This is a genomic window from Cobetia sp. Dlab-2-AX, assembly GCF_024124625.1.
In the GTDB taxonomy this organism is placed as follows: Bacteria; Pseudomonadota; Gammaproteobacteria; order Pseudomonadales; family Halomonadaceae; genus Cobetia.
This window is the reverse complement of sequence record NZ_JAMXRV010000004.1, coordinates 1-115343: the sequence shown is the minus strand read 5'-3', so window position 1 is coordinate 115343 and position 115343 is coordinate 1. Positions and strand designations below refer to the sequence as shown.

Below are 115343 nucleotides of genomic sequence, written 5' to 3'. Positions count from 1 at the left end.
ACGCAGCAACGCCTCCAGTGCATGACAGGATTCGACGACAGGCTGGCCATGGGCGGCTTGCAGGGGCGGGGAAGGGAGCATGTCAGAATCTGAACATGCTGACATGACAAAGGGATGACAAAGATTGCACGCGGCGCATGAGGCGCCTCATCCGGCAGAGGAAATACCACAGCCCTGATCGGCATCCTGCCCGGGGGACGTTATACCGACCATCTCGACGTACCGACCATCTCGATGAACACGGATCACGCCATGCCGGCCTGGCAGCCGGCATGGCGTGATCCTCATGCACTGGAGTGACGCCTACAGCGAGTTGGGGTCGATGGCCTTGCCGAGGGAGTTGCGGTCGATCCACTTGCCCGCCTTGGTCTCCTTGTAACGGAAGACGACCATGTCGCCAGCCTCTACCGGCACTTCGCTGTCTTCGGTCTGGTAGCTGTAGCTCTCACCTTCCACGACCAGCGTGAAGCGGTAGAGGTCCGGCATGCCCAGCCATTCCTTGAAGGGTCCTTCACGCTCCAGACTCTCCAGCGTGCCGCGGCCTTGCAGCTTGGGGGTACGTGCGCGTCCGCGCCCAAATCCACCTGCCATGCTATCTCCTCCCCGTCAGTGCGGGTCTTGCGAGGCAACGGCGATGCCGCCGCCCGGGTACATGATTGACGCGCGTACGCATCACGTTATTCAGCGAAGGCCTGGCCATAACTGTCGGGCGCCAGGTCCTCGAAACGGGTGTACTTGCCGATGAAGGCCATGTGAACGGTACCGATGGGGCCGTTACGCTGCTTGCCGATGATCAGCTCGGCCAGTCCCTTGTTGTCGGGGTTGTCCTTGTTGTAGACCTCATCACGGTAGACGAAGGCGATGACATCGGCATCCTGCTCGATAGCGCCGGATTCACGCAGATCCGACATCACCGGGCGCTTGTTGGGGCGCTGCTCAAGCGAGCGGTTCAGCTGCGAGAGCGCCACCACCGGGCAGTCGAATTCCTTGGCCAGGCCCTTCAGCGAGCGCGAGATCTCGGAGATCTCCGCGGTCCGGTTCTCGGAAAGCCCCGGCACCTGCATCAGCTGAAGGTAATCGATCATGATCAGACCGATGCCGCCGTGTTCACGCGCCATGCGTCGACAGCGCGAGCGCATCTCGTTGGGCGACAGCGCCGCGGTGTCATCGACGAACAGCTGCTTGTCCTTGAGCAGGTTGACCGCCGAAGTCAGACGCGGCCAATCCTCGTCTTCCAGCTGGCCAGTACGCACCTTGGTCTGATCGATGCGGCCCAATGAGGAGATCATGCGCAACATCAGCGACTCGGCGGGCATCTCCATCGAGAAGACGGCGACCGGCTTGTCGCCGGAGACCACGGCATGCTCGACCAGATTCATGGCAAAGGTGGTCTTGCCCATCGAGGGACGCCCGGCAATGATCACCAGATCCGACGGCTGCAGGCCGGAGGTCATGTCATCGAGATCGCGGAAGCCGGTCGACAGGCCCGTCATCTGGCCCTTGAGGTTGAACAGCTCATCGATGCGGTCCACCGCGCCGGTCAGCAGCTGACTCATGCCCTGGGGGCCACCGCTCTTGGGCCGCGATTCGCTGATCTGGAACACCAGGCGCTCGGCCTCGTTGACCAGCTCATCGGCATCACGCCCCTGCGGGCTGAAGGAGCTCTCGGCAATCTGGTTGGCCGCCTGGATGAGCTTGCGCAGCGTGGCGCGCTCGCGAACGATGTCAGCATAGGCCTTGATGTTGCTGGCCGAGGGCGTATTGCGCGCCAGCTCGGCCAGGGTCGCCAGCCCGCCGACCGACTCGAGCTGGTCACGACTTTCCAGCAGCTCGGACAACGTCACCACATCCAGCGGGCGGCTGCCGCCGACCAGCTGAGACATGGCGTTGTAGATGAGACGATGCTCATAACGGTAGAAGTCGTCGGCCACCAGCCGCTCGGAGACCGTATCCCAGGCGCTGTTGTCCAGCATCAAGCCGCCAAGCACCGACTGCTCGGCCTCCAGCGAATTGGGCGGCACCTTGAGCGCTGCCGTCTCGCGATCCTGATCCTGAATCTCGCTCATGCCTGACTGACTCCTGCTGATGACTGACATGCCCGCGGGGGCTTCTAGTTTCACGCATTGACGCAAGCCTGCCAACCGTCGCGCCCACGCCGAAGCCTCTTCCTGACGGGGGCAGGCATTCTACCGGATTTTGTGCGTCATCGCCTCGACGACGACAAATCACGCCCATGAAAAAACCGCCTTCGCATCAAGGATGCAAAGGCGGCTTGGGTACCGCAGCAGTCGCTACGCCGGATCACCGGCCAGCCACTGCAGATCAGCGATTACTCGCCGACCACGACCACACGGACAGTGGCAGTCACTTCAGCGTGCAGCTGCAGCACGATGTCGTATTCGCCAGTGTTGCGCAGCGGGCCTTCCGGCATGCGGACTTCGCTCTTGGCGACGTCGATGCCAGACTGGGCGATAGCTTCGGCCAGATCACGCGGACCGATGGAACCGAACAGCTTGCCTTCATCGCCAGCCTTGGCGACCAGGGACAGTTCGATTTCGTTCAGCTGAGCGGCACGCGCTTCAGCTTCGGCCTTGCGCTCTGCAACCTGTGCTTCCAGCTCAGCGCGCTGAGCTTCGAAAGCTGCCTGGTTTTCAGCAGTGGCCGGAACTGCCAGGCCGTACGGCAGCAGGTAGTTGCGACCGAAGCCAGCCTTGACGGAAACCTGGTCACCCAGGTTACCCAGCTTGCCAATCTTGTCGAGCAGAATGACTTGCATCTCGTAAACCTCTTATCGATGACTGCCGGCGAGACGTGCGCGAAAATCCGCAAAGACGTCCACAAGCGCCAACAGCAGCAAAATCAGAATCGTGGGCCAGGTGGTCAGCATCATGAAATAGACGCCGACGAGCCATAACCCGCTCATCCCCTTTAACCCGATGTAACCATGTACCAGGGCAATGCCCGCCACCAGCAGCGGTATCCAGATCAGCAGGAGCACTGCAGGCACATTGAGCAGTACGCCAATGATCCCGCAGGCTGCCAGTATCAGGATTTCGGGCAAACTCAGCCGAAAGGCATGGAATTCGCGGCGAAACCCACCCGGATTGTAGAGCCCGGACTGCCAACTGCGCGCCAGGGCCAGACAGCCCGTGGCGGCCAGCAGGACCACCAACCCGGTAATACCACCGATGACCAGCCCTGCGAGCTGTTCAGTCGGCACACCTTGAGCGGCAAAGTCGTTCAAGCGTGCGTCAAGCTCAGGGGCATTCTTGCGAATGCTCTCAAGCAGTGGACCGGCTCCGCCTGGTGGCAGGAATATCCCGGACTGCACCATCAGTGCCGCCGTCAGGCTGGCGCCTATCAGCGCCTCCCCCCATCGCACGCGAGCGCGCAACAGGGTTGCCATCAGGGTGACCAGCAATACGGTTGCCAAAGGCACCGGATCGCCTTGTACCCACCACCAACCGGCCGGAACGGCGGCGGCGATGACTACGGGTGCGGCAGGCGCAAGGCCACGCCGAAGCGTGACCAGCGCACTGATGGCGGCACTGAACCAGAAGAACCAGGGCACGATTCCCGTCAGCAATACAATCGCAATGCATTGTAGGGGGCCGCGCATGGCCCAGCGTGCCAGTGCCAGCATCATGGTGTCGCCTTACTGGTGGCTATCGCTGTACGGCAGCAGAGCCAGGTAGCGAGCACGCTTGATGGCAGTCGCCAGCTGACGCTGGTAGCGTGCCTTGGTGCCAGTGATACGGCTCGGGACGATCTTGCCGGTCTCGGTGATGTAAGACTTCAGGACTTCGATGTCCTTGTAGTCGATCTGCTTCACGCCTTCAGCGGTGAAGCGGCAGAACTTGCGACGACGGAAAAAACGTGCCATTGCAATGACCTCCTGGGGGTGCGGTATCAGTTAGCGTCTTGAGCTTCGGATTCGTCACGCTTGTCTTCGCGACGCGGACGCTTCTCTTCAGCCGGCTTCATCATCGGAGACGGCTCGATGACCGCTTCCTTTGAACGCACAACCAGGTTACGGATGACGGCGTCGTTGAAACGGAAGATGGTTTCGAGTTCTTCAACCACCTCACCGGTAGTTTCGACGTTCATCAGCACGTAGTGGGCCTTGTGGATCTTGTTGATCGGGTAGGCCAGGTGACGGCGACCCCAATCTTCCAGACGATGCACAGTACCGCCGGCTTCGGTCACGATGGAGGTGTAACGCTCGATCATGGCCGGAACCTGTTCGCTCTGGTCCGGGTGGACCATGAACACGATCTCGTAGTGACGCATGGCTTGGCTCCTTTCGGTTTGACAGCCCCCACGGCGCGTCTCGGGCCGGGAAGCAAGGAGTGGAGTGATTACTACGGTTGTACCATTCAGACCCGAAGGCCACGAATGACGCGCGCGGGCGAGGACAGGTGCCCCCATGCCGCGCATTCACTGCAGACTGCACTTCACAGAACCGCAGTATTGTAGAGAGGAGTCAAGGGCTTGGCAAGCGGCCCGTGAAAGACAGCCAGCCCCGTTCCGCCGGCCGCCTCTCTCTTGCTTGTCTCTGCCCTGCCTTCCTGACTATCCCCTGCCGACAATTGCCTCAGCCGCGGCGCTGACGCACGGCCTCGAACAGACAGATGCCCGCGGCAACCGAGACATTGAGGCTGGAGACGCTACCCGCCATCGGCAGCTTGATCAGGCTGTCGCAATGCTCGCGGGTCAGGCGACGCATGCCCTTGCCCTCGGCACCCATCACGATGGCGACCGGGCCGGTGAAGTCGGCTTCGAAGGCCATGGATTCGGCTTCGCCCGCCGTGCCCAGCACCCAGACACCGGCTTCCTTCATGGCGTCCAGCGTGCGGGCCAGATTGGTGACCTGATAGACCGGCACCACTTCCGCAGCCCCACAGGCCACCTTGCGCACGGTCGCGTTCAGGGAAGCCGACTTGTCCTTGGGCACGATGACGCCATGGGCGCCCGCGGCATCGGCACTGCGCAGGCAGGCGCCGAGGTTGTGCGGATCCGTGACGGAGTCCAGCACCAGAAACAGCGGAGCTTCTTCGTGAGACCAGCCATCAAGGCGCAGCTTGAGGCCGGTCTCGTTCTCGGTGGCCAGTGGCGCGCACAGCGCGACCAGCCCCTGATGGGCACCACCGCCGACGGCCAGTGCATCCAGCTCCCCGCGCCCCTTGAGGGTGACGCACGAGCCGGCGGCACGCGCCTGCTCGATGATCTCGCTCAGGCGCAGCTCGGCCTCGCCCGCTTGCACCCATAGCTCGCTGGGCGCACGATCTCGTGCCAGCAAGGCTTCCACGGCATGCACGCCATAGACGGCTTCCAGCCCACAGGGAATCTTCGGCGCAGCGGCGCGAGCGCCACCCTTGCGTGCCCCGCCTCGCTCATGGCGCTGAGCGCCACTGCGCTCGCCTCGGGAATGCTCACTTCTGGCGTGGCTAGCACGCTCGCCGGCGGGCTTGCCGCGGCCGGGCTTGCGCCCCTTGTCCTGACTCATTGTGCCTTCCTGACTGATGACCCGACGGGCCCTGTCACATTGACGGAAACTGCGCTGCCGCCGACGCGACAGCCTTGAAATCGTGCAGCCTGAACTGCCCAACGCATCAGCCCCGACCGGAGCCGGGGCTGATGCAATTGCAATGACGCGCGAGGAGCCGAGCCGAAATCAGCTACGGCCGTTACCGCGACGCCCGCGCGAGCGCGAACCGCGCTTGCGCGACGGATCGTCCTTGCCTGCAGCCCCCATCGGTGCCACCGGCGCGAATGGGCTGTCGGCGGCTTCCGGGCCACTCGGCACGGCCGGACGCGCTGCTGCCGGCGCTTCAGGCGCAGACTCACGCTCATTGCCAGCAGACGCCTTGCGCTCTCCACGGCCTGAGCGGTCATTGCGCTCACCGCGCGGCTTGCGCGGCGGACGCTCACCTGCCGATTTTTCGGCCGCCGCCGCGCTGCCATTGCCTTCCTGGCTGACTTCTTCAGTCAGGGACTTGAGACGCTCGCGTTCACGCTTGCCGGGGCGCCCCTTGGAAGAGGACTCCTTGCCGGAAGGTGAGCTGCTCTTGGCCGCAGATGACTTGCCACCCTCTCGCTCGCTGCTGCGCGACTTGCGCGGCTTGCGCTTGGGGCGCGGTGTCGGATCGCTGAGCATGAAGTCGATCTTGCGTTCATCCATGTCGACACGTGCCACCTGGACGGTGACGCCATCGCCGAGACCATAGCTGACGCCGGCACGCTCACCCTTGAGGCGGTGCTTCTCGGCCTCGTAGTGATAGTAGTCGGACGGCAGCGAGGAGATGTGCAGCAGGCCCTCGACGTAGTAGGCATCCAGGCGTACGAACAGGCCGAACTGGGTGACCGCCGCGACGGTGCCTTCCAGCACTTCGCCGACCTTGTCCTTCATGAACTCGCACTTGAGCCAGTCGTTGACGTCACGCGTCGCCTCATCGGCGCGGCGCTCGGTCATAGAGCAGTGCTCACCCAGCTCGAGCATCTGCTCGAAGGTGTACGGACACCACTTGGTCGGGCGCTCGGTCACGGCATCTTCAGCGCGCAGCACGGTGTCGGTCTTGCGCGGGCCACGGATGACGGAGCGAATCGCACGGTGCACCAGCAGATCCGGATAACGACGGATCGGTGAGGTGAAGTGCGCATAGGCATCATAGGCCAGCCCGAAGTGACCTTCGTTCTGCGGCGAGTAGACCGCCTGGGTCATGCTGCGCAGCATCACGGTCTGGATGATGTCGAGGTCCGGACGCTCGGCGATCGAGGCACGCAGTGCCTGGAAGTCCTTGGGTGCTGGCTCGTCACCACCTTCCAGCGTCAGCCCCAGCTCGCCCAGGAAGGCGCGCAGATTACTCAGGCGCTCCGGCGCCGGCTGCTTGTGGACACGATAGAGTGCAGGCAGATCATGTTCATCCAGGAAACGCGCCGTCGCGACGTTGGCCGCCAGCATGCATTCCTCGATCAGCTTGTGCGCGTCATTGCGAGTACGCGGCACGATCTGCTCGATCTTGCGCTCATCGTTGAACAGGATCTGGGTCTCGGTGGTCTCGAAGTCGATGGCACCGCGCTTGTCACGCGCCTTGCGCAGCACGCCGTACAGGGCATGCAGGTTGTGCAGTGACGGCAACAGCTCGCTGTACTGCTGGCACAGTGCCTGACCCTCTTCGCTGTCCGGATCTTCCAGCATGGTACCGACCTTGTTGTAGGTCAGGCGGGCATGGGAACGGATCACGGCCTCGAAGAAGCGATAATCGAGCATCTCACCATCCCGGGCGGAGATGGTCAGCTCGCAGACCATGGTCAGACGGTCGACGTGCGGATTGAGCGAGCACAGTCCATTGGAGAGCAGTTCCGGCAGCATCGGCACGACCTGCCCTGGGAAATACACCGAGTTGCCGCGCACGTAGGCTTCCTGATCCAGCGGACTGCCGCCACGCACGTAGTGGGAGACATCGGCGATGGCGACCAGCAGTTTCCAGTTGCCGCTGTCGTCCTGCCAGGCACAGACGGCGTCATCGAAGTCCTTCGCGTCTTCGCCATCGATGGTGACCAGCGGTGTCTCGCGCAGGTCGATGCGCCCCTTCTTGTCTTCTTCCAGCACCTCGGCGGAGATGGTCGAGATCTGGTCTTCGACTTCCGGCGGGAATTCACTGGGGATATCGTGGGAGCGGATCGCGATATCGATTTCCATGCCCGGGTCCATGCGCTCACCGAGCACCTCGACCACTTCACCCACTGGCTGAACGCGTGTAGCGGGCTGCTGAGTGATGCGCACGGACACCACCTGACCGTCCTTGGCTCCATTGGCCACGCGGTTGGGGATGATGACTTCCTGCGCGATGCGCGAGTTCTCGGGAATCAGTACACCGAAGTCCGGCTCGGACTGACGATAGATGCCGACCAGGGTCTGGGTGTTGCGCGCCAATACCTCGACGATGGTGATCTCGTCACGGCCACGACGGTCACGGCCGCTGATGCGCGCCAGCACCTGATCGCCATGGAAGACACGACGCATCTGGCGCGGCGGCACGGCGAGGTCCGGCTTGACGCCATCTTCGCGCGCCAGGAAGCCGAAGCCGTCACGGTGACCGACGATGCGGCCACGGATCAGGTCCAGCTTGTCGATCAGGGCATAGGCGCCGCGACGATTGCGCAGCACCTGACCGTCACGCTCCATGGCATTGAGACGACGACGCACAGCTTCCTGCTGCTCCTCGTCCTCGAAACCGAGCATGCGGCTCATGTTCTCGTGGGTAATGGGCTTGCCATACTCTTCCAGCTTGTCGAGCAAGAACTCTCGGCTGGGGATGGGCTTGTCGTACTTATGGGCTTCGCGTTCCGCGTGCGGGTCGTCGCTGAGCGTCCATTGGGTCATTAATCAGGATTCCTTGACGATGAATTCGAGACGGGCAGCGATCGCGGCACGGAATGACAGATTGTCTCTCATCCGCGCATTATAGCCTCTACCCTTGGGCCGACCCAACCATTCCCCGCCACTCATCACGGCGGAGGGGCCATTCAGTGCTCTCAATGGCGGCCCGAGGCCAGACTCTCAAGTCTGAAAGCTCGCCAATCGATGAGCTTCATCTGTCTGTCCTCTCTCTGGCCTCTGTCTATCCTCATGAAGCGAGAGAGGCTTTCTGCGGCCCGCTCAACAAGGCATGAAAGAAAAAGCTTGCATTCCCGCAGTACATCCGTATTATTCGGCACCACTTGCCCAGATGGCGGAATTGGTAGACGCGCTAGCTTCAGGTGCTAGTGTCCGTATGGACGTGGAGGTTCAAGTCCTCTTCTGGGCACCAATTTCGGGTTTCATGTTGGCGTGACACACGTTAAGATGGATACCAGAAAGCGGGTAAAGCATTTAAGTTTCAATAACTTGATTGCTGATCCGGGTCTACGGGCCGAAACGAGTTCTGATGTCTGCCCAGGTGGCGGAATTGGTAGACGCGCTAGCTTCAGGTGCTAGTGTCCTTATGGACGTGGAGGTTCAAGTCCTCTCCTGGGCACCACGGACGTCAGACTCACAACGAACGACCCCTGTATCGCGCTTCGCCCAGATGGCGGAATTGGTAGACGCGCTAGCTTCAGGTGCTAGTGTCCTTATGGACGTGGAGGTTCAAGTCCTCTTCTGGGCACCACGATGCGCACTCGAACAGGGAACATGGTATCCACTACCAAGGATCTCATGCTCGTTCAGCTGCAAGACTCAGCTCTTGAGGCTTCAGCACACAACTTGATGCCCAGATGGCGGAATTGGTAGACGCGCTAGCTTCAGGTGCTAGTGTCCTTATGGACGTGGAGGTTCAAGTCCTCTTCTGGGCACCATCAAGTTGATATCCGATGCATCCTCGCAGCACCTGCTGCTCACATCGCGATACTCCCCCCTTGCAATATCCTGACTGACTCACCCTCTTGTTTTGCCTAGACCCACAGCGCCCTGCCCTGCGTTGCCTTTCGCATGCTTCGAAGAAAATACCGCCCTCCTCATACGCAACTTGTCCACACCCATTGCCACGCCAGACATTGTGGATAACTCTTTTCAGCTACACCCCTTCAGTCGGCACCCGTCCGCCGAACTCCTTCAGTACGTTCCTGTCAGTCGGACCTTGGCTTGGCGCTGATTAGGCTCCTATGTCACCCGCCTCTCCCTGTGCGCTCAATAACGTGATGGCGTACGACTGAAACTGTCCACCTGCCAGCCATCGCGCACGACTTGTGCCTCGAGGCGCTGCTCGACGTCATCGGGAAGCTCATGGAAGAAGTCCAGCCCTGTCAGTGACTCGATGCGGTCGATGCTGACCAGAAAGCGATCCAGCGGCTCATCTCCCCTCACCTGCTGCGGAAAGAGAAATGCCAACGCACGCGGTGCCTGCCGGCCCGAACCGGGCGAGATGATGATCTTGTAGAAGGCATCGGGAATCTCGATCAGATTGGGCAGCCGCTCGATACTGCCGCTGAAGACCGGTCCTGCCGTGATCCACAGCGTACCTTCACGCGGCAGGATGCTGTCCATGATGGCGGCTTCCAGCCGTTGCCAAAGCTTGCGATTGAGCGCCGGTGTCTGTGGCGAGATATTCGTCATGCGGAAGGTCTGATGCTGCGCCTTGACGCCGTAGATCTTGCCGATGGCGTAGTTGGGCGCCAGGTGCCCACGATCGTAGCCACTGTTGCGATAGCTATCCGGCGTGACGGGCCACAGTGAGCGCCAGTCGCGCTCGAACTTGTCAGGACGCTCCCCCAGCCGCGACCCTTGAGTATTCTCGAGCCGCCATGTCACCCACAACGGGTTGGCACGCAGATCAGACCACCCCACCAGATAGGCATCGCTGCGCAAGCCACGCGCCAGCGTCTTCCAGTCCAGCGCACGCGCCTGCGGCACGCCCTGCCAGACGTAGAATTGCTGGTAGTCGCGCTCCTGCCACCACCAGAGCCCACCCCCTACCAGTGCAAACACCACGCTGACCCCGAAGCCTCGCCACAGCTTACGGCCGGCCGAGCGAATATCATCCATCACATCCAGCATCCCGCCATTTCCTTCTTGTCGTTGCAATTACCTCGGCAAGGCATGCATTCATCATTTCGCCATGGCTCGCGGGCCACAGCGATGTCATTCACGCTACTGCGTCGATTCCATCATGCCAGAGTTATGCCAGCGAGGCTGACGGTTGCCCCAACTCAAGCCACAATAAACAGGTAGCACCCGCTTGATGCACCATCGGCGAGCAGAGACCTCCTGACAAATCTGCCCGAACACTGATGGCGCAGAACCTGACCACATGTTCAGCATCTGGCATGCCACCTGCATCCATGAATGCCAGCAAGCGGTCAGCAATGCCACACAGAGTGCCCATCAAGGTGCCAGTGGCACCCGCGACACTGCAACGACTGACATGCAAGCGCCTCCTGACAGGCGAGCCGTGACCGCAGCACATCCCGACGGTTGTGCTCCATTGATGAGAAGGAATCCGACCATGGCCAATCAGAGCCGCCGTAACTTCATGCGCAATAGCCTGCTGGGGCTCGCAGCCCTGCCACTGGGCGCCGCCATACTCTCGCCACGCGCCCTTGCCGCCGGCCTGCCGCGCCTGGACACCTCCAACCCACAGGCAAAGGCGCTCAACTATGTGGAGGTCGCCAGTGAGGCCGAGGATCATCCCGCCTTCAAGCCGGGTTCGGACTGCGCCAACTGCATGTTCTACAAGCCCGAGAACGAGGGCTGCCAGCTTTTTCCCAGCCATAGCGTCGAGCCGAAGGGCTGGTGTCAGTCCTGGACCAAGCGTCCGGCCTGAGGCGCTCAATCGAAGCTCTCTGGCTGAAAGCACGAGAGCCCACTGAAACAAGAAAACCGCCGCGAGGATGTCCTCACGGCGGTTTTTTCATGCCTGTCTCATGCCGATTGCGCGCCGGTCAGGTCAGCCCCCCCCCTCGATACCGCCTTGAGCCGCCATGAACTCCCCCTGAAGCCCTGTCAGCCGAGATTGGCATCCTCCGGCAGCGGCCACTGGTAGCGCCTTGCCACCTCATCGCTCTCCATCGACTCCAGATGAACGGGGAAACCCCAAAGCTGGTGCAGATAGCGCATCACGGGGTAGACGCTGCGCGCCAGCGGGCGGCGATCATCCTGCACATGGCGTAGGGTCAGCGAGCGATCACCGCGAATATTGGCGGCCCACACCTGGATATTCGGCTCACGATGGCTCAGCGCGTACTGCACGCACAGCGCCTCACGAATGCGCTTGTAACCACGACTGTCGTGAATGGCGTCAATGACGAGATGCTCATCGCTGTCATCATCGACCAGCGAGAACAGCTTGAGATCCCGGATCACCTTGGGCGACAGGAATTGCTGGATGAAGGACTCATCCTTGAAGTTGCGCATCGCGAAGTGCACCGTTTCCAGCCAGTCGCTGCCGGCGATATCCGGGAACCACTCACGATCCTCATCGTCGGGGTGCTCACAGATACGCTTGATATCGGTGAACATCGCGAAGCCCAGCGCATAGGGATTGATGCCGTTGTAATGCGGGTGATCGAAGCCGGGCTGCTGCACCACCGAGGTATGCGACTGCAGGAACTCGAGAATCACGCCCTCGCCGATCACCCCCTCATCGTAGAGCTGATTCATGATGGTGTAGTGCCAGAAACATGCCCATCCCTCGTTCATCACCTGCGTCTGGCGCTGCGGATAGAAGTACTGCGCCAGCTTGCGCACGATACGCACCAGCTCGCGCTGCCAGGGCTCCAGCAACGGGGCATTCTTCTCGATGAAATAGAGCAGGTTCTCCTGCGGTTCCGGCGGATAGTGTCCGCGGCGATGCAGACCGAGAGGATCATTGACCTCATCGACCACCTCATCCTCTTCGCCCGCCTGGGGAATCGTGGTCCAAAGCGCATTCACCTGGGCCTGCAGGTAGGCCTCTCGCTCCTGCTGACGCTGGACCTCCTCTTCCGGCGAGATGGCTGAAGGACGCTTGTAGCGATCCACGCCATAGTTCTGCAGCGCATGGCAGGCATCGAGCAGCTGCTCGACGGCGTCCACGCCATGACGCTCCTCGCACTCGGACACGTATTTCCGCGCGAAGACGAGGTAGTCGATGATCGCCGAGGCATCCGTCCAGGTGCGGAACAGATAATTGCCCTTGAAGAAGCTGTTGTGGCCATAGCAGGCATGCGCCATGACCAGAATCTGCATCATCAGGGTGTTCTCTTCCATCAGATAGGCGATGCACGGGTCGGAGTTGATCACCAGCTCATAGGCCAGCCCCATCTGCCCTCGCCGATACGCCTGCTCCACCGACAGGAACTGCTTGCCGAACGACCAGTGATGGTAGCCGACCGGCATGCCGATGCTGGCGTAGGCATCCATCATCTGCTCGGACGTGATCACCTCGATCTGGTTGGGGTAGATATCCAGCTTGTACTGCGCGGCGATGCGCGCGATCTCGCTTTCGAAATGCTCGAGCAATTCGAAGGTCCAATCCGACCCGCTGGCCGGTTGGGTATCTTCCAGCCGGCTATCGATGTGCTTGCCCATTCGGTCATCAAGACCGCCATCAAGACCATGACTCATGAGGCCTCCTGACCCGGCGTGACTGCCGGGCACGTCGCATGATGTGATCAGGCGCTGATGCGGCGCTTGAACAGCTCGCGGAATACCGGGTAGATGTCGCCTGCCTCGACAATCTGCTGCATGGCAAAACGTTCCGGAAATTCCGCCTCGACCCGCTCGTATTCCTCCCATAGCGCCTGATGGGCATGCGGCGTGATCTCCACATAGGCGTAATACTGCAGGCGCGGCATCAGCTTCTTGATCATCAGTTCGCGACAATTGGTGGAATCGTCGTCCCAGTTGTCGCCATCCGAGGCTTGCGCCACGTAGAGATTCCACTCGCCGGCCGGGTAGCGCGATTCGATCACCTCATCGAGCAGCGTGAGGGCACTGGACACGATGGTGCCGCCGGTCTCGCGGGAGTAGAAGAACTCCTCCTCATCGACTTCCTTGGCAGCGGTGTGATGACGGATGAAGACCAGCTCGACCTTCTCGTAGTTGCGCTCCAGGAACAGATACAGCAACAGGAAGAAACGCTTGCCGATGTCCTTGTGCGCCTGGGTCATCGACCCCGAGACATCCATCACGCAGAACATCACCGCCTTGTTGGACGGCATCGGCTGATTGATGAGGTGGTTGTAGCGCAGATCATAGGTATCGAGGAACGGCACCGCCTTGAGGCGCGCCTCGAGCCGCTCGATTTCCGCCTTGAGCTCACTGATGCGCACCTTGTTGCGCAGCACCGGGTCCTTGCGCTCCTCCTGCTCCAGCGCTTCGACAGCCTCCTTCAGCGCTCGCTTGATCGGGGAACGCATCGCGATGCGCCGCGCCTGTGCCGAGCGCATCGAGCGAACGATGTTGATACGTGCCGGTGTGCCGTCACGCGCAATCCCCGCGCGCACTGGGCGCACCTCTTCCATGTCCGCGATCTGCTTGCGCTCCAGATGCGGCAGTTCCAGTCCGTCGAAGACGAACTCGAGAAATTCCTCACGCGACAGGGTGAAGGCAAAGTCGTCTTCCCCTTCGCCCTGATTGGAGGCCTGGCCTTCGCCACTGCCACCTCCCCCACCACCACCGCCGGGCCGGCGCATGCGGTCCCCTTCGACAAATTCCTTGTTGCCGGGATTGATCACACGCCGCTTGCCGCCCTGCCCGTGCTGGAAGACCGGCTCGGAAATGTCACGCGTCGGGATGGAGACTTCCTCACCGCGCTCCATGTCGGTGATGGAGCGCCGATTGACGGCATCCTCCACCGCCCGCTTGATATGACTGCGATAGCGCCGAATGAAGCGCTGTCGATTCACTGCACTCTTGTTGCGTGCATTGCTGCGTCGATCAATGAAATAACTCATTCGCCCTCCTTGCCGGCCCCGCCCTCAGCGGATGGCCGGATGGCAAGTGCCGGCGGCAATCGTGCCCGCCGGCAGGCCTGTCGTCAGTCGGCAGGGCTTACTGCGACTTGCGTACGCGCAGGTACCATTCGGACAACAGGCGCACCTGCTTCTCGGTGTAGCCGCGATCCACCATGCGCGCCACGAAGTCCTCGTGCTTGCGCTGGTCGGATGCCGAGGCCTTGGCATTGAAGGAGATGACCGGCAGCAGCTCCTCGGTATTGGCGAACATCTTCTTCTCGATCACCGCACGCAGCTTCTCGTAGGACTGCCAGCTCGGGTTGGTACCGTTGTTCTGCGCCCGTGCGCGCAGCACGAAGTTGACCACCTCGTGACGGAAATCCTTCGGGTTGGAGATGCCCGCGGGCTTCTCGATCTTCTCCAGTTCCTCGTTGAGTGACTGACGGTCCAGCAGTTCACCGGTCTCGGGATCGCGATACTCCTGCTCCTGGATCCAGAAGTCGGCATAGGTCACATAGCGATCGAAGATGTTCTGCCCATACTCGGAATAGGACTCGAGATAGGCGGTCTGGATCTCCTTGCCGATGAAGTCGACGTAGCGGGGTGCCAGGTATTCCTTGATATAGCGCAGGTAGCGCTCATGGGTTTCCTTGGGCAGCTGCTCCTGATCGAGGCGCTGCTCCAGCACGTAGAGCAGATGGACCGGATTGGCCGCGACCTCACTGGCATCGAAGTTGAAGACCTTGGAGAGAATCTTGAAGGCAAAGCGTGTCGAGAGCCCATCCATCCCCTCGTCAACACCGGCGCTGTCGCGGTATTCCTGGATCGATTTGGCGCGCGGATCGGTATCCTTGAGGTTCTCGCCGTCATAGATGCGCATCTTCGAGTAGACGCTGGAATTCTCCGGCTCACGCAGACGCGACAGCACGATGAACTGGGACAGCATGCGCAGCGTATCCGGGGCACAGGGCGCCTGATTCAGCGACGAATGCTCCAGCAGCTTGGCGTAGATCTTGACCTCCTCGGAGGCGCGCAGGCAGTAAGGCACCTTGACGATATAGACGCGATCAAGGAAGGCCTCGTTGTTGCGGTTGTTGCGAAATGCCTGCCACTCGCTCTCGTTGGAGTGCGCCAGCACCACGCCATCGAAGGGAATCGCGCCCATGCCTTCCGTCGGGTTGTAATTGCCCTCCTGGGTCGCGGTCAGCAGCGGGTGCAGCACCTTGATCGGCGCCTTGAACATCTCGACGAATTCCATCAGCCCCTGGTTGGCCTTGCACAGCCCGCCGGAGAAGCTGTAGGCATCCGGGTCGTCCTGGGCATAGAGCTCCAGCTGACGGATATCGACCTTGCCGACCAGCGCAGAGATGTCCTGGTTGTTGTCATCACCCGGCTCGGTCTTGGAGATACCGATCTGATTGAGGCGCGAGGGGTAGAGCTTGACCACGCGAAATTTGCTGATATCTCCGCCATATTCCTTGAGCCGCTTGGCGGCCCACGGCGACATTGCACTGCGCATGCAGCGCCGAGGAATGCCGTACTCCTTCTCGATCAGCTCACCATCTTCCTCCGGCGAGAACAGCCCCAGCGGAGACTCGAATACCGGCGAGCCCTTGATGGCATAGAAGGGGATCTGCTCCATCAGCAGCTTGAGGCGCTCCGCCAGAGACGACTTGCCGCCGCCCACCGGGCCGAGCAGATACAGGATCTGCTTGCGCTCCTCCAGTCCCTGCGCCGCATGCCGGAAGTAGGAAACGATCTGCTCGATCGCCTCTTCCATGCCATAGAACTCGGCAAAGCTTGGATAGCGGCGGATCAGCTTGTTGGAAAAGATACGGGAAAGACTGGGGTCCTTGGCGGTATCGATGACCTCCGGTTCACCGATGGCCGCCAGCATACGCTCGGCAGCGCTGGCGTAGGCAGTAGCGTCCTGCCGGCACAACTCCAGGTACTCCTGGAGACTCATCTCTTCTTGCTGAATCCGCTCGTAGCGGCTCTGCACGTGATCGAAGATACTCATGGAAGCCTCCTTGTCGCGACATCAGTCGCTGGGACCATCGCCGAGCCTACTCATGCATGACAGCGGAATCTTACGCCTGCAAAGCCTGGATGGCGTTCGCAGGACGACTGCCTCGGCGTGTTTATCAGCATAGGTCGATATAGGGTGCCGGTGTCCAATACAGTGAATGAAAGCATTCAACGAACTTTCCGCCAGCGCAGCCAGTTCTGCCAGCCATCACAGGATCTACGGCAACCAGAGGGTCAGCAGACACTACGATTGCGCCTGAATCCCCCTGACAACACGTTGAAGAAAGAAGCAGGAACACGACCAATGTCTCTGCTGCCGCGGGTACTCCCTCCACCTCATGTTGCACCGCAGCACACCCTGAGCATAGGAAGAGAATGACGGTTGACGCCAGTCACTCGCACGCCCAGACGACACTGCATACCAGCCAGTCGAGCAAGAATGATCGCGTCCACACCTCTCACCCGACCACCCCCGCCGCTCTTCACACAGCCTCCTGCTTCGTCGCAAAGACCATGAAGACAACGACTGGCGACGAAGTGGCTACCAACCTGATCAGACTATTGCCTCAGTCACGCATGACGTTGACCAGACCGGACAACAAGCCACAAAAAAATCCCCATCGCCGGGGCGATGGGGATCTCGAGGGAGGCGCTCACGCCTTGGGGACTGCCTGAGTCAAGAGACTCACAGCACGTCGCGAATATCCTTGAGCAAGGCGTCGAGCAACTCGGTGGTGGTGTTCCAGGAGCAGACGAAGCGCGCGCCGCCCGCACCGATGAAGGTATAGAAGGTCCAGCCACGCTCACGCAGTGCTACCAGCACATGCTCGGGGAAGCTGGCGAACACGCTGTTGGCCTCGCTGGGGAACAGCAGCTCGATGCCCTCCAGCGCCTCGAGTCGCTCGGCCAGATACTGCGCCATGCCGTTTGCATGACGGGCGTTGTTCAGCCAGACATCATTTTCCAGCAGCCCCATCCAGGGCGCCGCGATGAAGCGCATCTTGGAGGCCAGCTGACCGGCCTGCTTGCAGCGATAATCGAAATCGCGTGCCAGCTTGCGATCGAAGAAGATCACCGCCTCTCCCATGGCCAGACCATTCTTGGTGCCGGAGAAGCACAGCACGTCCACGCCCGCCTTCCAGGTCAGCTCAGCGGGCGAGACATTCAGCGCGGCGCAGGCATTGGCGAAACGGGCGCCATCCATATGGATCTGAAGGTCATGACGGTCCGCCACTTCACGAATCGCCTGCAGCTCTTCCAGGCTGTAGACGGTGCCGACCTCGGTGCACTGGGTCAGGGAGATCACCCGCGGACGCGGATAGTGGATATCGCTGCGCTTGGTGACCAGCTGCTCGATGCCTTCCGGCGTCAGCTTGCCGTTGGGGCCCGGCGCGTTGAGCAACTTGGAACCGTTGGAGAAGAACTCCGGCCCACCGCATTCATCGGTCTCGATATGGGCCAGTTCGTGGCAGATGACACTGTGGTAGGACTGGCACAGATGGGCCAGCGACAGGGAGTTGGCGGCGGTGCCATTGAAGACGAAGAACACCTCGCACTCGGTCTCGAACAGCTGACGGAAGCTGTCGGTGACCTGCTGCGTCCAGCGGTCATTGCCGTAGGCGAGATCGTCATCACGATTGGCCTGCATCATGTACGCCATCGCCTCGGGACAGATACCGGACGTGTTGTCACTGGCCAGAAAGCGTGAAGTGCACGCTTCATCGGCAGCAGAGGTCGCAGCGGGGGTCGGGGCAATGGCGTCAGTCGTCATGGGAATTTCCAGAGCGGGACAGGGGATCACCCTGTCCGGTGAAACAGACACGGCTCCCGGATGGCAGGAGCCGCTGCAGAAACTCCATCATAACAGCGCTGCACGTCGCCGCCAGTGGCAGGTGAAGGCTGCACGCAAGCCACCGGATGGTGCCTCACAGGAGGGGACGAGCCAGATGACACTCACCCCGGCAGCACCCTCAGATGGCCTGCAACGCCGGATAGCCTCGTCGCCCCTGCAAGCCCCCGCTGTGCAGCACGCGAATGCGCGTACCGCGTGCGATCAGACCATTGGCCAGATGGTGCGCCAGCGCCGCAAACAGTTTGGCGGTGTAGACCGGCTCCACCGCAACGCCGGTCTCAGCCTCGAAGCGCTGAATGAACTGGATCAACCAGTCAGGCGCCTTGGCAAAGCCGCCGGCCTGCGCGCCCAGCCACAGCCCCCACTCCGGCGTCTTCTGCTGGCTGCCGCCACTCTCCGCCAGCAGGCGACGCACACGATGGTAGAGCTGATCGCCATGATTCATGGTCGGCACCCCGATGACCCGCAGCCCATCGCGCTCGCCCAGCGCGCTCAGCACCCCGGCAAGCGTCGTGCCGCTGCCACAGGCCAGCAGTACCAGCTGCGGCGCAGACTCGCCGGGCACCGGCTCGGCCAACGCCTGGGCCAACGGTGCCAGCCCGGCGACACCCTCCACGCAACCGCCACCCTCGGGAATCCATACTCCCTCGCCATGGCGCCTGGCAAAATCAGGCTGGTCGCGCTGCCGGTACTCGGCTCGCGAGACGAAACTCAAGCGCATGCCATTGTCACGTGCATCGGCGAGCGTGGGCGTCAGCGGCGCTTCGGGGTGCCCGCGCACCAGGCCATGCGTCTCGATACCCAATCTGGCACCCGCCGCCGCCAATGCATGCAGATGGTTCGACCACCCCCCTCCACAGCTGATGATGCCCCGCTTCTCGCTCAACGCCCTGGCCAGCGGCAGGCGCAACTTCCAGGCCTTGTTACCGGAAATCTCGCTATCCAGCGTGTCAGCGCGCAGGCACTCGACGATCACACCGGCCTCATCGGCCAGCGGCCACGCCAGGCGCTCGACCGCTGGCGGCGTGAACAGATCCAGCAGGCTGTCCAGTGTCTCGGCTACCGGCGGGGAGGCGGCCAGCAATGATGAAGCCCGAGCGCCCTCCCTCTGCGACGACAAAGGGCTGTCCTCGGCGTCCGGCATCAGAGCCTCAGCGGTGGCATGGCGTGAGGCGGTGGCGTGCGGTGACATGAGCAGATCCCATCGTGGCGGCAAGGCAGTAATCAGAGCGCATCGAGCCGCTGGCGCGGCGCCTGAGGCAAACTCTGAAGACGACAAAGCCACCACGGAGGCACATGCAACAAAGGCACGGCGTCCGCGATGGCTTCCATCAGTCTAGGCAGTGGTCAGGCTCAGCTCAACGCTGAATATCCCCATGCGTGATCGCGGTCAACTCAAAGGGCTGCGGCCGCCATGGTGCCCTGCGCGATCGCGCGCTTGGCATCCAGCTCTGCCGCCCTGTCGGCGCCACCGACGATATGCAGCTCCACCCCCGCCGCCTCCAGAGGCGCCTTGAGCTCCAGCACCGAATCCTGCCCGGCGCACAGCACGATGCTATCCAGCGCCAGATGCTGCTCTTCGCCATTGAGGCTGACGGTCAGGCCTTCGCTGTCGATCGAGCGATACTCACAGCCGGCGACCATCTTGACGCCACGCTGCTTGAGGGTCGCGCGATGCACCCAGCCAGTGGTCTTGCCCAACCCCTTGCCGGGCTTGGAGGTCTTGCGCTGCAGCAGCCACACCTCACGTGGCGCCTGCGGTATCACGGGCGCCTTGAGGCCGCCAGGCGTGCTGACCGAGAGATCTACCCCCCACTCCTCGCACCAAAGCTCACCATCCAGCGAGGGCGACGGCTCGACGTGGGTCATCAGCTCCGCGACATCGAAGCCGATCCCGCCAGCCCCGATCAACGCCACGCGACGCCCGACCCGCTCCGGTGCGCTGATCGCCTCGGCATAGCTGAGCACCTGCCCCCGCTCGATACCGGCTTCGACACCCTCGATATCCGGCGTCCTCGCCTTCACGCCCGAGGCCAGAATCACGGCATCGAATTCCGCCAGCATCTCGGCGGTGGCGCGGGTATTGAGACGCACCTCGACCCCACAACGCACCAGCTTCTCGTTGAAGTAACGCAGTGTCTCGTCGAACTCTTCCTTGCCGGGAATGCGGCGTGCGAAATTGAACTGCCCCCCCACCTCGGACTGCGCCTCGAACAGCACCACCTCGTGGCCACGCTCGGCCGCCGTCACGGCGGCAGACAAGCCGGCAGGCCCTGCGCCCACCACTGCTACACGGCGCTCATGTCGCGCGGGTTCGATCACCATCTCGGTTTCATGACAGGCGCGCGGATTGACCAGGCAAGAGGTCAGCTTCATCTGGAAGGTGTGATCGAGACACGCCTGATTGCAGGCGATGCAGGTATTGATGATGGCAGCATCGTCCGCCATGGCCTTGCTGACCCATTGAGGATCCGCCAGGAACGGCCGCGCCATCGACACCATGTCGGCATGGCCCTCGGCCAGCACCGACTCGGCAACCTCGGGCATGTTGATGCGATTGGTGGTGATCAGCGGCAGACTGAGTTCCTGCTTCATGCGCTGGGTCAGCCCGGTGAAGACAGCGCGCGGCACGCTGGTGACGATGGTCGGCACACGCGCCTCATGCCAGCCGATGCCGGTATTGATCAGGCTCGCCCCCGCCGCCTCGATGGCCTTGCCGAGCGCGACCACTTCCTCCCAGGTGCTGCCCTCGTCGACCAGATCCAGCATCGAGAGGCGATAGATGATCAGGAAGTCCTCACCCAGCGCGGCACGAATACCGGCGACGATCTCCACCGCCAGGCGGATGCGATTCTCGAAGCTGCCACCGTACTCATCCTCGCGCTGATTGGTGCGCCGACAGATGAACTGGTTGATGAAATAGCCTTCTGAGCCCATCACCTCGACGCCGTCATAGCCGGCCTCGCGTGCCAGGCTGGCGCAGCGCACGTAGTCGGCGATCTGCTCCTTGACCTCTGAGGTGCTCAGCGCGCGTGGCGTGAAGGGGTTGATCGGCGCCTGAATCGCCGAGGGCGCGACCTGATCCGGTGAGTAAGCATAACGCCCCGCATGAAGGATCTGCAGACAGATGCGCCCATCCTCGGCGTGCACCGCCTCGGTGACCTCGCGATGGTGCTCCGCCTCCTCCGGGGTGGTCAGCTTCGCGGCCCCCTGCATGACAACCCCTTCCGCGTTCGGCGCGATACCGCCCGTGACGATCAGCGCCACACCGTGGCGTGCACGCTCACGATAGAACGCCGCCAGGCGCGCGAAGCCATTGGGAGTCTCCTCAAGCCCCGTGTGCATCGAGCCCATCAGCACACGGTTCTTGAGCGTGATATGGCCCAACGTCAGCGGACGGAAGATATTCGGATAGGCAGTCATTGCGGTCTCTCCTTGGCTGTCTCGAGCACCTCGGACAATCATTGTTGTATCGCGCCGCCGCCATTCTCATCAGCAACACTCATGAATCATGGTCATCAGCAGGAGGCTGTCAGGACATCAACGGCTGAGGATAGATGGCAAACGGTCGTATGAAACGAGTGATCCTAGTGTAGAGCATCGCGCCATGGGCTCAATACTCCCAAAGGCCACATCGCGAATGAGACCAGTAATGACGGCAGCGAGAGGAAAACCGTGCAGGATACCCGTCAACGGGGAAAGGGGAGCGTCGCGATGTGCACCGAGAAGGCCGACAAGCCGGGACAGGGCCAGGTCGAGACGTAGAGAGGTAAGAACGGGAGACAAGAACGGGAGACAAGCGAGGCTGGATCAGTACTGAAGACTTTCCGACAGCCAGAAACGCAAAAACCCGAGCTCGAAAGCTCAGGTTTCACGAATTCTTGTAGATCGAATGGCGGACCGGACGGGACTCGAACCCGCGACCTCCGGCGTGACAGGCCGGCATTCTAACCAACTGAACTACCGGTCCGCATTGGTGGGTGATACTGGATTCGAACCAGTGACCCCAAGCATGTGAAGCTTGTGCTCTAACCAACTGAGCTAATCACCCAACACAAACGATCTTTGCTGCAAGCAGCGGTGATATCTCGCGATTCTGATGGCGGACCGGACGGGACTCGAACCCGCGACCTCCGGCGTGACAGGCCGGCATTCTAACCAACTGAACTACCGGTCCACTTCAGAACAACTCAACATCGGGCGCATGACAAACGAGAATGGCGGACCGGACGGGACTCGAACCCGCGACCTCCGGCGTGACAGGCCGGCATTCTAACCAACTGAACTACCGGTCCACGACAAACGCTTGCTTCTGCTAACGAACCAGGCCATTTAATCAAGTAACGCTTTGAAAAGCAATGACTTTTTTCAAATGGTGGGTGGTACTGGGTTCGAACCAGTGACCCCCAGCTTGTAAGGCTGGTGCTCTACCAACTGAGCTAACCACCCCTGTCTCGTTGGCGCTGCATTCTACGGAATCCGGCCCATGAGTCAATACTTTTTTTACGCGCAATTTCAGCAATCGTCCGCGACAGAGTATTGATAAGACAGGACTTTCCCGCTGCATCTCGCCTGCAGGCCAGTAAACATCAGCGTTGCGTCATCATTCTGACATGCCGCTGTCGCCATCGAAGGCCTGGGTAATGCCCCGCAAATAATGATGATTCACTGCCGCTTTCCGCCCAATGCCGGGTGATGGGCCAAGGCCTGTGCTGCACGCGAAATCAGTCCTTCACGCGTCTCGCCACTCACTTTTCGTGGTTTGAAATCATGTTCGCCATCATTCAGCCAATGCAAGGTGAGGCTTTCCGGCAACGGATATGCCGTCACTTCCTCTCGAGTGCCGAAGGGATCGCGGCTGCCCTGACAGATCACACCCGCCATCGGGATAGCCGGCAGATGGTCGATGCGCAACTTGTCGGGCTTGCCCGTGGGATGGAAGGGATAGCCCAGCGCGTACCACCCGACCGGCAACGGCGCATGCGCCATATGGGCCAATTCCACCAACAGATGGGAGGCCACACGACTGCCCATCGACTTGCCGCCGACCAGCCAGGGCAGAGATCGCAAGGAGTCGACGTCTGCCACACACGCCATCAGCGCCTGACACCAGCGCGCCATCTCCTCGATCAGCCTGGGCAGCCGGGGTGGCGGTCGGCGGCGGCTTTCGCAGCGCATCCTGACGAGATAGCTGAAATCGAATGCCAGCCATGCCATGTCATGCGCCAGGCAGGCAGCAGCGAACCGTTGATGGAAGTCGGTCTCACGCCCGGCACCGGCACCATGGGCATGCAACAGCAGGGCACGCTCAGGACGCCCATGGATCTCAAGCGGGCCCAGTTCCGCCAACCAGCCTCGCCACGGCCCTCGCGCTGTCAGCGCGTCGTGGGACATGGTCTGGCGAGCAGCAAGCTCCGAGGCGACGTCGGCCAGGCTGGCGACACGAAAGCCTTCCTCGGCGTAGGGGCTGGGGACCTCAGCCGTATTGGACGCATTGGCATCTTCGTCCGATGATGAAGTGACGGCGGGCAAGCGAAATTCTCCTGTTGATCTCGTACGGCTCGCGCCAGACAACGCTGGAACCGATGAGGGGTAAACGCTGCATTCCAGCGCGAGGGATGGCCTGTCAGTCGGTCATGGTCGCGCGTGATATCGCTCAGCGCCAGCTCTGCCGCCCTGAACAGTGGCGTCGGTGATATGGCCGCTCCCGCAGCGCCGCTTCCAGCACCGTCACCACCAGCACTGCGCTTTCGCCCACTGCCGACGAGGTCGTGATATGCGTACAGCTCTTGAGGCTTCGGCCTGCCAATCCCGCGTGAACCATCATCATCACGCAAGCCATGATTTCGCTCGCATGGCCGTCATCTGGGGCCTGCTCAGCCTCTGTCTGGCCGTATGGCTCAACCTCATCTGGCTATGGCCCTCGCTGGGGCCGGAAGTGGCCTGGCTGAGCTACGGCCGCCTCGCCCCCTTGCAGCACCACCTGCTGCTCTACGGTCTGGGCGGCTCGGCAGTGATCGCCGGTGGTTACTCCATCGCCATGCACAGCGTCCTGCAACGCGAATCACGCACGGACGCCGAGACGGCGATACCGGATATCGCACTGCCCCCTTTCACGCTCAAGCTGATGCAGTTCACCTTCCTCGGCTGGCAGGCCGTGGTCGCGCTCGGCGCACTGGCGATTGTCGCAGGCTACTCCTCGGGCCAGTACATGGCCGAAGCCCCCTGGCTCGTCGATCTGCTGATGACCCTCGTCTGGTTGGCCGTGGCGTGGGTCTTCTTCACGGTATTGGAACAGCGCACGCTGCGCCGCCTGCCGGTGGCCTGCTGGTACTTCATCGCCGGCCTGATGCTGGTGTTGATGCAGCATGTTCTGATCTCCCTCAGCGTGCCGATCGGTCTGCTGGAATCGATACCGCTCTTTACGGGCAGCCTCGAGGCACTGATTCAGCGCTGGCAGGCCGGGCCACTCCCCGGCGGCATGTTCGCATTCGGCCTCATTGCCTTGCTCCATCACATGGTGATGAGCCGCTCGCGGCGGCCGCTCCACTCGCATCGGCTGGCAACCACCAGCTTCTGGATGCTGGTGCTGCTGGTGACATGGGGAGGTGCTCCGCTGCTGTTCGCGAGCGCCCTGCCGGCCTGGAGCCAGACGCTGGGCATGGCGATGGGCCTCCTGCTACTGGCGCCGGGGCTGGCACTCAGCCTCAATGGCCTGATGACACTCAAGGAGGATTGGCACTCAGTGCGCCGGGATCCGCTGATCTGCCTGCTGGCGGCAGCTCTGATCAGCTTCGCCCTTGCGGTTCTTGAATACAGCCTGCTGTCATTGCCGACCCTCAATGCCCTGACCTTCAGTGCCGCCAACAGCCTGTCGCCGGCAGCAAGCCTGGGGGTGGTCGCGACAGTCGCCATCGTGATGGCCTATCACCTGCTGCCCCCGATGCGCTCCCTCGCGCTGCTCAAGACCCATGCCCTGCTGGCCATCATCGGCACCCTGCTGTGCATTGCCGCCAGCTGGGCCACCACGCTGCTTCAAGGCAGCATGTGGCATGTGCTGGCAGATGACGGCAGACCGCTATACACCCTGAGCGAGGTGCTGGCAGCGGCCCGCATGCCGATGATGATTTCGTTGGGCGGGCTCGTCTGCTGGGCGCTCGGCATGCTGCTGATGCTCCTCAACGTGATGCACACCCTGGCTGTCCACAAGAGCGAACGGCAAGCCGCTCATGAGCGCCAGCTCCCGAATTTCGGCTCGCGGAAGACATCATCACAGCCTGCCATGCCTCCTGCATCCCCCTCGGCCACGCCCCCTGCCACATCCTCGGGAGGGCACTACGCATGAGACATGTCCTGCTCGAACGTCACGCCGGCCTGATGACGGCACTATGCCTGCTCACCATGAGCCTCGGCGCCCTCGCCCAGCTGGTGCCGCTTGGAGCTCACCCCAGCCTCTCCAGCGCGCCCGAAGACCTCAAACCGCTGAGCGCCCTGGCACTGGAGGGGCAGCGCATCTATCAACGCGAGGGCTGTCAGCAGTGCCACACACGCATGGTGCGCGATCTACCGGGCGACACGGCGCGCCACGGCGATGCGACGACCACCCGGGCACGCTTCTACGACCGCCCTTCGCTGTGGGGCGTCGAGCGCTGGGGGACGGATTTGAGCCAGCTGCCTGCGCAGCATGACGATGCCTGGCAGCGCCTGCATCTGCATGACCCGCGCAGTCAGGTGCCGGACTCAGCGATGCCTGCCTACCCGTGGCTGTTCGAGCGGGCGTTGAGCGGCGAAGGTATCGCGGCACGCATGCGAGCCCTGCAAGGCCTGGGCGTACCCTACGCGGAAGACGAGATTCTTGCCGCCCCCAATGACGTGCGTGGCACTGCCGAAATCACGGCTCTGCTCGCCTACCTGCAGCAGGCCGCCCCTGCGAGGGACACCGCCAGCCGTGGCCCATGACAGCCCCCTCAGGAGACACGACATGAATCTGCTGGAGACAACTGGCCTCCCCCTGTTCTGGAATCTCTGGGTGCTGGCCCTCACGCTGGGCAGCCTGGTGTTGTTCGCCATGCTGGCACTGGGCAGTCTTTCGCGCGCTGACAGCAACGAGCGCGAAGGCGATGGCCCCATGCAGGAACATCGCATCAACGGCGTACGTCAGCCTGACACACCAGCGCCACGTGCCTGGGGCATTCTGGCACTGGCGACGCTGGCTGCCGCGCTGATCCTGCTGCTCGGCGCAGCTGGCTGAGCCCAGATGGCCAGCGACTGATGACCAGCGACTGATGACTGAGCGCTGGCCACTGCATACTGACTCACACCTTCAGCTGAGGCAGGTCGTCGCGGTATGGTCACACGGGGCCAACCAGGCCTAAAGTTCACACACCTTGCAACGCCCATGGGTTGGGCAGGATAATGAATTAATAAAATCTAATATTATGGCGTCACGGAATTGCGCTGCCTCGGCCGATGAGCGCTCAGACCCTGGCCGCTCGATACACTGCGGCTCAGCAGGGCAGCGGCGGGCGACAAGGCCCCGCCCCACCATTCGTTGCGCCCGAAAGACCCCTCCCGCTGCCCTGCCCCAGGGGTAGCGGTGACATTCCTCAGGAGAGTCACCATGACGGCCAATGCACAGGCATCACACCGCTTGCGCGCCCATGAAGCCCGCTGCCAGACCTGTTCGCTGAGTTCACTGTGCCTGCCACTGGCACTGAACATGGAAGATATCGACCAGTTTGACGCCATCATCCGCCGTCGCGCGCCACTCAGAAAAGGGGAAGTCCTCTTCACCCAGGGCGATGCCTTCGATTGCGTCTTCACGGTGCGCTCCGGAAGTCTCAAGCAGGTCACCAATGAAAACAGCGGTATGGAGCAGCTGACCGGCTTCTACCTGCCCAGCGAGCTGGCCGGACTCGATGCCATCGACAGCAATTGCTATCCCGGCACCGCGGTGGCTCTGGAGACCACCACCGTCTGCGAGATTCCCTTCGACCGACTCAATGCGCTCTCGGAGCAGATGCCTGAGCTGAGAACCCAGCTGTTCAAGAGCCTGAGCAAGGAATTGCACGAAGATCGCCGCATGATGATGCTGCTGTCGCGCAAGACAGCCGATGAGCGGCTGGCGAGCTTCCTGGTCAACCTGTCACAGCGCTTCCGTCGCCGAGGCTATTCGCCATACAGCTTCCGCCTCTCGATGGCGCGCGCCGATATCGGCAACTATCTGGGACTGGCCGTCGAAACCATCAGCCGCATCCTGACCCGCTTCCAGACCCAGGGGCTGGTCGACATTCGTGCCCGCGAGGTGCATATCCTGCATCTGGATGGCCTGATCGAGCTGGCCGAGGGCGAGTGTCAGGGCGGTCGCTGATGACGCCTGCTGACAGCACATCACGCGGTGCGACACTGCGCTGATCTACCGCAGGACGCCATGTCGGCACCACACAAGTCAGAAGCCCGCCACGCAATTTGCGTGGCGGGCTTCTGCTTTCCGTCAGGCCAGTCGTCAGTCATCGAAACAGTCCGACAACCCAGACAGTCCTGACGACAGAGCGTGCTTCGGCCGCTCAAGCCCCGCTGGCAATCAGCGGTTCTCGAGGCGGTTATAGTCCAGCAGACCCGCTTCGACAGGGCGATCAGCATAGTTGGTGCGCAGCACGCTGTCGGAGAACTCCCAGAAGCGCGGGTCAGTCCGGCGCACCCCGATATCGGCCTGCAGGGCGCGGTAGTCCTCTTCGCTCTCGAGTGCCGCCACCCGCTCTGCCAGCCCCGTCAGAGTGTCAGGCGTCAATCGCCAGAAGGCATTCGGGTAATCGCCCGCCACGCCCCGCAAGACATCGAGAGTGTCTTCCTCAGGACGGCGATTTTCCTCCTCATCGAAGAGGCTGGTGATGTTGGCGTGGGCGGAATTGCGCAGCACGCTGTAAAGGCGCGGCGAGTCATCAGTGCCATCCTCCAGCGCGACGATCGTCACCTCCGGCATCAGGCTGGCCGAGACTCCCTGCACCGCAGCGAGGGCCTGCAACTCATGTCGCACGTGCTCATCCACGACATTGTTCAGACTGCGCTCATGACCGAGTTCCGGCGCGAGGCGCTCCTGCATGCGCCGCATCAGGCCAAGGCGGGCCTGCTCCGGCGACGAGAGCTCCTGCGGTGTCCAGACAATGTCACTGGGGGCATCGAACTGCGGCGGCTTCTTGAACAGCAGCCCCCCAAGCCCCGGGTCGACATCACGATACCAGCTGTCATGTACCGCCTGGCGCTCCCCCGCCGGCAACAGTGCCAACAGATTGTTCTCGCCTTCCATGCGCAGGAAGTCCATATACAGCCGCGTGATCAGCTGATGTCCCAGGTTGCCGTAGACATCGAAGCCAGCGACCAACAGATAGTGGATACGTTCCAGCATCGGGTAGTCGATGATCCAGCCGGTCTTGGGCACACCGCCGACCAGCCCCTTCATCACCGCAGCATTGTCGAAGTGGCGATAGATGGTCAGCGCCGCGTTGGGGTTGCGCCCCTGGCCGGGGCCCTCGTCCCAGCCGCTGCCGTCCCACATCACCCGCGTATCCAGGCGCAGGTCGCCATCCAGATAGGCTTGTGACATCAGACGCTGCTTGGCCTTGAGGTAGGCGGCCTGCTTGCTTTCGAACTTGACCCAGGAGCTGATCGGCAACGCATTGCTGCTCTGCTCGGCGGGCAGACTGAGATTCTCCCCTTCCTCGGCCAGGGTGCGCTCCACTTCCGGGTGACTGAACATCTTCGGGTCCGTGAAGCCGACCCAGAAGTGATCATTGATCACATCCACCGCGACCTGCCCGCGACAGACCGGCCCCTTGATGAAGCCCATGATGGTGTTCTGCGACTCATCCAGCATGAAGCGATAGCGTGATTCGGCCGGGATGGCCTCGAAGGTCAGGAAAGGATTCGAGGCCGTCTTGAGGTCGTAATCCGGCAGGTCATCCACCGGGTAATCCGGGGTCAGGAACAGCGCCTGCCAGCGCTTGAAGCGCGCATCATTCAGCGCATAGGGCAGATGATTCTTGGCCAGGATCGTCGCGCGCTCCTGCCACAGACGGTAATAGACCCGCGGACGCCCGGCGTCATCGTGGGGCATGCTCGCGCGCTCATCGGCGGTGTAGGCGGCGTAGGGTGGGTCGTAGGGACGGCGCGTGGAGATGCGCTTGATCGGCTCGCCCGGCGGGGTGCTGGAACGCACCAGCTTGAAGAAGATCGGCCGTCCGTCCGCGCCCTTGATGCCCGGGAAATACACATGGCTCAGGAAGAGATGCTCGTAGATATAGCGATTCATCAGGCGTTGCTTGAGGCTGTCGCCATTGAAGAAGCGCTCGGCCTGCTCGATGTGCGGCATCAGCGCCTGGGGCAGCGGTGCCGGGCCCGTCATCGCGCCACCCTTGGCCAGCCAGTTCACCAGCGTGCGGTGCTCTTCATCGCTGACCTGTGGCAGGGCGTAGGGCATGCCCCAGTCAGGATGGTCTTCGGCGAACTTGTCGTATCCCTCGACGGGGGCACACACCTGACTGCGATTGAGCGACAGGTCGAAGCGGTCTTCCGGCAGCAGGCCATCTTCCGTCACCGGCAGCGGCGCCTTGCGCTTCTGGCTGAGCGCACGGAACAGCACACTGCCCTCCAGATTGGCGGCCGGAGAGTCGAAGCGCTCATTGAGCACCGGCGAGAAGTCCATGCTGCGCCACTGCTCGGTGGTGTCCGCATCTTCGAACATCCGGGTCAGATTGGCCGCCAGCAGGCGCGTGCCATCGTAGACCGGCGCCGGATTCATGCCGCGATCGATCCCGGCCGCCGATGACATCTTGAGCTGACAGGGAGCGTCGTAGCAGCCATGACAGACCACGCAGCGCGTCTCGATCACCGGCTTGACCTCATCCTCCCACTGACGTCCGGCAACAGTGTCCCGCGACACCACCCGCTCACGCGGTGACGCGGGGCCGAAACGCTCATCGAGCTGATGAATCGCGACGGCACTGCAGCCCCCCAACAGTAGAACGAGCACGATGCTCCAGCGCCAGCGCGGTATGCGCCACAGGCGTCGAAGTAGGTCCGGCATGGGGAACTCCAGCAAGAGAAAGGGATATCGGCAATCAGGCAGATGATAGCGAAAGCGTACCATAAGCAGGCTCACGAACTCGCCAGGACTGCCTTTCCAAGCATAGTGAACAATGATGTCAGATTTTTTCTGGCGCCTGCGCATCCAACCTTGTTTTGACGGCGTATGACGTCATGACCCGCCTGAACGAGCTGTCTGACGCTAGCGGGTACCACGATGTTCCTGATCCATAATTCAAAAAATACGGGCCCTGCCCGATAGGAAGCCATCATGACCATGAAGAAGACCGTTACTGCCGCTACCTTCGCTGCCGCTGCCGCCGCGCTGTTCTCCACTGCCGCTCTGACCTCACTGCCGGTGCACGCCGGTGACAATGCCGTGAAGTGCTCCGGCATCAACTCCTGCAAGGGCACCTCCGAATGCGCGACTGCCAACAGCGCCTGCAAGGGTCACAACGCCTGCAAGGGCCAAGGCTGGTCGTACACTGCCAGCGCTGAATCCTGTGTCGGCGAAGGGGGTACTGTCATCGAGGGCTGATCCTCAGGCACGCACAGGCGTCTGCCCTGGCAGGCGCCTGTGGCGAATTCCCGACGGGAGGACGGCACACCGTTCTCCCGTTTCCGGTTGTGACTTCAGGCTCGCGCCGAAGCCATTCAGCCCAACTGCTTCGCGATCCGCCCCGTCGAGAAGAGGATTCCCGCATGACGACAGCTGTCACCGCTCGCCTGCCTACCCCCGCCAGCGCCGGTATCGGGCAAGGGCTGGGTCTGCGCCCCGAGTACTACCACGAGATTCTGACGACGCTGCCGGATATTGACTGGTTCGAGGCCATCAGCGAGAACTACATGGGCTTCGGCACAAGCGAATCCGGTGGCGTGAGGGGAGGCGGATTGAGCGCCGGTGGCAAGCCACTTCATCATCTCGAGCGAGTCCGCGAACACTACCCCATCGCCTTGCATGGCGTCTCGCTATCCATCGGCGGCAGCCATCCCATCGATAGCCGCTACCTGCGCGAGCTGCGTGCACTCTGCGAGCGGATCGAACCGCTGTGGGTCTCCGACCACCTGTGCTGGACGCGTACCGGCGCGCATCAGTTCCATGACCTGCTGCCGCTGCCCTATACCGATGCCACCATCGATCATCTGGCCGAACGCATCGATCAGGTCCAGAACGCGCTCGGCCGTCAGTTATTGCTGGAAAACGTCTCCAGCTACCTGACCTGGCGCCCTGACGAGATGAGCGAATGGGAGTTTCTGGCCGAGGTCAGCCGCCGTGCCGACTGCCTGATCCTGCTTGACCTGAACAACGTCATCGTCTCGAGCCACAATCATGGCTTCGACCCGCTGACCTATCTGGACGCCATGCCGGCAGAGCGTGTCTGGCAGCATCATCTGGCCGGGCATATCCGGCAGGAAGTCTCGGGCGGCGAGCTGTGCATCGACACCCATGACCAGCCCGTCCCGGACGCCGTGTGGACGCTGTATGACGCCGCGCGGAAGCGCTTCGGCGATGTCGCCACCATGATCGAGCGCGACGACAACTTCCCGCCGTGGTCGGAATTGATGCAGGAGTATGCCGAGTTGCGCCGCCGCAGTGGTCGTCCGCTGGCGGATGCCGCGCACAAGGACCAGACGGCAGACCACGGAGGGCTGCGCGCATGACGCAAGCGAGCCCCGCAGGCGGTGCTGATCGCAGCGCCTTGGCGCAGCTGCAGGAGACCACGGGCGCCTACCTCGCGACACCTAGCCCTGACACCCGCAGCGCGGCGGCCGAGTCCGTCATCAGTGATCAGCTTGCCAGTGCCGAGGAGCGCCTCGACATCTACGCGATGGCCTATCGACTGCGGCTCTTCGAGGTCTTCGGCGGAGATTTCGAGGCCGTTCACACCCTGATCGGCGATGACGCCTTCGGGCTGCTGTGTCGTGACTACCTCGCGGCCCACCCGCCGAGTCATTATTCGATTCGCTGGGCAGGCCAGCATTTCCCGGCCTTCGTCGCGGCGCGCGAACCCGAGCGCTCTCTGGTCACCGAGATGGCCGCCTTTGAATGGGCATTGGGGCTGGCACTGGATGTGGTGGACAGCACTCCGCTGAGTGCAGAGGCCCTGCAGACACTGGCCCCCGAGGAGTGGCCGGAGCTGACCCTGGCAGCGCATCCGTCACTGCAGCGCTTCATGTTCCATTTCGATACGCCGGCCATCTGGAAGGCCATCGACAACGATGAGCCGCCTCGCGCGCCGGTCGAGTCCGACACGCCTACGCCCTGGATCGTCTGGCGCCAACCCACCGCTGGCGCGCCCGAGGTGCACTATCGCTCTCTCGATGCACTGGAAGACCTGGCTCTCGGCACCATCCTCGCAGCCGGAGACAAGGGCCTGAGCTTCGGCCGGCTCGGTGAGCTGCTGACGCCGCAGGTGGGGGCAGAACAAGCCCCGGGCGTGGCGATCAACCTGCTGGTGCAGTGGCTCGCCGACGGTTTGCTGATCAGGCCCTGACATAGGCAACCGCGCGCCCGACGCCACGCCGGACATGACAGCCAGCGACGAAAGCCGGACAATACACGCCGACCCTCATTGTGATGGTCGGCTTTCGTCTTCCTGCTGCCGTGATGCCCATGTCCTCTTCTCCTGATGCTCCGTACTCCGACGCGCCGACGGCGCCTCAGACACCTGCGCCGATGACGGACGCCACGCCCACGCCTCTCGAGGCCGAGTCTGCTGAGATGACCGAGCCTGTTGAGCTGACTGAATCCGCCAAGCCACTCGACATCCTGTTCCAGGATGAGGTGCTGGTGGTGGCTCACAAGCCATCGGGCCTGCTGGTGCACCGCAGCCCCATCGACAAGCACGAGACCGAGTTTCTGCTTCAGCGCCTGCGCGACCAGATCGGCCAGCATGTCTTCCCCGTGCATCGCCTCGATCGTCCGACATCAGGGCTGATGGTGTTCGGCCTCTCGCCCCAGGCGGCGCGCAAGCTGAGCACCGCCTTCGAGGAGCAGCAGGTCAGCAAGCGCTATCTGGCGATCGTGCGCGGCGTCGCGCCCGAGCAACAACGCCTCGATTACGGTCTGCGCAAGGAAGACGGCAAGCTGCCCAAGGCCGAGATGCCAGAGCAGGAAGCCATCACCGACACGCGCCGCCTAGCACAGGTCGAGCTGCCCATCGCCATCGATCGCTATCCGCAGTCGCGCTTCTCGCTGGTCGAGGCCCGTCCGCTGACCGGCCGCCGCCATCAGATTCGCCGTCACCTGTCACGCCGTGGCTACCCGATCATCGGCGATGCCAAGCATGGCAAGGGCAATTACAATCGCTACTTCGCCACGACACTGGAATGCCCGCGCCTGCTGCTGGCAGCTGTCGGGCTCGAGCTTCCCCATCCCGAGGGCGGCTGGCTGAGCCTGTCGTGCCCGCCAGAAGGTGCCTACGCGGCAGTGATGGAGCGCTTCGGCTGGCTGGGCCATCTGCCCGAACGCTACGCTGAACACCTGGCAGAGCGCCCGAGCAGACATTGGCTCGATGCGACCGACGGCGTCCTGGCTGACTGAGCGTGCCCCTGCCGATTGCCACCCGTTCCCCCGAGATTCGCGAGCTGCGCATGACCACCTCTTCCGACACCCCGGACTCGACCGACATGAGCCCAGAACAGCAGAGCTCTGAAAGCAAAAGTTCTGAAAACAAAAGCTCTGAAAACAAAAGCTCTGAAGAACAGAGCCCTGACCGCAAGCCCTCAGGCGAGCCGTCGACCCACGACAGCACGCCCTCCGCCAGCGAACGGATGCTGGAGAGCTTCTTTGCGGCCGGCGCTGCCAGCCAGGCCCCTGCAGAAGACGACTACGACTTCCGCTTCGGCGGCATCCGTCGCCTCTACGGTGCCAGCGCCTTCGCCCACTTCCGCCACGCGCATGTCGCGGTGATCGGTGTCGGCGGCGTCGGCAGCTGGAGCGCCGAGGCACTGGCTCGCTCCGGCATCGGCGAGATGACGCTGATCGATCTCGATGATGTCTGCGTCTCCAACGTCAATCGTCAGCTGCATGCGCTGGATGGCCAGATCGGCCGTCCCAAGGTCGAGGTGCTGGCCGAGCGCTGCCAGCTGATCGCGCCGCAGATGAAGATCCACGCCATCTCAGCCTTCGTCACGCCGGACAATCTCGCCGAGCTGATCCACGACGACCTCGATCACGTCATCGACGCCATCGACAGCGTGCCTGCCAAGACGGCGCTGATCGCCTGGTGCAAGCGGCGCAAGCTGGGCCTGACCGTGACGGGCGGCGCCGGTGGCCAGCTCGACCCGACGCGCATCCAGATCGGTGATCTTGCCCGCACCGAGCAGGACCCGCTGCTGGCACGCGTTCGCTCACTGCTGCGTCGCGACTACAATTTCAGCCGCAACCTGAAGCGCCGATTCGATGTCGAGTGCGTCTATTCCGACGAGCAGCTGACCTACCCCGGCGCCGACGGCGAGGTGTGTGCCACCAAGCCCGGCGACAGCGCCACACGCCTGGATTGCGCCGGCGGCTTCGGTGCGGCCACCTTCGTCACCGGCAGCTTCGGCTTCACCGCCGCTGCCCGCGCGCTGGCGCGCATCGCACGCCGCGGTGCCAAGGCCACGCCTGCCGCCGATGACACCTCTGTGGCTGATGACGCCCAGGCGCCGAATGCTGCCGACTGATACGCCTGCTTCTCGCTGTTGGCTTCACTGCTTCTTGCTTCTTGCTTCTTGCTTCTTGCTTCACCCTCAAGGAAATCGCCATGACTGACCTGCCCGCCATGCCGCCGCTGCCGGAAAATCGTCCCGTGCCGGGTCTCTACCGCCACTACAAGGGCGCGCAGTACGAAGTTATCGGCACCAGTCGCCACAGCGAGACCGAAGAGCTGCTGGTGGTCTATCGTGCCTTGTATGGTGAATGCGGGCTGTGGGTGCGCCCGCTGAGCATGTTCATGGAGAACGTCGAGATCCAGGGCGAGCCGGTGCCACGCTTCGCGCTGGTCTCGGCGTGGTCCTGCTGATCCACGGGCGCACCCACATCCTGACCGTCCAGACAGGTACATGCCGCCTGTCGGTCGCGGTGCTATACTGCGCCGCTTGTTTTTCCAGACATACGCATTGAGCCGCTTGCGGGCATGATCTGCCCACACGGCTCGGCCACGCCCACACAGCGCATTGCCCGGCACTTCTGGCAGGCACTGTGAGCTGGTTCATACCACGTCAAGAGCGGAGGAAGCATGAGCGCACTGGTTGGTGTCATCATGGGATCAAAATCGGATTGGGCGACCATGTGCCATACGGTCGAAACCCTGGAAGCGCTGGGGATCGAACACGAGGTCAAGGTCGTCTCTGCCCATCGCACGCCCGACCTGCTGTTCGACTATGCCGATACCGCTGCCGAGCGTGGCCTTGAGGTCATCATCGCCGGTGCCGGCGGCGCGGCGCATCTGCCGGGCATGTGTGCCGCCAAGACCTGGCTGCCGGTGCTGGGCGTGCCGGTGCAGTCCAGCATGCTGTCAGGTGTCGATTCCCTGCTCTCCATCGTGCAGATGCCCGCCGGCATCCCCACCGGCACACTGGCCATCGGCCGCGCCGGTGCCGTGAATGCCGCGCTGCTGGCCGCCAGCCAGCTGGCCAACAAGTACCCGGCCATCCGCACCGCACTGATCAACTTCCGTGCCGAGCAGACCGACCGTGTGCTCGACAATCCGGACCCGCGCCCCGACGCACCCAGCCTGTCCCACGGAGGCGAGTAAGCCATGAGCCAGCCGTTCCGCTTCGGTATCGTCGGCGGCGGTCAGCTGGGCCGCATGTTGGCTCAGGCCGGCGCCGCCCTGAATGCCCGCTTCACCTTCCTTGATCCTTCGGATTCGCCCTGCGGTCGCGTCCACGGCCATCACCTCTGCGCCGATTGGCAGGATGATGCTGCCCTGACGCAGCTGGTAGCGGCGTCTGACGCCGTCACCTTCGAGTTCGAGAACGTGCCGGCGGACTCCGTCGCGCGTCTGGCGGCCGAGCGCCCGACCTTCCCGCCGGCTGGCGCCCTGGATACCGCGCGTGACCGCTGGAGCGAGAAGTCGCTGTTCATGCGTCTGGGCATCGAGGTGCCGCCGCTGGCGCTGGTCGACAGCCAGGCGGATCTTGAAGCGGGCGTCGCGACCATCGGTCTGCCCGCCGTGCTCAAGACACGCACGCTGGGCTATGACGGCAAGGGCCAGAAGGTACTGCGCGAGATGGCAGACGTCGCCGACACCTTCGCTGAACTCGGCAGCGTGCCGCTGATCCTGGAAGGCTTCATCGCCTTCGATCACGAAGTCTCGGTGATCGCGGTACGTGGTCGTGATGGCGAGACACGCGCCTGGCCGCTGTCGCGCAATGAACATCGCAGCGGCATCCTGCACTGCTCCACGCCGCTCGACTCCCACGGCATGCAGGCCGAAGCCGAGGCGGCGGCCTTCAAGGTGATGCACGAACTCGACTACGTCGGCGTGATGGCCTTCGAGTTCTTCGTCGTCAAGAACGCCGATGGCAGCGAGCGCCTGCTGGCCAACGAGATCGCCCCGCGTGTGCACAACTCGGGTCACTGGAGCATCGAAGGCGCCGTCACCAGCCAGTTCGAGAATCACCTGCGTGCCGTCGCCGGCATGCCGCTGGGCGAGACCGCACTGCTCACGCCCTGCGCGATGCTCAATATCATCGGCCGCATGCCGGAACGTGACGCCGTGCTCGCCATCCCCGGCGCGCGCCTGCACGACTACGGCAAGGCACCGCGCGCGGGACGCAAGATCGGCCACATCACGGTGCTGGCTGGCGACAAGGAGAGCCTCGACGCACGCCTCGCGGCTGCCGAAGCGCTGCTGGTCAATGAACTGGGCAAGTAAGCCGGTTCTGCACCACTGAAGATTTGCACAGCCCAAGACAAGACGCCCCCGCTGCCATCGGCAGCGGGGGCGTTTTCGTTTCGCCACGACTCAGCGAGCCGCCACGGAATCAGTCGATCTCGTGGTGGATCTGCTTCTGCAGGTAGAGTTCGATGCCGACCTTCTCGATCAGACCCAGCTCGGTCTCCAGATGATCGATATGCTCTTCCTCGTCGTCGAGGATCTTGCGGAACAGATCACGCGAGGTGTAATCGCGAATCTGTTCGGCGTAGGCGATCGCTTCCTTCAGATCGCCATGTGCCTGGTGCTCCAGCGCCAGATCGCACTCGAGCATTTCCTTGGTGTTCTCGCCGATGCGCAGCTTGCCGAGGTCCTGCAGGTTGGGCAGACCTTCCAGGAACAGGATGCGCTCGATCAGGGTATCGGCGTGACGCATCTCTTCGATGGACTCGTCGTATTCCCACTTGGCCAGGCGCTTGAGGCCCCAGTCCTTGTACATGCGTGCATGCAGGAAGTACTGATTGATGGCGACCAGTTCGTTGGCCAGTATGGTGTTGAGATGCTCGATGATCTTGGGATCGCCTTTCATGTCGCCATTCCTCTCTTGTCAGGGTTGCTGCTGCGTCAGGTTCTCTACTGCGCCTGATGACGGCATGCATCAGCCGCAGCGCGGGCACATCAGGCGCGCCCTCTCGGTCAGGTGTAGCAAGTATGGCGCAAAAACATGATTTTTTCGAGACATGGCAACAAGTTATCGACTTTTAGGCGCAAATGGGAAAGATTGGTATCCGCGTTGTCATGTGGCGGCCGATACCGGCTTGCCTGGCGCCCATGCGAAAACGCCCGCCACCCGGTCTTGAGACCAGATGGCGGGCGTCAGGGACGCGAGTCCTTGCCGGGACTCGACGAGAACGGATCACGCAGTAGTGGCCAGCGTGGTGACTGAGGTGTCAGTCGCCGGCAAGCGAGCCTCGGCTCAAGCCTGCGTCACACCGCGTAGGCAAGATCCTCTGTCGGCATCATTTCACGCGCGACCGCTTCGCGAGTGATGGTCTTGGCCATGCAGGCACATTTGCCGCACTGGGTCGCGCATCCGGTCTGCTCACGGACTTCGCGGAAGCTGCGCGCTCCCTGTTCCACGACTTCGCGGATCTTGTGGTCTGACACACCTTTGCACAGACAGACGTACATGGCTCACCTCGCTCACTTCAAGTGAGACAAATGTAAATGATTCGCAGAAACATGCGCAACACCTGACTGCAAAAAATTCTCATTCACAAGTTATATCAAATACTTAGCGAGGCGATTTCGGGTCGGTTTACGGTTGCGGAACACACGATGTCATAAGCAGGCCACATCAGCCTCACAAAGCGATTGCCGTGGGCAAAGTCAGCGCCGTATAAAGAATGATGGCTCGTGGCTGACAGAAAGGTAGGGTTGCGATTTCACACGAGGCCGCTAGTATGTATAACGATTTTTTATGCAATTCGAAAAACAATCACACCAAAACATAATGAGTCATCGCTAGTCGATCACTCAGGCGGGTCACTCGAACGCAGCCCAGCTCCTCGCTCACGGAAAGCGCCGCGTCACGAGGAAGGCAAATGACTGCCACGCCCCGCCAGGCAATCAGGAAAGAACATGAACAGGACACTGCAAGAGATTCCGTCGCTTCACCTCCTCATGGCCATGAGCCGCATCGGCATGCCGATGATGGGCGCCATGCTGAAGCCGTGACCGGCCTGAATCCGTCTGCTGTTGCCCTATCTGCCGATTTCCGAACGCCAATCCGCAAGGAGCCCGATGTCATGTCAGTACAACTCGCCACCGCCGATCATCACGCCACGTCCCACCTACCACTTGATCTGGACGCCGTCCGCGACGCCGGCAGCTGCTTCGGTGACCACCACCGCCTGCCGCTGACCCCGCTGCTGCGCAATCTCTATCGTGAAGCCCGCCGTGAAGGCCTGGTGGATGAGCATTGCAACGCGCGTGAGCTGATGAGCCATATCGCTCTGCCCCATGACCACGTGGTCACCCAGGAAATATCCGACCGTGTCTGGCGCTACAACGTCGGTTACTCCAACACCGGCGAGAGCGCGGAACAGGGCGACCTGAGCGCGGCGCTGGACTCTCTGAGCGAGCGCACCCTGGATGAGCCGCTGCCGGGTGCCCTGCAGCGCCTGACCGAATCCTGGCTGTACCTGCCGGGCGAGCTGGAAAGCCCGCGCCAGGCCAGCGCCGACGTGCTGTGGCTCGACAAGCAGGGCCGTGCTCGCTACCGCCTGGATCAGGCACGCCATTGGTTTGCCACCCTGCGCGACGAAGCCGTCGACATCGACGGCTGGTTGGCATGGCGCCTGACACACCTGCCGCTGACCAGCGCGCCGGTGCTCGATACCGTCAGCGCCTTCACGCGTCTGGCGCGCCTCGACCACGGTGGCCAGCGTCCGATCGGACAGCTGTCCTTCGTGCGCTACCGTGAAGGCGTACGCCTGGAGGGCATGGGCACCGCGGTGATCGACCTGCCGCGCGAGCTGCCCGAGACGACGACGCAGGAAGACAGCCTGGTGGTGTCACGCGCCAGCGTGGAGCGCATCATCACGCGACTGGATGGCCTGCTGGGCGTCTGATCACGCCCTGCACTCGCGGAAAACACAACGCCCCGCCAGTCGATGACTGGCGGGGCGTTTTCTTGTCTGGCTGAGCTCACGTCTGGCTGAGATAACTTCTGGATGAGCTCACTGCTTTCCTGCACGGCGCACGCGCCAGAGGCGCTTCACTCGCGCCGCGGCTTGGGCAGCACCACCACGCGAGTACCGGAGGCGATGTCCTGCCAGCTGCGCTGCTCAGGGTCCCACAGCTGCCAGACGTACCCCAGCCCGCAGGCGCCCAATGACAGCCCGGCAACCACGAAGCGTATCAGGCACTGCAGCAGCGTCGGGACATGGCCCTGCGGCGTCTCGATGCGCAGTCGCCAGGCCTGCATGCCCAGCGTCATGCCGCTACGGCTCCAGCAGCCGCCGAAGAAGGCGAACATCGCCACCAGCAACAGACTGCGGAACAGCGGCGACTGATTGGCCTCACCGCCATTGACGGCGACACCGATGAAGCCCAGCACGATCAACAACGCCATCACGAGGAAGGCGTCATAGACCACGCCGCCCAGACGCCGCATCAGGCCCGCAGGGCGCACTCCCTGCGGGTCGAGACGGCGGCGAGAGTACGGGGCGCCCCTAGCCACTGCGCCGGATCAGCAGCAGGCCGATCACGTAACAGACCAGCATCGGCGCCAGCACCGCCCAGATGGGCGCGAAGCCGAACACCACCGAGGCCGGGGCGAGCAGGTCCTGCAAATACTTGAACAGCAGGCCGACCACGATGCCGTAGAAGACCCGTGTGCCCGCCGCCACCGTGCGCAATGGCCCGAACACGAAGGAGGCGGCCACCAGCACCAGAGCCGCCAGTGTCAGCGGCTGCAGAATCTTCTGCCAGAAGTAGAGCAGCGGCTGGTTGGCCGACAGCTCCTGGTCCTGCAGGTAGCGGGAGTAGCGCCACAGGTCGGAGGCTGACTGCTGCTTGGGGTCGCTGATGACCAGCTTGAGCAGGTCCGGCGTCAGCTGGGTGTCCCACTCGCGAGTCTCCTGCTGAGCCACCGTGGTGGCGCTCGGCTCGCCATCCTGGGACTCGAAGGTGGTGGTCTGCACTGCCTCCAGCGTCCAGCCATCGTCCTGCCAGACGGCGCGCCTGGCGTAGAGCGCCTGGGTCAGATGGCGCTCGTCATCGAAGCGATAGCGGGTCACGTTGAGCACCACATCATCGCTGCGAATCGAGCCGAATCGGTAGTAGTCGTTGCCCTCGCGCTGCCAGCCGCCACCCTCGGCATAGACGGCGCCTGCGCCCTGCTGCTTCTCGGCGCGCCAGGCGTCGGCCTGCAGTTCGGTGACGGGGGCGACGTATTCACCTACCGCCATGGTGATGGCGATGACCAGCCCCAGCGGCTTCATCACGCCCCACAGAATGCGCGTCAGTGAACGACCGGCGGCGCGCATGATGGTCAGCTCATTGCTCGAGGCCATGCTGCCCAGCCCGATCAGGGCGCCCAGCAGTACGCCGACCGGCACGAATTCATAGAAGCGCGACGGCAGACGCATCAGCAGATAGAGGAGCACTTCGAAGGCGCCGTAGTCGCCTTTCACGTCCCCCAGATCATTGATGTAGGTGATCATCAGGTCGAGCCCGAGAATCAGTACCTGCACCACCAGCATGGCCACCAGCACATTGCGGGCGATGTAACGGTCGAGGCGATCAAGCAGCATCAGCGGCCACCTCCGCGGTTGTCGCGCCAGCTCAGCCAGATGCCGAGCGCCAGATAGACGCCGTGAATGGGCCACAGGCCGATGGCGGCCGGGTACTTCTCGGACGCGACGGCATTCTGCGCCGCGATCAACAGACTGAGATAGGTGATGTGCACGAAGATGGCCGGCAGCAGGCGCGCGAAACGCCCCTGACGCGGATTGACGCGAGCCAGCGGCAGGCCGATCAGCATCAGGATCGGCACCATCAACGGCAGCGAGATGCGCCACTGCAGCTGCGCAGTGGCCTCTGCCGAATCGGATGTCCAGAGCTGTGCCGTGCTGGCAAGCTCGATGTCATCCTTGAGGGCTGCGGCGTCCTGACCCTCGGTGATGCGCACGCCATAGCGATCAAAGCCCAGTCGCTGGGCGATCGCCTTGCCCGGCTCCACCCCGTAGCGCGTGCCGTCGCTCAATACCAGATAGCGGCTGCCCGTCTCGGGGCTGACTTCCTGGAAGGCACGCTCGGCGCGCACCACCGATTGGCTCGGTTCGCTGTCGGGCGTGCTGGCGGCATTGCTGTCACCTGCCTCGGCGATGAAGACGTTTTCCAGCTCGCTGTTGTCATCGCTCATGCTCTCGGCATAGACGGTGCGATTGCCGATCTCCTGGAAGCGTCCCGCGCCGAGTATCGAGAAGTCGGTCTTCTGCTTCTGCTGCTCGAGCAACAGCTCATTCTTGAGCGCGCCGGCAGGCGTCAGATAGAGGCTGCAGGCCGCGACCAGCGCCGTGATCAACAGCGCCGGCAGCAGGGTGACACGCAGCAGGCGTTCCGGGCCGACGCCACAAGCGACCAGCACGGTGATCTCGCTGTTCATGTACAGCTGACCGAAGGCCAGCAACACGGCAAGGAAGAAGGACAGCGGCAGCAGCAGCTCGAAGAACCCCGGCAGGTGATAGAGCATCAGGCTGCCGAGAATCGACGCCGGGAAATCCCCCTCCGCCGCATCACTGAAATAGCGGATGAATCGGCTGCCCATGATGACAAGCATCAGCACCCCGGCCACGGCGGCCATGGTGGTGAGTATCTCGCGTGTCAGGTAGCGGAAGATGATCAAGTGGAACTCCTGTTTCCCGCTCGCAAGCGAGCGTGTTGACCAGATCGATGATAGCCGGTGGAGGAATGGTCGTGATCACATGAAGACATCATCCCCCTCATGCATGGTGCGCAGCCTTTGCGTACACTGGCGGCACGGGTCTGAAGACTGGACGGGAGCGGATCCCCCTCATGCAGCAGCATTATCCAGAAAGGATGCTGCCTTGTCGCGGCTCCAGGCATTGCACGTGGACAGCCTGACATGATGGACTGCCCTCACTCGTGCATGCCAGCTCAGCTTGTCATGAGCGGTCTGCGCCCCCATCCAGATCATGCCCCCGATGTCGCCGCGAGCCGGGCACGCCTGGCCTGACGACATCCTTCATCCTTGTATTGTTCATCTTCGTACCCTCACTCGCGCGCGTGGAGTTGCCATGGAATTTCCTGTAGTCACTGCCAATCCGGCCCAGCTTGAAACCGCCTGCATCGTGGTACCTGTCATCGAGGGCGACCTCACCGGTGCTGCGGCACGACTCGACGATGCCAGCGAGAAGCTGATTTCCCAGCTGATCGAGCGCGGCGACTTCAAGCCCGAGCTCGGCAATACCCTGCTGGTGCCCTTCGCTCCGGGCCTCGGCGCTCAGCGCCTGCTGCTGGCCGGTTTCGGCAGCGAGGAAAAGCTCGACGAAAGCCGTTACAAGCGTGGCCTCGATGCCGCCATGACTGCCCTGCTCAAGCTGCCCGTCGAAGACGCGGCCTTCGCTGGCCTCGAGCTGAATCTCGAGCTGCGTGAGGCTGACTGGATGGCGCGCATGATCGCCGAGAGCGCACTGCGTACTGCCTATCGCTTCACCGAGATGAAGAGCAAGCCGGGCGAGCCCGTCTCTCTGACCCGCCTGAGCGTGGTGAGTGCCGACAAGCAGCGTCAGCCCGAACTGGAAGCCGGCCTGCGCGTCGGTGCCGCCATCGGCATGGGCGTCAATGAAGCGCGCACGCTGGGCAATCTGCCGGGTAACATCTGCACGCCGCGCTACCTGGGCGAGCGTGCCGAGCAACTGGGTGCCGCCTCGGATGGCGCCCTGAAAGTGACCGTGCTCGGCGAGGAAGAGCTCGAGGAGCTGGGCGCCCTGTCCCTGCTGTCGGTCGGCCGCGGCAGTGAAGAGCCGAGCCGCCTGATCGTGATGGAATACCGCGGCGCGGAAGACGAGAACGAAGCTCCGCACGTGCTGGTCGGCAAGGGCATCACCTTCGATACCGGCGGCATCTCGCTCAAGCCGGGTGCCGGCATGGACGAGATGAAGTACGACATGGGCGGCGCGGCCAGCGTGTTCGGCACCATGCGCACCGTGCTGGAACTCAAGCCGAAGCTCAACGTGGTGGCCATCGTGGCCAGCGCCGAGAACATGCCGGACGGCCGCGCCACCAAGCCGGGCGACATCATCAAGACCCTGAAGGGTCTGACCGTCGAAGTCCTCAACACCGACGCCGAAGGCCGTCTGGTGCTGTGCGATGCGCTGACCTACGCCGAGCGCTTCGAGCCGGCCAGCGTCATCGACATCGCCACCCTGACCGGCGCCTGCGTCATCGCGCTGGGCAATCATGCCACCGGTCTGATCTCCAACGATGATGATCTGGCGCTCGACCTGCTCGACGCCGGCGAAGAAGCCTGGGACCGTGCCTGGCACATGCCGCTGTGGGACGAGTATCAGACGCAGCTGGATTCCAACTTCGCCGACATCGCCAACATCGGCGGTCGCGAAGCCGGCATGATCACCGCAGGTTGCTTCCTGTCCCGCTTCGCGGACACCTTCCCGTGGGCGCATCTGGACATCGCCGGCACCGCCTGGATGTCCGGCAAGCAGAAAGGCGCCAGCGGCCGCCCGGTGGGCCTGCTGACCCAATACCTGCTGGATCGCGAAGCGGAACTCAGCGCCCCGCTGGAAGAGACCGCCTGAGGCTTCGCATGCTCTCGATGGCGTGCTAGCGTTGAGACACGCGAGTCGGCTCGCCACCCGGCATCGCTGACCCGAGAGGTCCTATAAAAATGATTCGACCCCCGGCGTTCCACGCCGGGGGTCTCGCTGCTACGGAGACACCCACGTGACCAAAGGCTTCGACGTCCGCGCGTCCACGCAACCGGCGGATGCTGCCGTTCGCGACACCATTCTGGCCAATCCCGGCTTCGGCCGTCACTTCAGCGATCACATGGCCCATGTACGCTGGACCGCCGACGGCGGCTGGCACGGCCATGAAGTCCGCCCCTACGGCCCGCTGAGCCTCGACCCGGCCGCCTCGGTACTGCACTACGCCCAGGAAATCTTCGAAGGCATCAAGGCCTACCGTCATGAAGACGGCTCGGTGTGGACCTTCCGCCCCGAGAAGAACGCCGCACGTTTCCGCAACTCCGCCCGCCGTCTGGCACTGCCGGAGCTGTCCGACGAGGACTTCGTCGGCTCACTCAAGGCCCTGCTCGCGCAGGACAGCGCCTGGGTACCGACTCCGGCCAGCGTCAGTGACGAATGCAGCCTCTATCTGCGTCCGTTCATGATCGCCAGCGAAGCCTTCCTCGGCGTGCGTCCGTCGCGTGAGGTCGATTACTACGTGATCGCCTCACCGGTGGCGGCCTACTTCAAGGGCGGCATCAAGCCGGTCTCCATCTGGCTGTCCTCGCACTACAACCGTGCGGCCGCCGGCGGTACCGGTTTCGCCAAGTGCGGCGGCAACTACGCGGGTTCACTGGCCGCGCAGAGCGAAGCCTCCGCCAATGGCTGTGACCAGGTCGTGTTCCTGGACGCCGCCGAGAACAAGTGGGTCGAGGAACTGGGCGGCATGAACCTGTTCTTCGTCTTCAAGGACGGCCGTCTGGTCACGCCGCGCCTGACCGGCACCATTCTGGAAGGTGTCACCCGTGACTCCATCCTGACCATGGCGACCGATCTGGGGCTGACGCCGGAAGAGCGCCCGATCAGCATCGACGAGTGGCGTGAAGGTATCGCCTCCGGCGAGATCACCGAGGTGTTCGCCTGTGGCACCGCGGCGGTCATCACCCCGGTGGGCGAGCTGGTCAGCGAAGACGGTCGCCTCGACCTGACCGCCAATGCCGGCGATGTCGCCATGCGTCTGCGCAGCCAGCTGCTGGACCTGCAATACGGTCGCGCCGAAGACACGCGTGGCTGGATGACGCGTCTGGCATAAGTGCACTGACATGAGTTTTTACATGAGTGCTTGGACATAAGCACTCTGACACAAGTGCTCTGAAACACGCCCTCGAGCCTGCCCATGTGGCTTGAAGGATGACCGAAACTCCAAGGCCCGCCTCGCATAGAGGCGGGCCTTGGAGTTTCTGGGGCGCGGATATCTGACTGCGGAAAGATGTCACGGGAGGCAGGCTGCATCGAAGCCACGCGGCGAGTGCGGTATCCTGAGCGCTCGAGAATTCCTTGCCCGAGCGGTGCCCATGACCCAGATCGACTTCTACATCCTGCCCGACACCACGCTGGAAGCCCGGCTGGAATTCGCCTGCCGGCTGGCCGAGACCATCCACGCCAAGGGCTTTCGCCTGCATGTGCATGTCGAGGACGAGGCGATGGCACGTCAGTTCGATGAGCATCTGTGGCAATTCCGCCCGGAAAGCTTCGTGCCCCATGCGCTGGATATCGATCTCGACATGGCCGCCCGCGAGGCCGAACACGCCGATGACGTGCCGCGCCCGCCGGTCACCATCGGCTGGCAGGACGCCCCGGCGCCGGGTATCGAGGCGCTGCTCAACCTGCACCCCAAGATCCCCGAATGGTTCTCACGCTTCGAGCGCGTCGCCGAGATCATCAATCAGCATCAGGATGTGCTGGTAACCAAGCGCGAATGCTGGCGCACCTACAAGTCACGCGGTTATGCCGTGCGCTCACATCAGCTCAAGGGCGTCAGCTGAACGACACGCCATGCGTCAGCGGTCCGTATCGCAGGCACGCTGGAAGCTGACCATCAGATGTGTCATCCAGCGCTCGATATCGTCCATGTCGGGCGGACTTTCACCGCTGTCGAAGAAGGCCTCGGGCAGACCGCCTGCAGCCTCGCTGGCGTCACGCTCCCCGATTCGCACAGCCCACAACGGCAGCTCACGTGGCATACGCTGGATCTCGGCGAACAGCGCCGCCACGTTCATGTCCGGCACATCGCCGAAGATGACCAGACACGGGCAGACATCTCGCACCAGGCGCAACGCCTGGGCCGCACTGCTGGCGATGATGATCTCCAGATTGGCGACGTGACTGCCGATCACCTCGAGGCGCAGACGGTCCTGCGCCCGCGTGCTGATCACCAGCCAGCGACAGGGTACCGGCAATCCCTTCTCCGCCGACCACGCCGCCTGGACGACGCGCTCATGGGCACTGACATCCGCCAGCGGCAACCAGACCCGGAAGCTGGCGCCCTCGCCCAGCTCGCCCCGTGCCGTGATGTCACCGCCCATGCGGCGGGCAAGCTCCCGCGACAGCGCCAGCCCGAGCCCGGTACCCTCGATCCCTGAGTCTTCACGCCCCAGACGCGAGAACGGCTGAAACAGCTGGACCGCCTGCGCGGAATCAAAGCCAAAGCCGCCATCGGTGATTTCCACCCAGCCCATCTCCACCCCGCTGGCATTGCGCTCCTGGCCGATAGCCAGACGGATCCAGCCCCCCTCGCGGTTGTACTTGATGGCGTTGCCCATCAGGTTACCGAGAATCTGATCCAGGCGACGCTGGTCGGCATTCAGCCACAATGACTCGCCTTCCAGTGCCAGCGATAGCGTCAGATTGGCACTCTCCAGGCGCGGCTGATATTGCCCCGCCAGCCGTATCAGCTTCTGGCCCACCGAGAGGGGTTGGCAATCCAGCGGCAGATCACCAGCCTCCAGACTCGACATCTGCAGCACGTCCTCGATCAGCGCCGACAGCTGTGCCGCCGCATGACTGGCCTCATCCACGTAGCGGCGCTGCTCGCGGGTCAGGTCGGCTTCCTCACAGAGCAGGTCCGTGAAGCCCATGATGGCATTGAGCGGGGTGCGAATCTCGTGACTGAAACTCGAGAAGAAACGCGACTTGGACTGACTGGCCTCGGTGGCACTGTCGCGGGCCGCCTCCAGCAGCTTGAGCGACTGCTTGTGACGCTGGATGTCCAGCGCAAGCCCGGTCGCGCGCTGTGGCCGGCCCTCATGATCACGCCGGGTGATCTGGCCGCGAATCTGCACCCAGACCCAGTGACCACGCGCATGCCGATAGCGCACGTCACGTGCCTCGGCCCAGCTCTCACCGTGCATGACTCGCCAGCGCGCCTCGAGCAGACCGACGAGGTCTTCCGGGTGCGTCATGGCATCAAGGTCCGCCAGGTGCATGCTGGCGCGGACCGGCAGCCCCAGCATCAGGAAGAAATTCTCGTGCAGGTAGAGATCGTCCTGTTCGAAGTCGTAGCGCCAGGTGGCATCGCCGGAGGCCGCCATCACCATCTCGACGTGCCGCGCCCCTTCGGCGCGCTCAAGCTCGATCTGATCGCGCCGCTGGGCCGCTTCGCGCAATGCCTCGCCGGCCTGGTCCAGCTCCTGCAGCTGGAAGCGCTCGCGGACTACGGGCTGGCCGCGACCGATGCGCAGTGCCATGTCGCTGAGGCGTGCCAGTGATTCGGACAGGGTGGCCGCCATGGTCTCGGCCCGCCAGCGCATCACCACCAGCAGGGCGAAGAAGAACAGAATCAGTCCCACCAGCATCACGTAGCCCAGCTGGTTGAAACGCTCATTCCAGATATCGATGCCGCTGTTGACCTGCTGCGCATCCACCACCGCCAGCAACCGCCAGTCGGTGCCCGGCACCGATTGCCAACCGACCAGCCGCTCACCTGCGAGCAAGGAAACGCTGCGCACGCCCTGCGCCTCATCCGAGATGCTGCGCAGCAGGTGCGCCATGGCCGGGGAGTTCTCGACATCATGCGCCGTATCGAGGAAGCGATCGTGCAGCAGCGGCATCGGCACCACTTCGGGATCGGGCTGGGGACCGAAATCCTGCTCGCCGACACGCGGCATGGCCATGACGACATCGCCACTCACCAGAATCAGATAGGCGCCCCAGGGCAGCTCGGCATTCTCGAGCCGCTCGACCAGAGAATCGAGGGTGACATCGATCCCGACCACGCCTTCGAGGAAGTCGCCGCGATGGACCGGCATCAGCGTCGAGACCAGCCACCCGCTGCCGACCGGGTCCTGGTAAGGCGGCGTGAGGACGGCGCCACGACTCGGGTTGTTGCGGTCATCCGCCAGGTAGTAGAAGCCGTAGCTGGTGAGGTCGACGCCGGGCGTGAAGATGTTGCGGATATCGGTCCACGGCAACATGCGGAAATAGCCATCGTAGCCGGAGAACCAGATCTGGCGCAGCTCGGGTTGCGTGGCGAGCATGTCCGACACCTGAGCGTCCATTGCCGAGAGACGCACCACCTTGTCGTGGTCCTGCAGATAGCTGGGCACCAGCGAGGAGTAGTAGGAGCCGGCGCCACCATCATTCTTGGCGACGTACAGGGTGCCGTCGCCCGCGCTCATGTGGCGCTTCAGCTCCTGCTCGCGCTGGCGGGCCGTCACGGGGGTATCCATGTGACGCAGAGCACTGCGCGCCAGCTGGCGGACATCGCTGCGCCAGTCATCCGCCAGCAGGCTGATATGCTCTGCCTCGTAATGGGTCAGCTGCTCGAGCTGGGTATTCACCCGCTCACTGCGCGTGGAGTCCTGCTGCCCGGAGACCAGCCAGTGCAGCACCAGATAGCAGCCCAGCAGCGCCACCTCGAGCACCAGCAATGGCACCAGCGCATGACGCAGCAGTTCATGCCAGACCCAACGACGAGTCGGACGAGGGGCACCGTCCGTGGGGCGAGGCTTGGGCATTGCGGCTCCGCGAGCGTGAGAAAATGGGAAGTGTGCGAGGCGGCAAGCCTCGGCCTGATGAGATCGCAACAGGATACGGCATCAGTGCGTGGATGTTGCCTGCTTTATGAAAGCTGCGTCTGCCGGACGCCACGAGAGCCTGCCCGCCAAGACCGAATGACGCCCGACATCAGCGGCGCTATAATCGAGCCCATTTTCTGCCTGCGCTGACCGCTCCTTGAGCCGGCGCGGGACGCCCCGCCCAACCGGATCAATGCAGACCCATGGACAAGACCTACCAACCGAACGCCATCGAGACGCGCTGGTACGAGCGCTGGGAATCCGACAACCGCTTTGCGCCATCAGGCCAGGGCGAGAGCTTCTCATTGGTCATCCCGCCGCCCAACGTTACCGGCTCCCTGCACATGGGCCATGCCTTCCAGGATTCCATCATGGACACCCTGGTCCGCTGGCGCCGCATGCAGGGTCGCAACACCCTGTGGCAGGTAGGCACCGACCACGCCGGTATCGCCACCCAGATGCTGGTCGAGCGCAAGGTCGCCGCCGAAGAAGGCAAGACCCGCCATGATCTCGGCCGCGAAGCCTTCACCGACAAGATCTGGGAGTGGAAGGAAGAGTCCGGCGGCAACATCACCCGCCAGCTGCGTCGCATGGGCACCAGCATCGACTGGAGCCGCGAACGCTTCACCATGGATGACGGCTTCTACAAGGCGGTGCAGGAAGTCTTCGTGCGTCTGCACAAGGAAGACCTGATCTACCGTGGCAAGCGTCTGGTCAACTGGGACCCGACCCTGCACACCGCGATTTCCGATCTCGAGGTCGAGAACCGCGAGCAGCAAGGCAGCTTCTGGCACTTCCGCTACCCGCTGGCCGATGGCGTCAAGACCGCCGATGGCAAGGACTACGTCATCGTCGCCACCACACGCCCGGAAACCCTGCTGGGTGACACCGGCGTGGCCGTCAATCCCAAGGATGAGCGCTACGCGAGCCTGGTCGGCAAGTTCATCGAACTGCCGCTGGTCGGCCGCCGCATCCCCATCGTCGCCGATGAACACGCCGACATGGAAAAGGGCTCCGGTTGCGTCAAGATCACCCCGGCCCACGACTTCAATGACTACGAAGTCGGCAAGCGTCAGGGCCATCTGCTGATCAACGTGATGAGCCAGGATGCCACCATCCTGGAGCGCGCCGAGATCTATGACCTCCAGGGCCGTCCGCAGCCCCTGGAAGACGCCAGCCTGCCGGGGGCCTACGCCGGTCTGGATCGCTTCGTCGCCCGCGAGAAGCTGGTCGCCGACATGGACGCGCTGGGCCTGCTGGAGCAGGTCGAGGCCGTCAACAATACCCTGCCGCACGGTGACCGCTCCGGCGATGTCATCGAGCCGCTGCTGACGGACCAGTGGTTCGTGGCCGTCGAGGAGCTGGCACGCCCGGCCATCGAAGCGGTCGAGAACGGCGACATCGAGTTCGTGCCCAAGAACTACGAGAACATGTACTTCGCGTGGATGCGTGACCTGCAGGACTGGTGCATCTCGCGCCAGCTGTGGTGGGGCCACCGCATTCCGGCCTGGTATGACAACGACGGCAACGTCTATGTCGGCCGCAATGAAGAAGAAGTCCGCGCCGAGAACCACCTGGGTGCCGACGTCGAACTGCGTCAGGACGAAGACGTCCTCGACACCTGGTTCAGCTCTGCGCTGTGGACCTTCGGCACCCTCGGCTGGCCGGCGGACACGGAGGAGCTCAAGACCTTCCACTCCACCGACGTGCTGGTCACCGGCTTCGACATCATCTTCTTCTGGGTGGCGCGGATGATCATGTTCACCCTGAAGTTCAAGGGTGAAGTGCCGTTCCGCAAGGTCTACGTGCATGGTCTGGTGCGCGACAGCCTCGGTCAGAAGATGTCCAAGTCCAAGGGCAACGTGCTCGACCCCATCGACCTGATCGACGGCATCGGCATCGAGGAGCTGGTCGAGAAGCGTACCGGCAACATGATGCAGCCCAAGAAGGCCAAGGCGATCGCCAAGGCCACCCGCAACGAATTCCCGGAGGGCATCGAGCCTCACGGCACCGATGCGCTGCGCTACACCCTGCTGTCACTCGCCTCCACCGGGCGTGACGTGAAGTTCGACATGGGCCGTCTCGATGGCTATCGCAACTTCTGCAACAAGCTGTGGAATGCGGCGCGCTACGTGCTGATGAATGCCGAAGACCAGGATTGCGGCGTCAACGACGAAGCCGTCGAGCTGTCGCTGGCCGATCGCTGGATCATCGCGCGCCTGCAGCAGACCGAGCAGCAGGTCACCCGCGCGCTGGAAGAGTTCCGCTTCGACCACGCCTCCCAGGCGCTCTACGAGTTCATCTGGAACGAGTACTGCGACTGGTATCTGGAGCTGTCCAAGCCGGTGCTGTGGGACGACAACGCCAGCATCGAAGCCAAGCGCGGCACACGTCGCACCCTGGTGCGCGCTCTCGAGACCATCCTGCGCCTGATCCACCCGATGATGCCGTTCATCTCCGAGGAGATCTGGCAACGTATCGCACCGCACGCCGGCAAGCCGGTGGAAGGCGAGAGCATCATGAGCCAGGCGTGGCCGCAGGCCGAAGCCGACCGGATCGATGAGCAGGCCATCCGCGATATCGAGTGGCTGAAAGGCATCATCATCGCCATCCGCAACGTGCGCGGCGAGCTCAACCTGTCCCCGGCCAAGCCGCTGGAAGTCTTCCTGCAGAACGGCGCAGCTGGCGATGCCGAGCGCCTGGAAGCCAACCGCCTGTTCCTCTCCAAGCTGGCACGTCTGGAAAGCATCACCTTCCTGGCGGCAGGCGACGAAGCCCCGATGTCCGCCATCCAGCGCGTCGGTGAGCTGGAAGTGCTGGTGCCGATGGCAGGCCTGATCGACAAGGAAGCCGAGCTCAAGCGCATCGACAAGGAGCACGAGAAGCAGCAGAAGGTCATCACCGGCCTCGAGAACAAGCTCGGCAACGAGAAGTTCGTCGGTCGTGCACCGGCCGATGTGGTCGAGAAGGAGCGCGCCAAGCTGGCCGATGCCCAGGCGGAACTTGCGCTGCTGGAAAGCCAGCGCGTCAAGATCGAAGCGCTGTAAGTCGCGCTCGCTCTGTACGCAAGCAAAAGCCCCCTGCACCGAACGGTGCAGGGGGCTTTCTCGTTTCTGGCAGTCCGCTAGCGGATCACCTCTACCAGCACATCGAACGCGTTACTCGGCGACGTCTTCCAACGGCAGGAAGGTGGCCAGCAGATAGCCAGTATCATCCATCACGCGCAGCCGAGCAGTCTCGCCACTGCCGACGACCTGATAGCTGGCCACCTCTTCCAGCATGCGGTTGAAAGCATTGGACTGCTCAGGATTGGGACACATCTTCATGGTCGAGGCCAGCGGACCGATATCCAGCGTCTGACGAGACTCATCCAGCACCACCGGCCCCATCAGGCGGTTGCAACCATTGCTGCCCACCAGGCGCAGGCGGTCATCCTCCTCGTCTGCCAGCTGCTCGGGGGTCGGGGCCTGCAACAGGAAATTGGGGGCCTCTTCGCTGGCATCCGTGGCAGAGAAACTCCATTGGGTGCCCACCAGGGCAGGAACAGCGGCACCCGAGGAGGCACTGCCCTGCGGAGGCTGCGTCATGGCCGCGCAGCCAGCCAGCAAGGAAATAGCGAACCCCACGGAGGTACAACGCGAGAGACGACGCACGGTAACGGACATGGATGACTCCTGTGGCGCCCGCCAGTGGCATTGCCGGCAACGGCAGTCACCCGGCAGGCGGAAAGAACGGTGGGTAAGGGACGGACATGACAGCAAGGGTAGCGATCATGCGCACGGCTGTCATGAACGACAAGCCTTCACGCCATACGTCTGAGTGTCACCTGTCAGGCTGCCGCCAGCTTGCCACCAGCGCGATGGACGCAACCATCTGTCCACCTCGCAAAATTTGAAAACAGTGTTTCCAAAGCGGAGCCTGCTCTAGAATTTCGACCAGATCGCCACTCAACGTCGCCTGTCTCGAGCCATCTGGCCACCAAGCCAGCGAGCTACCGGCCTGAGTGCGCCTATCCCGACATAAGCCCTGCAGAGCTGACACGACATGACTCCCGCCGCCCCCGACAGTCCTTCCATGCACGCCGCTGATACTGCGTCTTCACAGCGAACCAGTGGTTCGCAGCAGGCCCCGTACGTGCAACCCTCGCCCCCGCCTCGCCCGCGCAGGGCGCAGACAGGATTCAACCCGCGACGACTGGTGCTCCTGAATGCGCTGGGAGTGGCGCTGCTGGCGTGCTGGTGGATACCGGCGCTGGATTTCTGGCCCCCCCTCGACAGCGATGTCTTCTGGGGCTTCAACCAGTTCATCACACCGCTCAATCCACGCTGGGACGCGCTGCTCGGCATTCTGAACACGCGCGCCTTCGACGCCGTGGCCTTCGCCATGATGGGAGTATTGTTCTGCTGGGCGATGCTCAATGATCAACAGCCTGCCCGCTACCGCCGCTGGACCAGCATCGGCATCACCATGCTGCTGACGGCGGGCCTGCTCTCGCTGTTCGTGCTGCGCGCCATCAGCTATGGCCATGCCAGCCCGACGCGCGTCTTCAGCCACGCACAGCATCTCTCCGAGCTGGTGTCCTTCAAGACCAAGGATTCGGCGTCGAACAGCTTCCCGGGGGATCACGGCCTGATGCTGATGGTATTCGCGAGTTTCATGCTGGCCTTCGCACCGCACCGCATCGCGCTGTTCAGTCTGGCGTTCGTGGTACTCCTGAGCGCTCCGCGGATCATGGTCGGCGCTCACTGGTTCAGCGATGTCTATCTGGGCTCGCTCAGCATTGCACTGATCGCGTTGCCCTGGGTGCTGTGCACACCACTGGCGGCCACCGTTGCCCGTGGCATGGAGAACGCGCTGGCCCGATTGAAGCAGCGCTCCTGATCAAGAGCTGCACTCGTGAAATGGCAGGAGTAAAAGCGGAAACGAGCGCATGTCAGCCAACGAGGGGCTTCCGCGAGAAAGGGCTGGAGTCCTTGTGATGCTGCTTTTCCTGGCGGTCATCCTCCTTGTCGCGAGTGCCCTCCTCCATGGCCTCTGCCTTGCCAAGTCCGCCGCCGTCATTGCCGGGAGGTGGAGGGCTGACATCGGCCGTGGCAAAGCCTGTCATCTCATGTTCCCCACCGGCCACCACCTGATCACGCCCATTGTGCTTGGCGTGATACAGCCGCCTGTCGGCCAGCTGCATCAGCTCATCCAGCGAATCGACCTCATGACTGATGGCAACGCCGATGGAAACCGTGACCGGCACCGACTTGCCGGCGAAGACCGGAGGAGACTTGGCCAGCAGGGAGCGCATGCGTCCCGCCACGGAGATGGCCTCGCTACGCCCGATACGCGGCAGCAGCACCAGGAACTCCTCCCCCCCCGACACGCCCGGCGCGATCGCCCTGACGCAGTGTGGCCGTCAGCAGGCGGCCCAGATGGCGCAGCACTTCATCACCGACGGCATGACCATGCAGGTCATTGACGCGCTTGAAGTTGTCGGCATCCAGCATCAAGACCGCACAGGGCACTCCGTCACCCCACCAGTCCTCGGCGTGGCGGAATATCTGGCGGCGATTGAGCAATTCGGTCAACTCATCACGACTGGCATCCTTCAGATACTGGCGCTCGAAGTGTTCGGTAAGCGCCAGCATGCGCCACAGGAAGGTGACCATCATCAGGAAGACCGCGAACAGGTTGGCAGACTGCAGCATCCAGGTCGGCAAGAGGTCTCCCTCATACAGGACTGGCGAGACCATCAATGCCGAGACAGCTGCCATGAACAGCATCAGTGTCGTCACCACACGAATGCGCGGCGCCAGCGGTGCCAGATGAATCCCGGCCATCACGATGAAGAAATAGTACTCATAGCCCGCCGAGAGCCCGAAGCAGAAAACCGAGAGCCAGGCCATCAGCGTCAAGGCGCTCATCATCAGGGCCAGGCCCAGCGTCAGCTGATGCGCCCGATGCATCATCACGCCCAGCACGGACACGAGCGCCATGATGCCGCTGACGAATGCCAGCCGCGGCTCGTTGAAGAGAGTGAAGAAGGGAACCCACACCACGAAGAGGCCCATCAGCATCAGATAGACCCAAAGATAGGCATGGTAGAAACGACGATGCTCCACGGCGAGCAATCGTGGTTCATGACGTAGCCAGGCTCTTATGACTCTCGGCATCAGGCAGTCCTTGCCAGCTAGGCAGTGTCCGCGTGGCGGTCCCTCACGCGACTCAAGGAGGTGCAACATCGCGGCAGGCGGGCAGCAGGAAAAAGGAAGAAGGTATACCTGCCTGCCGCGATGACACTCCACTAAGGCCGAGCACGATATGTCACGCATCATGCTACGGGGCTTATGAGCTTCATTACATCATAAGCCCTGATGGGCGATGCACCAGTCGTAATTCGGCTATTGCGTTGCCTGGATGCGACGCTTACGCGCACGTCAATATGCGACCTTGCTTACCAGCTGCCAGTATTGCTCATGGAGGCCCAGGGTTCCTGCGGCTCAAGGGCGTCACCGGCCTGCAGCAGCTCCAGCGAAATCCCATCCGGGCTTTTCACGAACGCCATGTGGCCGTCACGCGGCGGGCGGTTGATGGTCACGCCGTTGTCCATCAGATGCTGACAGGTAGCGTAGATATCCTCGACGCGATAGGCCAGATGGCCGAAGTTGCGCCCACCTTCATATTCCTCCGGGTCCCAGTTATGGGTCAGCTCCAGCATCGGCGCCTTCATCTCACGGGCGCGTTCGGCATCCTGCGGGGCTGCCAGGAAGATCAGCGTGAAGCGGCCCTTCTCGGAATCCTTGCGCGAGATCTCGACCATGCCGAGCAGGTCACGGAAGAAATGCAGTGAAGCGTCGACATCACGGATACGCAGCATGGTGTGCAGATATTGCATGGATCACTCTCTTGAACGGTGGCTGAGGCAGCACTGAGGATGGAAAAGGCGTGGCCGAGCGCAGCTGGCTCGGCGCACGGGATATTCTAGACACGCGACTGCCGCGCGACGAGTCTCCTCGCGGCACGGCAGTGTGGCGATGCATGCACCCTGCGGCTGGCATCTCGCGCCATCAGGCGATGCGTGAACTGCGCTCCAGGCGTACGGGCACCGCCTTGGAGGATGGCGTGCCGGTATCAGCGCCGTGACTTTCCAACGCGACCAGCACGTTGGTTTCCGGATAGTAGGCCCCGATGCAACCGGCCGGGATGTCGTACTCGACCAGACGGAACTGCGGCGCACGTCGCTCGCTGCCGTCCGGACGCGGCTCGCCGAGCATGTCGACCCAATCACCGTCGGCCAGCCCCAGCCGCGCCAGGTCTTCACCATTGATGAAGATCACCCGCCGCTGACCCGACACGCCACGATAGCGGTCGTTGTAGCCATAGACGGTGGTGTTGTACTGATCGTGACTGCGCATGGTCTGCAGCGTCAGCCAGCCGTCACGCCGCGCCAGCTGCTGATGCAGAACGGACTCCGGCAATGCGGCGGCCGAGAACTCGGCCTGACCACTGGCGGTGGCGAAGCGCAGTTCGCGTACCGGGTTGACGAGGTGGAAGCCACGCTTGTGAGCCAGACGCGCATTGAAGTCGGCGAAACCGGGGATGACCGCCGCGATCTCGTCACGGATCAGATCATAGTTCTCGCTCAGCGCCTCCCAGTCCACCGGGTCATTCACGCCGCGCGCAGGCAGTACGCTGGCAAGGGTCGCACGCGCGATCGCCGCGATGATGGCGGGCTCGGAGCGCAATGCCGGGCTGGCTGGCGCCTTGATGCCGGCGCTTGAATGCACCATCGACATCGAGTCCTCGACGCTGATGTGCTGGGAAGCCACCTGTGAGGAGCGATCGATCTCGCTGCGACCGAGACACGGCAGAATCAGCGCATCGGTCTGCTTGCCCATCACCAGATGACTGCGGTTGAGCTTGGTGCTGATCTGGACGTTGAGCTCGAGGTTGCGCATCGCGGCCTCGGTTCGCTCGCTGTCCGGCGTGGCACGCGTGAAGTTGCCGCCCAGCGCGATGAAGGTCTTCGCCTTGCCCTGCTCCAGCGCCGCCAGGCTCTCCACGGTGTTGTAGCCCGGCGCACGCGGCATGCTGACGCCGTAGCGCGCTTCCAGCGCATCGATCAGCCAAGTGGGCGCCTTCTCGTCGATGCCCATGGTGCGATCGCCCTGGACGTTGGAATGGCCACGCACCGGACAGGCCCCGGCACCGGGGCGGCCGAAGTGCCCGCCGAGCAACAGCAGATTGACGATCTCGCGCACACTCTCGACGGCATGCAGATGCTGGGTGATGCCCATTGCCCAAGTGCAGATGACGTTGCCGGCACCCGCGAAGATGGCGGCCGCCTCCTCGAGCTGAGCGCGCGTCAGGCCGGACTGGTCCTCGAGGGTTGCCCACTCGGTCGCCTCGACCAGCGCCTGCCAGGCCTCGACGCCATGGGTATGCGCCTCGATGAAGCTGGCGGCGCGCGTAAATTCGCCCCGCGCCTCCATCGCGAACAGCGCCTTGGCCATGCCACGCACCGCCGCCATGTCGCCGCCCATGCGCGGCTGGTAATAGCGATGGCTGATGGGCTGGCTGGAGAGGGTCATCATCTCCAGCGGCGACTGCGGGTCGGCAAAGCGCTCCAGCCCCCGCTCACGCAGCGGGTTGAAGCTGACGATGCGCGCGCCACGCCGTGAGGCACGCCGCAGATCGCCCAGCATGCGCGGGTGATTGGTGCCGGGGTTCTGACCGAACACGAAGATGGCATCGGCATGCTCGAAGTCCTCCAGCAGCACCGTGCCCTTGCCGACGCCGAGGCTCGTCTTCATGCCGACACCGCTGGCCTCGTGGCACATGTTGGAGCAGTCGGGGAAGTTGTTGGTGCCGAACAGACGCACGAACAGCTGATAGAGATAGGCCGCCTCGTTGCTGGCACGCCCCGAGGTGTAGAACAGCGCCTCATCCGGCGACGTCAGCGCGCTGAGGTGCTCGGCGACAAGCGCGAAGGCCGCGTCCCAGCTGATCGGCATATAGCGATCGCTGGCCGCGTCGTAGCGCATCGGTTCGGTCAGGCGGCCCTGATCCTCGAGCATGAAGTCGTCCCAGCCCAGCAGCTCCGTGACGGTATGCTGAGCGAAGAAGCGCGGTGTGACACGCTTGGCGGTCACTTCCCAGGCCACCGCCTTGGCACCGTTCTCGCAGAATTCGAAGGAGGAGCCGTGTTCCGGGTCCCCCCAGGCACAACCCGGGCAGTCGAAGCCCTTGTCCTGATTGGCCTTGAGCAGGGAGCGCACGCTCTTCCACGGCGCCCTGGAGTGACTGACATGCTGACCGACGCTCTTGAGCGCACCCCAGCCACCTGCCGGCCCGGAATAGGCGGCAATGCGCGGATGACGCGTCTGTTGCGCATCCTCACGGGGCAGGCTGGCAGACGCAGGCGTCTCGATCTCGGGGGCAGCAATGTCGGTCATGTCAGGATCCAGTGGCTAGAAGGAACAGGAGCTAGGATGAACGAGGGCGATCAGCGTGACCGCTGAGCAGTTCGAGTCGACGCCCGCGGTGGGCACAGATCAGATTGAGGTCGCAGGCGCGGGCGGTCTCGACGGCGAGGCGCGAGGGTACCGCGAGGGTGATCAGGGTCGAAATGCGCGCACGGATGGTCTTCTGCACCAGCTCCAGGCTGCAGCGGCTCGACACCAGCAACGCCTCGGGCCACACACCACTGTCGAGGCTCATGCCGATCACGCGGTCCAGCGCATTGTGGCGACCGATATCGGCGCCCTGCGAGATCAGACCGCCTTCGCTGTCCAGCCCCAGCGCCAGATGCATGCCGCGGCGCGTGGCGCGCTCCAGACGTTTCAGCCCGCGCATCAGTGCATCGGGCGCCAGCGCTGCCCGTGGCGGCAGACGCATGAGTCCCGCCATCAGCTCCGCTTCGTCCTGCACGCCACAGGCGCCGCAGCTCGAGACACTGCTCTCACGCCGCTGGTGACGCTCAGCCTTGCGCACCAGCGAGTCACTGACCTCGAGACGCACCGCCAGCCCATGGCGCAGCCGCGAGAGATGGATCGCCGAGACCTCGTCACGCCGCGTGATCCAGCCCGCGGTGAAGGCATGCCCCAGCGCCAGCGGCTCAAGGGCCTCTGGGCTGGCCAGCAAGGTGCCCATCGCAGTGTCATTGAGCGCCAGGCTCACCGGCAGCTCCGATGGGCCATCCAGCTCGCGCAGCGGCACCTCGCAGGCATCCGTGTAGCCTGCAGCGCCTGGCGCTTGTTGATAGAGCGAATCTTTCATTACGGCTCTCCGTGGCGCAGATGCGTGGCGAGAACGGTGCGCGCAACCCTCACCCGACCTCTGCGCAATATGGGAATATCCTACCGCCATGCCATGAGGGCGACCAATTGAGCCGAGCCGCCAATTGATAGACACCGACAATGAAGATGGCGTCCGGTCGATGCCGGGCAGGCGGGGCATCGCGGCGGGCGAGAAATTCGCGCGCGAGTCGCGTAAAATGCGTCGCCGCCCCTTGAGGGTGCGCCTGCTGTCGCGCTATCCCCCGTCCGCCGGCCGCTCTCATCTCTCGATCATCCTGCTCCGGATTTACGTTCCGGCCCGCATGAGGACCTTCGCATGACCGACACTCCCGACCTGACTGCCACGCCTGATCAGGCCAGCACCCCGCAGCTGACCAGCAGCACGACTGCCTCCGCCCGCCCCAGCCCGCTGGCGCCGCAGCATGTGGTCTGCGCACTTTACAAGTTCGTCACCCTCGAGGACTTCGAGGCGTTGCGCGACCCGCTGCTGACAGTGATGAACGAGCACGCCATCCGCGGCACCCTGCTGCTGGCCCGCGAAGGCATCAACGGTACCGTGTCCGGCTCACGCGCCGGCATCGATGCGCTGCTCGCCTGGCTGACATCGGACCCGCGCCTGGCCGAGCTCGACACCAAGCAGTCGCTGGCCGAACAGGCGCCCTTCCTGCGCGCCAAGGTCAAGCTCAAGCGCGAGATCGTCACCATGGGCGTCGAGGGCATCGACCCGCGTCACACCGTCGGGACCTATGTGGAGCCGAAGGACTGGAATGCGCTGATCTCCGATCCTGAAGTACTGCTGATCGACACGCGCAATGACTACGAAGTGGAAGTGGGGACCTTCGCCGGTGCCGTCAACCCGAACACCACTGCCTTCCGTGATTTCCCGGACTATGTCTCGCGTGAGCTGGACCCGACACAGCACCGCAAGGTGGCGATGTTCTGCACCGGCGGCATTCGCTGCGAGAAGTCCACGGCCTATCTCAAGGAGCAGGGCTTCGATGAGGTCTATCACCTCAAGGGCGGTATCCTGAAGTATCTGGAAGAGGTGCCCGAGGAAGAGACCCTGTGGCAGGGCGAGTGCTTCGTGTTCGATGAGCGCGTCACCGTCGACCACCAGCTGCGTCCCGGCCAGTACGATCAGTGCCATGCCTGCCGCCTGCCGATCACCGAGGAAGACAAGCAGAGCGAGCGCTACCAGAAAGGCGTCAGCTGCCCACGTTGCTACGACAAGCTGAGCGACGCCCAGAAGGCGCGCTTCGCCGAACGCGAGAACCAGATTCGCCTCGCCAGAGAACGTGGCGAAGCCCATCTGGGCATGGACGCCGTCGCCCAGATGCAGGCACGCCGGGATGCCAAGCAGCAGCAGCGTGAAGCCGCCCGCCGTGCCGCGCTGAAGGCCAGCGAGAAGCCCAGCAAGAAGCGCTGATAGCAGCCAACACCGCTTTCGCTACCCGAACACCCCGTCTCGACGGGGTGTTCTGCATTGCAGGCTCCCTCAATCGGCCACACCCGCCGAGTGAGGCAGCGAACGCAGCAGCTCAAGCACGGCGTCCAGCCGTCGGCTACGTTGCTGTCCACTGCGCCACAACAGCCCGACCGTCTCGCCCTCCCCGGGCAGTCGGCGCGCGATCAGCTTTTCACCAAGCCGCGAATCGGCCAGGTTCTCCGCCAGCACGCTGACCCCCAGGCCAGCCTCCAGCATCGCGCCGAGGCCGGAAACCGAATTGGCCTCCAGCAAGGGCGAAGGCTGCAGCCCCAGCAGCTCGAACTGCTGATTGAGGCGTCGCCGCTGCTGCATCTCCGGCGTCAGCAACACCAGCGGATAGTCACGCAGGCACTCCCACTGCGGCGCGTCGGGCAGGCGGAAATGCGTCTGACTGGCGATCAGCGCCGAATGCTCCTGATAGAGCGGACGACAGGCGAAGCCGCTCATGGCCGGCGCCGCGGGGTAGCCGACCGCGAGATCCAGCTCGCCATCCTCGAGCCCCTGGGCCAGCGACGAGGTCGACAGCTCGCGCAGGCGCAGCGAGAGCTGCGGAAAGGCCTCGCGCAGTCGCGGCAGGAACTCGCCGACCGCTGCCAGCGCCGATGGCACCACGCCCAGCGACAGGCGCCCGGTCAGCACCGCGTCCGGTGACAGGTCTCCCTTCAGCTCATCCAGCTCAGCGAGAATGCGCCGAGCATGCGTCAGCACGCGCTCGCCTTCCGGCGTGAAGCCCTCGAAGCGATGACCGCGCACGATCAACGCCGTACCCAGCTCTTCCTCGAGTTGCTTGAGGCGCGCCGATAGCGTCGGCTGAGTGACATGGCAGACTCGCGCCGCACGACCGAAATGGCGCTCGCTTGCCAGCGCGACCAGAAAACTCAACTGTCGATGATCCATGTCGGGGCCTTGATTCTTGCTGAAGGAAGGCTGGCATGATGACAGGCAATGGCCAGCGGGTCAGACACGAAAACGCCCGGCGCGATGGCCGGGCGTTGGATATCACCACTATCCGGAGCGTCGCTTATTGCGCGGCGTCCTGGACAGCTTCGCCAGCATGCTCGACATCCTGGCCGGCACCGTCAACGGTGTTGCAGCCGGAAAGCGCTGCCAGAGTGAAGAAAGAGGCGAAGATGAGTGCAATGGTGCGGGACATGGTCATGCTCCTTGCGGTAGTGAATATCGAGGAATCTCGTAAAGACGCCAGTTCCTGCGCCTCTACCCTCATACCTTGGGCCACCTCATGGGCTTTCAAGGGGTGAGATTCATGTTTTGTTCACTCGCCGCCCATGTCATGGACAGTGCCATCAACTGGCCGATTCCTCGATGGAACCCCCTAGGTGTTCGAGATCTTCCCCGAAACCTTCCACGGTATTGCAGCCACCCAACAGCAGGCCGAACAGCAGCGCGGTGCCAGTCATCATCATGAATCGTCGCATGGGCATTCCTCTCTTGGGCAATCAGCTGGCGGCGTTGTCGATCGAACCGCCCAGATGCTCCAGGTCCTTGCCGAAACCGGCCACGGTATTGCAGCCGGCCAGACTCACACTGGCCACCAACAGGGCAGCCACCATCAAACGCGTCATTCTCATCACTTCTCTTCCTGATCAACGGCCAACGAAGGTAAGACACTCTCACTGGCCGAAGGTGCCAATACTCAACGATTTACCAGCAGAATCTTGCCCAGCGCCTCGCCGGATTCCAGCAACTCATGCGCCTTGGCGACGTCACGGAAGCTGAACTGGTGCTCGTCGAGCAGCGGACGTACCGCGCCGGCCTCCAGCATCTCGCTCAGGGCGTTGAGCAGCTCCGGCTGGTCGTCCATACCAATACCTGTCAGCAGCGGTACCGAGCGGAAGATGACGTGCAGCGACAGGTTCTTGGAGTGCAGCTGGGTCAGGTCGTGGGTCGAGCGGGTATTGATGGAGCACAGACGACCGGAGGTCGCGGTGGCCTCGATGGAGCGATCCAGGTTGTCGCCACCGACGGTGTCGAAGACCAGATCGAAGCCACGCCCGGAGGTCAGGCGAGTCACGTAGTCCGCGACCGCTTCCTCGCGGTAGTTGATGATCTCGTCCGCCCCCAGCTGGCGTGCGAGGTCCGCCTTGGCTTCGCTGGACACGGTGGTGGTGACATGCGCGCCGAGATACTTGGCGATCTGTACCGCGACATGGCCGACGCCGCCGGTGCCGGCGTGGATCAGCACGTGCTCGCCTTCCTTGATCTGACCGCGCGAGACCAGCGCCGTCCAGGCCGTCAGGAATACCAGCGGCAAGGCCGCGCACTCTTCCAGCGTCAGCGCCGCCAGGCTCGGGCGCTTCACGATCACCCGGGTGTCGGCGATCATGTAGTCCGCCAGAGCGCCCTGCCAGCCCTTGACACCACCGGCACAGCCCAGCACTTCATCCCCGACGGAGAAGTCCGTCACGCCTTCGCCGACGGCATCGATCACCCCGGAGACATCGCCATTGAGAATGGCCGGGAATTCCGGGTGCGACTTGACCAGCCCGCTGCGCAGCTTGGTCTCGATGGGATTGATGCTGGAAGCCGTCACCTTGATACGCACCTGCCCCCGCGCCGGTGTCGGGGTCTCCAGTTCGCGCTCGACGAACACTTCGGGACCGCCGTACTGCTCGATGACCATGGCTTGCATGAGGAAAGACTCCTGAACGATGAAGGAAGAGACGCCATAGCCGGGCTCGGCGCCATCATGAATAAGAGGTGAGCGGTATACCGGTGTGTCGACAGGACAGGCCGGCGTTCCGTTAAGACTACCTCGAGCTTACTCCGTGTCTAACATAAGGTCAGCATAAGGCCAGCATCAGGCCAGCATCAGGTCAGTGCCAGCTTGAGCACGATGATGAAGATGACCGCGACCGTCAGCCACTTGACCCACCGCGCACCCGCGGGACTCATGTTGACCCGCGCGCCGAGAAAGGCGCCGCTCATGTTGCCGACCGCCAGCACCAGACCATAGGCCCAGCGCACCTGACCATCGAACACGAACACCGCCAGCGCCGGCAGGGTATACATCAACACGATGAAGACCTTGAAGACGTTGACCTGGGTCAGGTCGATCTTGAGCAGCCGGTAGAGCACCACGATGAACAGCACGCCGACACCGACCTGGATGAAGCCACCATAAATGCCGATGCCGAACATCGCCATCACCACCACGGGCGTGATGCGCTCCGGCGTCAGTTCACGGGTGTCGATGCGTGGCGTCGGCAGCAGCATCATGATCGAACACACCACCATCACCACGATCAGAACGCTCTCGAAGGCCTCGGCACTGATACGGGTCGCCAGCCAGGCCCCCAGCATGGCGCCTGCCACGGCGGGTACGGCCAGCCGCCAGGCCACCCCCATGTTGTGCGCGCCCGCCTTGAGGAAGGTGCTGGTCGCGGTCGCACTCTGCAGCGCGATCGCCACGCGGTTGGTGGCATTGGCCTGGGCTGGCGGCAGACCGAGAAACATCAGCAGTGGCAGCGTCAGCATCGAGCCACCCGCCGACAGCACATTGATGAAACCGGCCACGCCACCCAGTGCGATCAGCGCCACTACGCTGATCAGATCAAGGCCGCTGGTCAGCCCTGCAACATCCGATATCATGCCGACATTCCTTGTCCCGCCATCCCATTGAGTGAAGACGCTTGAGGCGGACAGGCCCCAGAGCGCGCGATGCCCGACACACCACCCTCGCGTGACTGAGCGGGGGAAAGTGATGCCGGGCATCGTTCATAGCATATCGCGTCGCGTCACGCCTGCTTCAGCCACATCAGCTGACGCGTCTGGCGCTCATCCGACACGCCTGACTCAGTGCGCCAGCGCTTGCTGGCGGCCACTCTGGCGCACGCTGTAGGCCAGCACGCCCAGGAAGATGACCAGACCCGCGAGGTCGTAGGTCAGCTGACCATGCGGCCACAGCATCAGCGCCCCCAGCGGGAACATCGCCAGACGCAGCCACCAGGGCAACTCGTGCTCCAGATAGCCTTCCAGGCCCGCGACGATGGCGTAGATCCCGAACAGCGCGAACACGAACACCGTCAGCATCTCGCCGATGTCACCGGAGATCAACGGGCTCCAGGCGAACAGCAGGGGCACGATGTAGAGACCCTTGGCGACCTTCCAGGCCATCAGGCCGGTCTTCATCGGCGGTGTGCGGGCGATCGCGGCTGCCGCGAAGGCGGTCAGACAGACCGGCGGCGTGACGTTGGAATCCTGGGACAGCCAGAAGATGATCATGTGGGCACTTACCAGTGCCATGGTCAGCACGTGCGGCGACAGCGCCTGCTCATACAGCTGGCTCTGGAAGGTATCCGGCACCAGCGCCAGCAGTTCGCGCGCGGCGTCCATGCTCATCGGCGCGCTCAGCAGGTCCAGCTTGTCCGGGGCGGCCAGCATGAAGATGGCCTTGGCCTGCTCCGGCAGGTTTCCCGCCGCCAGCAGGTCCACCAGCTGGGAATGGGCGATCAGGTTGTAGAGCGCTGGAGCGGACAGCGTGCCTAGCACGATATAGGACGCCGTCACCGGCAGGCCCATGCCCAGAATCAACGAGGCCAGCGCGACCAGGATGATGGTGATCAGCAGGCTGCCGCCCGCCCAGTCGGTGATCATCAGCGAGAAGGTGTTGCCGATACCGGTGGTGGAGACGACGTTGACGATCAGGCCGACGGTGATCAGCAGGATCGCCGTGGTGGTCATGTTGCGCACCCCGGCCAGCATCGCCTCGAGGATGTCACCGAGCTTCATCGGGTTCTTCGACAGCCACGAGGCCGCGATGACGGACAGGATCGCGATGCCGGCGGCGTAGGTGGGCGTGAAGCCGTAGATCAGTGCGCCGACCAGCACGAACAGCGGTGCCAGATAGTGCCAACCCTCCTTGAGCACGTCCTTGAGACGCGGACCTTCCGGATCATCCAGCGCGGTGGCGTCGGAGCGCTTGGCCTCGATGCGCACGAACATGGCGACGGACAGGAAGTAGAGCAGCGCCGGCAAGGCGGCCACGCCGACGATGGTCAGGTACGGCACCTGGGTGTAGGACGCCATGATGAAGGCACCCGCGCCCATCACCGGCGGCATCAGCTGGCCACCGGTCGAGGCGGCGGCCTCGACGCCTGCCGCGAAGCGTGCCGGGAAGCCGGCCCGTCGCATCAGCGGAATCGTGATCACGCCAGTGGAGACGGTGTTGGCAACGCTGGAACCGGACACCGAGCCCATCAGTCCGGAGGCAAACACGGCCACGAAGCCCGGACCGCCCTTGAAGCGACCCGCCGCGCAGCGCGCCAGATCGATGATGAAGTCGCCCGCGCCGGACTTGACCAGGAAGGCCCCGAACAGGATGAACATGAACACGTAGGACCAGGAGATGCGCGCGATGGAGCCCAGCATCCCCTCGCCGCCGATGAAGCTTCTGAACAGCACCGTCTCCCAGGTCAGGCCCGGGAAGTTGAACACGCCGCCCACATACTTGCCCCACCAGGCCACGTAGGTCAGCGCGATCAGACACAGCACCGGGATGAACCAGCCGGTGGTGCGACGCGCGAACTCGAGGATCAGGCCAACCGCGACGATGGAGACCACCCAGTCCGCGGTGGAGAACACCACGCCGCGGTCATAGAGCGCATCCTCGAAGCCGATCAGATAGAGGCCGCAACCCAGTGCCGCCAGCCCCAGCAGGACATCCACGCCCAGCACCCAGCGCTTGGCGCCATCACTGGCCGGCGTCAGCATCGGAATGGTCAGCGCGCACAGCAGACCGAACAGGCCGTAGTGCAAGGCGCTCACCCACAACTCCGACAGGGTCGAGACGGTGTTGAAGTACAGGTGCGCCAGACAGATGACGATGGAAATCACGAAGACGGCACGCCCCAACCAGGGCAGCTCCATGCGCCACGGCGCAGCTTCGGCGGATTCGTCGCGCACACCGGAGAGATCCGGCTCCTGCGCTTCGCTATCAGTGGGACGAGAGGGCTCTGGCGAGCGGGAATCATGCATGGCGTTGCCTCAAGACGGGATCAGACAGCGATGGCGCAGCGGCGACTTGCGTCACCATGCGCCCGGGCTTGCGAGGAGAAGACGGGCTTCTACAACAATCATTCGTGGGCACCGCTCTGGTCCTGCGCCTCACTTTGTCCGCGCGGGGCAATGACATGGCGCCGGACCGGCAGTGGTTTATTGGTCTGGGAAACTGCGCTGCCCTCACCGCCGCCAGAGGCGAGCGATGAGGGCAGCGGGAACATCAGGTGTGGATCACTCGACGATCAGACGCGCCGGAATCTCGATGCCCTGCTCCTTGAAGTAACGTGCAGCCCCCGGGTGCAGCGGCAGCGGCAGGCCCGCGATGGCCTTGTCGAGGGCCATGGCCTTGGTGGCCGGGTGGATGTTGTTCAGGAACGGCAGGTTCTCGTACATGGTCTTGGTGATCTGATAGACGTCTTCTTCGGAGACATCGTCACGCACCACCAGGATGTTCGGCTGAGCGATGGTGTTGATCGCCTTGTCCTGGCCCGGGTAGGTGCCAGCGGCGATTTCATACGGGGTCCACAGCTCGAACTGGGAGTTGACCTTGGCCAGCTGCTCTTCGGTGAAGTCCAGCGTGGTGATCTCACCGCCCAGGTTGGCGTAGGCGCGGGTCACGGCGGAGGCCGGTGCGCCGGCCGGGATGTTCATGCCGTCGATGTTGCCGTTCTGCATCGCGTCGGCGCTCGGGCCATAGCCCATGTAGGCCAGATCCATCTTGTCGGCATCGATGCCCAGCTGCTCGAGGATGAAGCGACCCGAACCTTCGGTACCGGAATTCTTCTTGCCGATGGAGAAGCTCTTGCCGTAGAAGTTGGTCATGTCCTCGATGGTGCCGGACTTGACCTCATCGTTGCGGGCCACGAAGTGCTCGACGTTCTGCCACAGCATCGAGACGCTGCGCAGGTTCTTGTGCGCCTTGTTGACCGGCGGAGTGCCATTCCATGCCCAGGCGCCGTAGAGGCCCTGGATGATGCCGAACTGGGCCTGGTCCTCTTCCATCAGCTTGAGGTTCTCGCCGGAGCCGGCAGAGGAGATCGCGGACACGGAGATGCCGGCGGTCGGCTCGAGCTTGACCTTGATCAGCGTGGAGAGTGCCACGCCGACCGGGTAGAAGGTGCCACCGGTGGTGGCGGTACCCATGATGTACTTGCTGTCCGCCTGAGCCACGGCACTGAGACCAAGAGAGGCTGCGATGGCGAGACCGAGACCGGCCTTGAGGAACTGGCGCTTTTGCATGGAGTGACTCCTTGGCGAACCTGCAGGGCGCAGGTTGAGCATTCTTGTAATGTGGGTAGGCAGACGGACATTGCGGCTGAGCAGGCTCTGGCCCTGGACGGTGCTGGCCATGTCGCGACCGACAATGCGCAAGGTAGCCCTCTTTTGCGTGGGGCGTTCGTTGCGAGCCTCTGCTTCAGCGTAGGAAGAAGGTTAGCAACTGTCCGCGCGGCGCGGTATTTGGCGATGGGGGCATTGCGCAGCCTCCAGAGCGCGCACGGGCAATCCGCAAAGTGGCAGGATTCTGCCGATCTGGTCACACTGAAGGCATTCGCGGGCGTTCAAGCCAGGGCGTCCGCCACGATTCGGGTTACCCTTTGCCCTCGACACACGCCCGCCCTGCTCCACCCGATCAAGGAGAGACGATGACCCCCTTCAGCCTTCACCCGCAGCTGGATGCCGACACTCACTTCGTGGCCGATCTGCCGCTGTGCACCGTGCGCCTGATGAACGATGCGCGCTATCCGTGGCTGATACTGATTCCGCGCCGCGATGCCATCCGCGAGATCTACGAGCTGGACAGCAGCGCCCAGCAGCAGCTGTGGCAGGAAACCACCCAGCTGGGCGAGCTGCTGATGACGGTGAGCGGCGGCGAGAAGCTCAATATCGGCGCACTGGGCAACATGGTGCCGCAGCTGCACATGCACGTGATCGCCCGTCGCAGCGATGATGCAGCCTGGCCGGGGCCGGTGTGGGGCGTCGGCACGGCCGAGCCCCACGACAGCGAGGCGCTGACGGTGCTGATCGACACTCTGCGCATGAAGATCGCCGAGCTGCCGAGCTATTCCTACTGACGCCATTACCTGCGTTTTCACTGACATCTACGCTCTTGCAGACACTGTCATCCACGCTCTCACATCTACGAAAACGGGGCCCGATGGGCCCCGTTTTCGTAACTTGCAGGTAGCAAGCGGCACGCCTGCCTTGGCGACGCTGGTCTCACTCGCCGCCTGAGGTCTGCCCTGAGGATCTCGGGCCCAGAGGGCTCTGCAGGGAGGTGCCCGATGCCGAGCGATCGAACGGCGAAGCACCGCGACCGGTGGGAGAGTCCAGCGCCTTGAGACTGCTGGCGACCAGCAGAGCACCAAAGACAGTGATGATGATGCCGCCGAGCAGACCGACCAGCGCCGCCCACGGCCACTGACGACGCATACGGCCGTTTGAGTGCGACCCACCCAGGCGCGCACCGGCCGCCGCCAGGCATCCGCTGGCCTTCATGATCAAGGTGGCCATCGCCACGCTGCCCACCGTCAGCGCGGTGCCCAATGACATTGCTAGCACCGCCAGCACCCCGCTGCCGACCATGTTCAGCGCCAGCGCGGCCAGCAAGACCAGAATCGCGCCGGAACACGGCCGCAGGCCGATCGCCAGCACCGCCATGCCCATGGTGCGCCAGTCGCCACTGGCCTGCTCCGCCGTCACGCCATGCGCATGGCCGCAACCACAGTCATGCCCATGTGCATGAACGTGCCCATGTGAATGAGCGTGGCCATGAGAGTGTGCGTGGTCGTGGCCAGGCGACGGCTCGAACGCCAGCCCCTGCATCGCTGGCGCCTCCGACTTGGTCGTGCCTGAAAGCGGGCTTGAGACAGCCCGGGCGCTGAGCGCGCGCCACAAGGAACGCGCGGCGCGCCACAGCAACAGCCCCCCCAGCACCAACACCCCGAGATGACTGAGCAGGGTGACCTTCTCGACCTGCCCGAGCACATCGCGCCCCGCCCAGTCGAGCAGCCCCGCCCCGAGACCGACCAGCACCAGCGCACTGACGCCCTGCAGCAAGGCCGCCAGCAGTGACAACCACAGCGCACGGCGCCGAACGATGGGCTGACTGACCAGCAGCGTACTGATGACGACCTTGCCATGGCCGGGACCCGCGGCATGCAGCACGCCATAGGCGAAGGACAGCCCGATCAGCGCCCAGGGCGTGCCGGGGTGCGCGGCAAGCTCATTCATGGCGCGCCCCAGCGAGCGCTGGAAACGCGATTGCTCGGCGAAGACCCACCCCAGCGCCTCGCCCCAGCCCTGCACCAGGCCTGGCCAGAACGCCATGCCCAGCACGAGCAGCCCGCAGCCGACCGCCAGCCAACCAGCCAGGCGGCGCCCCCGCGACGAGGCCGGCTTCAGCAGGCCATCACGCATGCCCTTGAGGCTCTTGATATCGCCAAGTCCACTGGTGTCCTTCGGCTCACTGCTCATCAGTCACCTCACAACTGACACTGCCGACTTCGGCGAAGTACTGGCCGAGATCCATCGGTGCGGTGGCGTTGATATCCAGCATCGAGGCCTCGGCGACCTTGGATGGGTCCGGATCGGCCGGCGTGATGCCCGGCGTGCAGTCGAGCGCCGAGTCCTGCCCTTCCAGTCTGCTCACCACCAGCCCTTGCTGCACGGCGATGGCGTCCGGGTCATGCAGTATCTCGATGTAATAGGTGGGGTCGTAGATGCGATAACTGAGGGTGTGGCCAGCCATCGCGACCGGCTCGGCCAGCGGCAGCTCCATCTGGAAGGCGACACGCTCGCCCTTGAGCCAGGTGGTCTGGCGCGTCGCCTTGCCAAGCGCCACGGGCTCGCCGTCCAGGGTGACATGGGTGTAGTAATCGAACTGCGACAGATTGGCCAGAATCTCGCTGCCCAGCACATCGAGGCGCTGCTCCATGCTGGTATCGTCCTCGAGCGCGGCCAGTTCCTGACGCAGCGTCAAGCTGTAGAAGGGGTCGAGAAGCCAATACTGACGCATCGCGACGGCCCGCCCCTGGTCATCGAGGCGCAGCGTCACCCGCAGGTCGACCCAGCCGTGCGGGTGGGCGGCGGCAGGCTGACTGGCCACCAGGGTGCCCAGCATCAGCAACGGCGTCAGCCAGGCTGCGGGGCGCAGGCCGTGACGAGACGGGAAACGCGCCAGCGCGGACGACAGCGCCGCCACCAGGCGATGAACAGCAACAGACATCGAGAAACTCCGGCAGAACGTCACGGGGACGACAGGAAAGGTTTGGCAGGATGTTACTTCATAACAAAATTGGCGACATCCCGACGCAGTCCGAGGACATTTTCGACAGGCTTTGATGGCGGTCAGTTCACCGAATCATCATGACCATGACGAAAGTCTTCTCGGCGCAGTCCGTACTTGTGCATCTTGAGATTGAGGGTACGCCGCGGCAGTGCCAGCTCCTCCAGCACCTGAGCGATGTTGCCGCGTGCGCGAGTCAGGGCGGCGCGAATCAAGGTCGACTCGAACATCGCCACCTGTGCCGCCAACCCCTGGTCCTCACTGCTCGCCAGCGCCTCGTCGCTCGCCCCGTTGCCGGCCTCGTCTGCATTCTCCTTTGCTGAGGCATTGCCCGGCGCGGATGGCTGTCGCGTCGTGAACAATTCCCCCAGCACCACACGGCGACTGGCGGCCTGGCGCAGCTGCCAGAGATTGCCCGGCCAGTCTGCCGCCATCAATGCAGCCAGCTCACCGCGGCCGAAGGGTTGCGCCTCCACCTCGTGCACCTCGGCGGCCTGACGGCTGAAGTGCGCCATCAGCAACGGGATGTCCTCGCGCCGCTCGCGCAGGGCGGGTGTCGTCAGTTCGATCTCGGCCAGCGCATGCCCCAGGGTGCGAGTCAGAGGCCCGCTTGCCATCACGTCACCCACGCTGCACAGCGCGCTGCACACCAGCCGCGGCGCTTGACGGGCGCCGTTCTCACGCGTGGCGATCCAGCCGTCCAGCCACTGCCATTGCGCGCCACTCAGGTGGTCCACCTCATGCAGCAGCAAGGTATTGGCTGCAGGACATGCCGCGAGTGCATCCTCGATCGCGCTCGCCAGTGCCTCCGCGCCCTCTGCCCTCGCTTGCGACAGGGGGGCGCATTCCACTCGCGCCAGCAAGGCCGTCGCCGCCGTCGGCATGGCGTTAGATGAGGGCGACGCCTCAGCAGGCGGCGCATGCTCGGCCAGCGCCAGCGCCAGAGTGCTGCGCCCGCTGCCCGCCTCGCCGCTGATCCAGACACGCGCCGGGTGCCCGCGCAATTCAAGCAATCGCTCACGCAACTGGCGAATCTGACGGCTCTCGCCACGCAGCAGACCACTGAGGCCGCGCACGCTCAAGCGGCGGCGCAGACGTTGGTTTTCATCACTCAGACGCCGTCCCGCCAGCGCCTGACGCAGCTTGAGCTCCAGCGCTTCGGGGTCAAACGGTTTCTCGATGAAGTCGCGCGCACCGCCCTGCATCGCGGCAACGGCCGTGGCGACATCGCCGTGGCCGGTCATCATCAGCACCGGCAGCTCCGGTGCCTGCAGCGCAAGCCGCGCCAACAGTGTCAGGCCATCCATGCCCGGCATGCGGATATCGCTGATCACCACGCTGACCGGCTCGGCGGCGGCCAGGGCTTCCAGCAGCGCCTCGGCGCGCGAGAAGCAGCGCAGGTGAATCTCGGCAAGCTCCAGCCACTGGGCAAGAGATTCGCGCACTGCCGGGTCGTCATCCACCAGCCATACCGGGGCCTCACGGGTCAGATCGCTGTCCTGCTGCAGGCGCAGCTCTGCCGGGTCCGGGCCCGTGGCGGCAAACTCCTCTGCGCCCTCGAAGCCAGCGCTGTCGTGCGTATAGCCTGTCATTCGTGCGAATACCCCGTCATGTCACGGACTGCTGCCCGCTGCCTTGTTGTTCGGTGCTTTCACGATCCGTGCCGTCGGCTGCATGCGTTGCCTCCGACGCCGGAGTGCGTAGCCACAATTCGAAGCAGGCGCCGCCCAGCGCAGAGCCCTCAGCCAGCGAGGAGCCCTCAGTCGGCTCAGACACTGAAGCGCCATCGGCCAGACGCAGCTGGCCACCGAGGTCGCGCGCCAGGCCATAACTCAGAAACAGCCCCATCCCCATGCCTTCGCCGACCTCGCGTGTGGTGGTGAAGGGATCGAACAGCGTGGCACGCAGCGCAGGGTCGATGCCGGGGCCATTGTCCTCGATACGCAGACATCCGCCCGGCTGCCCCTCAAGACTGGCCACTGACGGCCAGGCCTGCCAACTGAGACGCAATCTCGGGGCCGCGCGGCCATCGTCAGCCTCGTCGCTCTGCTGATCGGTCTGCTGCGCTTTCTGCTCCCCTTCCAGCGCATCGAGCGCATTGCGGATCAGGTTGGTCAGCACCTGCTCGAGACGCACCTGTTCGCCCATCACGATGACGTCCCGGGGCAGCGCCTCCCGCTCCACCGTCAGATCGAGGGCGGTGACTCGCTCGACGAGCAGTTCCAGTGCGAAGTCGATGCGCGGCGCCAGCGCCAGGGCAACGGGTGCCTGCTGACTGGCCGGACGCACGAAGACCCGCAACTGGCGAATCATGTCCGCCAGGCGCTCGGACAGCTCACTGATGCGCGTGAAGTTTCTGGCGGCGGATTCGGCGGCACGTGCGGTCAGCTCGGGGCGCGTTGCGGCGGAAGCGATGCCCCGCGCCAGCAGTTTGCCGCCGCTGGCGGCGTAGGTGCGAATGCCGACCAGCGGCTGATTGAGCTCATGGGCGATACCGGCCGCCATGGTGCCCAGCGCGGCCAGCTTGCCGGCCTGCACCAGCTCGTCACGCGTTGCCTCGAGTTCGCGCGAACGCTGGGCAACCCGCTCCTCGAGGCGCTCGTTGATCTCGCGCATCATCACCGCTTCACGCCGAATCAGCCCCAGGCGCGCCTGACGCTCGCGCATCCACAGCGCCATCATCGCCAGTCCCAGAATCACGGCGAGCCCGACCAGCACCACATTGCGCGCCTGGATATAGAGTGGCCGCAGCGGCATCAGAAAGTGCAGCTGCCAGCCCAGCGGCCCGCTGGCCAGTGACTCATCCAGATAGCGTTGGCCCATCGCCGCCGTCGGCAGCGGCACGATCTTCGACGCCGCCAGCTCGTGATTGTCACCCAGCACCAGGCTGCCGTCCTCCAACTCCCGCGACAGCGGTGTCAGCGGCGCACCGCGAAACTGCTGCTGCGCCCGAATGCTGTCCAGCGCCTGCGGCTCGATCGCCTCCAGCGCTCGATACTTCCAGTTGCGCCGCGAGGCCAGCAGCACGATGCGATTGGCATCGGCGAGCAGCACCGTCTCCCCCGCCTGGCGCCAGGTATCCTCCAGCGCTTCCAGCGAGACCTTGACCACCATGACGCCCAACGGCTGGCCCTCGTCCCCCAGTACCGGCGCCGAGACGAAATAGCCGGGCCGCCCGGTGGTATTGCCGACGGCGAAGAACTCGCCGCGCCCGCGCGCCAGGGCATCGATGAAATAAGGGCGGTAGTCGTAGCGATAGCCGACGAAGCTGTCTGGCTCATCAAAGTTGCTCGCGGCCACGGTCATGCCGTCGCGATCAGTCAGGAAGATGGCCGCCGCACCGGAGGCTCGCGCGACTCGGCGCAGGTGCTGATTGAGGTCACTACTCGAACCGAGGGGAGCGGCGGCACTGGCGGCATCGGGCTGATATGAGGGGATAACAGGCGCAGTTGCCGCGGGCGAGGCGCCCGGCTCGCCGAGGGCGATGCGCACACGGGCCTGGCGCGCCAGCAATTCCGGCAGCCATTGGAAGCGCGACAGTTCGGCATTCAGTGTGCTGGCATAGAAATTCAGGCGAGTCGCGGCGTGCTGGCGGGCATCACGCTCGCCGCGCGCCAGCTCCCAGTGCCAGAGGGCAAACAAGGCCATCAGACCGGCCAGCAGGCTGGCCGTGAGGGCCAGCCAGGCCAGACGCCGACGGCGCAGCGCACTCAGCGTCATGGGCCATCACACCGCGCGAGCGCGGGCTCGCCCGGGCTCCGGCACTGCCCGCCGGCAAAGTGGTGGACAAGGCCAGAGAGGCGGCGCCGAGGGCCGCCTCGTGGGGTTACCATGCGTGGGGTTGCCATGCGCGGGGCGGTCACGGTGCGCCGATCACCGGCACGGTGCGCGCATCCAGGGCCACGGCGACCTCCACCAGCAGGTTGTCGAGGCGGCCCGGCGCGATATCGGCACCATTGCTGTCACCGCTCACGCTGAGACGAATCTGGCCGTTGACCTCGCTCACCCAGGCTTCCAGCGCCAGCGGCGGCCGGGCAGCGTAGCTGGCATCGAGGCGCTCGAGGTCCGGGTCGGCGCGCTCGATGATGAAGCCACGCTCCGCCAGCGTCGTCAGCAAAGTGACGAAGACCTGCCGGGAGCTCAGGGTGCCGCTGTTGGGGGCGATCACCGCGGTGCGCGAGTCAGGTGCATGGGTCGGCTGATTCATGCAGCCACCCAGCACCAGCAGGCCGGCGAGCAGCGTCGCAAGCCCCAGACGTTGCCACAGCGAGCGTGGAGATACCTTGCACATGACCATCAGCGAACCTCCCGTGGATCACGACCCGCCAGGGCGGCCTGCAGCTGACGCTCGATCTGGCGGCAGCTGTCGCTGTCATTGTGAGGGCGGGCATCGATGACGTAGCCGCCCTGATTGATGACCTGCTCATCGCGAATCACGCGTACGCGCTCGTCCGGCGCGACCAGCGAGATGCGCTCGAAGCTGATCGGGTCATCGCGAAAGGTGTCATTGCCGACGCCCACGCCGAAATCATTGCCCGCCGCGACGCCATAGCCCACCGAGAAGCCGATGCGCGAGCCGAAGGGCCCATCGATCGCGCCCAGCCCCGGCTGGTCCACCTTGCGCTCACCTGTCACCAAGCCCAGCGACTGCTCGCTCTCGCGAATCTTGTAGCCACGAGCCTCGACGACCTGCGCCGCGGCACGCAACCACTGATTGGCATCGCCCTCACGCGGGAAGATGCAGGCCTCTGGCAGGCCAGCGCTGTCATTCGCGGCCAGCGGGTCCTTGCCGGACAGGGCCGAGCAGCCGCTCAGCAGCATCAGCCCCACTGCGAGCAATGTCATGCGCGGCAGTCGCGAGCGCGCTGATGTGTCAGCCACGCTTGGGCGTGCGGGATAATCGGGAAGTCGATGGAGCATGCGAACGTCTCCGGTCAGCCACATGAGCGAACACATCATCATGATTTTCACACCATGAATCGCGCCACAGGCACTAGACTGACACATAGGTCTTGTAGGATTTCTGCACAATAATGGTATCGAGACACCTGAATACCCTGGATGCAGGAAGCCTCATCTTAGCGCCCAGCCATGCCAGCGCCTACCGTATCCAGCACCCGACAAGGCGCGATGAGGCCGCACCGCCATTGCCAACTTGCCCGAGACTCGCGAGTCGTCTGTCCTTTCAGGGCGGCTCACCCGGTGCGCGAATCGCCCATCAGCCTGTGCAACACCGGTTACATATGGAAACGATATCGCGCGGACAATTCACGACGCTACAGGTTCAATAAGTTACCATTATCGACGAACAGGCAATCAGGGAGTTAAATTTATGTCAGAAAATGCCGACCAGCCCACGGTCGCGAAGATCAATCCGCCAGTCTTCTTCGGCTCCGCCGGGGTGATTCTGGCCTTCGTGATCTTCACGGTGGCCATGCCGGAGACCGCCCAGACCATCTTCGGTCACGTCCAGTCCTGGATCATCGACACCGTCGGCTGGTTCTACCTGCTGGCCATGGGCGTGTTCGTGATCTTCACGCTGGGGCTCGCCTTCTCACGCTATGGCGACATCAAACTGGGGCCGGACCATTCCGAGCCTGATTTCAGCTACAGCTCCTGGTTCGCGATGCTGTTCTCGGCGGGCATGGGCATCGGCCTGATGTTCTATGGCGTCGCCGAGCCGGTCTTCCACTTCACTTCACCGCCCGTGGGCGACGCCGGCACCGTGGAAGCCGCTCGTGAGGCCATGAAGACCACCTTCTTCCACTGGGGCATCCATGCCTGGGGCGTCTACGCCGTGGTGGCGCTGGCGCTGGCCTACTTCAGCTTCCGCCACAACCTGCCGCTGCGCATCAGCTCGGCGCTGTATCCGCTGATCGGCAAGCGCATCCATGGCTCGATCGGTCATGCCGTCGATATCTTCGCCGTCTTCGGCACCATGTTCGGGGTCGCGACCTCGCTGGGTCTGGGCGTGCTGCAGGTCAGCTCCGGTCTGCATTATCTGTTCGACATCGACAACAGCCTGACGACCCAGATCATTCTGATCGCCATCATCACCGGCCTGGCGACCATCTCCGTGGTCATGGGTCTGGACGGCGGCATCCGTCGTCTCTCCGAACTGAACCTTGGCCTAGCGCTGGCGCTGATGCTGTTCGTGCTGTGCGTGGGCCCGACCATCTTCCTGCTGCAGACGCTGATCCAGAACATCGGTGGCTATCTCAGTGAAGTGGTCGACAAGACCTTCAACATGTTCGCCTATATCCCGGAAGAGGGTCCGTCCAAGTGGCTGGGTGGCTGGACCCTGTTCTACTGGGGCTGGTGGATCGCGTGGTCCCCGTTCGTGGGCATGTTCATCGCGCGTGTCTCGCGTGGCCGCACCATCCGCGAGTTCGTCTACGGCGTGTTGTTCGTGCCGATGGGCTTCACCTTCCTGTGGCTGACCTTCTTCGGCGACAGCGCCCTGCACATGCTGCTGACCGATACCGCAGGCAACCTGGCGGAAGCGGTCTCCGCCGATGCCTCAGTGGCTCTGTTCAAGTTCCTGGAGCTGTTCCCGTTCGGTAGCGTGACTTCCCTGCTGGCCACCCTGCTGGTGGTGACCTTCTTCGTCACCTCCTCGGACTCCGGCTCGCTGGTCATCGACATGCTGACCTCCAAGGAAGGTGACGAATCACCGGTCTGGCAGCGTGTGTTCTGGGCCTTCTCCGAAGGCTTCGTCGCAGTAGCTCTGCTGATGGCCGGTGGCCTGGGGGCTCTGCAGACCGCCTCACTGGCCTCTGCCCTGCCCTTCGCGATCATCCTGATGTTCGTCTGCTATGGCCTGCTCAAGGCGCTGCGTCTGGAGGGCGTCAAGCAGCGCTCCATGCAGCATCTGAGCAACACGCCGGGCCACACCGCCGCCGGTGCACGTAGCTGGCAGAAGCGCGTCCAGACCCTGGTCGAGACGCCGCGCCAGAAGAATGTGGAACAGTTCGTCGTGGATGTGGTGACACCGGCGCTGGCGGATGTCGCCAAGGAATTCGAGGCCCAGGGCCTGGATACCCGCGTCAATGACGAGGAAGACCGCAGCTATCTGCAGGTCAGCCACGGCGAGGAAGTCGACTTCGTCTACGGTGTGCGGGTGCGTGAATACGCAGCACCGGCCTTCGCGCTGCGCAACGTCAAGCGCAAGGGCACCAGCGACGTGGAACGCCAATACCGCGCCGAAGTCTTCCTGCGTGAAGGTGGCCAGACCTATGACGTCATGGGTTACACCAAGGAGCAGGTGATCGGCGATGTGCTGGACCAGTACGAGAAGCACATGCACTTCCTGCACATGGCGCGCAACTGACGCCTGAGCGTTGCAGAGGTGATGACAGCTGATGACATGGCTGTCGCAAAGGCCCCGCCCCGTGCGGGGCCTTTGCGTATGAGGCCGAAATCAGAATGTCCTGGCCGACGGCATTGACTGCAATATCCGTGTGCGACCTTGAAAACCGCGTGCGCGCACCACATGTCTTTCCAAGCATTCATCTACGGCTTGAGGGTGGCGCGCCGGCGCGCGATAGGGGTGGCCGATGAGGGCGATACAGTGAATTCGTTACCCTGCATCCCGACCAGCCTCTACACTGGTGGCATACTGGCAGCACGGCTCGCCACCTGCATCTCCACTTTCCCCACAATGCCGTTCACTTCACATTTTTCAGGAGAGTCTTCATGTCCAACGATACCAATGCCATCGGCCTGCACACTGCCAGCGCCACTCAGCTGGCCGAGCACCTCAACATCCTGCTGGCCAACTACCAGACCTTCTACATGAATGCCCGTGGCTACCACTGGAACGTGAAGGGCAACCAGTTCTTCGAGCTGCACGTTAAGTTCGAGGAAACCTACACCGACCTGCTGACCAAGGTCGACGAGATCGCCGAGCGTATCCTGACCCTGGGTCACGAGCCGCTGCACGCCTACAGTGACTACGCACGTGTCGCCACCATCAAGGAAGACACCCATGTCAGCGACGGCACGGCTTGCATCAAGGGCCTGCTGACCGGTTACAAGTCCCTGATCGAACTGCAGCGCGAGATCATGTCCGTCGCGTCTGACGCCGATGATGAAGGCACCGCTTCACTGGTCGGCGACTACATCCGCGAGCAGGAAAAGACCGTGTGGATGCTGTCCGCCTACCTGGGCGAGTAAGTGCTCCAGTCGATGCAGCGCCAGGACATGACAGCGCGGATCTCTGATGCGGCTCCTGCCTGACGCTGTACTTGACTGACACTGTACTTGACTGACACTGGGCCGCGAGGCATTCGCGCAGTGTGAACGCCGCCTTTCGACCCTGCTCACGCGGGACTCGGAAGGCGGCGTTGTCATGTGGCCATGAAGGCCCGCCAGATACCGACCAGGAGGGTTGCATGTCACTGCCGCTGACACATCTGCTACGCAAGCTGCTGCATGTGGCTGCCAAGCCCATGCGCCACGCCCAGGGCAAGGATGGCTACGTCATTCACGCCTACCGCGGCTATGGCTCGCACAGCGAAGCCTTTCTGATGGGGCGCATCTTCCGCCAGCCAGGCTCACGCAGCCAGCTGGCCCCCGGTGCCGGGCGCGACCTGATGGATGTCGGTCGTCGCATGCTGCGCTGGGGCAAGAGCGGCGTCGAAGTAGAGGTCGCGCTGGGGGACAACCGAACCACCGCCATTACCGACCGCGATGGCTACTTCAGCGTGCATCTGCCGCTCGATGCGCCGCTGGAGCACCAGGGCCAATGGCATACCGCCCGCATCACGGCATGTCCGCCAAAGCAGCCCCCGGTGGAGGGCGAGGCGCAGGTCTATCTGCCGCCCATCAGCACACGCCTCGGGGTAATCAGCGATATCGACGACACCGTGATGTACACCGGTGTCGCCAACAAGCTCAAGATGCTTTATCGCCTGTTCATCGAATCCGCCGAGCGGCGTACCGCCTTCCCCGGTGTGGCCGCGCTCTACCAGGCGCTCCATGAGGGTGATGACGGCCAGCAGCAGCGCCCGCTGCTCTATGTGTCGCGTGGTCCGTGGAGCATCTACGAGATGCTGGAAGTCTTCTTCCAGCACAATCGCATCCCGGTCGGCCCGATCCTGTTCCTGCGCGAGTGGGGGCTGACCCTGCAACGCCCGCTGCCCAGACGCTCCGAAGACCACAAGCAGGCGCTGATCGAGAAGATGCTCGGCCTGTATAACGAGATGCAGTTTCTGCTCATCGGCGACAGCGGCCAGCATGACCCGGAGGTCTACGCCGAGGTCGTGCGCCGCTATCCCGGTCGCATCTGCGCCATCTACATTCGCCAGATAGGCGATTCGGACTCGCGCAAGGCCGAGCTGGACCAACTCGGTGAGGAGCTGGCCGCTCTCGGCTGCGTGATGCTGCTGAGCACCGATAGCCTCGACATGGCGCACCATGCGCATGCCAACGGCTACATCGATGCCGCCAGCGTCGAGATGGTACGTGCCGAGATCGAGCACCAACTCGCCGACGAGCCGGCCTGAGCGCCTCGCTAGTCAGCGGATAGATAGCGGCACTATCGCGGTACTATCGCGGCTCTACAACGCAAGACGGAGACCCCAGGGTCTCCGTCTTGCGTTGTGCGCGACTGATATGAGCCTCACCGAACGACTCTGCCGAATGACGGCCTCAGGCGATGCGTGAGCGAATCAGCCGATCGAGCGACAGGCGTCCCGGGCCTTGCAGCACCAGCACCAGCAGGCTGGAGAGCCACAGCCCGTGGGTCACCCAAGCATGGGGATAGACGAACAGCTGGATGGTCAGCGTCATGAGGGCCAGCCCCAGCGCCGCGAAGCGCGTCCCCAGCCCCAGCCACAGCATCAGCGGGAAGAGGTGCTCGGCGATGGTCGCAAGCCAGGCGGCCAGTATCGGCGAGACCAGCGGCAAGGCGTATTCATGCTCGAACAGGAAGAAGGTGCTGTCCTTGATCGAGAAGCCGTCGACCTTGGTCTGCGCCGACATGAAGAACACGGCACCGACCACGATACGCATCAGGATCAGTACCGCATCCATGCGCAGGTTTTCCAGCCAGACGAACACTTTCAGGACCTGCCCCGCCACACCGTTGCGAACCGCAGGCGTCGTTGATGATTCAAGGCTCATGATGAGAACTCCTCAAGAGTGCGCCAGGGCGCGAAGGGTCGGGCAGAAAAGACCCGTGCAGGATGGAACAGAGCAAGAAGCCGCCGAGCAGGATCAGGTCGGCGCGCGAAAGGCACCACTTGCCAGCAGGGGGGCCAGCAGCGGCCCCAGCTCCTGCTCGGGGTGCGCGTCCGCGAGCCGCGCTGCCGAATCCGCCAGCGTCTGCCCCGCCAGCAGCAGTTCGAGCAGCAAGGCAGCGGCCTCGCACAGCACCGTGACCTGCACCTCCAGCGCCGGGCGCGTGATCAACACCTGCTCCGGTCGTGCGATATCCAGCCCTTCAAGCGTCGCGCCGGCATGCTGATGGCGCTGCCAGATCTCGAGCACCGCATGTTCCAGGCGCAGCAGGCATGCCGCGGGGTGCGCCGAGAACCTGAGTTCCATCACTGCCTCAGGCGGCAATCCCGCCAGCTGTGTCGGCACCAGGGCCTCGGCGTCCGCCGCGTGATAGGCCACCAGACGAGCGGCCTCGAAGCGTGCCAGGTCCACCGCATAGAACGGCAGCTGAGCGGCCGACACCTGACGCGTCTCGACCAATGTGGTCAGGGTCACGTGCAGGGTCTCGGCAAGCCCGGCCCCGTACTCCATCATCAGCGGTGAGCGCGGCAGATGTTGGCGGGAATGATCATGGGCCAGGGCCGCAAAGAAGCGCTCGCCCACCACCTGTCGGGTCACCGGATAGGCCTCTTCCAGCGCACTGATCAGGCTGGCCCAGACATTGTTGCGATAGACATCGAGGCGCTGCTGATGGCCTGCCTCGATACCCAGAAGCGCAGCATCGGGCTGGGTGAGAGCCTCGATGAAGGCGCGCTGCCAGTCGGGCTGGTGACCAGCGCTGGCATGCCGCTCGAGAGAGGTCATCGGTCGCCCTCCATGCCGGAGCGCGTCAGCTGCTGCGCCCGTGTGCTGTGCAGCAACGCCTGAGCGCGCGTGGTCTGCCCCAGCAATACCTCCAGCGCCGGCACCTGGGTATCCCATTCAATCAGCGTCGGACGCGGCCCGATGCGATTGATGAAGTCGGCATATAGCTCCCAGACCTCATCACAGACCGGTGCACCATGATTGTCGATCAGCAGACCCTCACGCGTATCTTCGCCATGCCCCGCCAGATGGATCTCCCCGACGGCGCGGGCCGGAATGGACTCCAGCCAGGCCGCGGGATCGATACCGATGTTGTGCGCCGAGACGAAGACATTGTTGACGTCGATCAACAGACCGCAGCCACTGCGCTCGACCAGGCGAGTAAGGAAATGCGTCTCGGGAATCAGTTCCGCCCCCAGCTCGCGCGCATCGAAACGCAGATAATGGGCGGGATTCTCGATCAATACCTGACGGCCCAGGGTGTCCTGCAACTGCATCAGGTTATCGCTGACCCGTGCCAGCATCGCGTCCGTCAGCGGTACCGGCAGCAGGTCGTTGTAGAAGTGGCCGCTATGGCCGGCCCAGGCCAGGTGTTCTGACACGCTGGTGGGCGGGTGACGCTCGCAGAGCGTTCTGAGGCGCGCCAGATGCGTGGCATCCAGCGGGCGCTCCGATGCCAGCGACAGGCCGACACCATGAATCGAGAGCGGATACTCCTGCAGCGCATCCAGCCGGGCATGAGGTGCCCCGCCGGCGCCCATGTAGTTCTCGGCATGAATCTCGAGAAACCCCAGCGCCGGACGCGACGACATCAGCTCACGCACATGCTGCGCCTTGAGGCTGATACCGACGGCCATCTCGTCGAGGGACGGATAGGCCGTACCGAAATCCGGACTGCCGGAGGAAGGGGGTGGCTGGTGCATGAAGACCTCTCGAGGCGGCGGACGTCCGGTGGCGGCGTGGCGCCAGGCCACCGGACGTCAAGTTCGGGGGATGCCCGGGAAAGCCCGAGCCAACCCCGACGCGTGATGCTTACTTGATCTCTTCCAGGCTGCCGGTGCCGTTGGGCGTCTCGATGGAGGTGCAGGTGCCTTCCGGCACCAGCTTCCAGGCATTGCCCTGATAATCGACGGTCGAGGTCCCGGCACACGAAGTGCCCGGGCCTGCGGCGCAGTCATTCTCACCGGCCAGCGACACGCCGTAGCACTTTTCCATGCCCGCCGCGTGGGCCGGGAGGGAAACGACAGCGGTAGACAGAGCGACAGCGGTTCCGAGCGCGGAAGCCAGGGCAAAAGCGGTCTTGGCGGACTTGTTTGTCTTGGTAGACATGGGCACATCTCCTGAGAAAATGCTCTTTAATGAGCCAAACGTTATTTATCTATCACTTTCGCCCCTGCGCTGCGGGCTCAATCCAACTTACGGGGGGCTTGAGAAGATGGATGCAGAAAAGATCGAAATTATTGCCGCGACTCGACAATATCGCGCTGACCGCACTCCCCTCACCGCATGTGGAGACGATACCCCGCGCTTGCGTTGACCTCGCCATGCAAAAACGCCAGCGGCCCCATGCAGGGGCCGCTGGCGTTGACTGTCATCTGCTGTCTGAGGGGCTGACATAACGGCTGTCTGCCGAGCTGTCGCCGATGAAGGCGATCAGCTATCGCCCTGCCACTTGCGCTCCATGAGCTCCCAGCGCGAGAGCGACGCAGGCGCCTGGCCTGCCTCGGCATCCAGTGCTTCGGCACCCGAGGCTTCGGCGCCCGGCGACCCGGCGACCCTGCGTCCGGCGTCCGGCGCTCCGGCGTCCGGCGTTCCGGTGACACCCCGGCCTTCACTGGCTGCCGCTTCTTCGCTGGCAAGCGGCTCGGGCGCGGGCTGGCGATCAAGCGCCGGCGGCGCGGATGTCGATGGCTGATCCAGTGACTGCTCGGGTTGATGCAGGGTGTCACGCGACTGGCGCACCAGCGTCTCCGGCAGCGGCTTCTTCATGCGCGCGCCGAGTTCCAGCAGCTCCTCGGCACGGTTGATCAGGTTGCCGCGCCCGCTGGCCAGCCGCTTCATGGCGGTATCATGCGCCTCACGCGTGCGCCCCAGCTGTGTGCCGAGTTCCTCGAGGGATTCGGCGAGGCCACGGAACTTGTCGAGCAGTGCTCCGGCGCGCTCGCCGATCACACGCGCATTGTCGTTCTGGCGCTCCAGACTCCACAGACTCGCCACGGTGCGCAGGCTGGCCAGCAAGGTGGTCGGCGTCACCATCACCACCCCCTGGGTGAAGGCGTCCTGGAACAGGCTGTCATCGTGTTCGAAGGCCAACGCGAAGGCCGGCTCCATCGGCAGGAACAGGAACACGAAGTCCGGCGAGCCCAGCCCCTCGATGGCGGGATAGTTGCGCCGCGCAAGCCCGGTGACATGGCCGCGCACCGAGGTCAGATGCGCGCGCAGTGCGCGTGCTCGCGTCACGTCATCCTCGGCGTTGACGTACTCGGTATAGGCGGTCAAGGAGACCTTGGCATCGATGATGAGATGCTTGTTGTCCGGCAGGTAGACGATGGCATCCGGACGCTGGCGACCGCCCTCGCCGGTGAATGACACCTCGCGCTTGAACTCGATGCCATCACGCAGACCGGAGCGCTCCAGCACGGTCTCAAGAATCATCTCGCCCCAGTTGCCCTGCATCTTGCTGTCGCCCTTGAGCGCCCGCGACAGGTTGGCCGCTTCCTCGGTGATCTGGCGGTTGAGCCCCGCCAGCTGGTCGAGCTGACTCTTGAGGCTGGTGCGCTCGCGCACCTCCTCGCCATGCAGCTGCTCGAGGCGCTGACGGAAGTCGCCGACCTGCTCACGAAACGGCTTGAGCAACTGCTCGAGCTGGGCGCCACTGGCGGCGGTGAAGCGCTGCTGGCGCTCCTCGAACACCTTGCCCGCCAGCTGCTCGAACTCCTGACTCAGGCGCTCGCGCGACTCGTTGAGCAACGCCAACTGCTGCTCGTGATGGCTGGCCTCCTGACGCTGACGCGTCACCAGCGAGGCATGGGTCTCGCGCAGCTCGGCGTAGCGCTCGGTCAGTGTCTCGAGACGCTCCTCGCGCTCCAGCAGCTGCGCCTCCAGCACTTCCTGCTGGCGGGTCAGGCTGCGTGCCAGCGTCTGCTGCTCACTCAAGGCGCGTGACTGTTCATCCAGGCGCCCCTGCAGCGATTCGCGCAGCGTGGCGAGTTGCTCCGTCAGGGCATCGCGTGCCTGGCGCGCCTCCTCCAGCGACTGGCTCAGATAGCGTTGCTGCTGCTCCGCCTGCTGCCCATCCAGCGCGGCACGTTGCTCGACCAGGGCCGCCTGCTGCTCGGCCTGTTGCTGACGCTCACGCGACTCGTCCAGCGAGGCCTGCCACGTCTGCTGCATCGATTGCTGCTCCTCCTCACTGCTCTCCTGCAGCGCAAGGAGCTGCTCGCGGGTTCGCCGCCAGCCCAGCCCCAGCATCAACGACAGCATCAACAGCACGCCGACCAGCAACCACATCACGGCGGAGGATTCAGAAAGCAGCGACATCGGGCACTCCATGGCCTGTGAAAACGCAGCGGGGTTACCCCCTTGAAAGTCAGTATCGCGCATCCATGTCTTGAGTGTCAGGGCACGGAAGGATGGGGATTGCCTGCCATCATCGAGCGGCGCTCACTGCGGTGAGTGGCGCACGCCAAGAGCAGAATTCTCCCCTTCTCTGCCCAGCACGCTCGCAAGAGCCGAAGCACGGAAAGGAGATTCGCATGACACAGCAGACCGATCAGCAGACACGTCAACAACTGCAAGGTAAGCGCGTGGCCATTCTCGCGACCCATGGCTTCGAGGAATCCGAGCTCGCGGTGCCGCGCGCCGCACTGCAGGAGGCGGGCGTCGAGGTAGACATCGTCTCGCCGGAGAAAGACGGCATTCGCGCCTGGGCCGAAACCGACTGGGGCGAGAAATATCAGGTCGACACCCTGCTCAGCGATGCCAGCGAACACGACTATCACGGCCTGGTGCTGCCGGGTGGCCTGTTCAATCCAGATACTCTGCGTCAGGACGAGAGCGCACTGAGCTTCGTGCGCAGCTTCTTCCAGGCCCACAAGCCGGTCGCCGCCATCTGTCACGCGCCGTGGATCCTGATCGATGCCGGTGTCGTCGAAGGCCGTCAGATGACCTCCTTCCCCTCCGTCGCACAGGACCTGAAAAACGCCGGTGCCGAGTGGCAGGACAGCGAAGTGGTGTGTGACAGCGCGCTGGTCACCAGCCGCAAGCCAGCAGATCTCGATGCGTTCAACGCCAAGCTGCTCGAGGAACTGGCCGAAGGCAAGCACCAGCATCAGCACGCCTGAGGTCGCAAGCCAGAGATCTGCAAGATAGAGATCCGCAAGCTAGAGAGCCGCATGCTCTTAGGCTTGAACAGACAGACGCCCCTGCCACTTCGGCAGGGGCGTTTTCGTTGTCTCAAGGACGCAATCCGGTGCCTTGGTGGCAGAAGTGAAGTGTCCTCGCAGCACTGGCTGAACCACTCACCTCCGAGGTTCGTTGGCCACTCTGTAGCCATGCATCTCAGAACCCTATTGCGAGCAACCACTTACGCTACAGGCAACGCAATCTGGACAACTCAGTACCACGACTACACACCGAGCGACGCACGGAGACATTAGCGAACGCCTTTCGTAAAAGACGCTGCGACACGATATTCTGACGACAAGGATCCTCTTGGGTGACTGACCGACCATACGGGAGACCGCCCCATGCATATCTCGACCTTGACCACAGCCCTTGCATCTCTGCTGCCCTCCCTGCTGCTGGGACTGACGCTGATATTCGCCACGCCGACGCTGGTCGCCGCGGATGATCGCCATCGCGCACAGGGCCAGCACGGCGAGCGCCACAGCACGCCGCAGAGTCGCCACGAGGCGATCAAGCGCCGCCACCTCAGGATGTTCGACGAGCCGCGCGTGGAGCGCCATCACTCGCGCCAGCATTCCCATCATGACATCCGCCGCCATGTCCCCAAGCGCCGCTACTATCAGCATGGGCGTATTGAACACGACCGCTACCGCCCGTACTACTACCGGAACCATGACTCCGGTCGGCATGCTATCCGCCGCTACCATAACGGCGTGAGCATCGGCATTCCGGCGATCCGCATCAATATCAACTGAAGCCGCGCACTCTCATCAGGCCAGGCCAGCGCCTGATGTCCAGACATGACGACGCCCAGAGATGACGACGCCCCCGCAGGCTGACCTGCGGGGGCGTCGTTCGTCTACATGACGCCTCTTACCTGTGAGTTGCTCAAGCGGCCCTGGCAGGCTCGGCCAGTTCCGTGATCAGGCCCTTGAGCACCTGCCAGAATTCACCGACCGACTCGACCTCGACCCGCTCGCTGGGCGAGTGAGCGCCGCGGATCAGCGGCCCGAAGGAGATCATCTCGAGCTGGGGATACTTGGCCCCGAGGATGCCGCACTCGAGCCCGGCATGGATGACCTTGATCTCCGGCGCACGGCCAGTGACGCTCTCGTGCAGGCTGCAGAAGCGCGCCAGCAGCTGCGCATCCGGCACCGGCTGCCAGCCCGGATAGGCATTCTCGGCCGCGGTGGTCGCGCCGATCAGCGCAAAGAGCCCACGGATGCGTTGCTCCATCATGGTCACGGCATCATCACGCAGCGAGCGCACCAGCGCGCAGAGATGGAAGCGCCCCTCGCGCAGCTGCACCACGCCGAGGTTGTTGGAGGTTTCCACCACGCCTTCCACCGCCGCGCTCATGCGCTCGACCCCGTAGGGCGCGGCATCCAGCGCCGCGACCAGCCGCTGGGTGTCCTCGACGGACAGAGCATTCTCGGCGTTGCCACGGGTCACGCTGAGCGCGACATCCGGGTCCGTCTCGCGCAGCTCGTCGCGAATCTGGGCCTCGAAGTCCGCGAGGCGCTGGCGCGCGGCGGCGACGCGCTCGTCATAGATCACCACGCCGACCGTGGCCTCACGCGGCAAGGCGTTGCGCAGCGTACCGCCAGACCAGCTGACCAGACGCGGCTTGAACTCGGCCAGCGCGACCAGCGCGCGTGACATCAGGCGATTGGCATTGCCGCGCCCACGATGGATATCGAGCCCGGAATGGCCGCCGACCAGGCCACCGATGGTCAGCTCCAGCTCCGCTTCGGAATCCTTGAGAGACGAGGTGGCAAACTCGTGATCAACATTGATGTCCGCGCCACCGGCACAGCCGATATAGACCTGGCCGCGGTCCTCCGAATCCAGGTTGAGCAGGTAGCGCCCTTCCAGCCAGTTCTCGGCCAGATTCAGCGCGCCGCCCATCGAGGTTTCCTCCTCAAGGGTGAACAGCGCTTCCAGCGGACCGTGCATGAGGCTGTCATCTTCGAGAACGGCCAGCGCCGCCGCGACGCCGAGACCGTTGTCGGCCCCCAGAGTGGTGCCGCGCGCCTTGAGCCAGCCGTCTTCCAGATAGGTATCGAGGGAATCACGAGTGAAGTCGTGATCACTGTCGCTGGCCGCCTGGGCGACCATGTCGAGATGGCCCTGCAGCACGATGCCCGCTGCGCTCTCGTGGCCGGGCGTGGCGGGCTTGCGCAGACGCAGGTTGCCGAAAGCATCGCGATCATGGGCGAGACCATGCGCTTCGGCCCAGTCGATCAGATAGGCCACCAGCGCGGCTTCATGCCCGGACGGGCGCGGGATATTGCACAGAGTGCGGAAATGACGCCAGAGGATGGCGGGGTCCAACGTATCGATATGCTCATTCATGGCGAAGATTCCTGTTCTTGTCATCAATGAGCATACGGAACAGCGGACGGGCGTGGCTAGGGGTTGTCGACACCTGTCGATCAGTGACTTCGAATATGCAAGGATGACAATCACGATCCTGCTGACAGCTGCATGCCATTCCCCACCTTCATCGGAGCCTCTATGCCTCGTCGACTACTGCTGCTGACCGCCATCTCCGCCACTGCCGGCCTGCTGATGCTGAGTGGCTGCTCGCCGATTCCTGACATGCCCGGCCCGATCGGCATTCCGGGCCTCTGAGCCACGCCCGGCCGTTTTGCTCTTGTCAGACAGGCTTACCGATGCTCATGTCAGATGAGCTTGTCAGACGGCCCTGTCATTCGCGCTTTTCGATCAGGCGCCCGGCGGCCGCTCGGCACCAGCGATCCCGCGCCTTGCGGCCCACGATGCCCAGCCCCTGGGCCCAGCTGATGAAGGCAGGTGCATCCTGTCCGCCCAGCGCCAGCACCAGGCCGTGACGTGACGCCTCATCGAGTCGTGAAGGCTCACAGGCCTCGAGCGCTGTCTCGAGCCACGGCCGCACCAGCGCCAGCCCCCCGCCACCACGCCGATACCAGTCCAGTCGCTGCGCGCATGCGGCTGGCGTCAGCGTGGCCAGGTCATTCTCACTTCCTCGCTGCCACAGTCTGTCGGCCAAGGCGGGCGGCAAGCCGTGCAGCTCATGCTTCAGCAGGCTGGGCAGCAGGCGCTGGAAGTCCTGCTGCAGCGCGCCCAGCAAGGCATCCTGCGCCAACTGCCCGCGCGGTGCAGATTTTCCACTCCCGCTTTCGCCGATGGCCTTGCCCATCATCACCGCGTGCTCGCCACTGGCGGCATCGCGCTTGAGGCCCATGCGCAGCGGCACGAAACCCTGCGCCTGCCAGAAGGCGACCAGATCGGCCTCGGCCCCGAAGCTGGTGCCGAGTCGCGTGACACCTGCCGCCAGTGCCTGCTGTTCCAGCGCCTGGAGCAGGCGCGCGCCCTGACCACGCCGCCACAATGCGGGATGCACCGCGATACGCAGCACCCGCCACCAGCGGGCTTCGGCGGCGCCCTGATGGCCTGCATGCGCCGCCAGCGACTGTGCCAGCAGGTGCCCACGCGGACGCCGCTTGCCGCACCAGATGTCATGCGCTAAGGGCGTCGGGAAGCCGCCCTCCTCGACGGCGGCCACCACCCCCAGCCAGGCATCACGCCCAGTCGTGTCATCGCGCTGACGAATCGCCATCAGCGTGAGCCCCGGCGTGTCGAGCAGCTGGCGCAGGTCCGCCGGTGTGGTGCGGTAATGCGCCTGTACCAGCAGGCCGAACAGCTGCCGCAACGCCGCCTCATCACGTGCCAATGCATCACGCTCCAGTACGACAATGTCGCAGCCCTCCAGCCACTGCTGAGCATTCTTCGCGCATGACTCAGGCAGCTCAGGCAGCTCAGGCAGCTCAGGCAGCTCAGGCGGCTGCGCCGAGAGCAGCAGCAGGTCATCGGTCAATGCTTCCAGAGGGTCGCCGGGCGCCCAGCGCACGGGCGTCGTCATCTCCAGCGCCTGCCAGCCGGGACATTGGCGCTCGAGATGATGACGAAACCGCAGCTGGAAGCCGCGCCCGGTGCCTTCATAGCCATGCACGGTGGTGGCGAAGGCGATGCGCGGAAAATGCGCCAGATAGCCTTTCAGCAGTGGCGTGGGGATGGCGGCGGCTTCATCGACGAACAGCCGCGGCAGCAGCTCATCGTGACAGGCAAGGCGAGCCGCCTCGATGGCATCCGGCGCCAGAAAACGCAGCTCACCGCCGGAAGCCGTGTCGTCATCCGCCTGCCCAGCCGGCAAGCGAAAGACATTGCCCTCGCGCTGCCCCCGGGGCAGCAGGGCCGCCAGGCGTTCGAAGATCGCGCTGACCGCCGCAGGGCGCGGTGCCGTCAGCCAGACATCCTGTCCCGCTGCCAGACAGCGCGCCGCCGCGATGCCCAGCGCGCCACTCTTGCCACGCCCGCGATCGGCGCTGATCACCACGGGTCGCGCAGGCGCCAATGCCTCCAGCGCAGCCACGCTGGCGGCCTGGTCCGGCGTCAGGCAGTCGCTGTCGGCGATGGCGTCTGATCGCGCCGCCTGATTACCGCTATCCAGCGATAGCGCAGGCAGGTGTCCGCCCTGTGGCCAGTGCAGCACACTGGCGTGCGCTGAGAGGCGGCGTGCCAATCGCGCCAGATAGCGCGCCGTCAGCTGCTCCCGCGCGAAGGGCCAGTGGGCCAGACGCGCATGATCGCCATCCGGCACTGGCGCAGGGTCTGCCGCGGCCCAGGCAGCAGGCGTCATCAGTACCAGCAGGCCACCCGTCTTCAGGGCGCCGGTAACGGCGCCGAAGGCATCGGGGTCGAAGCCCGTCGCCGGCTGCGCCGCATCGAAGATGACCAGTGACTGCTCACCACCCAGCTGGGTGGCGGCCTTGGCCATCGCCAGCGCACGCATGGGCTTCGCGCCCGCTGTCGACAAGGCTTCACCTGTGCCCAGCCACAACGGGGCAGTCTCACGCGCTGGCCATAGCTCGCAGATTGCCTGCGCGGCGCCGGAGGGGTCATCGCCACTGATCCACAGGCAGGCACGCTGACGCCGCGCGAGCAGATGTTGATGCAGCACTCGGCACCACGCCTCGAGAGCGGGCAGGTCAATGCGAGAAGGAGAATCTGAAGGAGGAGTCGTCATGTCGCGCAGCATGCCGCATGGCAGCGCGCCAGACCAGATGGCGCGAGAAAGTCGCGAGGCAGCCGTGTAGCAATCGTGAGGCCGTTGCAAGAAAGCCGCGATCTGCCCGGCGCTGCCGCCCGGCCTGTCATTCGCCCCTGTTACTTGAGAAGAAGCTCGTGCTTACTTGAGAACAAGCTCATATTAAAACAACGCCCCGTTGCAAGATGAGCAACGCAAGCGGCGCAGGGATGAGAATAGTTATATTTAGGCTTATCGGGATAATGAAGCTCCACTTCCCATCATTGCGAGTCCCCCCGATGCCACAGCGTCACTCCCTTACCACTGCTCTGCCCCGCGCGCTCAAGCCTTGCCTGCTCGCCCTGAGCCTGGCGGCAACGTTCGTGGCGGGTCAGGCCTCGGCACTGGAATACCCGATCGGCACGCCGGTCAAGGAAGGCGGCATGGAAATCGCTGCCGTCTACCTGCAGCCGGTGGTGATGGCCCCGGCCGGCAAGCTGCCGGCCAATCAGGCCGATATCCACCTGGAAGCCGATATCCACGCGCTGATGGAAAACGACAATGGCTTCGCGCCGGGCGACTGGATTCCCTACCTCGGCATTCACTACACCCTGACCAGGCAGGGTGGCGAGGCGCCGATCGAAGGCGAGCTGGTGCCGATGATCGCCAATGACGGCACCCACTACGGCAAGAACGTCAAGCTGGATGGCCCGGGCAAGTACCACCTGACCTTCGAGATCCAGCATCCGGACATGCCGCGTCATATCGACAAGGAAACCGGCGTCGCCGAGTGGCCGCAGACCATCACCACCGACTATGACTTCGTCTATGCCGGCGTCGGCAAGAAAGGCGGCTACTGAGCGCCGCTCTGCCCTTACTGCATGCCCCTGAATGTCTGCATTCCGTGAGGCGGCCTTTGCCGCTTGCTCCTTCGATGGCCGCCTGTGCTGACCTGCACTCGCGGCCATTGGTCGCTCTACCGCCAGCGCCTTGTACTGGTGTCAGTGTGCGCTTTTCCTCATCGTCCGGAGTGTCCCATGCGCCTGACCGCTTTCCTGCCCTCCCTCTTGCCCTCTCGCCTATCCTCTCACTTGCCTTCTCGCCTGCCCCGTCGAGCAAGCGCCCAGCTGCCCGCGCTCGCCCTGTTGCTAGTAGCTGTCCTGCTGCTCGTGGCCCTGCTGCCTAGGCCGGCGGCCGCCAGCGACATGCCGTCCTACGACCTGACCCTCGACAACGGCAGGCTCACTCCTGAGGTCCTTGAGGTGAAGGCCGGCGAGAAATTCGTCATCCAGCTGCACAACGCGGGCAATACGCCGGCCGAATTCGAGAGCAACTCCTTGCGCAAGGAGAAGGTGCTGGCACCGGGCGTGAAGTCGTTCGTCGTCATCCATCCGCTGCGCGCGGGCAGCTATGACTTCTTCGATGATTTCCACCTGCCGGACGCGCGTGGCAAGGTCGTCGCCGAATAAGCTCGGCCACCCTGTGCCAATGACGTCTTTTTCGTCATCGATGGCGCGCACCGATCGTCAGTAGAAGAGAGTCCGCATGTTTGATCAGATCCTGTTTATCGTCTGGCGTGAAAGCGTCGAAGCCATTCTCGTCATCGGCATCATGCACGCCTGGCTGGTGCAGTCCGGTACCCGCGCGGGCCTGCGCTACCTGTGGGGCGGGGTCGTCGCCGGCCTGGTGCTGGCCGGCCTGATGGGGGCAGCGCTGATGGGCGCCAACACCTGGCTGACCGGCATCGCGCAGGAGGTCTTCCAGGCCGTACTGGTATTGACCGCCTGCCTGTTGATCACCCAGATGGTGCTGTGGATGCGCACCAAGGGGCGCACGCTCAAGGCAGAACTCGAGAGCGGCCTGGCCAGCGCTGTCTCCTCCGGCAGCTACTGGGGCGTGGCGACGCTGGTCGCCATCGCCGTGGCACGTGAAGGCGCGGAAACCGTCGTCTTCCTCTACGGCATGGGCGCCGCCAGCCTGCAGTCCGGTGGCATCGCCAGCTTCGCGCTGGCCGCAGGCCTCGGCTTCGCCCTCGCGGTAGCCACCTTCATGGCGCTGCAGCTCGGTTCACGCCTGTTCTCGTGGAAGCTGTTCTTCCGCGTGACCGAAATCCTGCTGTTGCTGCTGGCGGCGTCACTTTTGATGTCGGGCCTCGAGCAGCTGATCGGCCTCGGCTATCTGCCGGCGGGCCTCGACCCGCTGTGGGATTCCAGCTGGCTGCTCGATGATGGCAGCGGCCTCGGCGGACTGCTGGCGACCTTCGCCGGCTATCGCGCCTGGCCTGCCACGACGATGGTGGTCGGCTATCTCGGCTACTGGGTCATCGTCATAGGCCTCATGAAGCGTCAGCGCAAGAGGGAGCGCGTCGACCAGCGCCGCCAGCTCACTGCCCGCGCGCGCAGCTGAGTCCTGTTCACGCGATCTGCCAGTCAGGAGAAACGATAGTCATGGCCAATTGCGGCTCCAGCCCCCACGGTGACATCAGCAACCTCATCGCCAGTGATGGCGGCACCTCGCCGGGCCGTCAGGCCACGCGTATCGCGCGCTTCGGACAGGCGATGCAGCAGCGACGTGACCTGATCCAGCTGGTGCAATGGCTGGTGGTCGGCATCTATGCCTTTCTGCTGGTGGTGCCGGCCCTGTTGCCACTGCCGGATTACCAGGCGCATATCCTCACCAACCTGACGGTGTTCGCCGAGTTCGTGTTCTGGGGGCTGTGGTGGCCCTTCGTGCTGATCAGCATGGTGCTGATGGGCCGCGTGTGGTGCGGTGTCTTCTGCCCCGAAGGCACCCTGACCGAAGCCGCCAGCCGCATCGGCCTCGGTCGCCCGATTCCCGGCTGGATGCGCTGGGGCGGCTGGCCCTTCGTGGCCTTCCTCGGCACCACGCTCTATGGCCAGCTGGCCAGCGTCTATCAGTACCCGCTGGGCGCACTGGTGGTGCTGGGCGGCTCGACGGTGGCCGCGATCACCGTCGGGCTGATCTACGGCAAGGGCACCCGCGTCTGGTGTCGGCAGCTGTGTCCGGTGAATGGCGTCTTCAATCTGCTGGCGCGCCTCTCGCCGACCCACTTCCGCACCGACCAGGCGCGCTGGAACGCTCACAATCAGGCTGTCCGTCAGGGCAACGCCGTGCGCATGTACGCCCCTGACTGCGCGCCGCTGATTCCGCTCAAGCAGCTCGACAGTGCCGGTGACTGCCATGTCTGCGGACGCTGCAGCGGCTACAAGGACGCGATGCAGCTGGAGTGGCGTGCGCCGGGGGTAGAGCTGGTCGAGCCGCCGCAGCCGGTGCGCTTCACCCACTACTCGGTGCTGGTGTTCGGCCTGCTCGGCATCGCCATCGGTGCCTTCAGCTGGAGCGCCAGCCCGTGGTTCGTCGCCCTCAAGCAGCAACTGGCGGTCTGGCTGATCGAGCACGATCTGATGTGGCCGCTGACCACCACCCTGCCCACCTGGATTCTGACCAACTACCCCGAGCACAACGATGTCTTCAACCTGCTCGATGGCAGCCTGATCACGCTGTGGATCGTGGTTGGTGGCGGACTGCTGGGCGCGCTCACCAGCCTGCCGCTGCTGCTGGGCAACTGGCTGATGGGTGGCAAGGCGACGCTGTCACGCCTGTGGCATCTCTCGCTGAGCCTGATTCCGCTGGGCGGGCTGGGCGTGTTTCTCGGCCTCTCCGCCACCACCATGACGCTGCTGCGCGGCGACGGCATCAACCTCAGCTGGGCCAATGATCTGCGCGCCACCCTGCTGGCACTGGCCTGCCTGTGGGGCCTGCGGCTGGCCTGGCGCATTACCGGTGAGCAGCGCAATGGTGAACAGCGCAACGGCGGCCTGCTCGCAGGCAACACTGCACGGCTGATCGGCACCGCGAGTGTCGCGCTGGCCTGCCTGCCCGCGCTGGGCATCTGGTATCTGATGTTCTGGGGCTGGTGACGCCCTGCTGGCTGAATGCTGGCTGACTGACAGAGGCTCATGGCCTGACACACCAAGGCTTGAAAGACCAAGACCCGCCGATTGGCGGGTCTTGGTCTTTCAGCGACTTGCGGCGTTTTCTCAAACTACGATCAAGGAGCCTTCAAGGCGCCATCAGTGCGCTGGGCTCTGTTCGCCACTTTCGCTGGCATCCGCCTTGCTGGCAGGGTTTTCCGGACGACGGAACAGGAAGGCCGCCACGCTGCCGACTACATAGACCGCGCCCAGCCACAGGAAGATATTGTCGAAGGCCAGCACCTCGGCCTGGAGGCTGATGCGCTGGGCGATCATCTGCACACCGGCCTGCCACGGATCAGCCAGCCCCGTGAAGGTCGACTGATAGCTTGCCAGCTGGTCGATCACCACCTGGCGGCTCTGGTCGATGGCCCCGATCATCTGGTTCCAGTGATAGTCCTCACGCAGCTCGCGGAGGGTATCGATCAGCGCCAGCCCCACCGCGCCGCCCAGGTTGCGCATCACGTTGAACAGGCCACTGCCGTTGCCTATCTCGTGGGGCGCCAGACGCCCCATCGCCAGCCGGGAGACCGACAGCAGCACCATGATCTGGCCCGCGCCGCGGATCACCTGCGGCCAGAAGAAGTCATCGAAGCCCGAGTCCGAGGTCAGGTGCACGTTCATGCCGGTGCCGAGGCCGGTCAGCACCAGGCCGATGCACAGCATCAGGCGCAAGTCGATGCGGTCGGAAAGCTTGCCCGCCACCGGCGCCATCAGGAACATCACCACGCCGCTGACGAACATCACCTGCCCGATCTGCACGCTGGAGAAGCCGGAAATCGAGCCGAGAAACAGCGGCACCATATAGACCAGCCCATAGAGCACCACGCCGATCCAGAAGCCGATGATCGCGCCCAGCGCGAAGTTGCGGTCCCTGAACACCCGCAGGTCGACGATGGGATTGCGGGTCGTCAGCACGCGCCAGAAGAAGCCGACCGCCGCCACCGCGCACACCACACTCCAGAACAGGATCAGTGAACTGGCGAACCAGTCATCGCCGGGCCCCTCCTCGAGCACGAATTCGAGGCTGCCGAGAAAGACCGCCATCAGCGCCAGCCCCAGCGTATCCAGACGGCTGAGCAGGCTGCGATCACCGCTGTCGATTTCCAGATTGCGCCACACCAGCGCCGCCACGATGACGCCCGGCACCAGATTGACCAGAAACAGCCAATGCCAGCTCATGTATTCGGTGATGTAGCCGCCGACGGACGGCCCGATGGAGGGCGCCATGGTCGCCACCAGGCCGATCACCGCCTGGATGCTGCCCATCATGCGGCGCGGGAAGATCGAGAAACTGGCTGCCTGGGTCAGCGGAATCATCGCACCGCCCATGAAGCCCTGGACCGCGCGCAGCACGATCAGGGCTTCCAGCGAGGTCGAGAGCGCACAGCCCAGACTCGCCAGCGTGAAACCCAGCGCCGAGACGGTCAGCACCAGCCGCGTCGAGAAGATGCGCGCCAGCATGCCGGAGAGCGGAATCATCACGATCTCGGCGATCAGATAGCTGGTCTGCACCCAGGAGATCTGGTCCTGACTGGCGGCCAGGCCCGCCTGCAGCTCGTTGAGCGAGCTGGACACGATCTGGATATCCAGAATCGCCATGAACATGCCGAACACCGCGGCCACGAAGCCGATCTGCTGGCGGCGCGTCGGCATGTCACTAACGGTGCCCGCCGGGGGCTGTCTCGGGGGCTGGGCCGAGGACTGAGTCGTCTCGGTCATGCTTACTGCGCTCCGCGATCAGCGCTGGCGACCTGCGCGGCATCGGGCGCGATGACGTCCCTGGAGAGGCTATCGGCGGCATAGGTGCCGGTGTCCGGCAGTTCACGCGTATCGACACTGGGGATGACCGACAGGCCAGCACGCAGACGCGGCAGCGCATCCGCTGGGCCGGTCAGGCGAATGCGCACCGGCACACGCTGGACGATCTTGTTGAAGTTGCCGGTGGCATTGTCCGTGGGCAGCAGGCTGAACTCGGTGCCGGTCGCCGGCGCCAGGCTATCCACCACGCCCTCAAACTCGATATCCGGGTAGGCATCCACCTCGAGACTGACCGGCTGACCGACGCGCATGCGCTCGGTCTGGGTTTCCTTGTAGTTGGCCACCACATAGGCGCTCTTCACCGGCACCAGCTGCATCAGGGTCAGCGAGGCGCTGGCCATGGTGCCCACCTCGACACTGCGATTGCCGACCACACCATCCTGCGGCGCGTAGATCGAGGTCTTCTCCAGCTGGTGGCGCGCGTAGGCGAGATCCGCCGCCGCCGACACCACCTTGGCACGCGCCGACTCCAGCTGCGCCTTGTAGACCTCCAGCTGCTGACGCGCGGACGCCAGTGCAGCGTTCTGCTGCGCCACCTTGGCCTCGGCGGTGCGCAGGGTGACCTGATCATCCTCATAGGTCTGACGCGAGGCGTAGCTGCGGCTCTCCAAGCTTCTTGAGCGCTTGAGATGCAACGCAGCCTGATCGCGTTCGGCCTTGGCCGAGGCCAGCGCAGCCTTGGCCTCGTCGATCTTCGCGCCCTGCAGGTCCAGCTGTCGCTCGGCCTGGACTTCCCCGGTGCGGGCGTTGTCCAGCGCGGCACTGGCCTGGTCCAGATTGGCCCTGGCATCTTCGTCATCCAGCTGCACCAGCAGCTGCCCCTTCTTCACCGGCTGGTTGTCATGCACCAGCATGCGCGTCACCCGCGCGGTGATCTCGGAGCGCACCGCGACGCTGTCGGTGCGCACATAGGCGTTGTCGGTCTCCTGCATGAAGCGCCCGACCTGCCACCATTCGCCCCCCATCACTCCGCCAGCGATCACGCCCGCCACCACGATGAGTGCCACGACACCCTTGCCAGCCTTGTTCATTCGGTGACTCTCTCTTGCTGCCTGTCGGTGACAGGCGTGTAATCTGTCCGACGCTGCGGATGAGGCGGCCACGGCGCTTGCGAGCGCTCAGGCCACGGCTGTCATCTTGCATCGCCACAAAGTGTAATAAATACTACACTTCATTGAGGCACTCCAGACAGTTTCGACAGACAGCGTCTCTCGTTCGCAATATCGCAACCTTGCCTGTTTCAGGCGGTTTCCGGATCACAGACAGGACACTCACATGACTGATTCGCCCTCATCAGAGACCGGCCCTGACTCGGTAAGCACCACGACTCGCGCCTCACCGCGCGGGGAAGCACGCCGCAAACGCCAGCTGGAAGTCGCCCGCGAACATTTCCTCGAACACGGCTTCGCCGCGACCAGCATCAATGAGATCGCCCGGCAGGCCGGCGGATCACTGGCAACGCTGTATCGTAATTTCGGCAACAAGGACGGCCTGTTTCTGGCCGTGATGCAGCAGGAGGCGCAGACGGTGTGGTCGGTGATGGACCACGAAGCCAACGAGACACGCAGTGTCGAGGAAGCGCTGGAAGACTTCGGCATGGCGATGCTGGCGCTGGCCCTCGCGCCCGAGCTGATCCGGCTGTTCCGTGGCCTCGCCTTCGAGAGCGGCCGCAATCCGCAGCTAGGCAAGCTGTTCCTCGACAACGGCCCCAAGCTGACCCGACAACGCCTGGCAGGCTACCTGTCGCGTCAGGTCGCCCAGGGCCACCTGCCGCCCACCGGCCTCGGCCAGGAACCGCTGGCCGCCGCCAACCTGCTCACCGGCATGCTGCTCAATCCGTTGCATGTCGACGCCCTGCTCGGCTGCCCACCCGACACCGCAAGCCCCGAACAACTCCGCCCACATGTCAGACGCTGCGTGCGCGTCTTTCTGGCAGGTTTCGGTGCCAGTTAGAAAGCTGGCCGGGTTCGGAGCCTGATCACCAGCCCACCGACACAAAGACGCCGAGTCGACTGACTCGGCGTCTTTGTGTGCTTTCTGCAGGAAACCAGCGATGGCCGCCAGGCGAGTGACCTCAGGCGGGTCTGGGCTGGCGCAGGCGCGCCAACCACCCTCCGTTGCGGGCCTGGGCGCGTACGCCGGGGAAGTTGAGTTCGACCTGGCGCAGACACAGGGTCAGCAGGATGGTCAGCACGAGGTAGATGGCGCCGATGAACAGCAGCGGCTCGTAGGTGAGGAAGTTCTCGTCGCGGATGATGTTGGCGACCTGCAGCAGGTCCATCATGGCGATCGTCGAGACTAGCGGCACCGACTTGAGCAGCAGGATGATCTCGCCGGTCAGGGTCGGCAGGCACAGCTGGATGGCGCGCGGCAGCCACAGGCGACTGAAGACCTGGAACGGCCCCATACCGAAGGCGCGCCCCGCTTCCCGCTCGCCCGGCGGCACGCTGAGCAGCGCCCCACGCAGCACCTCGCCGGTGTAGGCGCCCACCGAAAGCGTGAAGGTCAGGGTGGCGTAGAAGAACGGATCACGCAGGATGCCCCAGAACATGCTCTCGCGAATGCCGGGAATGCCTTCCAGCAGCCGGCCGATGCCGTAATAGAAGAAGAACAGCTGCACCAGCAGCGGCGTACCACGCATCACGATGGAGACGCCGCTGGCCAGCCAGGCGAGCGGCCTGGGGCCCTTGATGCGCGCCATCGCCATGCCGACCGCCAGCGTGAAGCCGAGCACGGCGGAGACCACCAGCAGCACCAAGGTGTTGATCAGCCCCGTCCACAGCGACTCCTGATAGTAGGGGTCCGATAACCAGCTGAAATCCATGTCACGCCTCCTGGGCTGAAATATCGGGCTCGCCGCGGCGCACGTAGCGTTCCAGACGACTGAACACGGCGCTCGAGGTCAGGGTCATCAGCAGATAGAGCAGCCCCGCCACGCTGTAGAACAGGAAATAGGCGCGCGAGCTGGCGGCCGCCTGCTGCACGGTGAAGAACAGCTCGCTGAAGCCGATGACGCTGATCAGGGCGGTGTCCTTGATCAGGATCAGCCACAGGTTGGACATGCCCGGCAGTGCATTGGGCAACATGCCCGGCAGCGTGATGTAGCGAAAGCGCGCCATGGGCGAGAAGCCATAGGCATCGGCCGCTTCCAGCTGGCCCCTGGGGATGGCCAGGATGGCGCCGCGGAAGACTTCGGTCATGTAGGCGCCCTGCACGAAGGCCAGCACGCCGACGGCAGTGACGAAGCCGCTGATCTCCACCTGGCCCTCGACCCCCAGCGCGTTCATCAGCGCAGTGAGCGCCTGGGAGCCGCCGTAGTACAGCAGAATGATCAACAGCAGTTCCGGCACCGCGCGCACGGCCGTCGAATAGCTGGTGGCAAGCGCGCGCAACGGCGCCCACGGGCTGAGTCGTGATGCCGCCCCCACCAGCCCGAGCAGCAAGCCGATGGCGTAAGCGGCGAAGGCGATCTGCAGAGTGGTGACGGCGCCGGCGAGTATCGGGGCTGTCCAATCGGCGAGCCCTTCCTGGGCGAACTGGGACATGATCAGCGTCCTTCTCGTATCAGTAGGAAATGGCGGATGCGATACGCGAGGCGTGCTGACCGGACGACCTCGGCCGCCCGGCCAGCACGCGCAGGCTCAGCCCAGGCAGACGTCGGTATCGAAGTACTTGTTCGAGAGCGCCGTGCAGGTTCCGTCCGCGTAGACCTGGTGGATGGCGCCATCGAGTGCCTCTTTCAGCGCGCCATCTTCCTTGCGCACCCCGATGCCGGCCCCGATGCCATAGGCCTCGTGCTGCGGCGTGGTCGCCTTGATCTCGAAGTTTTCGGCCTCGTCACGCTTGACCAGTGCGCTCATGGCGATCTCGTCGGCCAGAATCACGTCCACGCGCCCGGACAGCAGGTCACTGTTGACCTGCTCCTGCTGATCATAGAGACGTACATCGACGCCGGTGTTGCGCAGCGCTCTACGGGCGAAGTTGGCATGGGTGGTCGCCGCCTGGGTACCGAGAATCTTGCCGTCGAGGCCATCCGGAATCTCGAGCTCGAGATCCTTGGCGGCCACGTAGGCACCCGGCGAGTTGTAATAGGGGATGCTGAAGTCGATGACCTTCTCGCGGGCCTTGGTGATGGTCATCGAATTCATGATCATGTCGATGCGACCGGCCTTCAGCGAGGGAATGATACCGCTCCAGCCGGTCGGGGTGATCTCGCACTCACGCTGCATGGCGTCACAGATCGCCTCGGCCAGCTCGACCTCGAAGCCGGTCCACTCACCGCTGGCAGAGGTGTAGGTAAAGGGCGGATAAGGCTCCGCGGAGATACCGATCTTGAGGGTGTATGCGGCATGCACCTGAGCGGCGCCCAGCGTCAGTCCACCCAGCGTCAGTCCCCCCATCATCAATGCACCGGCCAGCTTGCGCAGCGCAGAGGTGGAAGCAGAAGTGGAAACAGAGTCAGAACGCGTCCCGCGTGCGGTCAGTGAAGGGATATTGGCAGCAAATCCAGCGTCGTTCATCAAGGTCATCAGGCCATCTCCTGGCTGTTGTTGTGGGTCCATCTACGTCATGGCGGGGAGGTCCATGACGGGGTGTTGCAGGCGGGCTCAGGCCGCCGGTGCGATGAAGCGGCGGCAGCGCTCGTGCTCGGTCTGCTCGAAGACCTCCTCGGGGCTTCCGGCCACGCCGACCCTGCCCTCATCGAGAAACACGATCTGATCGGAGACTTCTCTGGCGAAGGCCATCTCGTGGGTCACCATCAGCATGGTGCGACCCTCATCGGCGAGGCTGCGGATGACGCCGAGCACTTCACTGACCCGCTCCGGGTCCAGTGCCGAGGTCGGCTCATCGAAAAGCAGCACGCGCGGCTCCATCGCCAGCGCACGTGCGATCGCGACCCGCTGCTGCTGGCCGCCGGAGAGAAAGGCCGGATAGCTGTCGGCGCGTTCCAGCATGCCGACACGCTCCAGATAGTGCTCCGCGATGTGTGTCGCCTCGCGGCGTGACATGCCCTTCACGCGCATCGGCGCCTCGGTGACATTGCCGAGCACGGTCAGGTGCGGCCACAGATTGAACTGCTGGAAGACCATGGTGACCTTGGAGCGCAGGCGCTGGATCTGACGACGATCCAGCCCGATGAGGCCGCCGCGGCTGTCACGGTCGAAGCGCACATGCTCACCGGCGATCGACAGCTCGCCCCGATCGGGGCGCTCGAGCAGGTTCATGCAACGCAGCAAGGTGCTCTTGCCGGAGCCACTGGCGCCGATGATGGTGGTGACGGTGCCTTCCTTCACGCGCAATGACACGTCGTGCAGCACCGCCAGATCACCGTAGTGCTTGACGATGTTGCTGGCTTCGACGACGACCCGATTCGAGGCAGCACGCGCGGGTCTTGCCGGGCCGTCCGGGCGCGCCTGCTGAGGCTCGGAGATGCCGTCACTGTCTGCATTCATCGAGCGGGTCATGGGAGATACGTTCGAGGGCGAGATAGTCATGAGCGACTCACAAGTGGGTGGCTGTGGCTGGCGTGAAATGAGCGATCGTGCAGCCGATAGCGGCGCGACGCACCCTGTTGGTGCAGAGTGATGCTGCCGGGCCTGGCAGATGATGCGCGGGTGACGCCTGTCTTGCCGCCACGGGCCACGGTGGGCTGCGCAACCGGCGATCGAGCTGCAATCGAGCGAACGACTATTGATACACTTGTATAGCAAGAGACGTTCCACATTGCGACTTTCCACGCCAGGGGCACGGCAAGCAGGGTCGTGGTTCACGGATTGCACGCCTTGGACGCGACGAGGCTTAGACAATACGAGGCCTGGGCGGGAGCCATCCCTCGGCGCCCGCCCAGGCCGTCAAGGCGGCAGCACGGCTACGTCAGCCTTGCAGGCTGGCCTTCACGGCAGCCAGGGCATCCTCGCCATCGCGTGTAGTCACGCCAGCGAGAAACTCCGCCAGCCGGTCTGGATTGGCGGCCAGCCAGTCGTGCGCCACCTCATCGAGGTCACGCTCCTTGAGGCTGTAGTCGAGGATGAAGGCACTCTGCTCTTCGGAGCTGAAGACCAGCTGATCGAGGAAGCGAGTGAGGTTGGGATTGGCTTCGGCGTAGGCGGTGCGCACCACGGTCTTGACGTCACTGGCGCCATTGTCGGGGCCGAACACCGACTCCGGATCTTCCAGGATGTGGGTGTCGAATTCCGGCACCATCCAGTGCGGTGTCCAGCCGTAGAAGGCGATCCAGCGTTGCTCGCGCTGAGCGGCACGCACCTCGCTGAGCATGCCGGGCGTCGAGGATTCCATCGCATCCCAGCCGCCCAGGCCATAGACATCATCGTCGATTGCCCCATTGAGCATGTCGCTGACGGTGGAGCCGCTTTCGATGGAGTAGACGGTCTCGTCGAATCGCTCGGCGTGGGCGGCAAGGTCCGCGGCGCTGTGGATGCCGGCCTCGTAGACATAGCCCGGCACCGCGAAGCCCATGCGGGCGCCGGTGACGTTGTTGCCGAGATCGGTGATCGCGCCGGCGGCCATGGCCGCGTCATAACTGTCTTTCTGAGCAGGCAGCCAGCCAGCGAGGAAAGCATCACTGTCGCCGGTGGTCAGGGTGTTGTAGCCGACGGTGGAGCTGACCTCCTGTCGCTCCACGTCGTAACCCAGCGGAGCGAGAATCCGGGCGACGATCTCACTCTTGACGGTGACGCCGGGCCACGGCGGCACGATCAGCGTCAGCTCATCATCCTTGTCCTGGGCGGGGGCTGCCAGGCTTGCCGTACTGAGCAACAGGGTCGCGAGGGCAAGCAGGCCACGGCGGGCGCCGTGCTTCGTCGTACATGTCAGGGGGTACGGGGTGGTGGTCATCGTGTCTGTCCTTGTCGGTTCCGGTCGCGCCGGGCCTTGTTGTTGTCGGGGCTGAAAGGTTTCGTGAATGGCGGTCGTCGTGCGTGTCCATCGCTCGCGGCGCTGTCATGGTCGGGTGCTTGTGTCTCCTCCGCCCTGCCGCCCCGCTGGCTGCGTCGCAAGAGATTGATTCAAGAGAGTTATCCTCCGGCGGAGTGCGCCTTCAGCGAGCACTGGCCCGCCTGCCCGGCGCTGGTTCAAGTGCTGTCTCAAGTGCTGTCTCAAGTGCTGGCTCCGGCACCAGATCCGGCAAGCCGCCGAAGGGCGCGCGTCCCATCACGCGCTCCAGCATCGGGACGAAATGCTCCAGCGGCAGGGTGTCGTATTCAGGGTCGAAGCTGGTCTGGTCCCACTCGTCACAGAAGCGCACGGTGCGCTCATAGGCGGGATGCCCGGCATGTGCCTCGCGGGCGTGGCGGTCCTGACCGAAGAATTCGCGGTAGTGATAGCCCTGGAACAGCTCGTGATGACGAATCATCCAGGTGTTCAGCGGGTCGATGAAGGGCTCGAGGATACCGGCGGCGATCTCGGCATGATTGGCCGGTGCCAGATCATCGCCGATGTCATGCAGCAGCGCGCAGACCACCATCTCCTCATCGGCACCATCACGCAACGCGCGGGTAGCGGTCTGCAGGCAATGTTCGTAGCGATCGACCGGATAGCCGTGGTGATCGCCCTTGAGCCGCCCAAGATGTTCCAGCACGCGCCGGCAGGCATCGGACTGATATTCCCGGAAGCGCGCATCGATCAGCGCCCACTCGGCATGGGTGCTTTCCTCGAAACTGCGGAAGCGGGCCTGCTCGCTCATGCGCTGGCCTCCTCATTGGCGAACTGACCGTCGCGCTGTCCATCGAGCTGACCGGCGAGCTGATCGGCCAGCAGCAGACGGCGGCTGGCGGTAGAGTCGCGGTCCACGTAGCCCTGGCGCATATGGCGGATGCCGCCCTCCAGCTGGAAGGCGCTGCGACCATGGAACAGCCGGTAGTTGTCCATGATCAGCATCTGGCCCGGTGCCAGCTTGAGGTGCAGCGTGAAGTCGTCACCGGAGATCAGCCGATAGAACGCCTGGCGGGCAGCATAGTAGCGACGCAGGGTCGCGCCGGGCAGCGCCGGTACCCGCTCGGTGCGGTTGGAGAAACGTACTCGGGCAACCTGGCCACGGCTGTCCAGCTCGATCAGCGGGCCGGCACTTTCCAGCCGCGTGGTGGCATCGTGATAGCGAAAGTCGGGGGTGACCTCGGTCAGGCAGGTGAAGGCCTCGGGGTCGACGCGACGCAGGTGCTCCGCCGCGCTGAAGCCATCCACCAGCATGCTGTCGCCGCCCTGGGCCGCGTTGCGCAGGCAGTGCAGCCAGATATAACCCGGAATCGGGTCGCGGTAGGGATTGTCGGTGTGGGGTTCCAGCCCGCGCTGGGTCATCGTGAGGTCATAGGCATTGGCGACGGATTTCACATCGGCGATACCGCCCCAGTTGGTGCGTCGCAGCGGCCCGATACGGTGAATCAGCCCCTGCATGCCGTCCTCCGTGTCCGGCACGCCACTGACCCGCACGAAGCCGAAGCGCTGCAACTGCTCGAGCATGTCCAGCAAGGCCGCGTCATCCTCCAGCGCCGCGGCGAAGTCGGCCTCGGGCAGCCGGGCCAGATCCCCCTGCCAGAAGGTCATGCCCTGATAGGCCTCACACGGCTGACACTCCGCCAGCAGTGCCGCCAGCGAGAAGCTCGCCGCATGGCCGTCACTGAAGGCCAGCGACAGCGTATCGCCATCCAGCTGCGCCTGGGTCAGGCTCAGGTCCAGCGGCAGGTCCGCCGCCTCGATCAGGCGCTGACCGGTGAGGGAGTCGAGCGTCGTTTCATCGGGACTCCGCTCTCGCAACCAGAGCGCCTCGAGGGTCAGATCGCCCTCGGCGTGGCTCAGATGCAGTTGTTGTCCAGGGTCTTTCAGGCTGACGGAATGCGGGCTGCTGGGCACTCGATGATCTCCACGGCTGAGGGAGCGGCACTGTTGTCTTACCGGGCAGGTGCCTGCTCGCGGATGCTGGTGCGACGCTGAATCTCCCTTTACCTTAATCACTTCAGCCAGAGCAGATTGATGAAATTGGACGCATAATTGATCAAATTGGCCATCGTTACGCTGGCCATCATCACATTGGCTATTGATCACACTGACAATTGATCCGACGGGAAGCTGAACAGGGCCACTGGATCTCACGAGTCAGTCATGAGGAACCTGCGAGCCACGCACGCCAGAAAGTGGCTGCCCGGCGCCAGCGACGCATCATTGAAGTCGTAGTCAGGCTGGTGGAGATTGGGACTGCCGGGCTGATCACCGTTGCCGATCCAGCAGTACGCTCCCGGCACCGCCTCCAGGAAGACGCCCATGTCTTCCGAGCTCAGGCTTATGGGGTGCTCGACGAGACGCTCACTGCCCCACTCTGCCGTGATGACCTCACGACACAGCGCCGCGCAAGCCAGGTCATTGGCTACCGCCGGCGTGGAAGGGGTGTATTCGAGCGCGACCTCGCAGCCCGCCGTGAGTGCGGCTCCCTGAGCCACCTCGCGAATCCGCTGCTCCAGCAGCTCGCGTACCTGCGGCGTGAAGCTGCGCACATCGCCCTTCACCCTGGACGTTGCTGGAATGATGTTGCTGGCATCCCCGCCATGCACACTGCCGACGCTGATGACGGCGGTATCGCTCGGGCTGATGTTGCGGCCGACGATCTGGTGGACGCCGGTGATGAACAGTCCCGTGGCCAGAATCGGATCGCGAGTGAGATGCGGCATGGCGCCGTGCCCGCCTCGGGAATGAAACGTCACGCTGAATTCGTCGCTGGCCGCCATGTGCGGTACGTCATGCACCACGAAATGGCCCGTCTTGACCCCCGGCCAGTTGTGCATGCCGAAGATGGCCTTGACGGGAAAGCGCTCGAACAAACCGTCGGCCAACATGTCGGGCGCGCCGGTGCCCGCCTCTTCCGCCGGCTGCACCACCAGCACCACATGGCCCCTGGGCGGACGCTGCTGCACCAGCTCCATCGCTGCCCCGACCAGCATCGCGGCATGGCCATCATGACCACAGGCATGCATGACATTGGCATGCTGCGAGCCATGCGTATTACCGGCGTTTTCCTGAAGCGGCAAGGCATCCATGTCGGCACGCAGCGCCACGCCGATGCCGGGCTCCTCGCCGTAGATGATGGCGACCAGACCATGCCCGCCGATCCCCTCATGCAATTCATCCACTCCGACCTCGCGCAGCATGGCGGCCACCCGCCGGGCGGTCTGCTGCTCCTGACACGAAAGCTCTGGGTGACGGTGCAACTCATGACGGAACGCGGTCAGCGTCGCCAGATCCTGCTCATTCATCGGGGCTTCCTTCCATTGCTCGAACGTCATGATTGTTGTCCTGTCATCATGCCCATGCCGCTCGCTCCTCAACAAGCTCGCCCCTCAACAAAGTCGCTCTGTCTGGCGTTTCCCGATCTGAATACCCGATATAGACGAGCGAGCTACACGTCCGGCAGCACCTCCGACAGGCAAGACGCCCGTGCAAGGCACCGGGCGTCCTGGGGTCAACAGAAACTGCGGAGGCAGCGGATATTGCAAGAACAGCTGAGATCAGCAGCGCTCAATCCGTCAGGTGCAGCACCTGACCATTGAGGGAGCGCCCGGCGCCCCCGGCCAGAAAGCGCGCGCATTCCGCCACGGCGTCCGGTCGGCTGCCCTCGGGGCACAGCAGATTGGCGCGCACCCTGTCCGGCGCGCGTGATGCCAGCCGCTGGATCAGCTCACTCAGCGCCGCCTGTGCCATGGCAGTGCCGTGATGGTCCCGAGAGGACAGCTGCGAGGACGGCGACGAGGACGGCTGCGAGGGCAGCGGTGGTGCCACGGCCAGCAGGCGCCCGCCGTGGCGCAACATGCGCGCACAGGCCGCCTTGAGCAAGGCGCCGGGGCCGGCGACCTGCGCAACCAGGCACGCCTCCAGCGACTGCCCGGCCATGGTCTGAGGTGGCATGCAGACCAGCACATCGAGGCGCCCGAGACGCGCCACCAGTGTCTCGAAACAGCCCTCGCCGACCACCTGGCCGAAGCGGTCCGACTGTTCGCCGCCCAAAGCATCCAGCACCCGTTCGAGGTCCGCCGGCGCGGTGCTCATCAGGGCGATGATGGCGCCATCTTCCAGGAAGGTGCGCGCCATGGCCTCCAGCCACTCCCCCTGCCCCGCGATCAATACCCTGCGTCGTGGCAGCATCTCATTCTCCCTGATAGAACTCCCGCCGGGTCGCCCCGGCGTGCCTCACGCCGTACTGTGCCGCTCTTCTCACCCAGACATCACCTCCCTGTGATGCCCGGAGTCGCGTGGGTCAGGGCATCAGCCCCGGCAGCCACAGCACCAGCGCCGGGAACAGCATGCACAGGATCAGACCCGCCAGCTGCAGGCCGACGAAGGGCAGAATCGAGCGATAGATGGTGCCGATGGACACCTGCCCGGCGGTGATGCCCTTGAGATAGAACAACGCATAGCCGAAGGGTGGCGTCAGGAAACTCGTCTGCAGGTTGATGGCGACCAGAATCGCGAACCACACCAGCAGTCCCTGGCCGGAAAGCCCGAGCCCGAAGTCCAGCGCCTCGACCACCGGCGCCACCAGCGGCAGCACCACGAAGCTGATCTCGATCCACTCGAGGAAGAAGCCGAGCACGAAGATCAGCCCCATCAGCAGCAACAGCAGGCCGTAGGGGCCAAGGCCGGTGCCGGTGATGACATCCTCGATCAGGTAGTCACCGCCGAGGCGCTTGAAGACCACCGAGAAGCAGGTCGCGCCGATGACGACGAACAGGATCATCGCGCTGGTCCGCGAGGTATCCCTGAGCGTATTGCGCAGGGTGTCGAAGGACAGCCCGCCCATTACCAGCGCCAGCAGCAGACTGCCGCCCGCGCCGATGGCCGCGGCCTCGGTGGGCGTGGCGATACCGGTCATGATCGACCCCAGCACCGCGACGATCAGCACCATCGGGCCGAGCAGGTCACGCAGCAGTGCCAGCGGCAGCGGCGTCTTGTCGCTGCCGAGCAGCGACTGGTCCGGCAGCGGAGCCCAGTCCGGGCGCAGCTTGGCGGTGATCAGCAGATAGGCGACGTAGAGCGCACCGAGCATCAGCCCCGGAATCAGCGCCGCCTTGAACAGCGCCCCCACCGAGATCTGCAGGATGGAGCCCATCAGCACCAGCATGATCGAGGGTGGAATCAGGATGCCTAGGGTACCGGAGGCCGCGATGACCCCGCAGGCCATCTCGGCCTTGTAGCCCTGCCCCAGCATCACCGGCAGCGCCAGCAGGCCCAGCATGACCACCGAGGCACCGATGATGCCGGTACTGGCGGCCATCACCACGCCCAGCAGCGCCACCGAGACGGCCAGACCGCCATGCACGCGGCCGAACAGCCGCTGCAGCGTCATCAGCAGATTGCGCGCCACGCCGGAGCTTTCCAGCATCAGCCCCATGAACACGAAAAGCGGAATCGCGATCAGCAGCCAGTTCTCGATCACACCACCGAAGATGCGCGAGCCGACGGTGCCGAGAAACGGCAACGGAATGTCGCCGATGAAGGCGAACAGGATGCCCAGCCCGCCGAGCAGAAAGGCCACCGGGTAGCCGGAGAAGATACCGATCAGAAGTGCCACCACCATGGCGATGGGCAAGGCGTATTCAGCGAGCATTGTCATGGCTCCCGTCTGCATGATTCTGGGGTGCCGTGGCGTCGGTGGTCGCTTGCGCAGCATTCTGCTGATCCGCAAGGCCGGCCAGACTGGCAATCTCGTGGTCTTTCAGGCGCTCGGGGGTGCGCGCCGGGTCCAACAGGCAGGCCAGATTCTCGAAGATCTGCCCCAGCGCGCCGAGGGCGAGGAACACCAGCCCCGTCGGCAGCATCGCCTTGATCAGGTAACGGTCCACCAGACCGCCATAGTTGGACTTCTCGCCGGACATGTAGGACATGGTGACGAAGTGCTTGGACAGCCAGGCGATCAGCAGGCAGAAGGGAATCAGCATGATGAGGTGGCCGAGGATATCGACCACGGCGCGTCCGCGCGGCGAGAGACGCTGATAGAGCAGATCGACCCGCACATGCGTATCGCTGTGCAGGGCGTAGGTGCCACCAAATAGCGTCAGCAGACCGAACAGGTGCCACTGCAACTCGGTGACGGAATTGATGGTGATCGCGGTGCCGAACAGCAGCACGTCGGGCGACCCCCAGTTGGCGATTTCATTGATGCCCAGGGCGTTGAGCGTGACGGTGGTGAGCACGGCCAGGATGATCGCCAGACCCAACCAGCTGGTCAGGCGACCCACCCACAGCCCCAGGCCGACCAGCGGTCGGCCCAGGGCGTCACACACCGCCCCGCCCTGTGCCCGCCAGGGCGCAAGGCGGGGGTCGGTCATTGGGCGCTACCCTCGTCAGCGTTGTCTGCCTGCTTCATGGCCATCGGCTGCGGCATGGCCTGCAGCTCGTACCATTCGTCGATCAGAGCGGCGTGCTTCATCAGCGAATCGTAGGCCTTGGCGAAGTCAGGATTGGTCTGCTTCTCTTCGGCCAGCACTTCACCCCAGGCTTCCTGCAGCGCGGTCATCACCGGCTCCGGGAAGCGCTTGACCTCGACACCCTTTTCCTCGAGCTCATGGATCGCACGCACCTGAGCCGGCGGCGCTTCGGCCATTGCCCACTGCAGGGTCGCGCGGCAGGCAGTCTGGAACTGCGCCTTGCGCTCATCGCTGTAGCTGTCCCACACCTGCTGGTTGATCAGCAGCGAGAACCAGCTGGCGCTCTGGTGCCAACCCGGGAAGTAGTAGTACTTGGCGACTTCATTGAAGCCCATCGCCTGATCGACCTGCGGCACCGAGAACTCGGTGGCATCGACACGGCCACGCTCCAGCGCAAGATAGATCTCGCTGCCCGGCACCAGCTGGGTGGAAGCGCCCAGCTTGTTGAGCACCTTGGCGCCGAGGCCGGAGATGCGCATCGACAGGCCCTTGAAGTCCTCCGGCGAGTTGATTTCCTTGTTGTACCAGCCGCCGGTTTCCTGCGGCGAGATGAAGCATGGCAGCACCTTCACGCCGTAGGGGTCGTAGGCGGCCTGCACAAGCTCGGTACCCTCACCGGCCCACATCCAGGACATGAAGGCTTCCGGGCTCGGGCCGAACGGCAGTGCGCCGTAGAGGTTGGTGATCGGCACCGTGCCGGCCCAGTAGCCCATCCAGTCCCAACCGGCCTGTACCGCACCGGAGGAGACGGAGTTGAAGACTTCGAAGGCCGGAACGAGATCGCCCGGTTCGTGCACGCGCAGGCCGACCTCGCCGCCGGTCGCGCTCTTGAGTTCCTCTGACAGGCGCACGGCACCGGCACCGAGGAAGTTCTTGGTCGAGAAGGTACTGGCGACGTCGAGCTGTTTCGGCCCTTCCGCCTGAGCTGGCGCGGCGGCCATCAAGGTAGTGGTGGCCACGGCCGCCGCAATGGCAGCTGCGAGGCGCAGGCGGCGGGTCGGCGTCGACAGGTGTGACGCTGAAGTATGTGGCGTGGCGTGTTGCGACATGGTGCGGCTCCCTGATTTGTTGTTGTGCTCGCTGGTCGTACGGCTTGTGGCTTGCTGGACATGAACCACGTTGCAAGATGACGCTTACGTCAACTTGCCCGAAGACAACGCAAGCGGCTGACCACGCCACAACAACGTCAATGATTTCAGAGAGCTACGAGAACAAGGCCCGCGAGAACCGACCCACCGCGCGCTGGGCGGCAGTATCGGCTCACGACAGCGTCCGGAAAGCCGGACCCTCCGGCCGCCAAGGCTGCGACCAAGGTCGCGCGCTGTCATGCATTCTGTCTACGACTCCAGTCGAATATGCCGATAGAGGAATGCAGACCCCACGCGGGTGTGCAGGCCATGAGGTGACGGGGAACGTAAAGCGTCCGGAATTCCGGTCACCGACCGAATTTCCGGACGCTCTGGCCACTCGTTGGTGGCGGAAAGGTGGAATGTCTGTCGATCAGGGCGCTTCGGCCAATAGCCCATGCCGGTTGAGCTTCTCGTAGAGCGAGGACTTGGCGATGCCGAGCTGACGGGCGGCACGGGTGCGATTGCCCTCGGCAGCGCGCAGCGCATCCTCGATCAACTGGCGCTCCGCCTGGGCCATCGCCTCACGCAGTGTAGCCGGTGTGGTGTGTGGTTCCCGGGTGGTTGTGGACGACTCGGGCGCTGAAGCGGGTGTGGACAAGTCGCTTTGATGGGTAACGCCATGCCGGGCATCGCCATGCCGGGCACCGATGGCATCCGGGAGATCGGTCGGTTGGATATGGCTGCCGCCAAGATAGAAGGCGGCTTCGAGCACGTTTTCCAGCTCGCGTACATTTCCGGGCCAGTGATGGGCACACAGGCGCTCGAGGGCGGCGTCGGAGAGCATCGGCGGGCGGCGGCCACTGCGGCGCGCCAGGCGTGACAGCAGGTGCGTGGCCAGGGTCGGCAGGTCGTCGCGGCGCTCGCGCAGCGGCGGCACCTTCAAGGGCACCACATTGATGCGATAGAAGAGGTCTTCGCGGAATTCGCCGCTCTCGACCAGAGCTTCCAGCGGACGGTGAGTCGCGGCGATGACACGCACATCGACGCTGACCAGACGGGTCGCGCCGACCGCCTCGACCTCGCGGTCCTGCAGCACGCGCAGCAACTTGGCCTGCATCGCCAGCGGCATGTCGCCGACCTCATCGAGAAACAGCGTGCCGCCATCCGCGAGCTGGAACTTGCCGGGCTTGCCGCCACGCTTGGCGCCGGTGAAGGCGCCTTCTTCATAGCCGAACAGCTCCGCCTCCAGCAGCGCTTCGGGAATCGCTGCACAGTTGAGCTTGATGAAGGGGCCCTTGGCACGCGCCGAGCTGCGGTGCAGCGCATGGGCATACAGCTCCTTGCCGGTGCCGGACTCGCCACGGATCAACACCGAGGCGCCGCCGGGGGCGATCTTGCGCACCTTGCAGGCCAACTCCCGCATCGCGGGCGAATCGCCGATGATGTCACTCAGCTGCCAGCGGGCGCCGTTGGGGGATTCCAGCGCCTGACGGTAGTAGTCCACCTCCGCTTCCAGCGCCTGAACCTGAGCATTCACCTGCCGCCATTCCCAGGTGTCGTGGTAGAGCACCGAACCGATGGCGCCGATCAGTTCGCCATCGCGGTAGATGGGATAACGGTGGGCAATCATGTGGTGGCCACGAATCAGCTGCAGCTGGGCAAGCTCCGCGCGTCCACTCTCCAGCACCTCGTGCATGCGGGTGTTCTCGATCACCTCGCTGACATCGCGCCCCAGCACCTCGCTGGCCTCGACGCCGAGAAACTCGGCATAGGGCGCATTCAGAAACTGGATACCGCCCTGGGCATCCACCACCACGACCCACTCCTCCACCGCATCCATCGCGGCACGCAGCAACTCGCGGCGCGCCCGCTCCAGATGAATCGAGGTGGCAGGTAGATCATCACGCAGCGGGGCAGTCATCTTCTCCCCACCCACCGCGCCTGACACAGGCATCTGCTGAGCCATCACCGCTCTCCCTTGGCGTGTCCGGTCATCGTGGGCAGCCGTATCCCTCTGCCACCACACCCGCCGGATCTGATTGTTATGGGCTGCGCCATCACGCAGCCAGCGTCCGGAAAACCGGACACCACCCACAGCATCGGCCTACCGCCGCCAAGGATCAACGTAGCCAGTGGTCGTAGGGAGCTCTCTGTGATCATTGGAACTGAATCATTTTATTCACACAGATGCTTAAATTAATATTATAATCTAAGAGCTAATTGCTAACAGAACAATTTAAGAATACAAGGAATCAGGATAAAAACACTTAAAAAGGAGTTTGATATGGCAAGTCATTGGGACAAAGCTGAAAAAATCTTAAGAATATTTATACCTGAGTTCTCCAACAAGGTGACATGGACTGTCATTGTAGCAGGCCTTCTCTTAACATCTACATCTCTATTTGAGAGAATCCTAGAAGCTATATTCAAGAGCAGCTTAGATATAGATATTTCTAGTAACAGCGATGAATTAATTGGCATTTCTCTTGTAATCCTAGGATTAGCTTACAATATTATATTACAGCGAGAAAAAACCAAAATTGAAGTTTCAACAAGATTAGCTATCGACAATACCAAACAGATAGAACATGATATCAGAATCTTCCAGCATCTTGACGAAATCATGAGTGATGAAGCTTTGGAGATCAACTTAGAATGTCTTGAAACCAATCATGCTTATTATATTAACAACTATAAACCAATGGAGAGTTATATTGACGCCTTGAGGCGCCCTAGCTGTAGGGTGCCGGATGATCGGATTTCACAACGAAGCTATCCTTTGTTAGCCTCTCGTGAGCTCATCAAGCAATTGATTCAGGAAAAGCTTCATGGACATCAAGCTGCATAAGCAAGCGACGACGACA

Annotated in this window: 98 protein-coding genes and 9 tRNA genes (1 of these 107 running past the window's edge); 36 read left to right on the top strand and 71 right to left on the bottom strand. The window is 63.7% G+C overall.

Features of this window, described 5'->3' with window-relative positions:
- The 9 genes from NH396_RS08425 to rnr form a co-directional block, all read right to left on the bottom strand.
- Positions 1-81, bottom strand: partial view of a bifunctional diguanylate cyclase/phosphodiesterase gene (locus NH396_RS08425; RefSeq protein ID WP_253062934.1) — the start only. Its footprint begins 1782 nt before the window's first position; 81 of the gene's 1863 nt are visible here — the first part of the coding sequence; the start codon lies at positions 79-81; its stop codon lies beyond the left edge, outside the window.
- 222 nt (positions 82-303) lie between these two features.
- Positions 304-591, bottom strand: coding sequence for a hypothetical protein (locus tag NH396_RS08420; RefSeq protein ID WP_176676043.1), 288 nt, complete (start codon positions 589-591; stop codon positions 304-306).
- An 86-nt stretch (positions 592-677) separates the two neighbouring features.
- Positions 678-2066, bottom strand: coding sequence for a replicative DNA helicase (gene dnaB, locus NH396_RS08415; RefSeq protein ID WP_253062932.1), 1389 nt, complete (start codon positions 2064-2066; stop codon positions 678-680).
- A gap of 263 nt (positions 2067-2329) precedes the next feature.
- Positions 2330-2776 (bottom strand): 50S ribosomal protein L9, encoded by a 447-nt coding sequence (rplI, locus tag NH396_RS08410; protein WP_175089989.1) that lies wholly within the window; start codon positions 2774-2776, stop codon positions 2330-2332.
- Positions 2777-2788: 12 nt separating this feature from the next.
- Positions 2789-3643, bottom strand: a complete 855-nt coding sequence (locus NH396_RS08405) for a hypothetical protein (protein ID WP_253063183.1) — start codon at positions 3641-3643, stop codon at positions 2789-2791.
- Positions 3644-3655: 12 nt separating this feature from the next.
- Positions 3656-3883: a 30S ribosomal protein S18 gene (gene rpsR, locus NH396_RS08400; protein WP_024952281.1), complete on the bottom strand. Its 228-nt coding sequence runs from the start codon at positions 3881-3883 to the stop codon at positions 3656-3658.
- Between the two features lie 26 nt (positions 3884-3909).
- The gene (rpsF, locus tag NH396_RS08395; RefSeq protein ID WP_176676041.1) at positions 3910-4290 is read right to left on the bottom strand and encodes a 30S ribosomal protein S6; all 381 of its coding nucleotides are present in this window, start codon (positions 4288-4290) and stop codon (positions 3910-3912) included.
- Between the two features lie 304 nt (positions 4291-4594).
- On the bottom strand, positions 4595-5506 hold the full coding sequence (gene rlmB, locus NH396_RS08390) for a 23S rRNA (guanosine(2251)-2'-O)-methyltransferase RlmB (protein WP_306424392.1): 912 nt from the start codon (positions 5504-5506) through the stop codon (positions 4595-4597).
- Positions 5507-5674: 168 nt separating this feature from the next.
- The gene (rnr, locus tag NH396_RS08385) at positions 5675-8386 is read right to left on the bottom strand and encodes a ribonuclease R (RefSeq protein WP_253062930.1); all 2712 of its coding nucleotides are present in this window, start codon (positions 8384-8386) and stop codon (positions 5675-5677) included.
- 340 nt (positions 8387-8726) lie between these two features.
- Between rnr and NH396_RS08380 the strand changes: the two genes are divergently transcribed.
- The 4 genes from NH396_RS08380 (at position 8727) to NH396_RS08365 (ending at position 9339) form a co-directional block, all read left to right on the top strand.
- Positions 8727-8813 (top strand) — tRNA-Leu (locus NH396_RS08380).
- A 123-nt stretch (positions 8814-8936) separates the two neighbouring features.
- Positions 8937-9023: transfer RNA gene (locus NH396_RS08375), tRNA-Leu, on the top strand.
- Between the two features lie 42 nt (positions 9024-9065).
- Positions 9066-9152, top strand: a tRNA-Leu gene (locus NH396_RS08370).
- Positions 9153-9252: 100 nt separating this feature from the next.
- Positions 9253-9339 (top strand) — tRNA-Leu (locus NH396_RS08365).
- 331 nt (positions 9340-9670) lie between these two features.
- Here the strand turns inward: NH396_RS08365 and NH396_RS08360 are convergent.
- Positions 9671-10537, bottom strand: a complete 867-nt coding sequence (locus NH396_RS08360) for a DNA/RNA non-specific endonuclease (RefSeq protein ID WP_253062929.1) — start codon at positions 10535-10537, stop codon at positions 9671-9673.
- Positions 10538-10985: 448 nt separating this feature from the next.
- On the opposite strand from NH396_RS08360, the gene NH396_RS08355 reads away from it, so the two are divergent.
- Complete coding sequence (locus NH396_RS08355; protein WP_253062927.1) at positions 10986-11303, top strand: high-potential iron-sulfur protein; 318 nt, start codon at positions 10986-10988, stop codon at positions 11301-11303.
- Positions 11304-11482: 179 nt separating this feature from the next.
- Here the strand turns inward: NH396_RS08355 and NH396_RS08350 are convergent, their stop codons facing one another.
- The 12 genes from NH396_RS08350 to NH396_RS08295 all read right to left on the bottom strand — a co-directional run bounded on the left by NH396_RS08350 (position 11483) and on the right by NH396_RS08295 (position 23827).
- Positions 11483-13048 carry a SpoVR family protein gene (locus NH396_RS08350; protein ID WP_253063171.1) on the bottom strand — a complete coding sequence of 522 codons (1566 nt, stop codon included), beginning with the start codon at positions 13046-13048 and terminating at the stop codon, positions 11483-11485.
- Between the two features lie 83 nt (positions 13049-13131).
- Positions 13132-14415, bottom strand: coding sequence for a YeaH/YhbH family protein (locus NH396_RS08345; RefSeq protein ID WP_107335619.1), 1284 nt, complete (start codon positions 14413-14415; stop codon positions 13132-13134).
- Between the two features lie 97 nt (positions 14416-14512).
- A complete protein-coding gene (locus NH396_RS08340; RefSeq protein ID WP_175089999.1) occupies positions 14513-16435 on the bottom strand; it encodes a PrkA family serine protein kinase in 1923 nt (640 codons plus the stop codon).
- 693 nt (positions 16436-17128) lie between these two features.
- Positions 17129-18214: a low specificity L-threonine aldolase gene (locus NH396_RS08335; RefSeq protein WP_253062925.1), complete on the bottom strand. Its 1086-nt coding sequence runs from the start codon at positions 18212-18214 to the stop codon at positions 17129-17131.
- A 199-nt stretch (positions 18215-18413) separates the two neighbouring features.
- Positions 18414-19487 carry a pyridoxal-phosphate dependent enzyme gene (locus NH396_RS08330; RefSeq protein WP_253062923.1) on the bottom strand — a complete coding sequence of 358 codons (1074 nt, stop codon included), beginning with the start codon at positions 19485-19487 and terminating at the stop codon, positions 18414-18416.
- Between the two features lie 203 nt (positions 19488-19690).
- Positions 19691-21718, bottom strand: a complete 2028-nt coding sequence (locus NH396_RS08325; protein ID WP_253062921.1) for an NADPH-dependent 2,4-dienoyl-CoA reductase — start codon at positions 21716-21718, stop codon at positions 19691-19693.
- Between the two features lie 470 nt (positions 21719-22188).
- Positions 22189-22265 (bottom strand) — tRNA-Asp (locus tag NH396_RS08320).
- Positions 22266-22269: 4 nt separating this feature from the next.
- A tRNA-Val gene (locus NH396_RS08315) sits at positions 22270-22346 on the bottom strand.
- A 49-nt stretch (positions 22347-22395) separates the two neighbouring features.
- A tRNA-Asp gene (locus NH396_RS08310) sits at positions 22396-22472 on the bottom strand.
- A 41-nt stretch (positions 22473-22513) separates the two neighbouring features.
- Positions 22514-22590, bottom strand: a tRNA-Asp gene (locus tag NH396_RS08305).
- 78 nt (positions 22591-22668) lie between these two features.
- Positions 22669-22744: transfer RNA gene (locus tag NH396_RS08300), tRNA-Val, on the bottom strand.
- 216 nt (positions 22745-22960) lie between these two features.
- Positions 22961-23827, bottom strand: coding sequence for an alpha/beta family hydrolase (locus NH396_RS08295; protein WP_253062919.1), 867 nt, complete (start codon positions 23825-23827; stop codon positions 22961-22963).
- 322 nt (positions 23828-24149) lie between these two features.
- Here NH396_RS08295 and NH396_RS08290 point away from each other — a divergent pair, with 322 nt between their 5' ends.
- The 4 genes from NH396_RS08290 to fnr all read left to right on the top strand — a co-directional run bounded on the left by NH396_RS08290 (position 24150) and on the right by fnr (position 27665).
- Positions 24150-25640, top strand: coding sequence for a cbb3-type cytochrome c oxidase subunit I (locus tag NH396_RS08290; protein ID WP_253062917.1), 1491 nt, complete (start codon positions 24150-24152; stop codon positions 25638-25640).
- Complete coding sequence (locus NH396_RS08285) at positions 25637-26254, top strand: cbb3-type cytochrome c oxidase subunit II (RefSeq protein WP_253062915.1); 618 nt, start codon at positions 25637-25639, stop codon at positions 26252-26254. The genes NH396_RS08290 and NH396_RS08285 overlap by 4 nt, the downstream gene beginning before the upstream one ends.
- A gap of 22 nt (positions 26255-26276) precedes the next feature.
- Entirely contained in the window at positions 26277-26546 is a 270-nt protein-coding gene (locus tag NH396_RS08280) for a hypothetical protein (RefSeq protein WP_176676031.1), read from the top strand.
- Positions 26547-26915: 369 nt separating this feature from the next.
- Positions 26916-27665 carry a fumarate/nitrate reduction transcriptional regulator Fnr gene (gene fnr / locus NH396_RS08275; RefSeq protein ID WP_253062913.1) on the top strand — a complete coding sequence of 250 codons (750 nt, stop codon included), beginning with the start codon at positions 26916-26918 and terminating at the stop codon, positions 27663-27665.
- Positions 27666-27878: 213 nt separating this feature from the next.
- On the opposite strand, the gene NH396_RS08270 is transcribed toward fnr, so the two are convergent.
- Positions 27879-30377: a fatty acid cis/trans isomerase gene (locus NH396_RS08270; RefSeq protein WP_253062911.1), complete on the bottom strand. Its 2499-nt coding sequence runs from the start codon at positions 30375-30377 to the stop codon at positions 27879-27881.
- A 270-nt stretch (positions 30378-30647) separates the two neighbouring features.
- Between NH396_RS08270 and NH396_RS08265 the strand changes: the two genes are divergently transcribed.
- The 8 genes from NH396_RS08265 to NH396_RS08230 all read left to right on the top strand — a co-directional run bounded on the left by NH396_RS08265 (position 30648) and on the right by NH396_RS08230 (position 37242).
- Positions 30648-30914, top strand: a complete 267-nt coding sequence (locus NH396_RS08265; protein WP_253062909.1) for a hypothetical protein — start codon at positions 30648-30650, stop codon at positions 30912-30914.
- Between the two features lie 164 nt (positions 30915-31078).
- Positions 31079-32038 carry a DUF692 domain-containing protein gene (locus NH396_RS08260; RefSeq protein WP_253062907.1) on the top strand — a complete coding sequence of 320 codons (960 nt, stop codon included), beginning with the start codon at positions 31079-31081 and terminating at the stop codon, positions 32036-32038.
- On the top strand, positions 32035-32871 hold the full coding sequence (locus tag NH396_RS08255; protein ID WP_253062905.1) for a DNA-binding domain-containing protein: 837 nt from the start codon (positions 32035-32037) through the stop codon (positions 32869-32871). The genes NH396_RS08260 and NH396_RS08255 overlap by 4 nt, the downstream gene beginning before the upstream one ends.
- A gap of 227 nt (positions 32872-33098) precedes the next feature.
- Positions 33099-33920, top strand: coding sequence for a pseudouridine synthase (locus tag NH396_RS08250; RefSeq protein ID WP_253063169.1), 822 nt, complete (start codon positions 33099-33101; stop codon positions 33918-33920).
- A gap of 230 nt (positions 33921-34150) precedes the next feature.
- Entirely contained in the window at positions 34151-35044 is an 894-nt protein-coding gene (tcdA, locus tag NH396_RS08245; RefSeq protein ID WP_175090077.1) for a tRNA cyclic N6-threonylcarbamoyladenosine(37) synthase TcdA, read from the top strand.
- A gap of 80 nt (positions 35045-35124) precedes the next feature.
- Positions 35125-35382 carry a DUF1653 domain-containing protein gene (locus NH396_RS08240; RefSeq protein WP_225996526.1) on the top strand — a complete coding sequence of 86 codons (258 nt, stop codon included), beginning with the start codon at positions 35125-35127 and terminating at the stop codon, positions 35380-35382.
- Positions 35383-35598: 216 nt separating this feature from the next.
- Positions 35599-36117, top strand: a complete 519-nt coding sequence (gene purE, locus NH396_RS08235; RefSeq protein ID WP_043333193.1) for a 5-(carboxyamino)imidazole ribonucleotide mutase — start codon at positions 35599-35601, stop codon at positions 36115-36117.
- A gap of 3 nt (positions 36118-36120) precedes the next feature.
- Entirely contained in the window at positions 36121-37242 is a 1122-nt protein-coding gene (locus tag NH396_RS08230) for a 5-(carboxyamino)imidazole ribonucleotide synthase (RefSeq protein WP_253062903.1), read from the top strand.
- A gap of 109 nt (positions 37243-37351) precedes the next feature.
- On the opposite strand, the gene bfr is transcribed toward NH396_RS08230, so the two are convergent.
- Together bfr and NH396_RS08220 are read right to left on the bottom strand one after the other, a co-directional pair.
- Positions 37352-37831, bottom strand: a complete 480-nt coding sequence (gene bfr / locus NH396_RS08225; protein WP_131431198.1) for a bacterioferritin — start codon at positions 37829-37831, stop codon at positions 37352-37354.
- Positions 37832-38229: 398 nt separating this feature from the next.
- Positions 38230-38433: a bacterioferritin-associated ferredoxin gene (locus tag NH396_RS08220; RefSeq protein ID WP_176676025.1), complete on the bottom strand. Its 204-nt coding sequence runs from the start codon at positions 38431-38433 to the stop codon at positions 38230-38232.
- 617 nt (positions 38434-39050) lie between these two features.
- Here NH396_RS08220 and NH396_RS08215 point away from each other — a divergent pair.
- The gene (locus NH396_RS08215) at positions 39051-39875 is read left to right on the top strand and encodes a hypothetical protein (RefSeq protein ID WP_176676024.1); all 825 of its coding nucleotides are present in this window, start codon (positions 39051-39053) and stop codon (positions 39873-39875) included.
- Between the two features lie 146 nt (positions 39876-40021).
- Here NH396_RS08215 and NH396_RS08210 read toward each other — a convergent pair whose 3' ends face one another.
- The 3 genes from NH396_RS08210 to lptF are packed head-to-tail and all read right to left on the bottom strand — an operon-like array spanning position 40022 to position 42655.
- On the bottom strand, positions 40022-40486 hold the full coding sequence (locus NH396_RS08210) for an RDD family protein (RefSeq protein WP_253062901.1): 465 nt from the start codon (positions 40484-40486) through the stop codon (positions 40022-40024).
- Positions 40479-41561: an LPS export ABC transporter permease LptG gene (gene lptG / locus NH396_RS08205; protein WP_253062899.1), complete on the bottom strand. Its 1083-nt coding sequence runs from the start codon at positions 41559-41561 to the stop codon at positions 40479-40481. The genes NH396_RS08210 and lptG overlap by 8 nt, the downstream gene beginning before the upstream one ends.
- Positions 41561-42655 carry an LPS export ABC transporter permease LptF gene (lptF, locus tag NH396_RS08200; RefSeq protein ID WP_253062897.1) on the bottom strand — a complete coding sequence of 365 codons (1095 nt, stop codon included), beginning with the start codon at positions 42653-42655 and terminating at the stop codon, positions 41561-41563. Before lptF ends, lptG begins: the two co-directional genes overlap by 1 nt.
- Positions 42656-43067: 412 nt before the next feature.
- On the opposite strand from lptF, the gene NH396_RS08195 reads away from it, so the two are divergent.
- The 3 genes from NH396_RS08195 to NH396_RS08185 all read left to right on the top strand — a co-directional run bounded on the left by NH396_RS08195 (position 43068) and on the right by NH396_RS08185 (position 46561).
- Positions 43068-44588 carry a leucyl aminopeptidase gene (locus tag NH396_RS08195; RefSeq protein ID WP_253062895.1) on the top strand — a complete coding sequence of 507 codons (1521 nt, stop codon included), beginning with the start codon at positions 43068-43070 and terminating at the stop codon, positions 44586-44588.
- A gap of 145 nt (positions 44589-44733) precedes the next feature.
- Complete coding sequence (locus NH396_RS08190) at positions 44734-45828, top strand: branched-chain amino acid aminotransferase (protein ID WP_253062893.1); 1095 nt, start codon at positions 44734-44736, stop codon at positions 45826-45828.
- A 262-nt stretch (positions 45829-46090) separates the two neighbouring features.
- The gene (locus tag NH396_RS08185) at positions 46091-46561 is read left to right on the top strand and encodes a DNA polymerase III subunit chi (protein ID WP_176676019.1); all 471 of its coding nucleotides are present in this window, start codon (positions 46091-46093) and stop codon (positions 46559-46561) included.
- Positions 46562-46576: 15 nt separating this feature from the next.
- Here the strand turns inward: NH396_RS08185 and NH396_RS08180 are convergent, their stop codons facing one another.
- Positions 46577-49531 (bottom strand): ATP-binding protein, encoded by a 2955-nt coding sequence (locus NH396_RS08180; protein WP_253062883.1) that lies wholly within the window; start codon positions 49529-49531, stop codon positions 46577-46579.
- 263 nt (positions 49532-49794) lie between these two features.
- On the opposite strand from NH396_RS08180, the gene NH396_RS08175 reads away from it, so the two are divergent.
- Complete coding sequence (locus NH396_RS08175; protein WP_253062881.1) at positions 49795-52638, top strand: valine--tRNA ligase; 2844 nt, start codon at positions 49795-49797, stop codon at positions 52636-52638.
- Between the two features lie 111 nt (positions 52639-52749).
- Here the strand turns inward: NH396_RS08175 and NH396_RS08170 are convergent, their stop codons facing one another.
- On the bottom strand, positions 52750-53256 hold the full coding sequence (locus NH396_RS08170; RefSeq protein WP_253062879.1) for an META domain-containing protein: 507 nt from the start codon (positions 53254-53256) through the stop codon (positions 52750-52752).
- 532 nt (positions 53257-53788) lie between these two features.
- Here NH396_RS08170 and NH396_RS08165 point away from each other — a divergent pair.
- The gene (locus tag NH396_RS08165) at positions 53789-54472 is read left to right on the top strand and encodes a phosphatase PAP2 family protein (protein ID WP_253062877.1); all 684 of its coding nucleotides are present in this window, start codon (positions 53789-53791) and stop codon (positions 54470-54472) included.
- Positions 54473-54524: 52 nt separating this feature from the next.
- Here the strand turns inward: NH396_RS08165 and NH396_RS08160 are convergent, their stop codons facing one another.
- The 5 genes from NH396_RS08160 to NH396_RS08140 form a co-directional block, all read right to left on the bottom strand.
- The gene (locus NH396_RS08160; RefSeq protein WP_253062875.1) at positions 54525-54938 is read right to left on the bottom strand and encodes a diguanylate cyclase; all 414 of its coding nucleotides are present in this window, start codon (positions 54936-54938) and stop codon (positions 54525-54527) included.
- Positions 54913-55701, bottom strand: coding sequence for a GGDEF domain-containing protein (locus NH396_RS17160; protein WP_253062873.1), 789 nt, complete (start codon positions 55699-55701; stop codon positions 54913-54915). Before NH396_RS17160 ends, NH396_RS08160 begins: the two co-directional genes overlap by 26 nt.
- 332 nt (positions 55702-56033) lie before the next feature.
- Entirely contained in the window at positions 56034-56474 is a 441-nt protein-coding gene (locus NH396_RS08150; RefSeq protein ID WP_176676014.1) for a VOC family protein, read from the bottom strand.
- A gap of 172 nt (positions 56475-56646) precedes the next feature.
- The gene (locus tag NH396_RS08145) at positions 56647-59034 is read right to left on the bottom strand and encodes an FdhF/YdeP family oxidoreductase (RefSeq protein ID WP_253062871.1); all 2388 of its coding nucleotides are present in this window, start codon (positions 59032-59034) and stop codon (positions 56647-56649) included.
- A 31-nt stretch (positions 59035-59065) separates the two neighbouring features.
- Positions 59066-59857 (bottom strand): formate dehydrogenase accessory sulfurtransferase FdhD, encoded by a 792-nt coding sequence (locus tag NH396_RS08140; protein WP_253062869.1) that lies wholly within the window; start codon positions 59855-59857, stop codon positions 59066-59068.
- Positions 59858-60193: 336 nt separating this feature from the next.
- Here NH396_RS08140 and NH396_RS08135 point away from each other — a divergent pair, with 336 nt between their 5' ends.
- Positions 60194-61303, top strand: a complete 1110-nt coding sequence (locus NH396_RS08135) for a rhodanese-related sulfurtransferase (protein ID WP_253062867.1) — start codon at positions 60194-60196, stop codon at positions 61301-61303.
- Positions 61304-61372: 69 nt separating this feature from the next.
- On the opposite strand, the gene NH396_RS08130 is transcribed toward NH396_RS08135, so the two are convergent.
- The 8 genes from NH396_RS08130 to NH396_RS08095 all read right to left on the bottom strand — a co-directional run bounded on the left by NH396_RS08130 (position 61373) and on the right by NH396_RS08095 (position 68620).
- Entirely contained in the window at positions 61373-62260 is an 888-nt protein-coding gene (locus NH396_RS08130) for a LysR family transcriptional regulator (protein ID WP_253062865.1), read from the bottom strand.
- Between the two features lie 124 nt (positions 62261-62384).
- Positions 62385-62516, bottom strand: coding sequence for an entericidin A/B family lipoprotein (locus NH396_RS08125; protein ID WP_043333217.1), 132 nt, complete (start codon positions 62514-62516; stop codon positions 62385-62387).
- Positions 62517-62667: 151 nt separating this feature from the next.
- A complete protein-coding gene (locus NH396_RS08120; RefSeq protein ID WP_107335644.1) occupies positions 62668-62799 on the bottom strand; it encodes an entericidin A/B family lipoprotein in 132 nt (43 codons plus the stop codon).
- 21 nt (positions 62800-62820) lie between these two features.
- Positions 62821-62952, bottom strand: coding sequence for an entericidin A/B family lipoprotein (locus tag NH396_RS08115; RefSeq protein ID WP_084589348.1), 132 nt, complete (start codon positions 62950-62952; stop codon positions 62821-62823).
- Positions 62953-63017: 65 nt separating this feature from the next.
- A complete protein-coding gene (locus tag NH396_RS08110) occupies positions 63018-64013 on the bottom strand; it encodes a zinc-dependent alcohol dehydrogenase family protein (protein ID WP_253062863.1) in 996 nt (331 codons plus the stop codon).
- Between the two features lie 179 nt (positions 64014-64192).
- Positions 64193-64972, bottom strand: coding sequence for a TSUP family transporter (locus NH396_RS08105; RefSeq protein ID WP_253062861.1), 780 nt, complete (start codon positions 64970-64972; stop codon positions 64193-64195).
- A gap of 204 nt (positions 64973-65176) precedes the next feature.
- On the bottom strand, positions 65177-67249 hold the full coding sequence (locus NH396_RS08100; protein WP_253063167.1) for a TRAP transporter permease: 2073 nt from the start codon (positions 67247-67249) through the stop codon (positions 65177-65179).
- A gap of 363 nt (positions 67250-67612) precedes the next feature.
- The gene (locus NH396_RS08095; protein ID WP_253062859.1) at positions 67613-68620 is read right to left on the bottom strand and encodes a TAXI family TRAP transporter solute-binding subunit; all 1008 of its coding nucleotides are present in this window, start codon (positions 68618-68620) and stop codon (positions 67613-67615) included.
- 404 nt (positions 68621-69024) lie between these two features.
- Between NH396_RS08095 and NH396_RS08090 the strand changes: the two genes are divergently transcribed.
- A complete protein-coding gene (locus NH396_RS08090; protein WP_253062857.1) occupies positions 69025-69453 on the top strand; it encodes an HIT family protein in 429 nt (142 codons plus the stop codon).
- A 145-nt stretch (positions 69454-69598) separates the two neighbouring features.
- Here the strand turns inward: NH396_RS08090 and NH396_RS08085 are convergent, their stop codons facing one another.
- The 6 genes from NH396_RS08085 to NH396_RS08060 all read right to left on the bottom strand — a co-directional run bounded on the left by NH396_RS08085 (position 69599) and on the right by NH396_RS08060 (position 76511).
- Positions 69599-70855, bottom strand: a complete 1257-nt coding sequence (locus NH396_RS08085; protein WP_253062855.1) for a hypothetical protein — start codon at positions 70853-70855, stop codon at positions 69599-69601.
- The gene (locus tag NH396_RS08080; RefSeq protein ID WP_253062853.1) at positions 70845-71606 is read right to left on the bottom strand and encodes a DUF1007 family protein; all 762 of its coding nucleotides are present in this window, start codon (positions 71604-71606) and stop codon (positions 70845-70847) included. The genes NH396_RS08085 and NH396_RS08080 overlap by 11 nt, the downstream gene beginning before the upstream one ends.
- 122 nt (positions 71607-71728) lie before the next feature.
- On the bottom strand, positions 71729-73258 hold the full coding sequence (locus NH396_RS08075; protein WP_253062851.1) for a response regulator: 1530 nt from the start codon (positions 73256-73258) through the stop codon (positions 71729-71731).
- A gap of 16 nt (positions 73259-73274) precedes the next feature.
- A complete protein-coding gene (locus tag NH396_RS08070; protein WP_253062849.1) occupies positions 73275-75386 on the bottom strand; it encodes an ATP-binding protein in 2112 nt (703 codons plus the stop codon).
- A 139-nt stretch (positions 75387-75525) separates the two neighbouring features.
- Positions 75526-75957 (bottom strand): hypothetical protein, encoded by a 432-nt coding sequence (locus tag NH396_RS08065; RefSeq protein WP_253062848.1) that lies wholly within the window; start codon positions 75955-75957, stop codon positions 75526-75528.
- A gap of 5 nt (positions 75958-75962) precedes the next feature.
- Positions 75963-76511, bottom strand: coding sequence for a hypothetical protein (locus NH396_RS08060; RefSeq protein WP_176675999.1), 549 nt, complete (start codon positions 76509-76511; stop codon positions 75963-75965).
- Between the two features lie 487 nt (positions 76512-76998).
- Between NH396_RS08060 and betT the strand changes: the two genes are divergently transcribed.
- The 3 genes from betT to NH396_RS08045 all read left to right on the top strand — a co-directional run bounded on the left by betT (position 76999) and on the right by NH396_RS08045 (position 81172).
- Complete coding sequence (gene betT / locus NH396_RS08055; protein WP_176675998.1) at positions 76999-78996, top strand: choline BCCT transporter BetT; 1998 nt, start codon at positions 76999-77001, stop codon at positions 78994-78996.
- Positions 78997-79361: 365 nt separating this feature from the next.
- The gene (locus tag NH396_RS08050) at positions 79362-79841 is read left to right on the top strand and encodes a Dps family protein (RefSeq protein ID WP_166019656.1); all 480 of its coding nucleotides are present in this window, start codon (positions 79362-79364) and stop codon (positions 79839-79841) included.
- 218 nt (positions 79842-80059) lie between these two features.
- A complete protein-coding gene (locus NH396_RS08045; RefSeq protein ID WP_253062846.1) occupies positions 80060-81172 on the top strand; it encodes a phosphatase domain-containing protein in 1113 nt (370 codons plus the stop codon).
- 145 nt (positions 81173-81317) lie between these two features.
- Here the strand turns inward: NH396_RS08045 and NH396_RS08040 are convergent, their stop codons facing one another.
- The 5 genes from NH396_RS08040 to rmuC all read right to left on the bottom strand — a co-directional run bounded on the left by NH396_RS08040 (position 81318) and on the right by rmuC (position 86231).
- Positions 81318-81791 (bottom strand): DoxX family protein, encoded by a 474-nt coding sequence (locus NH396_RS08040; protein WP_253062844.1) that lies wholly within the window; start codon positions 81789-81791, stop codon positions 81318-81320.
- A 93-nt stretch (positions 81792-81884) separates the two neighbouring features.
- Entirely contained in the window at positions 81885-82691 is an 807-nt protein-coding gene (locus NH396_RS08035) for a DNA-binding domain-containing protein (protein ID WP_253062842.1), read from the bottom strand.
- Complete coding sequence (locus tag NH396_RS08030) at positions 82688-83614, bottom strand: DUF692 domain-containing protein (RefSeq protein WP_253062840.1); 927 nt, start codon at positions 83612-83614, stop codon at positions 82688-82690. The genes NH396_RS08035 and NH396_RS08030 overlap by 4 nt, the downstream gene beginning before the upstream one ends.
- Before the next feature lie 109 nt (positions 83615-83723).
- On the bottom strand, positions 83724-84020 hold the full coding sequence (locus NH396_RS08025; RefSeq protein WP_043333233.1) for a DUF2282 domain-containing protein: 297 nt from the start codon (positions 84018-84020) through the stop codon (positions 83724-83726).
- A gap of 324 nt (positions 84021-84344) precedes the next feature.
- Positions 84345-86231, bottom strand: a complete 1887-nt coding sequence (gene rmuC, locus NH396_RS08020) for a DNA recombination protein RmuC (protein ID WP_253062838.1) — start codon at positions 86229-86231, stop codon at positions 84345-84347.
- A gap of 215 nt (positions 86232-86446) precedes the next feature.
- Between rmuC and NH396_RS08015 the strand changes: the two genes are divergently transcribed.
- Together NH396_RS08015 and NH396_RS08010 are read left to right on the top strand one after the other, a co-directional pair.
- A complete protein-coding gene (locus tag NH396_RS08015; protein ID WP_253062836.1) occupies positions 86447-87034 on the top strand; it encodes a type 1 glutamine amidotransferase domain-containing protein in 588 nt (195 codons plus the stop codon).
- Positions 87035-87439: 405 nt separating this feature from the next.
- Positions 87440-87853 (top strand): hypothetical protein, encoded by a 414-nt coding sequence (locus NH396_RS08010; RefSeq protein ID WP_253062834.1) that lies wholly within the window; start codon positions 87440-87442, stop codon positions 87851-87853.
- Positions 87854-87986: 133 nt separating this feature from the next.
- Here the strand turns inward: NH396_RS08010 and NH396_RS08005 are convergent, their stop codons facing one another.
- Complete coding sequence (locus tag NH396_RS08005; protein WP_253062832.1) at positions 87987-89453, bottom strand: aminoacyl-histidine dipeptidase; 1467 nt, start codon at positions 89451-89453, stop codon at positions 87987-87989.
- A 355-nt stretch (positions 89454-89808) separates the two neighbouring features.
- Positions 89809-92100 carry a GNAT family N-acetyltransferase gene (locus tag NH396_RS08000; protein ID WP_253062830.1) on the bottom strand — a complete coding sequence of 764 codons (2292 nt, stop codon included), beginning with the start codon at positions 92098-92100 and terminating at the stop codon, positions 89809-89811.
- A 365-nt stretch (positions 92101-92465) separates the two neighbouring features.
- On the opposite strand from NH396_RS08000, the gene NH396_RS07995 reads away from it, so the two are divergent.
- The 4 genes from NH396_RS07995 to NH396_RS07980 all read left to right on the top strand — a co-directional run bounded on the left by NH396_RS07995 (position 92466) and on the right by NH396_RS07980 (position 96107).
- Positions 92466-93026 carry an iron transporter gene (locus tag NH396_RS07995; RefSeq protein ID WP_054555234.1) on the top strand — a complete coding sequence of 187 codons (561 nt, stop codon included), beginning with the start codon at positions 92466-92468 and terminating at the stop codon, positions 93024-93026.
- A 177-nt stretch (positions 93027-93203) separates the two neighbouring features.
- Positions 93204-93635 (top strand): cupredoxin domain-containing protein, encoded by a 432-nt coding sequence (locus NH396_RS07990; protein WP_253062828.1) that lies wholly within the window; start codon positions 93204-93206, stop codon positions 93633-93635.
- A gap of 76 nt (positions 93636-93711) precedes the next feature.
- Positions 93712-94572, top strand: a complete 861-nt coding sequence (locus NH396_RS07985; RefSeq protein ID WP_253062826.1) for an FTR1 family protein — start codon at positions 93712-93714, stop codon at positions 94570-94572.
- Positions 94573-94613: 41 nt separating this feature from the next.
- Positions 94614-96107: a 4Fe-4S binding protein gene (locus NH396_RS07980; RefSeq protein WP_253062824.1), complete on the top strand. Its 1494-nt coding sequence runs from the start codon at positions 94614-94616 to the stop codon at positions 96105-96107.
- 153 nt (positions 96108-96260) lie between these two features.
- Here NH396_RS07980 and NH396_RS07975 read toward each other — a convergent pair whose 3' ends face one another.
- Both NH396_RS07975 and NH396_RS07970 read right to left on the bottom strand, forming a co-directional pair.
- A complete protein-coding gene (locus NH396_RS07975; protein WP_253062813.1) occupies positions 96261-97883 on the bottom strand; it encodes a DHA2 family efflux MFS transporter permease subunit in 1623 nt (540 codons plus the stop codon).
- A gap of 2 nt (positions 97884-97885) precedes the next feature.
- Positions 97886-99013: an HlyD family secretion protein gene (locus tag NH396_RS07970; RefSeq protein ID WP_253062802.1), complete on the bottom strand. Its 1128-nt coding sequence runs from the start codon at positions 99011-99013 to the stop codon at positions 97886-97888.
- A gap of 244 nt (positions 99014-99257) precedes the next feature.
- Here NH396_RS07970 and NH396_RS07965 point away from each other — a divergent pair, with 244 nt between their 5' ends.
- Positions 99258-99935 carry a TetR/AcrR family transcriptional regulator gene (locus NH396_RS07965; RefSeq protein ID WP_253062800.1) on the top strand — a complete coding sequence of 226 codons (678 nt, stop codon included), beginning with the start codon at positions 99258-99260 and terminating at the stop codon, positions 99933-99935.
- A gap of 121 nt (positions 99936-100056) precedes the next feature.
- Here NH396_RS07965 and NH396_RS07960 read toward each other — a convergent pair whose 3' ends face one another.
- From NH396_RS07960 to NH396_RS07900, 13 genes are all read right to left on the bottom strand, one after another.
- Entirely contained in the window at positions 100057-100806 is a 750-nt protein-coding gene (locus NH396_RS07960) for an ABC transporter permease subunit (protein WP_253062798.1), read from the bottom strand.
- 1 nt (position 100807) lies between these two features.
- Positions 100808-101527 (bottom strand): ABC transporter permease subunit, encoded by a 720-nt coding sequence (locus tag NH396_RS07955; RefSeq protein WP_253062787.1) that lies wholly within the window; start codon positions 101525-101527, stop codon positions 100808-100810.
- Positions 101528-101623: 96 nt separating this feature from the next.
- Positions 101624-102511, bottom strand: a complete 888-nt coding sequence (locus tag NH396_RS07950) for a transporter substrate-binding domain-containing protein (protein WP_253062785.1) — start codon at positions 102509-102511, stop codon at positions 101624-101626.
- A gap of 78 nt (positions 102512-102589) precedes the next feature.
- A complete protein-coding gene (locus NH396_RS07945) occupies positions 102590-103435 on the bottom strand; it encodes an amino acid ABC transporter ATP-binding protein (protein WP_253062783.1) in 846 nt (281 codons plus the stop codon).
- Between the two features lie 421 nt (positions 103436-103856).
- Positions 103857-104837, bottom strand: a complete 981-nt coding sequence (locus NH396_RS07940) for an ABC transporter substrate-binding protein (protein ID WP_253062781.1) — start codon at positions 104835-104837, stop codon at positions 103857-103859.
- A gap of 202 nt (positions 104838-105039) precedes the next feature.
- Positions 105040-105684 (bottom strand): HD domain-containing protein, encoded by a 645-nt coding sequence (locus tag NH396_RS07935; RefSeq protein ID WP_253062779.1) that lies wholly within the window; start codon positions 105682-105684, stop codon positions 105040-105042.
- Positions 105681-106799 carry a TauD/TfdA family dioxygenase gene (locus tag NH396_RS07930; RefSeq protein WP_253063165.1) on the bottom strand — a complete coding sequence of 373 codons (1119 nt, stop codon included), beginning with the start codon at positions 106797-106799 and terminating at the stop codon, positions 105681-105683. Before NH396_RS07930 ends, NH396_RS07935 begins: the two co-directional genes overlap by 4 nt.
- A 284-nt stretch (positions 106800-107083) precedes the next feature.
- Positions 107084-108271, bottom strand: a complete 1188-nt coding sequence (locus tag NH396_RS07925) for an amidohydrolase (RefSeq protein ID WP_253062777.1) — start codon at positions 108269-108271, stop codon at positions 107084-107086.
- 232 nt (positions 108272-108503) lie between these two features.
- Positions 108504-109127: a hypothetical protein gene (locus NH396_RS07920; RefSeq protein WP_253062776.1), complete on the bottom strand. Its 624-nt coding sequence runs from the start codon at positions 109125-109127 to the stop codon at positions 108504-108506.
- Between the two features lie 112 nt (positions 109128-109239).
- Entirely contained in the window at positions 109240-110589 is a 1350-nt protein-coding gene (locus tag NH396_RS07915) for a TRAP transporter large permease subunit (RefSeq protein ID WP_253062774.1), read from the bottom strand.
- Complete coding sequence (locus NH396_RS07910) at positions 110579-111310, bottom strand: TRAP transporter small permease subunit (protein ID WP_253062772.1); 732 nt, start codon at positions 111308-111310, stop codon at positions 110579-110581. Before NH396_RS07910 ends, NH396_RS07915 begins: the two co-directional genes overlap by 11 nt.
- Positions 111307-112458 (bottom strand): TRAP transporter substrate-binding protein, encoded by a 1152-nt coding sequence (locus tag NH396_RS07905; protein ID WP_253062770.1) that lies wholly within the window; start codon positions 112456-112458, stop codon positions 111307-111309. The genes NH396_RS07910 and NH396_RS07905 overlap by 4 nt, the downstream gene beginning before the upstream one ends.
- 451 nt (positions 112459-112909) lie before the next feature.
- The gene (locus tag NH396_RS07900; protein WP_253062768.1) at positions 112910-114445 is read right to left on the bottom strand and encodes a sigma 54-interacting transcriptional regulator; all 1536 of its coding nucleotides are present in this window, start codon (positions 114443-114445) and stop codon (positions 112910-112912) included.
- A gap of 318 nt (positions 114446-114763) precedes the next feature.
- Here NH396_RS07900 and NH396_RS07895 point away from each other — a divergent pair, with 318 nt between their 5' ends.
- Positions 114764-115327 carry a hypothetical protein gene (locus NH396_RS07895; protein ID WP_253062766.1) on the top strand — a complete coding sequence of 188 codons (564 nt, stop codon included), beginning with the start codon at positions 114764-114766 and terminating at the stop codon, positions 115325-115327.
- Positions 115328-115343 lie beyond the last annotated feature (16 nt).

Excerpts from the sequence above, each read along its gene's own strand:
- NH396_RS07905 (WP_253062770.1), bottom strand. The coding sequence starts at position 112,458 with ATGTCGCAACACGCCACGCCACATACTTCAGCGTCACACCTGTCGACG.
- NH396_RS08260 (WP_253062907.1), top strand. The coding sequence starts at position 31,079 with ATGACGACAGCTGTCACCGCTCGCCTGCCTACCCCCGCCAGCGCCGGT.
- purE (WP_043333193.1), top strand. The coding sequence starts at position 35,599 with ATGAGCGCACTGGTTGGTGTCATCATGGGATCAAAATCGGATTGGGCG.
- tcdA (WP_175090077.1), top strand. The coding sequence starts at position 34,151 with ATGCTGGAGAGCTTCTTTGCGGCCGGCGCTGCCAGCCAGGCCCCTGCA.
- NH396_RS08035 (WP_253062842.1), bottom strand. The coding sequence starts at position 82,691 with ATGACCTCTCTCGAGCGGCATGCCAGCGCTGGTCACCAGCCCGACTGG.
- NH396_RS08420 (WP_176676043.1), bottom strand. The coding sequence starts at position 591 with ATGGCAGGTGGATTTGGGCGCGGACGCGCACGTACCCCCAAGCTGCAA.
- NH396_RS07935 (WP_253062779.1), bottom strand. The coding sequence starts at position 105,684 with ATGAGCGAGCAGGCCCGCTTCCGCAGTTTCGAGGAAAGCACCCATGCC.
- rplI (WP_175089989.1), bottom strand. The coding sequence starts at position 2,776 with ATGCAAGTCATTCTGCTCGACAAGATTGGCAAGCTGGGTAACCTGGGT.
- NH396_RS08075 (WP_253062851.1), bottom strand. The coding sequence starts at position 73,258 with ATGACAGGCTATACGCACGACAGCGCTGGCTTCGAGGGCGCAGAGGAG.
- NH396_RS08085 (WP_253062855.1), bottom strand. The coding sequence starts at position 70,855 with ATGAGCAGTGAGCCGAAGGACACCAGTGGACTTGGCGATATCAAGAGC.
- NH396_RS08215 (WP_176676024.1), top strand. The coding sequence starts at position 39,051 with ATGTCAGTACAACTCGCCACCGCCGATCATCACGCCACGTCCCACCTA.
- NH396_RS08185 (WP_176676019.1), top strand. The coding sequence starts at position 46,091 with ATGACCCAGATCGACTTCTACATCCTGCCCGACACCACGCTGGAAGCC.
- NH396_RS08290 (WP_253062917.1), top strand. The coding sequence starts at position 24,150 with ATGGCCGTCATCTGGGGCCTGCTCAGCCTCTGTCTGGCCGTATGGCTC.
- NH396_RS08125 (WP_043333217.1), bottom strand. The coding sequence starts at position 62,516 with ATGTCCCGCACCATTGCACTCATCTTCGCCTCTTTCTTCACTCTGGCA.
- NH396_RS08265 (WP_253062909.1), top strand. The coding sequence starts at position 30,648 with ATGACCATGAAGAAGACCGTTACTGCCGCTACCTTCGCTGCCGCTGCC.
- NH396_RS08355 (WP_253062927.1), top strand. The coding sequence starts at position 10,986 with ATGGCCAATCAGAGCCGCCGTAACTTCATGCGCAATAGCCTGCTGGGG.
- NH396_RS08030 (WP_253062840.1), bottom strand. The coding sequence starts at position 83,614 with ATGCACCAGCCACCCCCTTCCTCCGGCAGTCCGGATTTCGGTACGGCC.
- NH396_RS07945 (WP_253062783.1), bottom strand. The coding sequence starts at position 103,435 with ATGAATGCAGACAGTGACGGCATCTCCGAGCCTCAGCAGGCGCGCCCG.
- NH396_RS07985 (WP_253062826.1), top strand. The coding sequence starts at position 93,712 with ATGTTTGATCAGATCCTGTTTATCGTCTGGCGTGAAAGCGTCGAAGCC.
- NH396_RS07940 (WP_253062781.1), bottom strand. The coding sequence starts at position 104,837 with ATGACCACCACCCCGTACCCCCTGACATGTACGACGAAGCACGGCGCC.
- NH396_RS07990 (WP_253062828.1), top strand. The coding sequence starts at position 93,204 with ATGCGCCTGACCGCTTTCCTGCCCTCCCTCTTGCCCTCTCGCCTATCC.
- NH396_RS08120 (WP_107335644.1), bottom strand. The coding sequence starts at position 62,799 with ATGCGACGATTCATGATGATGACTGGCACCGCGCTGCTGTTCGGCCTG.
- rpsF (WP_176676041.1), bottom strand. The coding sequence starts at position 4,290 with ATGCGTCACTACGAGATCGTGTTCATGGTCCACCCGGACCAGAGCGAA.
- NH396_RS08340 (WP_175089999.1), bottom strand. The coding sequence starts at position 16,435 with ATGAGTATCTTCGATCACGTGCAGAGCCGCTACGAGCGGATTCAGCAA.
- NH396_RS08135 (WP_253062867.1), top strand. The coding sequence starts at position 60,194 with ATGACCGACACTCCCGACCTGACTGCCACGCCTGATCAGGCCAGCACC.
- lptG (WP_253062899.1), bottom strand. The coding sequence starts at position 41,561 with ATGCTGCTTGATCGCCTCGACCGTTACATCGCCCGCAATGTGCTGGTG.
- NH396_RS08115 (WP_084589348.1), bottom strand. The coding sequence starts at position 62,952 with ATGAGAATGACGCGTTTGATGGTGGCTGCCCTGTTGGTGGCCAGTGTG.
- bfr (WP_131431198.1), bottom strand. The coding sequence starts at position 37,831 with ATGAAAGGCGATCCCAAGATCATCGAGCATCTCAACACCATACTGGCC.
- NH396_RS08285 (WP_253062915.1), top strand. The coding sequence starts at position 25,637 with ATGAGACATGTCCTGCTCGAACGTCACGCCGGCCTGATGACGGCACTA.
- NH396_RS08005 (WP_253062832.1), bottom strand. The coding sequence starts at position 89,453 with ATGAATGAGCATATCGATACGTTGGACCCCGCCATCCTCTGGCGTCAT.
- NH396_RS08105 (WP_253062861.1), bottom strand. The coding sequence starts at position 64,972 with ATGATATCGGATGTTGCAGGGCTGACCAGCGGCCTTGATCTGATCAGC.
- rlmB (WP_306424392.1), bottom strand. The coding sequence starts at position 5,506 with ATGAGTCAGGACAAGGGGCGCAAGCCCGGCCGCGGCAAGCCCGCCGGC.
- rmuC (WP_253062838.1), bottom strand. The coding sequence starts at position 86,231 with ATGTCGCTGCTTTCTGAATCCTCCGCCGTGATGTGGTTGCTGGTCGGC.
- fnr (WP_253062913.1), top strand. The coding sequence starts at position 26,916 with ATGACGGCCAATGCACAGGCATCACACCGCTTGCGCGCCCATGAAGCC.
- NH396_RS08180 (WP_253062883.1), bottom strand. The coding sequence starts at position 49,531 with ATGCCCAAGCCTCGCCCCACGGACGGTGCCCCTCGTCCGACTCGTCGT.
- NH396_RS08080 (WP_253062853.1), bottom strand. The coding sequence starts at position 71,606 with ATGTCTGTTGCTGTTCATCGCCTGGTGGCGGCGCTGTCGTCCGCGCTG.
- NH396_RS08325 (WP_253062921.1), bottom strand. The coding sequence starts at position 21,718 with ATGACTGCCTATCCGAATATCTTCCGTCCGCTGACGTTGGGCCATATC.
- NH396_RS07900 (WP_253062768.1), bottom strand. The coding sequence starts at position 114,445 with ATGGCTCAGCAGATGCCTGTGTCAGGCGCGGTGGGTGGGGAGAAGATG.
- NH396_RS08335 (WP_253062925.1), bottom strand. The coding sequence starts at position 18,214 with ATGACGACTGACGCCATTGCCCCGACCCCCGCTGCGACCTCTGCTGCC.
- NH396_RS08040 (WP_253062844.1), bottom strand. The coding sequence starts at position 81,791 with ATGAGCCTTGAATCATCAACGACGCCTGCGGTTCGCAACGGTGTGGCG.
- NH396_RS08015 (WP_253062836.1), top strand. The coding sequence starts at position 86,447 with ATGACACAGCAGACCGATCAGCAGACACGTCAACAACTGCAAGGTAAG.
- rpsR (WP_024952281.1), bottom strand. The coding sequence starts at position 3,883 with ATGGCACGTTTTTTCCGTCGTCGCAAGTTCTGCCGCTTCACCGCTGAA.
- NH396_RS07995 (WP_054555234.1), top strand. The coding sequence starts at position 92,466 with ATGCCACAGCGTCACTCCCTTACCACTGCTCTGCCCCGCGCGCTCAAG.
- NH396_RS08130 (WP_253062865.1), bottom strand. The coding sequence starts at position 62,260 with ATGGATCATCGACAGTTGAGTTTTCTGGTCGCGCTGGCAAGCGAGCGC.
- NH396_RS08010 (WP_253062834.1), top strand. The coding sequence starts at position 87,440 with ATGCATATCTCGACCTTGACCACAGCCCTTGCATCTCTGCTGCCCTCC.
- NH396_RS08240 (WP_225996526.1), top strand. The coding sequence starts at position 35,125 with ATGACTGACCTGCCCGCCATGCCGCCGCTGCCGGAAAATCGTCCCGTG.
- NH396_RS08330 (WP_253062923.1), bottom strand. The coding sequence starts at position 19,487 with ATGTCACCGCACGCCACCGCCTCACGCCATGCCACCGCTGAGGCTCTG.
- NH396_RS08175 (WP_253062881.1), top strand. The coding sequence starts at position 49,795 with ATGGACAAGACCTACCAACCGAACGCCATCGAGACGCGCTGGTACGAG.
- rnr (WP_253062930.1), bottom strand. The coding sequence starts at position 8,386 with ATGACCCAATGGACGCTCAGCGACGACCCGCACGCGGAACGCGAAGCC.
- NH396_RS07920 (WP_253062776.1), bottom strand. The coding sequence starts at position 109,127 with ATGCTGCCACGACGCAGGGTATTGATCGCGGGGCAGGGGGAGTGGCTG.
- NH396_RS08025 (WP_043333233.1), bottom strand. The coding sequence starts at position 84,020 with ATGTCTACCAAGACAAACAAGTCCGCCAAGACCGCTTTTGCCCTGGCT.
- NH396_RS08100 (WP_253063167.1), bottom strand. The coding sequence starts at position 67,249 with ATGGAGCTGCCCTGGTTGGGGCGTGCCGTCTTCGTGATTTCCATCGTC.
- NH396_RS08045 (WP_253062846.1), top strand. The coding sequence starts at position 80,060 with ATGTCACTGCCGCTGACACATCTGCTACGCAAGCTGCTGCATGTGGCT.
- NH396_RS08195 (WP_253062895.1), top strand. The coding sequence starts at position 43,068 with ATGGAATTTCCTGTAGTCACTGCCAATCCGGCCCAGCTTGAAACCGCC.
- NH396_RS07960 (WP_253062798.1), bottom strand. The coding sequence starts at position 100,806 with ATGGATTTCAGCTGGTTATCGGACCCCTACTATCAGGAGTCGCTGTGG.
- NH396_RS07925 (WP_253062777.1), bottom strand. The coding sequence starts at position 108,271 with ATGACGTTCGAGCAATGGAAGGAAGCCCCGATGAATGAGCAGGATCTG.
- NH396_RS07915 (WP_253062774.1), bottom strand. The coding sequence starts at position 110,589 with ATGCTCGCTGAATACGCCTTGCCCATCGCCATGGTGGTGGCACTTCTG.
- NH396_RS07980 (WP_253062824.1), top strand. The coding sequence starts at position 94,614 with ATGGCCAATTGCGGCTCCAGCCCCCACGGTGACATCAGCAACCTCATC.
- NH396_RS08360 (WP_253062929.1), bottom strand. The coding sequence starts at position 10,537 with ATGCTGGATGTGATGGATGATATTCGCTCGGCCGGCCGTAAGCTGTGG.
- betT (WP_176675998.1), top strand. The coding sequence starts at position 76,999 with ATGTCAGAAAATGCCGACCAGCCCACGGTCGCGAAGATCAATCCGCCA.
- NH396_RS08070 (WP_253062849.1), bottom strand. The coding sequence starts at position 75,386 with ATGACGCTGAGTGCGCTGCGCCGTCGGCGTCTGGCCTGGCTGGCCCTC.
- NH396_RS08140 (WP_253062869.1), bottom strand. The coding sequence starts at position 59,857 with ATGAAAGATTCGCTCTATCAACAAGCGCCAGGCGCTGCAGGCTACACG.
- NH396_RS08270 (WP_253062911.1), bottom strand. The coding sequence starts at position 30,377 with ATGCCGGACCTACTTCGACGCCTGTGGCGCATACCGCGCTGGCGCTGG.
- NH396_RS08060 (WP_176675999.1), bottom strand. The coding sequence starts at position 76,511 with ATGACATTGCTCGCAGTGGGGCTGATGCTGCTGAGCGGCTGCTCGGCC.
- NH396_RS08065 (WP_253062848.1), bottom strand. The coding sequence starts at position 75,957 with ATGTGCAAGGTATCTCCACGCTCGCTGTGGCAACGTCTGGGGCTTGCG.
- NH396_RS07955 (WP_253062787.1), bottom strand. The coding sequence starts at position 101,527 with ATGTCCCAGTTCGCCCAGGAAGGGCTCGCCGATTGGACAGCCCCGATA.
- NH396_RS07950 (WP_253062785.1), bottom strand. The coding sequence starts at position 102,511 with ATGACCTTGATGAACGACGCTGGATTTGCTGCCAATATCCCTTCACTG.
- NH396_RS08255 (WP_253062905.1), top strand. The coding sequence starts at position 32,035 with ATGACGCAAGCGAGCCCCGCAGGCGGTGCTGATCGCAGCGCCTTGGCG.
- NH396_RS07975 (WP_253062813.1), bottom strand. The coding sequence starts at position 97,883 with ATGACCGAGACGACTCAGTCCTCGGCCCAGCCCCCGAGACAGCCCCCG.
- NH396_RS07970 (WP_253062802.1), bottom strand. The coding sequence starts at position 99,013 with ATGAACAAGGCTGGCAAGGGTGTCGTGGCACTCATCGTGGTGGCGGGC.
- NH396_RS08280 (WP_176676031.1), top strand. The coding sequence starts at position 26,277 with ATGAATCTGCTGGAGACAACTGGCCTCCCCCTGTTCTGGAATCTCTGG.
- NH396_RS08145 (WP_253062871.1), bottom strand. The coding sequence starts at position 59,034 with ATGACCGACATTGCTGCCCCCGAGATCGAGACGCCTGCGTCTGCCAGC.
- NH396_RS07910 (WP_253062772.1), bottom strand. The coding sequence starts at position 111,310 with ATGACCGACCCCCGCCTTGCGCCCTGGCGGGCACAGGGCGGGGCGGTG.
- NH396_RS08350 (WP_253063171.1), bottom strand. The coding sequence starts at position 13,048 with ATGGGCAAGCACATCGATAGCCGGCTGGAAGATACCCAACCGGCCAGC.
- NH396_RS08345 (WP_107335619.1), bottom strand. The coding sequence starts at position 14,415 with ATGAGTTATTTCATTGATCGACGCAGCAATGCACGCAACAAGAGTGCA.
- NH396_RS08090 (WP_253062857.1), top strand. The coding sequence starts at position 69,025 with ATGACCCCCTTCAGCCTTCACCCGCAGCTGGATGCCGACACTCACTTC.
- NH396_RS08170 (WP_253062879.1), bottom strand. The coding sequence starts at position 53,256 with ATGTCCGTTACCGTGCGTCGTCTCTCGCGTTGTACCTCCGTGGGGTTC.
- NH396_RS08050 (WP_166019656.1), top strand. The coding sequence starts at position 79,362 with ATGTCCAACGATACCAATGCCATCGGCCTGCACACTGCCAGCGCCACT.
- dnaB (WP_253062932.1), bottom strand. The coding sequence starts at position 2,066 with ATGAGCGAGATTCAGGATCAGGATCGCGAGACGGCAGCGCTCAAGGTG.
- NH396_RS08110 (WP_253062863.1), bottom strand. The coding sequence starts at position 64,013 with ATGCAAGCCATGGTCATCGAGCAGTACGGCGGTCCCGAAGTGTTCGTC.
- NH396_RS08250 (WP_253063169.1), top strand. The coding sequence starts at position 33,099 with ATGACCGAGCCTGTTGAGCTGACTGAATCCGCCAAGCCACTCGACATC.
- NH396_RS07895 (WP_253062766.1), top strand. The coding sequence starts at position 114,764 with ATGGCAAGTCATTGGGACAAAGCTGAAAAAATCTTAAGAATATTTATA.
- NH396_RS08150 (WP_176676014.1), bottom strand. The coding sequence starts at position 56,474 with ATGCAATATCTGCACACCATGCTGCGTATCCGTGATGTCGACGCTTCA.
- NH396_RS08220 (WP_176676025.1), bottom strand. The coding sequence starts at position 38,433 with ATGTACGTCTGTCTGTGCAAAGGTGTGTCAGACCACAAGATCCGCGAA.
- NH396_RS08230 (WP_253062903.1), top strand. The coding sequence starts at position 36,121 with ATGAGCCAGCCGTTCCGCTTCGGTATCGTCGGCGGCGGTCAGCTGGGC.
- NH396_RS08095 (WP_253062859.1), bottom strand. The coding sequence starts at position 68,620 with ATGCAAAAGCGCCAGTTCCTCAAGGCCGGTCTCGGTCTCGCCATCGCA.
- NH396_RS08405 (WP_253063183.1), bottom strand. The coding sequence starts at position 3,643 with ATGCTGGCACTGGCACGCTGGGCCATGCGCGGCCCCCTACAATGCATT.
- NH396_RS07965 (WP_253062800.1), top strand. The coding sequence starts at position 99,258 with ATGACTGATTCGCCCTCATCAGAGACCGGCCCTGACTCGGTAAGCACC.